The 115343-nt window shown below is 44.4% G+C and carries 105 protein-coding genes, 2 pseudogenes, 3 riboswitches and 1 other annotated feature (2 of these 111 cut by a window edge); of the genes and pseudogenes, 34 read left to right on the top strand and 73 right to left on the bottom strand.

Features of this window, described 5'->3' with window-relative positions; all coding sequences use genetic code 11:
- Positions 1 to 599, top strand: partial view of a spore coat kinase CotI gene (gene cotI, locus ACTSEZ_RS00770; RefSeq protein ID WP_369733051.1) — the 3' portion only. 472 nt of this gene lie to the left of the window's left edge; 599 of the gene's 1071 nt are visible here — the last part of the coding sequence; its start codon lies beyond the left edge, outside the window; it ends in the stop codon at positions 597 to 599.
- A gap of 66 nt (positions 600 to 665) precedes the next feature.
- Here cotI and ACTSEZ_RS00765 read toward each other — a convergent pair whose 3' ends face one another.
- The 13 genes from ACTSEZ_RS00765 to mgtE all read right to left on the bottom strand — a co-directional run bounded on the left by ACTSEZ_RS00765 (position 666) and on the right by mgtE (position 11621).
- The gene (locus tag ACTSEZ_RS00765; protein WP_369732256.1) at positions 666 to 1085 is read right to left on the bottom strand and encodes a CotO family spore coat protein; all 420 of its coding nucleotides are present in this window, start codon (positions 1083 to 1085) and stop codon (positions 666 to 668) included.
- A 78-nt stretch (positions 1086 to 1163) separates the two neighbouring features.
- Entirely contained in the window at positions 1164 to 1613 is a 450-nt protein-coding gene (locus ACTSEZ_RS00760; protein ID WP_369732255.1) for an SRPBCC family protein, read from the bottom strand.
- Positions 1614 to 1637: 24 nt separating this feature from the next.
- Positions 1638 to 2225, bottom strand: coding sequence for a putative glycolipid-binding domain-containing protein (locus ACTSEZ_RS00755; RefSeq protein ID WP_369732254.1), 588 nt, complete (start codon positions 2223 to 2225; stop codon positions 1638 to 1640).
- A gap of 26 nt (positions 2226 to 2251) precedes the next feature.
- Positions 2252 to 2701 carry a GNAT family N-acetyltransferase gene (locus ACTSEZ_RS00750; protein ID WP_369732252.1) on the bottom strand — a complete coding sequence of 150 codons (450 nt, stop codon included), beginning with the start codon at positions 2699 to 2701 and terminating at the stop codon, positions 2252 to 2254.
- 168 nt (positions 2702 to 2869) lie between these two features.
- Positions 2870 to 3643 carry an enoyl-ACP reductase FabI gene (gene fabI / locus ACTSEZ_RS00745; RefSeq protein ID WP_369732251.1) on the bottom strand — a complete coding sequence of 258 codons (774 nt, stop codon included), beginning with the start codon at positions 3641 to 3643 and terminating at the stop codon, positions 2870 to 2872.
- 87 nt (positions 3644 to 3730) lie between these two features.
- Positions 3731 to 4747: a MoeB/ThiF family adenylyltransferase gene (locus ACTSEZ_RS00740; protein ID WP_369732250.1), complete on the bottom strand. Its 1017-nt coding sequence runs from the start codon at positions 4745 to 4747 to the stop codon at positions 3731 to 3733.
- Complete coding sequence (locus ACTSEZ_RS00735; RefSeq protein ID WP_369732249.1) at positions 4748 to 5515, bottom strand: thiazole synthase; 768 nt, start codon at positions 5513 to 5515, stop codon at positions 4748 to 4750.
- A 3-nt stretch (positions 5516 to 5518) separates the two neighbouring features.
- A complete protein-coding gene (gene thiS, locus ACTSEZ_RS00730) occupies positions 5519 to 5722 on the bottom strand; it encodes a sulfur carrier protein ThiS (RefSeq protein ID WP_369732247.1) in 204 nt (67 codons plus the stop codon).
- Positions 5719 to 6834: a glycine oxidase ThiO gene (thiO, locus tag ACTSEZ_RS00725; protein ID WP_369732246.1), complete on the bottom strand. Its 1116-nt coding sequence runs from the start codon at positions 6832 to 6834 to the stop codon at positions 5719 to 5721. The genes thiS and thiO overlap by 4 nt, the downstream gene beginning before the upstream one ends.
- Entirely contained in the window at positions 6818 to 7438 is a 621-nt protein-coding gene (locus tag ACTSEZ_RS00720; protein ID WP_369732245.1) for a thiamine phosphate synthase, read from the bottom strand. The genes thiO and ACTSEZ_RS00720 overlap by 17 nt, the downstream gene beginning before the upstream one ends.
- The gene (tenA, locus tag ACTSEZ_RS00715; RefSeq protein WP_369732244.1) at positions 7435 to 8121 is read right to left on the bottom strand and encodes a thiaminase II; all 687 of its coding nucleotides are present in this window, start codon (positions 8119 to 8121) and stop codon (positions 7435 to 7437) included. The genes ACTSEZ_RS00720 and tenA overlap by 4 nt, the downstream gene beginning before the upstream one ends.
- A gap of 68 nt (positions 8122 to 8189) precedes the next feature.
- Positions 8190 to 8298, bottom strand: a riboswitch (TPP riboswitch).
- Positions 8299 to 8380: 82 nt separating this feature from the next.
- Positions 8381 to 10234: a monovalent cation:proton antiporter family protein gene (locus ACTSEZ_RS00710; RefSeq protein ID WP_369732243.1), complete on the bottom strand. Its 1854-nt coding sequence runs from the start codon at positions 10232 to 10234 to the stop codon at positions 8381 to 8383.
- A 22-nt stretch (positions 10235 to 10256) separates the two neighbouring features.
- On the bottom strand, positions 10257 to 11621 hold the full coding sequence (mgtE, locus tag ACTSEZ_RS00705) for a magnesium transporter (protein ID WP_369732242.1): 1365 nt from the start codon (positions 11619 to 11621) through the stop codon (positions 10257 to 10259).
- Positions 11622 to 11900: 279 nt separating this feature from the next.
- On the opposite strand from mgtE, the gene ACTSEZ_RS00700 reads away from it, so the two are divergent.
- Both ACTSEZ_RS00700 and prpE read left to right on the top strand, forming a co-directional pair.
- On the top strand, positions 11901 to 13076 hold the full coding sequence (locus ACTSEZ_RS00700; RefSeq protein WP_369732241.1) for an FtsW/RodA/SpoVE family cell cycle protein: 1176 nt from the start codon (positions 11901 to 11903) through the stop codon (positions 13074 to 13076).
- Positions 13077 to 13198: 122 nt separating this feature from the next.
- Entirely contained in the window at positions 13199 to 13942 is a 744-nt protein-coding gene (prpE, locus tag ACTSEZ_RS00695; RefSeq protein WP_369732240.1) for a bis(5'-nucleosyl)-tetraphosphatase PrpE, read from the top strand.
- 632 nt (positions 13943 to 14574) lie between these two features.
- Here prpE and ACTSEZ_RS00690 read toward each other — a convergent pair.
- The 4 genes from ACTSEZ_RS00690 to ACTSEZ_RS00675 form a co-directional block, all read right to left on the bottom strand.
- Complete coding sequence (locus ACTSEZ_RS00690; protein WP_369732239.1) at positions 14575 to 15468, bottom strand: RluA family pseudouridine synthase; 894 nt, start codon at positions 15466 to 15468, stop codon at positions 14575 to 14577.
- A gap of 7 nt (positions 15469 to 15475) precedes the next feature.
- Positions 15476 to 16270, bottom strand: coding sequence for an NAD kinase (locus ACTSEZ_RS00685; RefSeq protein ID WP_282034824.1), 795 nt, complete (start codon positions 16268 to 16270; stop codon positions 15476 to 15478).
- 21 nt (positions 16271 to 16291) lie between these two features.
- Entirely contained in the window at positions 16292 to 16927 is a 636-nt protein-coding gene (yjbM, locus tag ACTSEZ_RS00680; RefSeq protein WP_152554693.1) for a GTP diphosphokinase, read from the bottom strand.
- Between the two features lie 77 nt (positions 16928 to 17004).
- The gene (locus ACTSEZ_RS00675) at positions 17005 to 17388 is read right to left on the bottom strand and encodes a UPF0738 family protein (RefSeq protein WP_369732238.1); all 384 of its coding nucleotides are present in this window, start codon (positions 17386 to 17388) and stop codon (positions 17005 to 17007) included.
- 142 nt (positions 17389 to 17530) lie between these two features.
- Between ACTSEZ_RS00675 and ACTSEZ_RS00670 the strand changes: the two genes are divergently transcribed.
- The 5 genes from ACTSEZ_RS00670 to ACTSEZ_RS00650 all read left to right on the top strand — a co-directional run bounded on the left by ACTSEZ_RS00670 (position 17531) and on the right by ACTSEZ_RS00650 (position 20824).
- Complete coding sequence (locus tag ACTSEZ_RS00670; protein WP_369733050.1) at positions 17531 to 18121, top strand: CYTH domain-containing protein; 591 nt, start codon at positions 17531 to 17533, stop codon at positions 18119 to 18121.
- Positions 18122 to 18135: 14 nt separating this feature from the next.
- The gene (locus ACTSEZ_RS00665) at positions 18136 to 18774 is read left to right on the top strand and encodes a lytic transglycosylase domain-containing protein (protein ID WP_369732237.1); all 639 of its coding nucleotides are present in this window, start codon (positions 18136 to 18138) and stop codon (positions 18772 to 18774) included.
- A gap of 194 nt (positions 18775 to 18968) precedes the next feature.
- Positions 18969 to 19379, top strand: coding sequence for a globin domain-containing protein (locus tag ACTSEZ_RS00660; protein ID WP_369732236.1), 411 nt, complete (start codon positions 18969 to 18971; stop codon positions 19377 to 19379).
- Entirely contained in the window at positions 19376 to 20251 is an 876-nt protein-coding gene (locus ACTSEZ_RS00655; protein WP_369732235.1) for a ClpXP adapter SpxH family protein, read from the top strand. Before ACTSEZ_RS00660 ends, ACTSEZ_RS00655 begins: the two co-directional genes overlap by 4 nt.
- A 396-nt stretch (positions 20252 to 20647) precedes the next feature.
- Entirely contained in the window at positions 20648 to 20824 is a 177-nt protein-coding gene (locus ACTSEZ_RS00650; protein ID WP_369732234.1) for a hypothetical protein, read from the top strand.
- Positions 20825 to 20869: 45 nt separating this feature from the next.
- Here ACTSEZ_RS00650 and pepF read toward each other — a convergent pair whose 3' ends face one another.
- From pepF to mecA, 5 genes are all read right to left on the bottom strand, one after another.
- Positions 20870 to 22687 carry an oligoendopeptidase F gene (pepF, locus tag ACTSEZ_RS00645; protein WP_369732233.1) on the bottom strand — a complete coding sequence of 606 codons (1818 nt, stop codon included), beginning with the start codon at positions 22685 to 22687 and terminating at the stop codon, positions 20870 to 20872.
- An 81-nt stretch (positions 22688 to 22768) separates the two neighbouring features.
- A complete protein-coding gene (locus ACTSEZ_RS00640; RefSeq protein ID WP_369732232.1) occupies positions 22769 to 22921 on the bottom strand; it encodes a hypothetical protein in 153 nt (50 codons plus the stop codon).
- Between the two features lie 63 nt (positions 22922 to 22984).
- Complete coding sequence (locus ACTSEZ_RS00635; protein WP_369732231.1) at positions 22985 to 24160, bottom strand: competence protein CoiA; 1176 nt, start codon at positions 24158 to 24160, stop codon at positions 22985 to 22987.
- Between the two features lie 96 nt (positions 24161 to 24256).
- Positions 24257 to 25780: a cardiolipin synthase gene (gene cls / locus ACTSEZ_RS00630; RefSeq protein WP_369732229.1), complete on the bottom strand. Its 1524-nt coding sequence runs from the start codon at positions 25778 to 25780 to the stop codon at positions 24257 to 24259.
- A gap of 86 nt (positions 25781 to 25866) precedes the next feature.
- A complete protein-coding gene (gene mecA / locus ACTSEZ_RS00625; RefSeq protein ID WP_369732228.1) occupies positions 25867 to 26538 on the bottom strand; it encodes an adaptor protein MecA in 672 nt (223 codons plus the stop codon).
- Between the two features lie 322 nt (positions 26539 to 26860).
- Here mecA and ACTSEZ_RS00620 point away from each other — a divergent pair, with 322 nt between their 5' ends.
- Positions 26861 to 27535, top strand: a complete 675-nt coding sequence (locus ACTSEZ_RS00620) for a TerC family protein (protein WP_029282607.1) — start codon at positions 26861 to 26863, stop codon at positions 27533 to 27535.
- A gap of 24 nt (positions 27536 to 27559) precedes the next feature.
- Here ACTSEZ_RS00620 and spxA read toward each other — a convergent pair whose 3' ends face one another.
- Positions 27560 to 27955 carry a transcriptional regulator SpxA gene (spxA, locus tag ACTSEZ_RS00615; RefSeq protein ID WP_029282609.1) on the bottom strand — a complete coding sequence of 132 codons (396 nt, stop codon included), beginning with the start codon at positions 27953 to 27955 and terminating at the stop codon, positions 27560 to 27562.
- 260 nt (positions 27956 to 28215) lie between these two features.
- Positions 28216 to 28794: a GNAT family N-acetyltransferase gene (locus ACTSEZ_RS00610; protein ID WP_369732227.1), complete on the bottom strand. Its 579-nt coding sequence runs from the start codon at positions 28792 to 28794 to the stop codon at positions 28216 to 28218.
- A 74-nt stretch (positions 28795 to 28868) separates the two neighbouring features.
- On the opposite strand from ACTSEZ_RS00610, the gene ACTSEZ_RS00605 reads away from it, so the two are divergent.
- Positions 28869 to 29099 carry a hypothetical protein gene (locus ACTSEZ_RS00605; RefSeq protein ID WP_369732226.1) on the top strand — a complete coding sequence of 77 codons (231 nt, stop codon included), beginning with the start codon at positions 28869 to 28871 and terminating at the stop codon, positions 29097 to 29099.
- A 396-nt stretch (positions 29100 to 29495) separates the two neighbouring features.
- Here ACTSEZ_RS00605 and ACTSEZ_RS00600 read toward each other — a convergent pair whose 3' ends face one another.
- The 6 genes from ACTSEZ_RS00600 to ACTSEZ_RS00575 all read right to left on the bottom strand — a co-directional run bounded on the left by ACTSEZ_RS00600 (position 29496) and on the right by ACTSEZ_RS00575 (position 36658).
- Complete coding sequence (locus tag ACTSEZ_RS00600; RefSeq protein ID WP_369732225.1) at positions 29496 to 30698, bottom strand: putative glycoside hydrolase; 1203 nt, start codon at positions 30696 to 30698, stop codon at positions 29496 to 29498.
- A gap of 162 nt (positions 30699 to 30860) precedes the next feature.
- On the bottom strand, positions 30861 to 31799 hold the full coding sequence (locus tag ACTSEZ_RS00595) for an ABC transporter ATP-binding protein (RefSeq protein ID WP_369732224.1): 939 nt from the start codon (positions 31797 to 31799) through the stop codon (positions 30861 to 30863).
- Positions 31800 to 31802: 3 nt separating this feature from the next.
- A complete protein-coding gene (locus ACTSEZ_RS00590) occupies positions 31803 to 32846 on the bottom strand; it encodes an ABC transporter ATP-binding protein (RefSeq protein WP_369732223.1) in 1044 nt (347 codons plus the stop codon).
- Between the two features lie 18 nt (positions 32847 to 32864).
- Positions 32865 to 33887, bottom strand: a complete 1023-nt coding sequence (opp3C, locus tag ACTSEZ_RS00585; protein ID WP_369732222.1) for an oligopeptide ABC transporter permease — start codon at positions 33885 to 33887, stop codon at positions 32865 to 32867.
- On the bottom strand, positions 33887 to 34813 hold the full coding sequence (gene opp3b, locus ACTSEZ_RS00580; protein ID WP_369732221.1) for an oligopeptide ABC transporter permease: 927 nt from the start codon (positions 34811 to 34813) through the stop codon (positions 33887 to 33889). Before opp3b ends, opp3C begins: the two co-directional genes overlap by 1 nt.
- Before the next feature lie 147 nt (positions 34814 to 34960).
- Positions 34961 to 36658, bottom strand: coding sequence for a peptide ABC transporter substrate-binding protein (locus ACTSEZ_RS00575; protein WP_369732220.1), 1698 nt, complete (start codon positions 36656 to 36658; stop codon positions 34961 to 34963).
- A gap of 416 nt (positions 36659 to 37074) precedes the next feature.
- On the opposite strand from ACTSEZ_RS00575, the gene ACTSEZ_RS00570 reads away from it, so the two are divergent.
- Together ACTSEZ_RS00570 and trpS are read left to right on the top strand one after the other, a co-directional pair.
- Positions 37075 to 37434 carry a DUF3899 domain-containing protein gene (locus ACTSEZ_RS00570; RefSeq protein ID WP_369732219.1) on the top strand — a complete coding sequence of 120 codons (360 nt, stop codon included), beginning with the start codon at positions 37075 to 37077 and terminating at the stop codon, positions 37432 to 37434.
- Between the two features lie 47 nt (positions 37435 to 37481).
- Positions 37482 to 37696 (top strand) — a binding site (T-box leader).
- Between the two features lie 53 nt (positions 37697 to 37749).
- Positions 37750 to 38739 carry a tryptophan--tRNA ligase gene (gene trpS / locus ACTSEZ_RS00565; protein WP_369732218.1) on the top strand — a complete coding sequence of 330 codons (990 nt, stop codon included), beginning with the start codon at positions 37750 to 37752 and terminating at the stop codon, positions 38737 to 38739.
- Positions 38740 to 38785: 46 nt separating this feature from the next.
- On the opposite strand, the gene ACTSEZ_RS00560 is transcribed toward trpS, so the two are convergent.
- The 10 genes from ACTSEZ_RS00560 to ACTSEZ_RS00515 form a co-directional block, all read right to left on the bottom strand.
- The gene (locus ACTSEZ_RS00560) at positions 38786 to 39271 is read right to left on the bottom strand and encodes an STAS domain-containing protein (protein ID WP_369732217.1); all 486 of its coding nucleotides are present in this window, start codon (positions 39269 to 39271) and stop codon (positions 38786 to 38788) included.
- 157 nt (positions 39272 to 39428) lie between these two features.
- Positions 39429 to 40175: a YjbA family protein gene (locus ACTSEZ_RS00555; protein ID WP_369732216.1), complete on the bottom strand. Its 747-nt coding sequence runs from the start codon at positions 40173 to 40175 to the stop codon at positions 39429 to 39431.
- A gap of 312 nt (positions 40176 to 40487) precedes the next feature.
- Complete coding sequence (gene opp4C, locus ACTSEZ_RS00550) at positions 40488 to 41405, bottom strand: oligopeptide ABC transporter permease (RefSeq protein WP_369732215.1); 918 nt, start codon at positions 41403 to 41405, stop codon at positions 40488 to 40490.
- Between the two features lie 13 nt (positions 41406 to 41418).
- Positions 41419 to 42369 (bottom strand): ABC transporter permease, encoded by a 951-nt coding sequence (locus ACTSEZ_RS00545; protein ID WP_369732214.1) that lies wholly within the window; start codon positions 42367 to 42369, stop codon positions 41419 to 41421.
- A 177-nt stretch (positions 42370 to 42546) separates the two neighbouring features.
- Positions 42547 to 44196, bottom strand: coding sequence for a peptide-binding protein (locus ACTSEZ_RS00540; protein WP_369732213.1), 1650 nt, complete (start codon positions 44194 to 44196; stop codon positions 42547 to 42549).
- A gap of 105 nt (positions 44197 to 44301) precedes the next feature.
- A complete protein-coding gene (locus ACTSEZ_RS00535; protein WP_369732212.1) occupies positions 44302 to 45318 on the bottom strand; it encodes an ABC transporter ATP-binding protein in 1017 nt (338 codons plus the stop codon).
- Positions 45315 to 46301: an ABC transporter ATP-binding protein gene (locus ACTSEZ_RS00530; protein ID WP_369732211.1), complete on the bottom strand. Its 987-nt coding sequence runs from the start codon at positions 46299 to 46301 to the stop codon at positions 45315 to 45317. The genes ACTSEZ_RS00535 and ACTSEZ_RS00530 overlap by 4 nt, the downstream gene beginning before the upstream one ends.
- A 203-nt stretch (positions 46302 to 46504) precedes the next feature.
- Positions 46505 to 47290, bottom strand: coding sequence for a DUF2268 domain-containing putative Zn-dependent protease (locus tag ACTSEZ_RS00525; protein ID WP_369732210.1), 786 nt, complete (start codon positions 47288 to 47290; stop codon positions 46505 to 46507).
- Between the two features lie 487 nt (positions 47291 to 47777).
- Positions 47778 to 49016, bottom strand: a complete 1239-nt coding sequence (gene fabF, locus ACTSEZ_RS00520; protein ID WP_369732209.1) for a beta-ketoacyl-ACP synthase II — start codon at positions 49014 to 49016, stop codon at positions 47778 to 47780.
- Between the two features lie 35 nt (positions 49017 to 49051).
- Positions 49052 to 49984, bottom strand: coding sequence for a beta-ketoacyl-ACP synthase III (locus ACTSEZ_RS00515; protein WP_369732208.1), 933 nt, complete (start codon positions 49982 to 49984; stop codon positions 49052 to 49054).
- Positions 49985 to 50150: 166 nt separating this feature from the next.
- Here ACTSEZ_RS00515 and ACTSEZ_RS00510 point away from each other — a divergent pair, with 166 nt between their 5' ends.
- Together ACTSEZ_RS00510 and ACTSEZ_RS00505 are read left to right on the top strand one after the other, a co-directional pair.
- Positions 50151 to 50408 carry a hypothetical protein gene (locus tag ACTSEZ_RS00510; protein ID WP_369732207.1) on the top strand — a complete coding sequence of 86 codons (258 nt, stop codon included), beginning with the start codon at positions 50151 to 50153 and terminating at the stop codon, positions 50406 to 50408.
- Positions 50409 to 50773: 365 nt separating this feature from the next.
- Entirely contained in the window at positions 50774 to 51700 is a 927-nt protein-coding gene (locus tag ACTSEZ_RS00505) for a hypothetical protein (protein WP_369732206.1), read from the top strand.
- A 249-nt stretch (positions 51701 to 51949) separates the two neighbouring features.
- Here ACTSEZ_RS00505 and ACTSEZ_RS00500 read toward each other — a convergent pair whose 3' ends face one another.
- The 4 genes from ACTSEZ_RS00500 to ACTSEZ_RS00485 form a co-directional block, all read right to left on the bottom strand.
- A complete protein-coding gene (locus ACTSEZ_RS00500; protein ID WP_369732205.1) occupies positions 51950 to 52135 on the bottom strand; it encodes a ComZ family protein in 186 nt (61 codons plus the stop codon).
- Between the two features lie 14 nt (positions 52136 to 52149).
- Positions 52150 to 53100 carry a BMP family ABC transporter substrate-binding protein gene (locus ACTSEZ_RS00495; protein ID WP_369732204.1) on the bottom strand — a complete coding sequence of 317 codons (951 nt, stop codon included), beginning with the start codon at positions 53098 to 53100 and terminating at the stop codon, positions 52150 to 52152.
- Between the two features lie 115 nt (positions 53101 to 53215).
- Entirely contained in the window at positions 53216 to 54073 is an 858-nt protein-coding gene (locus ACTSEZ_RS00490) for an NAD-dependent epimerase/dehydratase family protein (RefSeq protein ID WP_369732203.1), read from the bottom strand.
- An 89-nt stretch (positions 54074 to 54162) separates the two neighbouring features.
- Positions 54163 to 54891, bottom strand: coding sequence for a hypothetical protein (locus ACTSEZ_RS00485; RefSeq protein ID WP_369732202.1), 729 nt, complete (start codon positions 54889 to 54891; stop codon positions 54163 to 54165).
- A 201-nt stretch (positions 54892 to 55092) separates the two neighbouring features.
- On the opposite strand from ACTSEZ_RS00485, the gene ACTSEZ_RS00480 reads away from it, so the two are divergent.
- A complete protein-coding gene (locus ACTSEZ_RS00480; protein WP_029282663.1) occupies positions 55093 to 55278 on the top strand; it encodes a YjzD family protein in 186 nt (61 codons plus the stop codon).
- Between the two features lie 68 nt (positions 55279 to 55346).
- Here the strand turns inward: ACTSEZ_RS00480 and ACTSEZ_RS00475 are convergent, their stop codons facing one another.
- A complete protein-coding gene (locus ACTSEZ_RS00475) occupies positions 55347 to 55526 on the bottom strand; it encodes a YjzC family protein (protein ID WP_029282665.1) in 180 nt (59 codons plus the stop codon).
- A gap of 142 nt (positions 55527 to 55668) precedes the next feature.
- On the opposite strand from ACTSEZ_RS00475, the gene ACTSEZ_RS00470 reads away from it, so the two are divergent.
- Positions 55669 to 56484: an undecaprenyl-diphosphate phosphatase gene (locus tag ACTSEZ_RS00470; protein ID WP_369732201.1), complete on the top strand. Its 816-nt coding sequence runs from the start codon at positions 55669 to 55671 to the stop codon at positions 56482 to 56484.
- Between the two features lie 270 nt (positions 56485 to 56754).
- On the opposite strand, the gene argF is transcribed toward ACTSEZ_RS00470, so the two are convergent.
- From argF to ACTSEZ_RS00425, 9 genes are all read right to left on the bottom strand, one after another.
- Positions 56755 to 57705: an ornithine carbamoyltransferase gene (gene argF, locus ACTSEZ_RS00465; protein ID WP_369732199.1), complete on the bottom strand. Its 951-nt coding sequence runs from the start codon at positions 57703 to 57705 to the stop codon at positions 56755 to 56757.
- Positions 57705 to 60782 carry a carbamoyl-phosphate synthase (glutamine-hydrolyzing) large subunit gene (gene carB, locus ACTSEZ_RS00460; RefSeq protein WP_369732198.1) on the bottom strand — a complete coding sequence of 1026 codons (3078 nt, stop codon included), beginning with the start codon at positions 60780 to 60782 and terminating at the stop codon, positions 57705 to 57707. The genes argF and carB overlap by 1 nt, the downstream gene beginning before the upstream one ends.
- A complete protein-coding gene (locus tag ACTSEZ_RS00455) occupies positions 60775 to 61815 on the bottom strand; it encodes a carbamoyl phosphate synthase small subunit (RefSeq protein ID WP_369732196.1) in 1041 nt (346 codons plus the stop codon). Before ACTSEZ_RS00455 ends, carB begins: the two co-directional genes overlap by 8 nt.
- A 588-nt stretch (positions 61816 to 62403) precedes the next feature.
- Complete coding sequence (gene argD / locus ACTSEZ_RS00450; RefSeq protein WP_369732195.1) at positions 62404 to 63561, bottom strand: acetylornithine transaminase; 1158 nt, start codon at positions 63559 to 63561, stop codon at positions 62404 to 62406.
- Positions 63558 to 64337, bottom strand: a complete 780-nt coding sequence (gene argB / locus ACTSEZ_RS00445; RefSeq protein ID WP_369732194.1) for an acetylglutamate kinase — start codon at positions 64335 to 64337, stop codon at positions 63558 to 63560. The genes argD and argB overlap by 4 nt, the downstream gene beginning before the upstream one ends.
- Positions 64338 to 64347: 10 nt before the next feature.
- Complete coding sequence (gene argJ / locus ACTSEZ_RS00440) at positions 64348 to 65574, bottom strand: bifunctional ornithine acetyltransferase/N-acetylglutamate synthase (RefSeq protein WP_369732193.1); 1227 nt, start codon at positions 65572 to 65574, stop codon at positions 64348 to 64350.
- Between the two features lie 12 nt (positions 65575 to 65586).
- Entirely contained in the window at positions 65587 to 66621 is a 1035-nt protein-coding gene (argC, locus tag ACTSEZ_RS00435) for an N-acetyl-gamma-glutamyl-phosphate reductase (RefSeq protein ID WP_369732192.1), read from the bottom strand.
- Between the two features lie 143 nt (positions 66622 to 66764).
- Positions 66765 to 67073, bottom strand: a complete 309-nt coding sequence (locus tag ACTSEZ_RS00430) for a metal-sulfur cluster assembly factor (RefSeq protein WP_029282683.1) — start codon at positions 67071 to 67073, stop codon at positions 66765 to 66767.
- Positions 67074 to 67117: 44 nt separating this feature from the next.
- Positions 67118 to 67903 (bottom strand): alpha/beta fold hydrolase, encoded by a 786-nt coding sequence (locus ACTSEZ_RS00425; RefSeq protein WP_369732191.1) that lies wholly within the window; start codon positions 67901 to 67903, stop codon positions 67118 to 67120.
- A gap of 141 nt (positions 67904 to 68044) precedes the next feature.
- Here ACTSEZ_RS00425 and ACTSEZ_RS00420 point away from each other — a divergent pair, with 141 nt between their 5' ends.
- From ACTSEZ_RS00420 to ACTSEZ_RS00410, 3 genes are all read left to right on the top strand, one after another.
- Positions 68045 to 68857, top strand: a complete 813-nt coding sequence (locus ACTSEZ_RS00420; RefSeq protein ID WP_369732190.1) for a Cof-type HAD-IIB family hydrolase — start codon at positions 68045 to 68047, stop codon at positions 68855 to 68857.
- A gap of 106 nt (positions 68858 to 68963) precedes the next feature.
- Entirely contained in the window at positions 68964 to 69113 is a 150-nt protein-coding gene (locus ACTSEZ_RS00415) for a hypothetical protein (protein ID WP_168713755.1), read from the top strand.
- Positions 69114 to 69116: 3 nt separating this feature from the next.
- Positions 69117 to 69464, top strand: coding sequence for a DUF3813 domain-containing protein (locus ACTSEZ_RS00410; RefSeq protein WP_369732189.1), 348 nt, complete (start codon positions 69117 to 69119; stop codon positions 69462 to 69464).
- 277 nt (positions 69465 to 69741) lie between these two features.
- On the opposite strand, the gene ACTSEZ_RS00405 is transcribed toward ACTSEZ_RS00410, so the two are convergent.
- Both ACTSEZ_RS00405 and ACTSEZ_RS00400 read right to left on the bottom strand, forming a co-directional pair.
- Positions 69742 to 70221, bottom strand: a complete 480-nt coding sequence (locus tag ACTSEZ_RS00405; RefSeq protein ID WP_369732188.1) for a BsuPI-related putative proteinase inhibitor — start codon at positions 70219 to 70221, stop codon at positions 69742 to 69744.
- A 12-nt stretch (positions 70222 to 70233) separates the two neighbouring features.
- The gene (locus ACTSEZ_RS00400) at positions 70234 to 71076 is read right to left on the bottom strand and encodes a YitT family protein (RefSeq protein ID WP_029282694.1); all 843 of its coding nucleotides are present in this window, start codon (positions 71074 to 71076) and stop codon (positions 70234 to 70236) included.
- 207 nt (positions 71077 to 71283) lie between these two features.
- Here ACTSEZ_RS00400 and ACTSEZ_RS00395 point away from each other — a divergent pair, with 207 nt between their 5' ends.
- Both ACTSEZ_RS00395 and ACTSEZ_RS00390 read left to right on the top strand, forming a co-directional pair.
- Positions 71284 to 72144, top strand: a complete 861-nt coding sequence (locus ACTSEZ_RS00395) for a DegV family protein (protein WP_369732187.1) — start codon at positions 71284 to 71286, stop codon at positions 72142 to 72144.
- Between the two features lie 55 nt (positions 72145 to 72199).
- Entirely contained in the window at positions 72200 to 72331 is a 132-nt protein-coding gene (locus ACTSEZ_RS00390; RefSeq protein ID WP_369732185.1) for a DUF3941 domain-containing protein, read from the top strand.
- Positions 72332 to 72375: 44 nt separating this feature from the next.
- Here the strand turns inward: ACTSEZ_RS00390 and ACTSEZ_RS00385 are convergent, their stop codons facing one another.
- The 4 genes from ACTSEZ_RS00385 to ACTSEZ_RS00370 all read right to left on the bottom strand — a co-directional run bounded on the left by ACTSEZ_RS00385 (position 72376) and on the right by ACTSEZ_RS00370 (position 77879).
- Entirely contained in the window at positions 72376 to 74028 is a 1653-nt protein-coding gene (locus ACTSEZ_RS00385) for a methyl-accepting chemotaxis protein (protein ID WP_369732184.1), read from the bottom strand.
- A 10-nt stretch (positions 74029 to 74038) separates the two neighbouring features.
- On the bottom strand, positions 74039 to 74998 hold the full coding sequence (locus ACTSEZ_RS00380) for a BMP family lipoprotein (RefSeq protein ID WP_369732183.1): 960 nt from the start codon (positions 74996 to 74998) through the stop codon (positions 74039 to 74041).
- A gap of 911 nt (positions 74999 to 75909) precedes the next feature.
- Positions 75910 to 76815, bottom strand: coding sequence for a nuclease-related domain-containing protein (locus ACTSEZ_RS00375; protein ID WP_369732182.1), 906 nt, complete (start codon positions 76813 to 76815; stop codon positions 75910 to 75912).
- 206 nt (positions 76816 to 77021) lie between these two features.
- Complete coding sequence (locus ACTSEZ_RS00370) at positions 77022 to 77879, bottom strand: CvfB family protein (protein WP_369732181.1); 858 nt, start codon at positions 77877 to 77879, stop codon at positions 77022 to 77024.
- A 99-nt stretch (positions 77880 to 77978) separates the two neighbouring features.
- On the opposite strand from ACTSEZ_RS00370, the gene ACTSEZ_RS00365 reads away from it, so the two are divergent.
- From ACTSEZ_RS00365 to ACTSEZ_RS00340, 6 genes and pseudogenes are all read left to right on the top strand, one after another.
- Positions 77979 to 78470, top strand: coding sequence for a YajQ family cyclic di-GMP-binding protein (locus tag ACTSEZ_RS00365; RefSeq protein WP_029282708.1), 492 nt, complete (start codon positions 77979 to 77981; stop codon positions 78468 to 78470).
- A gap of 159 nt (positions 78471 to 78629) precedes the next feature.
- A riboswitch (SAM riboswitch) is annotated at positions 78630 to 78730 on the top strand.
- Between the two features lie 85 nt (positions 78731 to 78815).
- A complete protein-coding gene (locus ACTSEZ_RS00360; RefSeq protein ID WP_369732180.1) occupies positions 78816 to 80669 on the top strand; it encodes a bifunctional homocysteine S-methyltransferase/methylenetetrahydrofolate reductase in 1854 nt (617 codons plus the stop codon).
- A complete protein-coding gene (gene metH, locus ACTSEZ_RS00355; protein WP_369732179.1) occupies positions 80662 to 84075 on the top strand; it encodes a methionine synthase in 3414 nt (1137 codons plus the stop codon). Before ACTSEZ_RS00360 ends, metH begins: the two co-directional genes overlap by 8 nt.
- A gap of 137 nt (positions 84076 to 84212) precedes the next feature.
- Positions 84213 to 85081, top strand: a pseudogene (locus tag ACTSEZ_RS00350) (SDR family oxidoreductase).
- Between the two features lie 437 nt (positions 85082 to 85518).
- Positions 85519 to 85704, top strand: coding sequence for a hypothetical protein (locus ACTSEZ_RS00345; RefSeq protein WP_029282716.1), 186 nt, complete (start codon positions 85519 to 85521; stop codon positions 85702 to 85704).
- 176 nt (positions 85705 to 85880) lie between these two features.
- A complete protein-coding gene (locus ACTSEZ_RS00340; RefSeq protein ID WP_081870098.1) occupies positions 85881 to 86015 on the top strand; it encodes a YjcZ family sporulation protein in 135 nt (44 codons plus the stop codon).
- Positions 86016 to 86063: 48 nt separating this feature from the next.
- Here ACTSEZ_RS00340 and ACTSEZ_RS00335 read toward each other — a convergent pair whose 3' ends face one another.
- The 3 genes from ACTSEZ_RS00335 to ACTSEZ_RS00325 all read right to left on the bottom strand — a co-directional run bounded on the left by ACTSEZ_RS00335 (position 86064) and on the right by ACTSEZ_RS00325 (position 92741).
- The gene (locus ACTSEZ_RS00335; RefSeq protein WP_369732178.1) at positions 86064 to 86999 is read right to left on the bottom strand and encodes a manganese-dependent inorganic pyrophosphatase; all 936 of its coding nucleotides are present in this window, start codon (positions 86997 to 86999) and stop codon (positions 86064 to 86066) included.
- 451 nt (positions 87000 to 87450) lie between these two features.
- Complete coding sequence (locus tag ACTSEZ_RS00330) at positions 87451 to 91680, bottom strand: tetratricopeptide repeat protein (protein ID WP_369732177.1); 4230 nt, start codon at positions 91678 to 91680, stop codon at positions 87451 to 87453.
- A gap of 125 nt (positions 91681 to 91805) precedes the next feature.
- Positions 91806 to 92741 (bottom strand): nucleoside hydrolase, encoded by a 936-nt coding sequence (locus tag ACTSEZ_RS00325; protein WP_369732176.1) that lies wholly within the window; start codon positions 92739 to 92741, stop codon positions 91806 to 91808.
- Between the two features lie 133 nt (positions 92742 to 92874).
- Here ACTSEZ_RS00325 and ACTSEZ_RS00320 point away from each other — a divergent pair, with 133 nt between their 5' ends.
- The gene (locus ACTSEZ_RS00320; protein ID WP_369732175.1) at positions 92875 to 95259 is read left to right on the top strand and encodes a penicillin acylase family protein; all 2385 of its coding nucleotides are present in this window, start codon (positions 92875 to 92877) and stop codon (positions 95257 to 95259) included.
- 43 nt (positions 95260 to 95302) lie between these two features.
- On the opposite strand, the gene ACTSEZ_RS00315 is transcribed toward ACTSEZ_RS00320, so the two are convergent.
- From ACTSEZ_RS00315 to ACTSEZ_RS00295, 5 genes are all read right to left on the bottom strand, one after another.
- Positions 95303 to 96349 (bottom strand): LacI family DNA-binding transcriptional regulator, encoded by a 1047-nt coding sequence (locus ACTSEZ_RS00315; RefSeq protein ID WP_369733049.1) that lies wholly within the window; start codon positions 96347 to 96349, stop codon positions 95303 to 95305.
- Positions 96350 to 96485: 136 nt separating this feature from the next.
- Positions 96486 to 98021 (bottom strand): alpha-amylase family glycosyl hydrolase, encoded by a 1536-nt coding sequence (locus ACTSEZ_RS00310; protein WP_369732174.1) that lies wholly within the window; start codon positions 98019 to 98021, stop codon positions 96486 to 96488.
- A gap of 104 nt (positions 98022 to 98125) precedes the next feature.
- Positions 98126 to 98962 (bottom strand): sugar ABC transporter permease, encoded by an 837-nt coding sequence (locus tag ACTSEZ_RS00305; protein WP_029283838.1) that lies wholly within the window; start codon positions 98960 to 98962, stop codon positions 98126 to 98128.
- Complete coding sequence (locus ACTSEZ_RS00300) at positions 98962 to 100263, bottom strand: carbohydrate ABC transporter permease (RefSeq protein WP_369732173.1); 1302 nt, start codon at positions 100261 to 100263, stop codon at positions 98962 to 98964. The genes ACTSEZ_RS00305 and ACTSEZ_RS00300 overlap by 1 nt, the downstream gene beginning before the upstream one ends.
- 214 nt (positions 100264 to 100477) lie before the next feature.
- Positions 100478 to 101782, bottom strand: a complete 1305-nt coding sequence (locus ACTSEZ_RS00295) for a sugar ABC transporter substrate-binding protein (protein WP_369732172.1) — start codon at positions 101780 to 101782, stop codon at positions 100478 to 100480.
- Between the two features lie 391 nt (positions 101783 to 102173).
- Here ACTSEZ_RS00295 and ACTSEZ_RS00290 point away from each other — a divergent pair, with 391 nt between their 5' ends.
- Positions 102174 to 103943 (top strand): alpha-glycosidase, encoded by a 1770-nt coding sequence (locus ACTSEZ_RS00290; protein WP_369733048.1) that lies wholly within the window; start codon positions 102174 to 102176, stop codon positions 103941 to 103943.
- Positions 103944 to 104406: 463 nt separating this feature from the next.
- Here ACTSEZ_RS00290 and ACTSEZ_RS00285 read toward each other — a convergent pair whose 3' ends face one another.
- Together ACTSEZ_RS00285 and ACTSEZ_RS00280 are read right to left on the bottom strand one after the other, a co-directional pair.
- Positions 104407 to 104727: a 2Fe-2S iron-sulfur cluster-binding protein gene (locus ACTSEZ_RS00285; RefSeq protein ID WP_282034779.1), complete on the bottom strand. Its 321-nt coding sequence runs from the start codon at positions 104725 to 104727 to the stop codon at positions 104407 to 104409.
- A gap of 358 nt (positions 104728 to 105085) precedes the next feature.
- Positions 105086 to 105949, bottom strand: coding sequence for a helix-turn-helix domain-containing protein (locus ACTSEZ_RS00280; RefSeq protein ID WP_369732171.1), 864 nt, complete (start codon positions 105947 to 105949; stop codon positions 105086 to 105088).
- Positions 105950 to 106080: 131 nt separating this feature from the next.
- Between ACTSEZ_RS00280 and ACTSEZ_RS00275 the strand changes: the two genes are divergently transcribed.
- From ACTSEZ_RS00275 to ACTSEZ_RS00255, 5 genes are all read left to right on the top strand, one after another.
- On the top strand, positions 106081 to 107433 hold the full coding sequence (locus ACTSEZ_RS00275; protein WP_369733047.1) for an MATE family efflux transporter: 1353 nt from the start codon (positions 106081 to 106083) through the stop codon (positions 107431 to 107433).
- Between the two features lie 235 nt (positions 107434 to 107668).
- The gene (locus tag ACTSEZ_RS00270; protein ID WP_369732169.1) at positions 107669 to 108952 is read left to right on the top strand and encodes an ammonium transporter; all 1284 of its coding nucleotides are present in this window, start codon (positions 107669 to 107671) and stop codon (positions 108950 to 108952) included.
- Between the two features lie 141 nt (positions 108953 to 109093).
- Positions 109094 to 109855 (top strand): carotenoid biosynthesis protein, encoded by a 762-nt coding sequence (locus ACTSEZ_RS00265; RefSeq protein WP_369732168.1) that lies wholly within the window; start codon positions 109094 to 109096, stop codon positions 109853 to 109855.
- The gene (locus ACTSEZ_RS00260) at positions 109848 to 110507 is read left to right on the top strand and encodes a lysophospholipid acyltransferase family protein (RefSeq protein ID WP_369732167.1); all 660 of its coding nucleotides are present in this window, start codon (positions 109848 to 109850) and stop codon (positions 110505 to 110507) included. The genes ACTSEZ_RS00265 and ACTSEZ_RS00260 overlap by 8 nt, the downstream gene beginning before the upstream one ends.
- A gap of 18 nt (positions 110508 to 110525) precedes the next feature.
- The gene (locus ACTSEZ_RS00255) at positions 110526 to 112004 is read left to right on the top strand and encodes a phytoene desaturase family protein (RefSeq protein WP_369732166.1); all 1479 of its coding nucleotides are present in this window, start codon (positions 110526 to 110528) and stop codon (positions 112002 to 112004) included.
- Between the two features lie 41 nt (positions 112005 to 112045).
- On the opposite strand, the pseudogene ACTSEZ_RS00250 reads toward ACTSEZ_RS00255, so the two are convergent.
- From ACTSEZ_RS00250 to ACTSEZ_RS00240, 3 genes and pseudogenes are all read right to left on the bottom strand, one after another.
- A pseudogene (locus ACTSEZ_RS00250) lies at positions 112046 to 113496 on the bottom strand (protein adenylyltransferase SelO).
- 130 nt (positions 113497 to 113626) lie between these two features.
- Positions 113627 to 114442 carry a MetQ/NlpA family ABC transporter substrate-binding protein gene (locus ACTSEZ_RS00245; RefSeq protein WP_369732165.1) on the bottom strand — a complete coding sequence of 272 codons (816 nt, stop codon included), beginning with the start codon at positions 114440 to 114442 and terminating at the stop codon, positions 113627 to 113629.
- Between the two features lie 68 nt (positions 114443 to 114510).
- Positions 114511 to 114617: riboswitch (SAM riboswitch) on the bottom strand.
- A gap of 145 nt (positions 114618 to 114762) precedes the next feature.
- Positions 114763 to 115343, bottom strand: partial view of a phytoene/squalene synthase family protein gene (locus tag ACTSEZ_RS00240; RefSeq protein ID WP_369732164.1) — the 3' portion only. Its footprint extends 253 nt past the window's final position; the window shows 581 of its 834 coding nt (coding positions 254-834); its start codon lies off the right edge, out of view; the stop codon is at positions 114763 to 114765.

Below are 115343 nucleotides of genomic sequence, written 5' to 3'. Positions count from 1 at the left end.
TTAAGAAGCTCGGACGCTGGCCGAACCATTACATTAAAAGGTGCCAGCAGCTTGAGTCATGGAAGCTCATCGCGCAAAGCACTCCAGACAATCCTTTTTCCCAGCTGTATCTTCAGGAGATTGATTACTTTATCCAGCAGGGACGGGAAACGCTTGACCGTCTGATGAACTCCAAGTATGTTCCGTGGATTGAACAGCAGTCCGCTAACCCTACTCTGTGCCACCAGGATTACGGGGCAGGTAATACGGTGCTCGGAAACGATGGTAAAATATGGGTTATCGACCTTGATACAGTCTCATATGACCTGCCGATTCGCGACTTGCGCAAAATGATTATCCCTCTCCTTGATACAACAGGCGAGTGGGATGAAGCGAGATTTCAGCTGATGATGAATGCATATGAAAGCGTCAACCCGCTGACTGACGAACAGAAAGAGGTCATGTATATCGACATGCTTTTCCCGTATGAAATGTACGACATTGCCCGGGAAAAGTTTGTCAGAAAAACAGATATGCTGCCGGAGGAACTTGCTCAGGCATTTGAGTACGAAAGAATTAAGGAAGCACATTTGAATTCCATGATCAAGTCAGGACAATAGCATGGCAAAGGGCGCCCTAAACGGCGCTCTTTTTTGCAATAAAAAAAGCGTCCCGGCAGGACACTTTTATAAGCCTTTCAGCGTAATAGACTGAATGTCTTCAAGCTTTACTTTTTCACCGTTTATTGTTGCGCAGTTATCTTTAAAATCTGTTACCTTGCCTATATAGGTCTGCTTATTGGTGGAGATGCTGCAGTTTAGTCCCGATAAGCGTTCCGGCAAATGAAGAAGCAGCTGCAGTTTTTCCTCGTTTGATAAGTCATTGAAGGAATGCAGGGGCTTTGAGAGTTTTTGCTCTTTTTGAACCGGCGCAGCTTTTTTTGCTGCCTCATTCGCTGCAGGCTCTGCAGGCACAGGAGCAGCCGCTTCGGCCGGCGGATTTTTTCTCATCACATAGGTTTTCTGCATGGACGTTAGCACTGGCTCAAATTCCGGCTGAACAATATACAGCAGCGGGGGATTTTTCACAGATTGATGTTTTTTCAACAGGCTTCCCTCCCGGTTTAAATGCTTTACAAGAAAGTATATGCGGGGTGCCAGGGTTTATGATTATAAAGGGGCTGACTATTCGCTTTGCTTTTGTGCTTCTATCGCTTTTTTCAGATGTTTCAAATGATCGCCGTCTTCTTTTTTCATGATCTTCGCAAAGACAGGCTTGATTAGTTTCATTTTGAACGTCTTTGCAGTGATTTCGCACACAAAGCGGATGACAGTCTGATTTCCCGCCTTGGTAAATGTGTAGTGATACTCGGTTTCCATTCCGTTCATTTCACTTTTAACGGAAAACTTTGCACTGGGTACGTATTCTGTAAATTCAATAACAGCAGTTGCCTGTCTTCCTCTTATTTCCCGCGTTTCCCTGTACTGTGTTCCTTTTGCAGCAGGCCCGTCTGTCAGCTTTTCAACTTTTATCACGTTTTCCATAAACTGCAGAGCATTCTCCGGATTTGCTGCGAATGCAAATGCTTCTTCAATTGGGGCTTCAACGGTTACTTCATCATGAAATGCGCTCATTGTTTGTCCTTTCCATGCGGGTTTTTATCTTATTCTATCAAACTCTCCTGCCGGGATGTCTGACTTGCGTATAAATAAATCCGGATATTCAAGTACCAAACCCTCAGTGTCTACATAAATCAAAGACTCAAAATCCCGGCAATGATAGGCAAATATTCTCGTCCCGTCTATCTGTTCAAGAAACGTGTACGTTTGTGATACTTTAAATAAGCGCAATTGGGGAACATCCACATAGACCATTTCAAAATTCCTTTTCTGGCCAGGCTCCCACTCATTCCGGTTAATCGGGAGAGAATTAGTAAAAGGTGTGACGGAAAGATCTACATCGATTGCACCGTTTAACTCCCCTATTTCCTTTCCATCTGGCCGAAACCAGCGTCCTTCACCGTTTGAAAGGATCTCGAGTTCTCCTGCGCCGGAAGCCTCTATTTTCACGTTTCTTGTCCGCCAATTTGAGTCCAGTTCTACAGCATAATTGACATGAAAAAGGACATTTCCCTCTTCATAAGTAACTTTTCCATATCCGCGAAAAAGCCCGCCTTCGCGAGCCAAACTGAAATGCTCTGTCCCAGACGAGTCTATCTTGTTCCAACTAACAGCTTGCTGCTGCATGTTCTTCCCCCTCTGCAGTTATTCATTTATACATTCTTTTCAAAAAACGTTAAGGAGATCTGTTCATTTACAAATACTTCTTTCACTTTCTGAAATCCATTCTTTTCGTAAAATCTTACTGCCGGCGTATTTTTTGAACCAGTTGAAACGCTGATTCTTTTAATCCCTTCCTGTCTTTCAGCATAATTCAGCAGGCTCTGAGCAATTCCTTTTCGAAAGTGGTCAGGGTCTACAATCAAACGATGGATATCCATTTCTTCATTTTTTATTTTCATAGCTAGTGCCCCGCATAGCTTATTTTCTGAAAAATACCCATAGAAGCACTCTCCGCATCGCTGCAGGGTATCAATTGTATCTTTTAATGGAGGTATGTCAGAAGAGCCGATTAATTTTGCCTCAACTTTATAAGAAGGGATTTGAATCGTTAATACTTCTTCAGCTATTTTTCTATTTGTAATATCCATTTTTATAATCATGTTTATCCCCCTTTTCAACCGGTTAGCTCTGCTTTTTCCATTTTATCACAATTCCCCATTCACAAAGGTCATGCTGCGGGACTAAGCGAAATTGTTTTACCGAACGCTCATGTTATAAAAAAGGACACAAAAAAAGCCTCCCGCACACATGCAGGAAGCTCTGATCTGTTATCCAAGAATATGATAGCCTGAATCAACATGAAGGTTTTCTCCGGTCATGCCGCGTGCAAGGTCACTGAACAAAAACAGCGCAGTGTCGCCGACTTCTTCAGGAGTCGTTGTGCGGCGGAGCGGGGCACGCTCTTCAATGTCCTTAAGGATTGAGTTGAAGTCGCTGATGCCTTTTGCTGAAAGCGTGCGGATCGGTCCTGCAGAAATGGAATTCACACGGATGCCGTCTTTTCCGAGGTCGCTTGCAAGGTAGCGCACGCTTGCATCAAGCGACGCCTTTGCTACACCCATTACATTGTAGTTCGGAAGGACTCTCTCTCCTCCAAGATACGTAAGTGTGACGATGCTTCCGCCTTCTGTCATCAGGCCTCTTGCCGCTTTTGCAACAGCCGTGAGGGAATAGGAGCTGATGTTGTGGGCAAGCAGAAATCCGTCACGAGTCGTATTCATGTATTCTCCGCTTAATTCTTCTTTATGGGCAAACGCGATACAGTGAGCAATGCCATGAATAACGCCGACTTCATTTTTAATCGCTTCAAAACATGTTTCAATCTCCGCATCGTCTGTCACATCGCACGGCAGAACGATCGAATCGCTGCGGTCAAGCGTCTCAACGAGATCACGCACTGATTTTTCAAGACGTTCCCCTGCATATGTAAAAATAAGACGCGCTCCCGCTTCGTGAAGAGAACGTGCAATTCCCCAGGCAATGCTTCGTTTATTTGCGACGCCCATTACGACAACATTGCGTCCAGCTAATGATAAGTTCATTTGGAATCCTCCCGATTAATACATGTTATTAGTACCTGGTTATAATTATAGCATGTAATTGATACGGGAACAATCTCGCGTTTCTTTCTAACCCAAATACTTCTGATAAATCTTCCTTGCTTCAGCCGGGTCTTTTGTGCCGTGAATTAGCGCCCGGCCGTCGCGAAAAACAACCACCCGGTTTTCATCTGCCTGAAAAGAGAGCAGATACGGATTGGCCGTTATCTTTTGAGCCGCACGTTCCAGCTGTTTGGCGAGACTTTGAAAATCAAGACTTCGGGCTTCTGCGGGCCTGATCTGAACTGTATCCCTTCCGCAAAGCACGGACGCTTTTGCGCTTTTGTCCCAGGTCAGGTAAGGGTAGACAGGATCTTCTCCGCAAGAAGGACACGACGGGTTTTTGACTTTGGCAACGCTGATTTTGCTGAATTGATTACGCCACACATCAAAGGAAAGAAGCTCTCTTCTCATCGCTGATTTTTCACCTGTCAGCCACTTAAACACCTCTGCCGTCTGGTAAGAAGCCGTGATTTGAACGGCAGGACTGATAATTCCCGCCGTATCGCACGTCTGGCCTTCCATCGGAATCTGCTTAAGCAGGCAGCTCAGGCAGGGACCCTCCCCCGGCATTACTGTATAGGTCAGCCCGTAGCTTCCGACACATGCCCCGTAAACCCAGGGAATTCCCCGCTTCAAAGCAGCATCGTTGATCAGCATGCGGGTTTCAAAATTATCCGTCGCATCCAAGATCATATCGGCATCATGACAGTAATCAAAGATGGAATCCGCCGTCACATCATCAATAACGCCCCTGACTTTCACCTCACTGTTGATGGAGGCAAGTCTCCGTTCAGCAGCTGCGGCTTTCGGCATCCGTTCTTTTGCATCCTGCTCTGTATATAGCTGCTGGCGCTGAAGGTTGCTCCACTCGACGTAGTCACGGTCAACGATTGTGATTCGGCCAACTCCTCCCCTGACAAGCATTTCAGAGCTGGCTGTGCCGAGTGCACCTGCTCCAATGACGAGCACATGACTGTTTATGATTTCTTTCTGGCCTTTTTCCCCAATAGGGGCGAATAGTTGCTGTCTTGAGTAGCGTTCCATTTAGGTTGTGATCATTCCTTCTTCAGGACTGCTTGCAACAGCATAGGATTTAACAGGGATACGGCCTGCTTCATAACTCAGCCGTCCCGCTTCGACCGCAAACTTCATGGCTTTGGCCATTTTCACGGGATCTGCTGCTCCGGAGACAGCCGTATTCAGCAGCACGCCGTCAGCGCCAAGTTCCATCGCTTTCGCTGCATCAGCGGCAGACCCAATCCCTGCATCCACAATAACCGGCAAGTCAGTCTGTTCGATAATAAATGTGAGATTGAGTGGATTGATGATTCCCTGCCCTGATCCAATTGGGGATGCCCCGGGCATTATGGCGTGGACGCCTGTCTCTTCAAGCCTTCTGGCAAGTACAACGTCATCAGAAGTATAAGGAAGAACGATAAATCCTTCTTTTACGAGTTCTTCGCTTGCTTTAAGCGTTTCCACCGGATCCGGCAGGAGTGTTTTCTGACACCCAATCACTTCTACTTTTATCATATCACACAGACCTGAAGCTTTAGCGAGCTTTGCAATTCGGACGGCTTCCCCGGCCGTTTTGGCGCCTGCCGTATTCGGAAGCAGTGTATATGCGGTCAAATCAAGCTTCTCAAGCAAGTCTGGCTGAGACGGCTCGAATACATTCATCCTGCGGACAGCAAACGTCAGGATCTCCGCTTCTGACACTTCTGCCGCTTTCTTTTGAATGTCAAAAGACGGATATTTCCCTGTTCCAAGCAAGAGCCGTGATTTAAACGCTTTCCCTGCAATTTTTAACATGTGTCATCCTCCTCCTACAAAATGAACCATTTCAAGAACATCACCGTCATTTAAAATTGCGCGATGATAGCATTCCTTATCAAGGATTGTTTCATTATGTTCAATCATGACCGTTTTATGGCTCAGCTGATAAAATGCCAGAAGATCTTCAATTGTCTTTATGTGCGAATCCAGCTCAGCTGTGCTGCCGTTCAATTTGATTTTCATGATTTCACCTCTGTCCGCCGGTTTAATCCAAACTCTCTTTCATACTCTTCCTTGACCGGGCGATTCAAAAACAAATCCCTTACCATTTCGCCTGTTTTCGGAGCCAGCAGAATACCGTTCCGGTAATGTCCTGTTGCCGCATAAAGATTTTTCATGCCTTCATGCTTAAAAATGTATGGTTTCGCATCGCTCGCTGCCGGTCTCAGTCCGGCCCAGGCTTTTTGGAAAACACCCTTTTTTATGCACGGCATAATGGAAACAGCCTTCTCCATCAAGGAAGACATTCCTTGTATTGTAGGTTCTGCCCTCCAATTTCCCTCCTCCATCGTCGCACCGATAATGATGCTTCCGTCAGATTTTGGCACAAGGTAGCAGCTTTCATGAAAGACCGTTGACGCTAAACGGAACCCATCCGGCATGATGGAAAGACATTCGCCTTTAACAGGATGAACTGGAGCTGAGATGCCTACTTCCCCAAACAGCTGGCCGCTCCATGTCCCGCCCGTAATCACAAGCGCTTCACAATAATGAGTCTCTCCTGCAGCTGAAACTTCATAGTGAGAAGGCTCTGCCCGCTGTATACGTCCCGCTGCAGCTCCTTCAAGGATGGTTCCTCCGTTTATTTGTACCGCCCTTGCCAGAGCCCGGCAAAGAGCGGAAGGGGAGACCTGGCCATCTTTTGCAATGAACAGGCCGCCTTGAAGATCCTCTGTCAGGTTACTTTCTTTCTTTAGGACAGAATCCCTTGAGAGCCACTCAACATCCGGTTCTTTCCCTGCTCTATCCCTAAGGGAAGCAGCTTCCTCAGCCGTCATAGCAAGTTTCAGCATCCCATTGTAAACAAGCTGAATATCTATACCTGTTTCCTCAAGTAATCCGGCTGAAAGCCCGGGATAGAGAGACGCGCTCTCTTCGGCAAAACGGAAAAAAGCATCTGCCCTTTCCGTTTCTGTATGAGCCCCAAGCATGCCTGCTGCAGCGGATGATGCCCCGCATCCGATCTTCCCTTTTTCAAATACAGCTACTTTTATACCTGCCTTTGACAGAAAATAGGCAGACATCAGGCCGATGACTCCTCCCCCGACAATTCCAGCATCATAAAATGTCCTCAACCGCCGTTCCTCCTTTCAGCTTTCGTGCAAGCTCTTTTGCCGCCTCCACGGGTTTGTCTGCTGAAAACACATAAGACATGGCTGCTGCACCTGCGATTTTCAGCTTTTTCAGTTCCGGCAGCACACCAGGAGTGATTCCTCCAATTGCATAGACAGGGATGGATACAGATTCACAGACTGTTTGAAGAAAAGAAATTCCTTTCGGCTCAAGACCGTTTTTTGAATTTGTCTGAAAAACATGTCCGGCAATCAGCCAGTCTGCTCCTTCTTTCTCCCTCTGGATTGCCTCTTTTGCTGAATGAACCGAACATCCTGCCCCGAGGTAAGGGTAGTGCTCTTTAACAAACTTCACAGGCAGTCCATGTGACGGAAGCTGGACTTTTGCCAGTCCTGAACGCACCGCTGCATCCACGCTGCCGTTCATGATCAGTTTTGATTTTGGAACCCCGCTGCGCGCAAGAAGCTCAACTAGTTCCACCAGGTCTTCTGCTGACTTGTCTTTCTCTCTTATGTGGATGGCATCCGCAAATTTATGTACGTCTGTGATGATGGAAACCAGTGATTCTGCAGAATGCCTTCCATCCGTTACAAAATGAAGCTTCACTTTTGAAGCTGCAGCGAGTCTGCACGTCCCCACGCTTCGAGATTTTCAGCCATATCCCAAAAGCGGTATTCATACATGGAGCTGATCAGGAAATGTTCTTTCATCATCATGCGCTCATGCGCGCTTGCTTTTTCAGCCAGTTCATCAAAACGGTTCACCTGTTCAAGGACAAGCTCTTTAAACCAGTCGCCATGATAGGTCTCAATCCATTTTTCATAGACGGCATCATCAGGCTCACAATCCTTCAGACGCTCTCCCACTTCGTAATAAAGCCAGTAGCACGGCAGCAGCGCAGCTATGATTTCACCGAGATTTCCGGTCGCGACTGCGCGGTACATATGAGACGTATAAGCATAAGCTGTCGGCGCCGGCTTAAATTCCGCGCGTTCTTTTTCCGTAATTCCGAGCATTTTGGAAAACTGCTGATGAAGGGAAAGCTCTGCCTCATAGGTTCCCTGAGAATGAACGGACATTCTGAACGTCGTATGCAGATCCGGGGCCATTGCACCGGCAAACGCCTGCACTTTTGCAAAGTGGGTCAAGTAATACGAATCCTGCATCACATAAAATTTGAACTTTTCCTTTGAAAGTGTTCCATCACCGATTCCTTTTACAAAGGGATGGTGAAAGCTCCCTTCCCACCACTCGTTTGCGTACTCCCTGCATTCTTTTGAAAATAGCATGACGTTTCCTCCATTTCTTTTTAAAACAGCAAAAAACCACTTTTCGCATAGAAAAGTGGTGTATGAAATAGACCCTTACACCACTTCCCTACGCTGGTGTTAACCAGATCAGGTTCTGAGGGTCTCGGTGGCAAACTCCGATCTCAGCCCTTCTGAAGGGCTCCCCTAGCGGTTTATCGTATAAAATTTTCTGAATGTTTTACATGCCCATCATACCACGATAAAAATATCTTTCAAGGCTTTTTCAAGAAATTTCCGCTTAATTTTTGTGAAACTCAAGCTCCTGCTTCAGTTCATCGATATACTCGGATGATCCCGTCAAAATCAGAAGATCTCCCCGTTTCAGCTCCGTATCGCCGTGAGGAACAATCGACTCATTCTCCCGGAAAATCCGGACAAAAATGACGTCTCCCGTAAACGGGAAGCTCCTGAGGACCATGCCGTCGTAACGTCTGTTGTTCATTTTGATCTGATACAGGGCAGATTCGCTGTGCGTCAGGATTTTCATGATGCCCGGCGCTTCGATCAGGGCTCTGAGCAGCGTTTTGGTCGAGAGCAGAACAGAGAACACATCAATATTTTTTGCTTTCAGCTGCTCATCAAGCAGGGGCGAAGCAATACTTGCAATGACCCTGTCGACTTCAAGCTCTTTTGCCATCAGGGCTATTTCCGCATTCGCATCCTCATCGCCTGTTGCTGCAATCAGAATATCCGATTCAAATACCCCTTTTTCCTGAAGCGTCTCAATCGAATAATCTTCAACCTCTTCGATTTGAAAAAGAGATTCGGCAATCTGCTGTTCGTTTTTATCAACATGCGTATGATAGATGATTGTTTCATACAGATTCGGATTCAGTTCTCTTGTAACAGGCAGCGTCATTTGATTGGCTCCTATGAACGCAACCTTCAGTCTTTTCTTTGAACCGAGCTTTTCCGGGAAAAGCTTTTTAAATCCAATCGGCGTAAAGATGCTTGTCAGAACGGCCGTCAAAATGAGCGCCCCGGACATCTGCGAGTCAATGACATTCACCCGTTCTCCAATCGTCGCTGCGGCGATAACAAGCGACAATGTGGATGTAAGCAAAAATCCAGCAGCAAGCGTTGTTTTCGTATCGTACCATCTTTTTAAAAGATAAATCGGCAAAATTTTTGAAATCAGCAGCGCGATAAACAGCAGCGGAATCAGCATCAGAATTTTAGGGTCTTTAAACAGCGACCAAATATCAAGGTCCACTCCAACCATGACAAAGAATATCGGAATCAGAAAGCCGTACCCGAACGAATCCATTTTCTGAACCATTTCCTTGTTCGGGGAAAGAAGAGATACGAGCACGCCTGCTAAAAAGGCACCGAGAATATTTTCTGCACCGATCGTTTCTGAAAGCGCAACAAGCACAATAATCAGCGTAAAAACAGCTCTTGTCCCAATTTGAATCGTGCCTTTAGAAAGCGTCTCGATAAACGATCTGCTCTGAAAGGTTTTGCCGATAAAATAAAGGGCAACACCCGCTCCGAACAAAATGAGCATCAGCCACATATTCGTATTTTCCCCGCCATAAATCGACGCAAAAACAGCCAGCAGAATCATCGTCACCAAATCGGCTATGACGGCGACAAGAAGAATAATCTGCCCGATGTTCGACTTCATGATGCCTGCATCTTTAAGCGTCGGCACGACCACCCCGAGTGAGATGGTCGAGATGATCAGCGTCATCAGGAACGCATTTTCAATAAATCCGATCAGAACAAACAGGTAAGAGAGCAGCAGGGAAAGAATAAAAATGCCGACAAAAACAAGAAAAGAGACAAGGAACGTATTCGGCGCCTCTTTTCCCGATGGCAGCACTTCTTTTTTCCTGCCCCCGATAAATGCTGTGAAATCAATTTCAAGACCGCTCAGAAACATGAGAAAAATAAATCCGAGCATAGACAGCGTTTCGAGCCACATATCCTGCTGAACAAGGTCAAACCCGCTTTTGCCGATCACAATACCCATAATTATCTCTGCTACGACGACCGGCATCACTTTTATTTTGAAGCGGTGCAGTATGAGCGGAGTGATAAAAGCTGCGAGCAGGACAATAACAAGTGATGAAAAAGAAGCTCCGTGCAAGGTTTTTCCCTCATTTCTGTAGTTAGATTAAGTACTGCATAAACATAGTGGCCATTCCAAAATAAATAAGGATGGAAATAATGTCATTAATCGTTGTAATAAACGGACCGGATGCAACGGCCGGGTCGACCTTCAGCCTGTGCATGATAAGAGGCACAAACGCTCCGGCAATTGTCGCGACAGTCAGCGTGGCAAGAATGGATACTCCGACAAGCAGACCAAGATACAGATCCTGTTTCCAAAAATACACGACGCCCGTTACAAGAACTCCGCAGACAGCACCATTAATTAAGCCGGTTCCCGCTTCACGGGCAATGATTTTGAAGTTTCCGCCTTCTTCATCCCCCATGGCAATTCGGCGGACGGCAACTGCCAGTGCCTGCGTGCCTGTATTTCCGGCCATGCCGGCAATTAATGGAATGAAGACTGCAAGAATTGCTACCTTATCAAGAGTTTCTTCAAACTGCCCAATCAGATTCGCCGTCAGCATCCCGAGAAATAAAAGAATCACGAGCCATGGCAGTCTTTTTTTAGCAGCGGAAAGAGGACCTCTGTCAATAGAGTCCACATCCGAAACCCCTGCGAGCTTGGAATAGTCATCTGAAGCTTCTTCATCAATAACGTCCACGATATCATCAACCGTAATAATTCCAAGAAGGTGATTTTGAAAATCAACAACCGGCAGCGCAAGAAAGTTGTAATCCCGCATTTTCCGGGCAACTTCTTCCTGGTCTTCCCCAACACTGACGGAAAACACACGCTCGCTCATGATTTCGCCGATCATCACATCATCGTCACTGACTATTAAATCTCGGAGAGAAATAACTCCCGCCAGATGCTTATCTTCATCAATGACATACAGATAATAGATGGTTTCAGCATCAGGAGCCTCATGCTTAAGGATATGCATCGCCGATTTGACGGTTTGATTCGCCTGAATCGCGATAAATTCCGTCGTCATGATACTCCCTGCTGTAAACTCTTCATAATGAAGGAGCTCGCGGATTTCCTTCGCTGCTTCATCGTCCATAATGGTCAGGTAGCTTGCAACCTGATCTTTGTTGAGCTCATTCAGAACATCTACCGCATCATCCGCATACATGTGCTCAAGCATTTGCGAAGCAAACCTTGGATCCATTTCTGACAGATACATTTCGTAGTTGTATTCTTCATCTTCGATATTTTCAAACAGGGCAGCCATCTCTTCGGGAGACAAATACTGATAGACCCTTGAACGCTCTTCCTGTTGGAGCTTTACGAACATTTTTGCCTGGTCATATGGATGCTGCTCCAAAAACAGCGAGCGAAAACCGTCAAAGTCTTCATTCTCCAATGCAGTCATAAGCGTTTCTGTCTCAATGACAACTTTTTCTTTTTCTTCTGACATAAAGAATCTCCTCCTCTCCCTGTCTCTAAATTACCGGGAAATCAAAATGTCATGAAATTGTGATACAAATCGTCTATTCGCTGTGAACATGCGCCGGTACGGCATTCTGCAGTCTTCACAACCGTTTTTTCATTGTGATAAGGTATCATGTTTTTGACTGATTTACAAATGAATCCTTTGCAAAACCGTCAATTTTCGCTAAGATTGTAAAAGATGATTTTCGCTTGCAAGCTAAGCACAAACCATATAATGACTGAAAGTACAAGAAAGGGATCCCGTATGAACACAGATAAATCCCCACAGCAGCAATTGGATTACACGCTGATTTTTATTATGTTTTTAATGGCACTGACCAGTGCCATCGCCATAAGCAGTGCCCAGCCTACTTTACCCGAAAAATTGCAGAATATAAACTTTGCGTTTCTGCAGCTCAGATGGTACATCATCGGTATTATCGCCGTTATTGGAACGATGATTATCGACTTTGACCGCTTCAAGCAGCTCTCATGGTATTTATATGGATTCGGGATGCTTTTGCTCATCGGCCTTGAAATTCTTCCGCCGCCGATTGTAGAGCCGATCAAAGGCGCGACAAGCTGGTACACACTGCCCGGAATCGGAAACTTCCAGCCTTCTGAATTAATGAAGATCTTCATGATTATTGTGCTCAGCAGAATTATAGCAGATCACAGGGAGAAATACGCAACCAATACTGTGAGAGACGACTTGCTCCTATTAGGTAAAGTATTTGCAGCAGCCGCACCTCCCATACTCCTGCTGATGAGACAGCCGGATACAGGGATGACGATGGTTTTTTGCGCCATCATCGGATCACTGATCCTCGTCTCTGGCGTGAAATGGAAAATCATTCTCGGCTTCGTTTTTTCAGGTGCTGCCGTTTTTGCCATGGGAGTCGGCATCTATTTTGCCTTCCCGAGCTTTTTCAACACGTATATTCTTGATACGAACTCATACAAGCTGGACCGGATTTACGGCTGGCTGAACCCTTATGAATACTCAAACGATATCGGATTTCAGCTGATTAAATCGCTCCTTGCCATCGGCTCCGGTGAATTATACGGCAAAGGCTATCAGCAGCTGGAAGTATACCTGCCTGAAGGACATACGGACTTCATCTTTGCGATTATCAGTGAACAGTTCGGCTTCATCGGCGGAAGTATTGTCATATCCCTGTTTTTCCTTCTGATCTACCGGATGGTTCACATCGCACTTGAAAGCAACGACCCGTTCGGCAGCTTTCTTTGCACGGGCGTAATCGGCATGATCACATTCCAGGTTTTCCAGAATGTCGGCATGACCGTCGGCCTCCTGCCGATTACAGGACTTCCGCTCCCGTTCATCAGCTACGGGGGAAGCTCGCTTGCCACTTATATGATTGCTATTGGAATTGTGCTGAATGTCCGGTCTAGAACGAGAAAGTATATGTTTGATTAACCCGCTTGCATGAGCGGGTTTTTCTTTATTGTGGGATGCAATTGTGTATTTAATGAAAGAATAAAGCCAGATGCTTTTTTTTGCTAAGATGAAGAAAAGAGAAGAGTAAGGAAGTGTTAGGTGTGAAGCTCGATATTATCGGAGATATACACGGATGTTTTGATGAGTTTAAAAGCTTGACGGAAATGCTTGGGTACGACTGGGCCGGCGGATTTCCGCTCCACCCTGACCGGAAGCTTGCGTTTGTAGGCGATCTTGCTGACAGAGGACCAAAATCGCTTAAGGTTATTGAAACCGTTGTGGCTTTAATAGAGAATCATGCAGCCTATTATGTGCCCGGCAACCACTGCAATAAATTGTACCGTTACATGCTCGGGAACAAAGTCCAGGTCGCCCACGGACTTGAAACTACAGCAGCAGAGCTTGAGGCCCTGGAAGAAGAAGAACGAAAACAGATCTATGCAGGCTTCATGAACCTGTACGAACAGGCTCCTCTCTATCAGGTGCTGGACGGCGGTGCACTGGTCATTGCCCACGCCGGGATCCGGGCAGATTACATAGGAAAAACGAATAAAAAGGTCAAAGAATTTGTTCTGTACGGAGATATTACGGGCCAAACGAATCCGGACGGCACCCCTGTCAGACGAGACTGGGCAAAGCTGTACCGCGGAAAACCCTTTATCGTATACGGACATACGCCGGTGCGCAAAGCCAGATTCGTCGGGAACACAGTCAACATTGACACCGGAGCAGTATTCGGCGGAATGCTGACAGCCCTCAGGTACCCGGAAAAAGAGACTGTGACTGTGCCCTCTTCCATGCCTTACGTTGAAACACGTTTCAGGGAGCTGGACGGGGCGGAGTGAGGGGATGAAGGTGGAGGTAATTGTTGTGAAAGGGTATCATTTCTATGAAAATGGTGCCCTTTATTTTGGAAGGTGCGGATTTACAGGGTTTCGTATTGGTGTAATGGTGTCTTATATTTTTGCGGGAATCTTTTATAGGGCAGCGTTTTAGGGTTTTGCTGCCCTATATTTCTGAGGGAGCTATTTATAGGTTTGCATTTTCATGTTTTACTTCCCTATATTACGGATGGCGCATTTTATAGGGTTGCATTTTCATGTTTTACTGCCCTATATTTCGGAGAGTGCTTTTCATAGGGTTGCATTTCAGCAATCCAAACTCTTTTCAGGCACACTAACTACCTCTTTTTCTAGCAAGATCTTGGGCATTTCAGTTGATTTGCGTCCCTGAATGTTGCAAGTCAGCTAAATCCTGGGCTGGTGCAGATCCGCTCTTCTGGGCAGGGTGCATTACTGCCGCCAATCCGGCCAGCACAACCAGCTTCATCCGATTTACAACTAACTATCCATGCATAACTGCCAACTTTCCCTGTTTAACTACCAACCCTCTTTAAAAACAGCATTTCTGCCAGGTGACTCTATAGAATCCAACTACCAAAAAACCACCGTCATGCTCGACGGCGGTCTTCTTTCAATTATAAACCTTTCAGCACTGCCTGCATATCTGCTGGAATCTCCGCTTCAAACGTCATTTCCTTCTCAAGAAGCGGGTGAAAAAAGGAGAGTTCTCTGCTGTGCAGTGCTTGTCTCCCGATCAGGTCCCTGCTTCCTCCGTAGAGGCTGTCTCCGCAAAGCGGGTGCCCGATATAAGCCATATGCACCCGGATCTGATGAGTGCGGCCGGTTTCGAGCCGGAGAGTTACAAGGGTGTACTTTTCCGCAGAAGACATCACCTGATAATGCGTGACTGCATCCTGTCCGTCTTCCAGCACAGTCCGTTCGATGATGCTTTCCTCTTTGCGTCCGATTGGTGCATCTATCGTTCCGCTCTCCTCGGTCAAAGCCCCTTCTACTAAAGCGGCATATGTCCGCTTAATGCTTCCCTGCTTTTGCATGGAAGAAAAAAGCGAATGGGCAAAACGGTGCTTCGCGACAAGCATGAGTCCCGAAGTATCTTTATCCAGGCGGTTCACAGCATGAATGGTTGCAGCGATTCCGTTTTCCCGGTAATAGTCCAGCAGGCCGTTTGCAAGGGTTCCGCCCGGGTGTTCTCTGGACGGGATTGTGGGTACAAACGGAGGTTTGTTGATCACAAGGCACCATTCGTCTTCATACACAATATCCAAATCCATTTTTTCCGGAACGATCCCTGCACTTGGCTCTTCAGGAGGAAACGTCACCTTCAGGACATCTCCGGCAGAGAGCACTGCGCGGACTGTTGCATGTTCCCCGTTCAGCAGAATGCTTCCTCCTGCAAACTTGATGTCGGTTAAGGCACGCTTTGAAATTTTTTTCTCTTTCAAATAGTCTTTGATGGTTTTGCCTTCGTCTTCAGAAGGAATTATCCATGATAATAAAAACGCGTCCACAGGCATGTCACTCCGATATGAATGAATCGCGGACACGCTTCCAGAATGGAAACGGTCTGAACCGCGCAAATCTTATTTTTTCATTGGCTACCCTGCACTGAATCGATTTTACATCTTTGTGGAGAAGTGTTAAGTGATCAATTGTAATTTGAAAATCCACATCGTTAACCGGTTTCAGCAGGCATGTGTGATGGTCCGGCAGCACAAGCGGCGAACCTACCGTTCTGAACACTCTGTTGTTGATGGAAGCCATTTCAGCCACTTGAATGGCAGGGATAGAGGGATGGAGAATGGCTCCTCCAAGGGCTTTATTATAGGCTGTCGAGCCGGATGGCGTTGACATGCAGAGCCCGTCTCCTCTGAACGTTTCAAAAAGCTGGCCTTTGATTTCTACATCCATAACAAGAGAGCCTTCTATTGCCTTCACGGTGCATTCATTGAGAGCAAGGTATCTTGCTTCGCGTCCGCCGTCATTATGTCTGATGATGACCTCAAGCAGCGGGTATTCCACTACCTGATAAGGCGTTTTGGCAATGGCGATCACAAGCTTTTCAATTTCATCAGGGACCCAGTCTGCATAGAACCCGAGATGCCCCGTATGCACCCCTACAAAAGCCGTTTTATCAAGTCTGCTTCGGTATCTGTGAAACGCATACAGGAGCGTTCCGTCTCCTCCTACAGAAATTACAATATCAGGCTTGTCCTCGTCATACTCAAGCTGAAAGTCCATCAAATAGGCTTTCATTTTATGCATCAATGTATTTGATACTGTGTCACCTTTAGATGTTACTGCAAATTTCATAGCAGCATGCCCCTTTTTTCATCATTTATCATTCTTGTCCGTTTTTCTTGAAAAAATGACTTGTGCATCCCGTATCTCCCCGCGGATCTTAGACATCTCTTCATCGAGCAGAAATGCTGCCTCCGCAGAGCTTTTCAGCCTGATTTTAATGTCCTCCGGAAAATTCCCGCTGTACTTGTAATTCAGGGAATGCTCAACGGTCGCCCAGAAATTCATCGCAAGCGTCCGGATCTGAATCTCCACAAGGATGCTCTTCTCCCCTGAAACCGTCTGGACAGGATACTCTGCCACCACGTGATAGGAGCGGTATCCGCTTGCTTTTTTCTGTGTAATGTAATCCCGTTCTTCGATGATTTTAAAGTCGTTCCGCTTCCTGAGCATCTCCACAACAATTTTAATATCATCAACAAACTGGCACATCATGCGGATGCCTGCAATGTCCTGCATCTCGCGTTCCAGAGCGTCAAGCGGAATTTCTTTTCTCTTCGCTTTATCCAGAATGCTCGCGATTGGCTTCACCCTGCCGGTAACAAATTCAATTGGGGAATGCGTCCCTTCTAATTCATACTGAGACCTGGTTCCTCTCAGCTTTACTTTCAGCTCATCCACCGCCTGGCGGTACGGAGCTAAAAACACTTCCCAGTTTCTGCCGATCATAACCTTCCCCCTTTTGTAAAAAACGAAGCTGCAGCATACACTGCATTTGATCTCTTTTTAAGAAAATCCCTTATGTATCAATCTTCCAAACCGAATATTTCTACTGCTTTTCTTTCCATTTCTTCCCCGTAGTTTGCATTTCCTTTTATATTTTCGAGCAGGGATGATAATTCATCATGAAGATCCTTTAGCTCAATCGTCAGCCCATTGACCGTCAAATATGTCGGTATGCTGCTGTCGAGTGTTTGTTTAAGCTCCGGCCAGATCTTTGAAGGAAGATTAGCGTAGATAAATTCCTCTTGATGATCCAATATGTATATAAATGAAAGCTGATCCGAATCTGCAAGCACCTGGCCCACTGCAGTAAGTCCTGCAAGGTCTGACTCTTCAAAAGGCTGTGCCTGAAAGATCATCCGGTCATTTTCGCGCACTGCCCCTGTTACTTCAATTCTCTGTTTCATAGCAATCTCCTTCCAAATCAATTCCACGTTTATTCCACGTCTATTCTAACATATTCCCCCTTTACATGATAAACATTGAAAACCCGTTTTTTAATTGCGATAATGGAAGAAGATAGTGTCAGAACGGAAAGGAACATCGTATATGAACCAGGAAATTGAAATTGAATATAAGAACCTGCTTACAAAACAGGAATTTGACAGATTGACCGATTTTTTCGGTTTTACAAAAGATGCATTCAGCCTTCAGGAAAACCATTACTTTGACACGCCTGATTTTCAGCTGAAAGCTTCAAATGCTGCCCTGCGCATCCGGTTTAAAAACGGAAACTATGTGCTTACACTGAAAGAGCCTGCAGAGATCGGACTGCTTGAAACACACCAGCAGCTGAACAAAGTAGAAGCGGAAGGGCTGCTATATTCGAACGAGCGGCTAATAGAGGGGGCCATTACAAAACAGCTCCAAAACCTCGGAGTAAATTCAGATGACTTGAGGTTTTTCGGCACGCTGTCCACCTCACGGGCTGAAAAAAACACAGATGAGGGCTTAATTGTGCTTGATCACAGCCGATATTTAAATAAAGAGGATTACGAAATTGAGGTTGAAGTGACAAATGCGGAAGAGGGATATCGTTCTTTTCAGAACCTGCTTGCCTCTCACCAGATTCCGGTTCGCGAAACCCCTAATAAAATCAAACGTTTTTACGACCAAAAACTTCTGACGGAAAACAAGTAAGGAGTAAAAAGCAAATGGATATCACCCATCTTAAATCGGCCCTGCAGCTGCAGGCATTGCGGAGTCTTTCAGGAGAAGAAACAACGGCTTCCCCCCTGTCCTCCCATTCTTATTTCAAGGATGTTTTTCAGTCTTTTATCAATGAGGACCAGAAAAACGATTCCGTTGCTGTCCGAACGCCAATTAGACTGCCGGTCCAGCTGACGCAGCCAGCGCCTTTACTAAATGATCACGTTCAAATAGAGAGTGCTCCAAAGCCTATGCCGGAAAATAAAACCTCACATATTGACGGCATTATATCTCAAATGGCAGCCAAATATGGCGTGGACGAGAAATTGATCCGTTCAGTGATCAGACAGGAATCAAATTTTAATCCGGACGCGGTCAGTCATGCGGGGGCGGCAGGACTCATGCAGCTCATGCCTGCCACGGCCCGGTCGCTTGGTGTATACAACGCTTTTGACCCGGTTCAGAATGTGGAAGGCGGCACCAAATACCTGAAGCAAATGCTCACGAAATACAGCGGAAACGTATCGCTTGCTCTCGCTGCCTATAATGCAGGGCCGGGGAATGTGGATAAATACGGCGGAATTCCCCCTTTTAAAGAAACACGAAGCTACGTTCAAAAAATTACAGATGCCTATTACGCCTGATGAAGAGCTGATTCCAATGAATCAGCTTTTTTTTGCTGTTTCAAATACAGGACAGACCAGAAAAATCCCTGTCGCCTAAAAGCATAATTCCTTATATAATGAGAAAGAACTAAAGACATTCAGAGCAGTTTGTTTGAGCAATGGTAAGTCAGTTGTTACAATAAGCTTATTACGAAATAAAGGAGATCACTGGAATGGCTGATCAATTTGCAACACCGTACGAGGCGATTGGAGCAGATGCACTTTCGCAGCTGGTTGATGCCTTTTACCTAAGAGTGCATAAGCATCCTCTGCTCTCTCCGATTTTTCCGGATGATTTATCGGAAACAGCCAGAAAACAAAAACAATTTTTAACGCAATACTTGGGCGGACCGTCTTTATATACAGAAGAACACGGACATCCCATGCTTCGCGCCAGGCATTTGCCATTTGAAATAACGCCTGAGAGAGCAAGCGCGTGGCTGTCCTGCATGGAAGAAGCAATGGATGAACTGGATCTGGATGAACGATTTCAAGCATGGTTTTTTGAACGGCTGGAGCTGACGGCCCGGCATATGGTGAACACACCTGACAAAGAGCTGCAAGAGAAAGGGATACACCAATGATGATAAGCCACAGTGAGAATACGGCACCTTTTTTCTCTCACTGCCAGGGAAACTCAAAAAAACCGCTTGAGATTTACATGTTTATCGATCCTTTATGTCCTGAATGCTGGGCTCTTGAGCCGATCATTAAAAAGCTGCAGATTGAATACGGGCGTTTTTTTACTTTGAAACACATTATCAGCGGCCGTATCAACACGCTTAATCAATTCAGAAAGAGAACACCCGCCAATCAGTCAAAAGCATGGGAAAAAACGGCCAGTCTGACCGGCATGTCCTGCGACGGCATCCTTAAGTCAGAAAGCAGCATTTCAGCACCTTTTGCAGCATCCCTGGCGGTTAAAGCTGCCGAGCTTCAGGGAAGAAAAGCCGGAATCAAATATTTGCGTAAGCTTCAAGAAGTTCTGTTTCTTGAAACGAGAAATATTTCAGAAGAAAGAGTACTCCTGGAGATTGCAAAAGAAGTAGGACTGGACGAAGATGAATTCATAAGAGATCTTCATTCGCCAAGCGCCGCGAAAGCACTTCAATGCGATTTGAAAATTTCTTCCGAGATGGAGGTTCAGGAAAATCCCACTCTTACGTTCTTCAATCAGAATGTGGATGAAGAAGGGCTGAAGATAAGCGGAATCTATCCTTACGAAATGTATGTAGGCATCCTGTCCGAAATGATCGGAGACCTGCCGAAAAAATCTGTCGCTCCCCCTCTTGAAATCTTTCTGAGCTATTACCGTTTTGTAGCCACAGCCGAAATTGCCGCTGTCTACAATTTGACCCATGAAGATGCGGACAGAGAAATGAAAAAGTATATGCTTGCTCAAAAAGCAGAACGTGTCCCGCTCAAACACGGCACTTTCTGGAGATATACCGGATGAACGGACCCTGTACTTTATGTACGGGTCTTTTTTCTTATTCCCTTTGTACATCTATAAAAAACCAGGTAATGTACATGATCAGAGAATATTAAAAAAGAGTTCAGCGCATGCAGCTGACTCCATTTTAGAAAACGCTTACAATTTATACGCTAAAAAGACTCCGCACGGGTAATACGGAGTCTTCTGTATGTCTTAACGACAACAAAGGGGATGGGAGAAATTTTTCACGGTCAAACAAAGGGGTAAATGTTTGTTTGTGATTAATTTCACATCTATAATATATCAGATTCTGTCGACTTATGACAACCCATTGAGCTTCATTTCACAAATTTGTCACAAACATAAAAATGCCCGGCACTTCATAGTTTTTTAAAAAGGACAATCCGGGAGGAGATTATGAATAACCGCATCCCCTTGTTTATCAGCGTCGTAATCCTGTTTTTCAGCTTTTTCCTGAACGTTCTTGGGCTGATGGAAATGTTCCCGCTGCTGATTTCTTCGCCGCTTTTGTTTGTTTCAATTTTTGTAACTCTGTACTTTGTGAATCACCGGAATACGTTTAAGGGATTTTAGATGAAAGCAGAAAACCTGCAGCCACGAGCGCTGCAGGTTTTTCTTTTATTCAGACAGAAGCTGTTCCATTTCGTTCAGTTTTTCTTCAAATACCTTAAGCGCCTCTTCAATCGGCTCTTTTGAAGTCATGTCTACGCCGGCTTTTTTGAGGACTTCAATCGGGTAGTCAGAGCTTCCTGATTTGAGGAACTCAATGTATCGTTTAACGGCAGGCTCCCCTTCTTCAAGGATCTGTTTGCTGAGCGCCGTAGCTGCACTGAACCCTGTTGCATATTGATAGACATAGTAGTTGTAGTAGAAATGAGGAATTCTTGCCCACTCAAGCCCGATTTCTTCATCTACAGTCAAATGTTCGCCAAAGTATTTTTTATTCAGATCATAGTACAGTTCAGTCAGAAGATCAGGAGTCAGCGGCTCTCCGTCCTGTGCTTTTTTATGAATGGCATGCTCATATTCCGCAAACATCGTCTGGCGGAAGACCGTGCCTCTGAATCCTTCAAGGTAATGATTTAAAAGATACAGCTGTTTCTTCTTATCATCGATTGTTTTCAGCAGGTAATCATTCAATAGTGCTTCGTTGCAGGTAGATGCCACCTCTGCCACAAAGATTGAATAGTGCCCGTACTGATAAGGCTGTGAATTGCGTGTGTAGTAGCTGTGCACAGAGTGCCCGAATTCATGTGCAAGTGTAAAGAGATTATTTACGTTATCCTGCCAGTTCATAAGGATATAAGGATTTGTTCCGTATGTGCCTGATGAATAGGCGCCGCTTCGTTTTCCTTTGTTTTCATGAACATCGACCCAGCGGTTTTCAAACCCTTCGTTTAAAATAGCGATGTACTCATCTCCAAGAGGAGCAAGGCCTTTTAAAAGATAATCCTTTGCTTCTGGGTACGGCACCTTCATCTTCACGTCTTTTACGAGCGGTGTGAACAGATCATACATGTGCAGCTCTTCAAGTCCAAGAACTTTTTTACGGAGCTCAATGTACTTGTGCAGCAGGTGAAGGTTGTCATTCACTGTTTTCACAAGGTTTTCGTATACTTCTTCCGGAATGTTGTTGTTGCTGAGTGCCGCTTCGCGCGCAGAAGAATAGTTTCTTACTGTTGCGTAGAAATTATCTTTTTTAACGGCTCCGCTTAACGTGCTTGCGAATGTATTCTTATATTTGTCGTAAGTGCCGTATACAGCTTTGAATGCATCTTCTCTTACTCTGCGGTCTTCACTTTCAAGAAAGCGGATATAGCGGCCGTGGGTGACTTCCACTTCTTCGCCGTCTTCATCCTTGATGGACGGAAACTCAAGATCTGCGTTGTTCAGCATGCCGAATGTATTGCCTGAAGAACTGAGAACATCCGATGCCTGAGCAAGCATGGCTTCCTGCTCGGCTGAAAGAACGTGCGGGCGCTGGCGGTTAATTTCATCCAGTGTATGTCCGTATACCTTCAGCTCTTCTTTTTCCTGAAGGAATTCTTTGATCTTCGCTTCATCCATTTCAAGGATTTCCGGTATCATGTAGGATGACACGCTGCTTGCCTGCGTATAGAGGTTTGCGGCGCGGTCGTTCAGTCCCTGATAGTGGGAGTTTCCTGTATCCTGATCGTATCTCATATGCGCGTATGTATAAAGCTTTCCAAGTCTCTCCATTACTGAATCCTGATACGTTAAGGCCTCAAGAAAAGCATCTGCAGAATCTCCAAGCTTTCCTTTAAACTCTTCCATTTTCGGCAGGGCTGCTTTTACTTCTTTAAATTCCGCTTCCCACGCCTCGTCGTCTTTAAAAATATCTTCAAGTCTCCACGTGTCTTCTACAGCAATTTCAGACCGTTTCGGCAGCGTTTTTGCAGCTGTTTGTTCTGTCATGGATATATCCCCCTTTTAAACATGATTACTCCAATAATATTCTATATTTTCTATCAAATCAATTGAAGAGTCTTGCTATTTTCAGTCTATATCAGACATATCCCGACGGGGTCCGTCATTTTCTCCCCCGTGTTTCTGCATCGATTTTGCAAGGATGTAGGCAATGGCTCCCGAGCTAGCTGCTGTTACAGTAAAATCAAATAAAGTCGCTTTCTTTTTCTTCTTATAAAACATACTCATTCCTCCATTTTTCGTTTTGTCATTAGGTTGCTGCATCTCCCCCCTGTTCATACTCATTTATCTTTTGTTTATAAGCTCATTGTCTCTTTTTAAAAGCTCCTCCTGATTCTGAGTCCAGTTCAGCTCTGCCGTTTTTCTGTATGAATAGGTGGTTTCCTTCGCAATCAGTCCTGTTTGAGTCAGCGCCTCAAGGTAAGCCCGGACAGGTGCTCCGATGGATACGTGCTTCAAATGGCTGATATCACGTCTTACAATCTGGCGGTCACGCTTTATTTCATTTCCAGCATCTTGAAGATGAAAGACTGAACGCACAGATAAAGAGTCTATAAAAAGCAGGATCTTTGTCTGCCAAACGTAAACAGCTGTATGAAAAAGATATCCAGTCGCGACAGGAATGAAGGCTTCTGAAGGAAGACATGACAGCGGAATCTGCTTTTTTTCATAGAGAGTTTGCTGAAGGGTTTTCAGTTCTTCTGATAAGTGGATGTGCGGTTTAAGCCGGTGCATTTTTATGAGGTTCAGCCACTGGGTCCAATTTTTTGGTGATGGCGCTGCCTGCGGAGTCACATCGTGAAGGGAGATATGACGGATGGGTCTGACTGAGGGAATGGATGTGAACACTTGCTTGGAAAATGGGATGAGGTGTTCGATGAGAAGAAAAGCCTGAAGGGACGAACAATAAGACAGGAGATATGGTGGACCTAGAATATCAGGCCCCTGTTTTGCAAAAAGCCATTGAAACGGAGAGATGCGAAAGGTGCTGCTGCTTAATCTTACCGCGTTTTTTGCTCCAAGAATCCAAAGCGGTTCAATATTTGCCTGCTTATACTGCGAAGTTCGTTTATAAAACTGGGCGGCAGGAATGGCTGAACATTGAAATTCGACGGCAATTTTCCTTTGCCCTGTGTCTGCGTAAACGTCCGGCCTCTGCATAATCTCAGGAAAATAGCGTTCCATTTCTGTTTGGACCATGTTTTGACTTTTCAGCCACTCGTACAGCTGGATCTTACCGTTCAGATGATAGTCTGATTCAGGTTCGTGGTCGATGAGGCAGGATTTCAGTTTCTGATGGGCAAAATGAGGAATTTTAATGCTGCCCGCTTTCAGGTCAAGGGGATGTTCACACACGGGACAGTAATGCGTCTTCCCGCGCATACGGTGCAGATCTGAATGACCGTTCCTTATCGAGGTCAGATTGATCAGTCTGCCATCTGCATCTCTGGCTATCAGCATATTTATCTATCAGCTCCTTTTTAACATTCTTTTCCATTATACTATATACAGGGAAAAGAAAGCACACAAAAAAAGACACACCTCTTCAGGTATGCCCTACAGCAATGGCGAAAGCAGCCTTGACATGGATTCAAACAATTTCTGTTTGAACGGCCGGTTCACAAATTCATCCATGATAATCTCATGAGAGTCTAAAATATCTTTTTCATAGTCATTCACAAGCTTCTGCGTGCTTCTTGTTCTGTAAAGGAAAGCGTTGACTTCAAAGTTCAGATGAAAGCTTCTCATATCCATATTTGCCGTTCCGATCGAAGCAAGCTCATAATCGACGATGACAATTTTGCTGTGCATGAAGCCTTCCTTATATTCGTAGATCTTTACTCCTGCTTCAAGCAGTTCAAGGAAATACGACCTTGATGCGTAAAAGACAATTTTTTTATCGGGACGGCGCGGCACGAGGAGTCTGACATCCACACCGCTTAAGGCTGCTACCTTAAGCGCAGAGAGAATATCCTCATCCGGAACAAAATACGGTGATGCAATCCAAATGGAATCCTTGGCAGAGATAATCATGGAGAAGAACAGGTTTTTGATGACTTCCCATTTATTATCGGGCCCTCCTGCAATAATCTGGACTCCGCCTTCATGTTCTTCCAGCTGAACAGTCGGTGTCATGTACTCCTTCTTCACAAGGTTTTCTCCGGTCATATAGTACCAGTCCTGCAGAAAAATCATTTGAAGTGTGCGGACGGCTTCACCGCGCACCATTAAGTGCGTATCCCTCCAGAAACCGAAGTACGCATCTTTCCCCAGGTATTCATCTCCGACATTCAGTCCGCCGACAAATCCTGCAGTTCCGTCTATAACGACGATTTTTCTGTGGTTGCGGAAGTTAACTTTATTATTTAAAAACGGCATTTTCACAGGCAAAAAAGAGACGACATCGACGCCTGCCGCGCGCATTTCTTTTATGTAGGATTTAGACAGCTTCCAGCTGCCGACTGAATCAAATAAGAAGCGGACTTCAACACCCTGCTTCGCTTTTTTGATCAGGAGATCTTTAAGCTTGCAGCCAACTTCATCGTGTCTGACAATATAGTATTCCAAGTGGACATGATGCTCGGCTTTTTCGATTTCGCTGAAAATATGGTCGAACGTTTCTTTGCCGTTCGTTAATGTTTTTGACCGCGTTGCAAATGAAATCGGTGTATGTCCGAGCCTGTGGGCCAGATTGAAAAGCATTTGCTGGTGGTCTCCCATTAAGTCGATCTTATCTTCATAAGAGCGCTGATTCCCTTCAATTTCAAACATGATTTTTTCATCAACAAGCGCCTTTCTGTCAAACAGTTTCCGCTTCCTGACATTCCTTCCAAACACAAGGTAGAACAAAAAACCAATCAGCGGAAAGCTTCCAAGGACAACGAGCCATGTAATCGTCTGCGATGGCTTGCGGTTTTCAAGGAAGATAACAAAGCCGATGAAGATGATGGAAAATGTAAACAAAACGGTTACAGCCGTCAGAAGCCATTCGCTTGAAATACTGCCTGTCACGTTTTGAAGAAGGTAGATGCCTATTCCTATTAATGCTGTAAATAAAAAAACACGGACTGTATTCTTCATGTGATTCCCCTGACTCTATATAGGTGATGGCCGCTATTGGCTAAAAAAAACCGACTTCAATCAGAATGAAATCGGCTTTTAGATCTTCAGCTGAAATGCTGCTTAATAACACTTAATGCGTTCTCGGCAATAATTTTTTTGCCGTATTCCTCAACGCGGTGAACCGTCATGCGTGATTCTTGTCCATACTCGAGTATAACACTGAGCATATTTTCAATGTCTTCGTCTGAGTGCTCATCGTTGAATTCCACAAAGAGGTAATACCGGTTCTCCATGGAATAAAGCGCGTTTGTAAACCCGCTGAGCTGTACTTTCGACAAAGAAATAAGGTGTTCAAAATCATTGAATTTCACAAGGAACTCAAGCTGCTGTTCCTCCTCATCCTGCGAGCTGTCTGATTTTTCATCAAGGTCATCGCTGAAATGATGATCGAGGATGGATTCAATATTTTCATCAACAGGCAGTTCTTTTACTTTATCTTCAGACAGGGGAAGCTCAATTTTTTGGCCGTCCTTTGAAAGCTGGGCTCTTGTCACGATTACTTCAAGCCCTTTGTCGAGCGCCTGAACCTGAATCCAAAGCGGTCCTTCGACCATAAAATCTTCTTCGTCATGCACTTCGTCCATCATTTCCCAAAAAAGCTCTTCGCTTCTTTCGCGGTTGTACCAGATTTCATCTCTGTCAAAACCGCGCTCTTCTATATCAAGATATGAAATATAAAACTTTACGGTATATTCATTAATACGTTCTATCTCCATCTTTACAACCTTCCCTTCTTTATATGATGTTGAAGGGACAACTAAACCCCTAAATAAGTTGCACTTTTTTACACTTTACCCAAATCAGCACCTATTTAATCGTCAGCGCAGCGCATTGCAGGCGTTTAAAACTTGTCTTGAAATTGAGACTTGCCTTTCAAGCTTCTTGTACTCCTATTTTATGATAAAACTGCTCTGAATGAAATAAAAAAACCTCAGGATTTACAAAAACAGTTATTTGCCCATAAGGATAAGCTCATATTTCATCTTTTCGTTCATATACTTGGTACGAGCAGTCAATTACACAGAAAGAGGTACTTGAATGGAACAGGAATTTCTCATGTCTTTAGTTATGATTATCGGCATTGATCTTCTGCTCGGCGGGGACAATGCGATTGTCATTGCAATGGCAAGCCGCAACCTTCCGCCAAAGCAGAGGAAAAAAGCTGTGGTGCTCGGGACGGTTTTTGCCATTGTCGTCCGGATTCTGCTTACAACAGTCGCGGTCTATTTGTTTCAAATTCCATTCGTACAGCTGATCGGCGGGATTCTTCTTCTATATATCGCCTATCATCTTATTGTCGGGTCAGAAGAGAAGGAAGGAGAAATTAAAAGCCACCAGTCACTGAGAAAAGCCGTGCAGACGATTGTGGCGGCGGATATGCTGATGGGCATGGACAATGTCATTGCCGTTGCAGGTGCTGCAGGAGGGAAAACGGTGCTTGTCGTCATCGGGCTCTTAATCTCCATTCCTATTATGATCTGGGGGAGCAATTTGATTTTAAAGCTGTTGGACAAATATCCCGCTCTCGTCTACATCGGGGGAGGCATGCTTGCCTATACAGCCGGTAAAATGATTATCCATGAGCATAAGCTTGCACCAATCTTCCATACCCATCCAAGCATGGGCACGCTGCTTCCGTACTTGCTTATCCTCTTCCTGACAGCTGCTGGCTTTATCTATCAGCGCATGGAAAAAAAAGAAAACCTTCCTTAAATGATAAGGAAGGTTTTCTGTCAGTTAATTAACTAAACGCTGTGCTTCGCGCAGCTGGTATGTGCGTACTTTTCTTGGAAGGAATCGTCTGATTTCATCTTCGTTGTATCCGACCTGCAGACGCTTTTCATCAATAATGATCGGGCGTCTCAAAAGACCAGGATGCTCCTGAATCAGATCATACAGATCTTGAAGAGGCATCGTTTCAACGTTTACGTTCAATTTCTGGAAAATCTTAGAGCGAGTTGAAATGATTTCATCCGTTCCGTCCTCTGTCATGCGCAGAATTTCTTTAATTTCGTCTACCGACAAAGGCTCTGAGAAAATGTTGCGCTCTGTATAAGGAATTTCATGTTCTTCCAACCATGCTTTAGCTTTACGACAAGAAGTACAGCTTGGTGATGTATATAACGTTACCATAAACCTTTCACTCCTTTATGTGTAAATGAGCATACTGCTATATAAGTAAGATGAATTGTATTTAGATTGAAATTACTTTAATTAAGTAATATCTATAAAGGATTATACTATAGAAAAGTAAGTAAGTATACACTTTTTAAATACAAATGTTTGACAAAACAGTTACAATTCCGTAAAGTGGCGGGAAAACTCACTTTACACTTGCCAATTCCTGCGTTCTGCAGATTTTGTCATTCGCAAGTGGACAGCAGGATTCTCAATTAATTCAGATTATCAAAAATGTCTTTTGAATCATCGCGGTCGTTTATCGACAGGACTTCCTGAACATCCTGATATTTTTTTCCGTAGAATTCTTTGTCTTTGTAAGTATGAATAAGCAAATACGTCTTTTTCATCGCTTCGTAGATTTTCTCTTCGCTTGCATCATCAGGTGACCAGTACAGAATTTCCATTGGATTGACTTCATTCGTGGCGAGGGATTTTCTTCTGTATCCGATCGCTTTTGCATGCTGAAAGCCTTCTCTCTGGTAAAATTTCAGCCGCTTGCCTGTATCAAGTACATCTTCATCCACAGGTTCCACCTCTAAAAGTATTGGTTTTCCGAGTTCTTTCAGTTTCGCAATCAGCTTATGGCCCAGTCCCTGGCCTCTTGCTGACTTGGCAACAAATAAGTAATCAATGAAGATAAAATCATCAAGCTCGGCATACATGAGAACGTGATGTTCCCCTTCATCTTTATGATAAATATCACCCCGCTCTTTCAGAAGAGTTTCCATATGTTCTTTTGATTTCATTTCCTCAACAGGAAAGTACTGATTAAGCTTCTCATACCAGTTCATTGACCCGCTCCTTGCTGTTCGTTAACGTTCGTTTCTCTCTAAATTAGATATACCCTCTTTCCTTAGTGTTAAACATGAGCTACTATAAAAATATAGTAAATAATGGGATGGTGATGGATTTGGCCGAATATGCAATAGATTTTCTGATTGTGGCAGCACTCGTTATCGGAATTACCGCCTTTATGGGAGTTATGGCAAACGGAATTGGAGAAACCATCTTTGCCGGAAAAAAGAAGAATGAAAACGTGGATCACACCCTGAAAACACAGGCCGGCTGGAGAAAAGTCGGCGGACGGAAACAATAGGTAAAGGGATTTAAGGCGGATTAGAGCACTTACTTGGTTCAAGTGACGAATTAAAGTGCTGCTATAGGCGGTTTAGAACACTTTCTAACCTCAAAGGACGAGGCAAAGTGTTGTTAGAGACTGATTAGAACACTTTCTAACCTCATAGTACATGAGAAGTTGTTATTAACAGCGGATTAGAACATTTACCGGGTTCAATGGACGAGGCAAAGTGTTGTTAGAGGCGAAATAGAACGCGTGCCACAAAAAAGGATCCACCTACCATACAATTGGCAGTACTCGTGATAAAACACCACAAATACGGATCCATTCCTAGTCTTTTAACACGAAAAACCGAACTGGCTATGGCTAGTTCGGTTTTTTCATGACTAAAACAGTTACGTCCCAGCCTCTTTTTTACGGAGTATAATCAACGTCCTTTGTATAATTGTTCCCTGCGTTCCATATGAGATATTCATCGATTCCCTGATCCTGAAGCGCCTTGATTTGGGCTTCCACGTCTTCTTTTCCGTACTTTTTATAATTGCCGGAGCCAAGCCACGAGGCGGTAAAGTCCTGAAGCCAAGGCCTTGAGACGGGACTGTTTTTCAGCTCTGCCAGCTTTTTCTTTTCAAGTTTCGCATATTCTGTAATCAGCTCATAAGGTTTAAGATCGGGTTTTTCTATGCCGAAATAGGCCGTCCAGTGGCTCGGATAAATCATAGAGGAGATGACATCTACATGGCTTGAAATTTTCGAGAAGTTCTGCCCGATGCCCGGCGCTTCCGGAAGGGTTGCTGTATATCCGAAAATATCAACAGAAACCTTGACGCCATATGGCTTCAGCTTTTCTTTTGCATAGGCTACAAAGTCCGTTACCGCTGTTACCCTTTTTTGAACATTATCCTGTTTTAACTGACCATATTTTCCCTGACTGTAGGTAAGGGCTGCATCTTTGTTTTCAAAGCCTTCCGGAAACCGGACATAATCAAACTGTATTTCCTGGAAGCCTAATTTAGCTGCCTCGATGGCGATATTCACATTATAGTCCCATACTTCCTTCATAAATGGATTAACAAATGATTCGCCCCTGCCATTTTTCCATACGCTGCTGCCGTCCTGAAACGACCACTCGGGCTTCTGCTGCGCAAGTACAGAATCTTTAAATACAACGACCCTTGCAATCGGATAGATGTTCTTTTTCTGAAGCTGTTCAAGCATGGCCCGCGGATCTTTTATGTATTGCTTGCTGATCCCGAAATAAGGCGATGTTTTTTCAGGCATGTAGGTCAGGTTTCCAAAATCATCTTTCACATCGATAACCATAGCATTTAAATCTGTCTTATCAATCAGGTCTGTGAGCTGGCTGAACTTGCTGCCGCCTGCTGAATGGCCTGTCACATAAATCCCTCTGATTGCATCAGGGTACTGAAACACGAGGCCTGAATCAAACAGAAAACGGGGCATTTCTTCCGGAAGCTCTTTCAGCTGATGAACGATTTCTTTAGACTCATGAACGGATGCGGTTAAAACGGAATCCGCCTGTGCCTGATGTCCCCCTGCTAATACAGGTATGAACGCAAGCAAAGCGGCAGGAAAAACCTTCCTATAAAAAGCCACGTTACCACCCCTTTTCGGCTAGTTTCTTCTTATTATAAATGACAGGTATAGCGGTTCATACATGTAATGAGACTTATTTTTACAAATTCCAACAGGATTTGCTAATCACTTCCATGAAACATAAAAAAAGCGACCTCTTTAAAAGAGGTCACTTCAGCACGGCTAGTTCGTATATTTTGCCTGATATTGTTTGAATTCCGCTTCTGAACACATAACGAAATGTCCTGGTTTTACTTCGCGGAACTGCGGTTCATCTCCTGCAGTGTATTGATGCTGGGCAGGATCATATTTTTTTCTGATGCGCGTGCGCTCATAGTCCGGATCCGGAAGCGGAATCGCAGACAATAGAGCCTGTGTATAAGGATGAATCGGATTGTTGTAAAGCTCTTCTGCATCTGCAAGCTCTACAAGCTTTCCGAAGTACATAACACCGATGCGGTCACTGATGTATTTTACCATGGAAAGGTCATGGGCAATGAACAGGTACGTAAGACCTTTTTCCTGCTGCAGCTTTTTCATCAGGTTGACAACCTGAGCCTGAATCGAAACATCAAGTGCTGAAATCGGCTCATCGGCAATAATGAAGTCAGGATCTACAGCAAGCGCCCGGGCGATTCCGATACGCTGGCGCTGTCCTCCGCTGAACTCATGGGGATAGCGGTTCGCATGCTCCCGGTTCAAACCAACTGTCTCAAGCAGCTCATATACCCGCTCCATGCGCTCTTTGTCTGATTTCGCAAGACCGTGAATATCAATTCCCTCGGCAATAACGTCAGAAACTTTCATTCTTGGGTTAAGTGAGGCATACGGATCCTGGAAAATCATCTGCATTTTACGGTTAAAGGTTTTAAGATCGGCCTTTGATTTTTTTCCGTGGACATTGACTCCGCCAAATTTCACTTCACCGCCGGTTGCTTCATATAGACGGATGATGGAACGGCCTGTTGTCGATTTTCCGCATCCGGATTCTCCGACAAGTCCAAGTGTTTCGCCTTTATAAATGTCAAACGAAATACCGTCAACAGCTTTCACTTCATTTGATTTTCCTACATTAAAGTGCTGTTTCAGATCTTTCACTTCAAGAAGTTTTTCTTTTTGCATGTGTTATTTTCCCTCCTTGATTTCAGGGAACTTGCGCTGGCGCAGTTTAACAGCTGCCGGCGGTTCAACTTTAGGAGCGTCGGGATGGAGCAGCCATGTTGCCGCATAATGAGTATCGGACACTTTAAACATTGGCGGCTGCTCTTCTAAGTCAATCTGCATCGCATATTCATTACGGGCAGCAAATGCATCACCTTTTGGAGGGTTTAGCAAGTTCGGAGGCGTACCCGGAATGGCATACAGTTCCTGGTCCTGAGAATCAAGACTTGGCATCGAACTGATTAATCCCCATGTATATGGATGCTGCGGATTATAGAAAATTTCATCGACTGTGCCGATTTCAATAATCTTGCCGCCATACATGACTGCAACCCGGTCAGCAACGTTTGCCACAACTCCAAGGTCATGCGTAATGAAAATAATGGATGTATCAATTTTCTTTTGAAGATCCTTCATCAGCTCGAGGATCTGGGCCTGAATCGTAACATCAAGAGCTGTTGTCGGCTCGTCCGCAATTAAGACTTTAGGATTGCAGGCAAGAGCAATTGCAATAACAACCCTTTGTCTCATACCGCCTGAAAATTGGTGCGGATATTGCTTAAAGCGAAGCTCTGGCTTTGGTATCCCTACAAGACGAAGCAGCTCAATCGCTCTCTCTTTCGCCTGTGATTTGCTCATATTCTGGTGCTTCACAATTGGTTCCATAATCTGTTTGCCGACAATCATTGTAGGGTTCAAAGAGGTCATCGGATCCTGGAAAATCATAGAGATGTCTTTTCCGCGAATCTTCTGCATTTGTTTATCGCTCAGTTTAGCAAGGTCTTTGCCGCCGAAAAGGATCTGGCCTTTTTTTATGTCAGAGTTGCTTTCAGGCAAGAGACGCATGATTGACTTAGTCGTAACCGATTTCCCTGACCCGGATTCACCTACAATGGCAAGTGTCTCTCCTTTTTTCAGGTCAAAGTCAACTCCGCGGATTGCCTGTACTTCTCCTCCAAATGTATGGAATGAGATGTGCAAGTCTTTTACTTCAAGTATTTTTTCCATCGTCTATTCACCTGCCCTCTAGTCTCTCATTTTCGGATCAAGCGCATCGCGCAGTCCGTCAGCAATCATATTGAATGCAACCATAATGACACTGATTACGATCGCAGGGTAAATCATTTGATACGGGAATGCTCTCATCGATTTGAATCCTTCATCAATCAGCGTTCCAAGTGAAGCAATCGGATCCTGAAGTCCAAGACCGATAAAGCTCAGGAATGCTTCAAAGAAAATCGCATTCGGAATCGTGAACATCGTATTGATGATAATGACACCGACAAGATTCGGAATTAAATGTTTAAAGATAATTTTCGAATGACTTGCACCAAGCGTTCTGGAAGCAAGAACGAATTCCTGATTTTTAAGTTTAAGAACCTGCGCACGCACAACCCGCGCCATTCCGACCCAACCAGTTATCGTCAGGGCTACAGTGATTGAGATAATACCAGGTTTCAATATTAAGATCATGAGAATAACAACAACAAGGTTCGGTATTCCCATCAGAACTTCAATAATACGCTGCATGACATTGTCAATGCGTCCGCCGAAGTAGCCTGAAATAGCTCCATAGGCAACTCCGATTACCATATCAATAAAGGCTGCAAGGAAGGCGATGTAAAGAGAGATCTGCGTTCCTTTCCAGATACGCGTGAACTGATCGCGTCCAAGGTTATCTGTTCCAAGCCAGTAGTACTCTTTAATTTGTTTTTGCTCGTACACATTCACTTCTTCTCCATTATTAAGGGTTCTTGTCCCGTCGAATGGAAGCCAGCTCACATTTTCAAGTCCCTGAATGCGCGGCGGCAGGTTGGAGTGCGTCGCTTTTTGGCGGGCTGAATCATATCCGCTGACAGCAGGCCCGATAAAAGCAAGCAGCGTCAATAGTACGATGACAATTAAGCTTGCAACTGCAGCTTTGTTTTTTCTTACGCGAAGCCAGGCGTCCTGCCAGTAGTTTAAACTTGGTTTATTAATCTCTTCACTCTTAGAGGAATCAATTTTAGCGGGCTGGAACAATTCTTTGCTGATTTCTTTTTCTGCCATTATTTTTTACCTCCCGCTAAACGAATTCGTGGGTCAATAATGCCGTAAAGGATATCGACAACAAGAATGATGACGACAAAAAGGAATGCAAACAGCAGGGTTGTACCCATGATGACCGGATAATCATTTACAGTGATCGATTTAACAAACTGCTCTCCAAGACCCGGTACAGAGAAAATCTTTTCAATGACAAGAGATCCTGTCATTAAACCTACTGCAAGAGGTCCAAGAACCGTTACAACAGGAATTAAAGCGTTTCTAAGCGCATGCTTAAACGCAATTTCAAAGTAGCTTGCACCTTTTGCTTTAGCAAGCGTGATGTAGTCAGAATTCAAAACATCGATCATTTCCGTTCTCATAAAACGGGCAGCAATCGCAATCGGGAACATCGCAAGCGCGATTGTAGGCAGGATGCTGTATTCCGGTCCGCGCCAAAAGGCAACAGGCAGCCAGCCGGCTTTAACACCAATATAGTATTGAAGCAGTCCTGCAAAAACGAACGAGGGAATGGATTTACCGATAACAGCAAAAAATGTTGCTCCGTAATCCACCCAGGTGTTTTGCCGCAAAGCACCAATGACACCTAGAAAAATCCCAAAGAGTGTTCCTACAAACATTGCCTGAAATCCGAGGGTTGCAGAAGGGGCGATACGAGCAGCCAATAGCTCAGATACCGGAGTGTTGTCGAATTGGAAAGATACTCCAAAATCACCTTTTACAATATTGGTCATATAGGTGATATACTGCACTGGTACAGGTTCATCCAGCCCGTATTTTTCTTTCATAATCTCAATTTGCGAGTCAGAAAGCTTGGCACTGTTAAATGGAGTACCGGGGATCAGTTTCATTAGGAAAAATGTGAAAGAGGCAATTAATAGTAATGTAATTAACATATAAATCATGCGTTGCCCTAAATATTTGACCATGTGTGCACCTCCTGGAACTATATAAAAAATTCAGAATCATCTACATAATTCGACAATTCTTTAGCAGGTAAAAAGAGAGTATATTGGATATACTCTCTTCTTATTCTTTTTGATTATAATCATTTTTCTGGTAACTGCAACTAAAAATTACTCAGCGTCTGTGATTTTAATCCACTTGTAGCTGTATTCAGGTCCTACAAGGTGGTACGTAAAGCCTTCAACCTTTTTGTTGATCAGAAGGTTTGAAGCACGCTGATACATAGGAGCGATACCCGCATCTTCTTCTAATAGTACTTTTTCAGCTTCTTGAAGAGCAGCGAAACGCTTAGCCGGATCATTAGCTAGAGTTGTTTGAGCGTCTTTTAGAAGTTTGTCATATTTTTCGTTTGAATATGCCATTCTGTTGTTTCCGCCATCTGTGATCCATAGGTCAGAGAATGAAATCGGGTCAAGGTAGTCAGGACCCCATCCAGCAGCCTGGATGTCGTAATCCATAGTTTTGTCGCGGTCAAGACGCACGCTGAAAGGTACGCTCTGAACTTCGATTGTTAAACCAGGAAGAGTGTTTTGAAGCTGGTCTTTCATGTAAGAGTCCACTGTTTTAGATGTTTCAGTGTCTCCGCCAAGGTATACAAGCTTAACTTCTTTCTTGCCGATTTCTGCTAATCCTTTTTCCCAAAGTTTTTTAGCTTCTTCAGGGTTGTAAGTCAGAAGGTCCTTATTAACTTCACGGAAATCTTCGCCCGTTTCAGGGTGTGTAACAAATTCAGCAGGTACAGCATAGTTAGCCGGTACAGATCCGTTGTTTAGGATTTCGTTCGTTAAGTCTTCTTTATTGAATGCCATCGCAATTGCTTTACGGATGTTTACGTTAGCAAGAGCTTCGTTCTTCTGGTTAAGCTTCAGCCAGAAAATTGTAGGCTCAATCCATCTTTTCAGACGGTCGTCACCATCGTATTGAGCGATAACAGCAGGTGTTGAAAGCTTAGGAGTTACATCAGCTTCTCCAGCTTCGAATGCGTTTGCTGCTGCTTGAGGATCTTTTGAAACGTTGAACGTAATTTTCTCAAGGCTTACATTTTTTGCATCCCAGTACTCAGCGTTTTTCTCTAAAGTCCACTCAGTATCAGCAGGTCCTTCCCATCCAGCAATTGCGAATGGTCCGTTGAACACTAAATTTTCAGACTTTTTACCGAAGTTTTCGCCTTGCTCTTCAACAAACTTTTGGTTTTGCGGGTAGAACGTAGGGAATGCCATTAATGACTTGAAGAAAGGAATCGGTTTTTCAAGAGTGACAACAAGTGTCTTTTCGTCTTGAGCTTTCACTCCAAGATCTTCAGGTTTAGCTTTACCATTATATAATGCTTCAGCATTTTTGATTTTACCCATCATCATGTATGGACCGTAAGCAGATCCAGTATCAGGGTTAAGAGCGCGCTGCCATGCAAATACAAAGTCATTTGCTGTTACAGGCTCGCCGTTAGACCATTTTGCGTCTTCTTTAATTTTGATTGTGTACTCAGTGCCTTCTTCGTTAGCTTCCGGCTCGCCGTCAGCCATACCCGGGATTGGCTCCTGGTTTTCATCAATACGGTATAAACCTTCATTCGTATTGTTTAATTGAGATAAACTGATTGTATCTTCTGCAAGAACTGAGTCCATAGATGGAATCTCAGAAGATTCAAGTACTTTCAGCTCCTGAGGCACATTAGCTGCTTCTTTAGAGTCTTTGTCTTTGTCTCCTCCATCAGAAGAACTGGATCCGCCTCCGCCGTAGCAAGCAGTTAAGAAAACGCTCAGTACAAGCGAAAGGACTAAAAGCAATGAAAATTTTGACTTTTTCATTTATTACCCTCCCTTTTATTTTTAAAAAATTCTTACAAACACTATTATACAAGCTTTCGAATTTTTGTACATTCATTTTTTTAATAAAATTTACACAAATGCAATAAAATTAAGACTTTTTTAAAGCAAAAATAGTTCTTTATACCTATATTATCTGCGGTATCTCTTCATGATATTTCATTCATTTAACATGAAAATGGCCAGAAGCACTGCCTTTGTAAAGATTTTAAATTGTAAGTAAAATTAAAAATGTATACAATATACAACAATAGCTAATAAACTATTTTGCAGGGAAACTGACAATATTCTGAGTAGTATTACTTTTCTCACAATAATTATTTTTATATATTTCAATATAAAAAAACTATTGAACATCCCCGTAATTTAGTAATATTAAAAGAAAAAAGAGGGTATTTATGAATCGAAAATTATTTTTATCAGCCTTCACCGTGTCATTTGTTCTAGTCTTTCTGCTTTCACTGCTTTTCTATCAGGAGATCAGCCTGCTGCATTATATTAATATTTCTTTTTACATTTCAGGGATTCTGCTCTTTGTATCTCTGTTCCTGATCGTAGCTGAAGGGGGATTTTTTGACGGCATCACTCAAGGGTTCAGAAGAACCTTTCAATCCAAAGGCCGGGATCTTGATAAGAAGGAAGTAGAGGAAATGAGACTGTTTTCTGAACTTCTTCGGGTTGAATATACTCCGTTCCTGCTTGCCGGACTGCTGCTTGCGGCTACGATGCTTGCTGCTCTTGCTGTTTATTATTTCTGAACAGTTGAAAATCACTGCGCAAGCTACTATAATGTAGGAAATAACATGTAAATGCGATGAAGAAGAGTAGTACACAGTGACCTTATTTTTCAGAGAGTCTGCTGCCTGGTGAAAAGCGGACAATAAACACTGCGGAATGGACTTTTGAGCAGCTGACTGAACACTAAAGTAGGATCAGCCGTTTCGTCTTGCGATAAAAGACGCTAAGTGATTTCTTTTACAGAAATAATCAGGGTGGCACCGCGGTCCATTCGTCCCTTTTAGTTCAAGGGGACGAATGGGCTTTTTTGCGTTATTTTAAGAAGGAGTGAGGATATGAAAACCATTTTTTCGGGCATCCAGCCCACAGGTAATGTCACGTTAGGAAACTATATCGGAGCTATGAAACAGTTCGTTGACCTGCAGAATGATTATGACTGCTATTTTTGCATTGTTGATCAGCATGCAATCACACAGCCGCAGGATCGCCTGCAGCTCCGTAAAAGCATTAAAAGCCTCGCAGCACTTTATTTAGCTGTTGGCCTTGATCCTGAAAAAGCAACATTGTTCATTCAGTCAGAGGTTCCGGCGCACGCACAGGCAGGTTGGATGATGCAATGCGTGGCCTATATCGGCGAACTTGAGCGAATGACTCAGTTCAAGGACAAATCGGCGGGCAAAGAAGCTGTTTCTGCCGGACTGTTAACCTATCCGCCTCTGATGGCAGCCGACATTCTACTATATAAAACGGATCTCGTTCCAGTCGGCGAAGACCAGAAACAGCACCTGGAGCTCACAAGAGACTTAGCCGAACGCTTTAATAAAAAATACAATGACATCTTTACCGTTCCTGAAGTGCGCATTCCAAAGATCGGTGCAAGGATTATGTCCCTTGCAGATCCGACGAAAAAAATGAGCAAATCAGATCCGAACCAGAAAGCATTCATTACACTGCTGGACGATCCTAAAGTGATTGAAAAGAAAATCAAAAGTGCGGTTACCGATTCGGAGGGCATTGTAAAATTTGATAAAGAGAACAAACCGGGTGTATCTAACCTCCTCTCCATCTATTCCATTCTTTCAGGCATTTCCATCGAAGACCTGGAGAAAAAATATGAAGGAAAAGGCTACGGAGATTTTAAAGCGGACACCGCTGCTGCCGTGATTAACGCCCTGCAGCCTATTCAGGAAAAATATTATTCCCTTGTTGAATCAGATGAACTTGACGAAATCCTTGACCGCGGGGCTGAACGTGCAAACGCACAGGCAGGAAAAATGATTAAAAAGATGGAAAGCGCAATGGGTCTTGGAAGAAAACGAAAATAAAAAATGGAGAGTGCTCAATAAAGAGCTCTCTCCTTTTTTATATCTGCTACATTTTTTCAAACTCCATGCCCTTTTGCACCATTAAGTACTGCAGTGCCGTCCGGAAGGTTAAGAACGTCTTGATGTCCTGGCCGTTTGATAAGCCAGATGAAATTAACAGCTGGATGACAGCAGGGCCAAAGCCGACGAACAGAATTTGAATGCCCATGAGCCTTACAGCGGCCGTCAACTGCTGGATATAGGATCCAAAAAGTTCAACCTCCCCGATTTCCCGTTCTGATATGGCGGTAAAATCGATGATGACAGTAGCGACTTCATTTGCGTGAGATGTTTCCAAGATTTTAGACGTAATCATATCAAACCGTTCTGATGAAAGCTTCCCGGTAATCGGCACAAGAATGGTCTCAGGTATGATTGAAGGAATAATCGGAACAGAAATTTCTCTGATTAGTTCCTCTTGTTCCCTGAGCTGCCTTTTCAACTCGATAATTTCCTCCTGCAGCTCTTCCACATTTACTTTTTCACTTATCATATATGCCCTCGCTCAAATGAATGACTTTTTTTCATTTTACCATTGTTTCAGCTTTTTACCTATTAAATAGAAGTTTTGGAATGGTTTTTCCTGTCTTTTATTTAGCAGATGATAAAAACAGAAAAAGAAGCCAATTTTGGCTTCTTTTAAGCTTGTCTTAATTTACTTTTGATTCATGCTCCATATCCCACAGTTTTTCAAAAAAGGGCTGGCCTTTAATCAGGTTTTCTGTAAGAATCATGTGTTTCGGGCTCCAGCCTGAAACAGTTTCATTGTAAAGCTTTTGCCACACATCCTCAAAGCTCAGGTCCTGAATGGTTTCGTACATAGACGGATTCCACTCTGTATACCAGTATTTCACTTCAGCTGCATTCTTTGTTGACTGAAGCTGATCCAGAGCCATAAACAGCAGCTGCTTAAGCTGTCTCTCCTTGCGGGTCAGCCCGCTCATTTGAGATGGACTTGGCGAGAGGATGTGAAACTCTTTTTCAAGAATTTCTGCCTCGTACGTATATTCTTCAGCTTCTACATCTTTTATCATTTCATATACCAGCTGTTCCTGTCTTGGAATGAGCCGGCTTTTGCGGACGGGAATACTGTAGCCGATTGTATCAACGGCAAGAATTCCTTCGCCGTCTGTAACGACAAAACAATAATCAAGCTGAATCCGCTCATGATTTTTTCTGATATATGCCTTTTGAAAGGCATCCTTCAGCAGTCCTTGAGGCAGTTCCGACAAATCGTTTTCAATATAATGGAATAAAACCGAATTTACTCTGAACAGAGGAACCTGATCCAAAAGCTCAACACTGTCGTCTTTTCTCCATTCGTGAAAATGACACACGTTGTACCCATTTTCTTCACCCTCGAACCAATTCACCCATACATCATGAAGAAACAACATTTCTTACCCCTCACTTCCGATGCTTTTGTCTTTCAGTATAGGCAGGGAAAAGAAAATATATTCCAATTCGTTCATTTTATGGTTGTTTTCTTTCGACAAATTCCAAAAGCGGAAGCGCCAAGACCCGCTCCGATAGACAGATAAGAATCCAACAGAAAAGTCCGGGTTTCGCCTTTTTTTGGCGGATTTGTTCTGACAGAGGATCTAGGCGCTGCAACTGGACGTAGTTATGTGTTCCAATGCCTTTTAACCCTTTATAAATCCTTAACAATAAAAAACAGCCAAGAAACAATGTCTTGGCTGTTCTTCTTGTTATTCGTTTACTTTTGGATCCAGCGCGTCTCTTAACCCGTCCCCTACAAAGTTGAAGGCAAGAACTGTCAGGAGTATCAATGAACCCGGCAATAGCGGGTACCAAGGCGATGTCAGCAGAATGGTGAAGTTCTGCGCATCCTGCAGCATATTGCCCCAGCTTGCTGTCGGAGGCTGAATGCCAAGACCAAGGTAGCTGAGCGTTGACTCAGCAAGAATAACTCCGCCTACTGAAAGGGTAGCAGAAACGATGATTGGCCCAATCGCATTCGGAAGGATGTGCGAGAAAATAATCTTAAAGCTTTTCGTTCCAATTGTCTTAGAAGCGAGAACGAACTCGCGTGTGCGCAGCGACAGAAATTCACCGCGGACAAGACGCGCAGTTGTCGTCCACCCAAGTACGGCAAATATGATGATCAGCTTATCCACACCCGGTTTAAAGATTGTTACAAGCGTAATCAATAAAAAGATTTGAGGGATTGAAAGAATAATATCTACAAATCTCATCAGAATCGCATCAATAATGCCTCCAAAGTACCCTGCTATTGCACCTACAACAGTACCAATCGTAATAGAGCCTATAACTGATGCAAACCCAACTAGCAAGGATATCTGAGCCCCGTATAACAAGCGCGTTAGCAAATCTCTTCCAAATCGGTCTGTTCCAAGAAGATGTTCTATTCCTCCAGGTGGAACAAGTTTTTTTGTTAAATCTTGTGAATCATATGCATATGGTGCAATAACTGGAGCAAGCATTGCAGTAGATATGATGAAAATTAGAAACACAGCTCCAGCTACAGCGAGTTTGTTTTTGGCAAACTTTCTGAAGAATATTTTCGTTAACGTGTCAGGGTTCGCTTTGATCCCGTGAACCGCCAGCTGACCAGAAGTTTCCGGTGTCAGGTTAGTTTGTGCCATTGTGCTCCCCCTCCTAGTACTCGATTCTCGGATCGAAGATTGCATAAAGAATGTCAGCAATTAAGTTTCCGATGACGACAAAAACAGCTGAAATAACAGTTAACGCCATAATAACCGGATAATCACGCTGGAATGCAGAATCAAAGAAAAGAAGTCCAATTCCAGGCCATGAGAAAATCTTCTCAACAACGACAGCTCCTCCGATAAAGGAAGGAATCATCAGACCGAAAATAGTGATGATCGGAATCAATCCATTGCGCACGCCGTGTTTAATAATGACTTTCGATTCTTTAAACCCTTTTGCACGGGCAGTTCTCATATAATCCTGCTTAAGGACGTCAAACATGCTTGACCTTGAATACCTCGTCAAGCCCGCCATATCGGCAGAGGCAAGAACAAATGCAGGCAGCATGAGATGGTGAATCCTGTCCCATATGCTGAATTCGGCATTCAAGGTTGAGGTTCCTCCGGTCGGGAACCAGTTTAGCTGCACGGCAAAGACCATGATTAAAATAAGCCCGAGCCAGAAGTTAGGGGTAGCCAGTCCAAGGAAAGAAGTGACAGATACTGTGTAATCAACTTTTGTGTAAGGTCTTGCTGCAGAAATGATGCCAAAAGGAATAGCAATGATCAGAGCAAGAACAGTAGAGACAACCATAAGCAATAGCGTATTCGGCAAACGGTTCATAATCATTTCGCTTACAGGCACGCCCTTACGGATAAGAGATGTTCCGAAGTCCCCCTGCACCATGCTTCCAAGCCATTTCAGATATTGAATGTGTACAGGATCATTTAATCCGTATTTCTCCATAAATTTCGCCTTATCAGCAGGACTGATGGTCGGATCCATCAATAGCGTTGTCGGGTCTCCAGGTGCAAGTCTGATAATCGCAAACGAGATAATTGTAATACCTAACAATAAGGGAATAGCCATCAATGTTCGGCGGACGATATAAGTAAGCACAGCTAGATCTCCCCTTTCCTTCTCAATTTTCTATAGGTAAAAACAGGGTCCAGAAACAAACAGACTCGTTCAATTTTCGAAATTAGCAAGAAATGTGCAACTTTCTCTTCATAAAAACAAGGGAAGGGATGTTCCCTTCCCTCTGCACGTTTCTTGGAGTGTTTCAGTAACTTGTGATTACTGTTTTAACCACCATTTGTGGATATTGTAGTATTCAGACTTCGCGTTAAACTCGTAGCCTTGAAGATTTTCAGGCATTACGCGGTGAACGTTTGGATAGTAAAGGAACGTGTAAGGCTGGTCTTCAGCAATAAGCTTGTAGATGTCAGCATACTTTTTAGCATACTCATCTTGATCAAGAATTTGTTTCGCTTCTTCCATTAACTTGTCTGCTTCTTTGTTTGTGTAATCAGTCATGTTTAAGCCTTCAGCAATTTGGCTTGAGTGGAAGATGTCATATTGATCAGGGAAAGTAGACAAGCTCCATCCTAAGATCATTGCATCGAAATCCCAGTTTGGTGCAGAAACCTGCTCGATGAAAGCTGAGAACTCGATGATCTCAGGCTTAACTTCGATACCGATTTCTTTTAATTGCTGCTGTACAACAACCGCGATATCTTCACGGATTTTGTTACCTTGGTTCGTTTTTAGAGAGAATGAGAATTTCTTGCCGTCTTTGTCAAGAATGCCGTCGCCGTCAGTATCTTCCCATCCTGCTTCTTTAAGCATAGATTTTGCTTTTTCGACATCATAATTGAACTTTGGCACATCGTCGCTGTATGCGAAAGAAAGCGGGCTCTCAGGAACGTGAGCTACTTCACCGTCGCCGTTCATAACAGATGAAACCATAGCGTCTCTGTCAAGAGCCATTGTTAAAGCCTGACGCACTTTTACATCTTTAAAAAGGTCGTTCTTTTGGTTCCAGCCGATGTAAGTGTAAGAAAGACCTAAGCCAGACTCAACTTTTACGCCGCTGAACGTGCTTTTTACTGTTTCAATGTCAGTACCCGGTACTTCTGTGAATTGAACATCGCCAGCTTGAAGCTGTGCAAGAAGCGCATCCTGGTCAGGAACGATTTTGTACGTGATTGAATCAAGGTATGGCTCGCCAAGGAAGTAATCTTTGTTCTTCTCAACTTTTACATATTCTCCGTCTTTCCACTCAACAAATTTGAATGGGCCTGTACCGATTGGAGATTTTGTGTTGAATTCGTTCTCGCCAAGCTCTCCCACTGGAACTTTTCCAAGGATGTGCTCAGGAAGGATTCCGTAGCTTAGAGACACAGGGTAGAATGAAGCATCTTTCTTGTTAAGCTTGAATTCTACTTCAAAGTCGCCTTTTTTAGTTACTGTTTCTAAAGATTCAAAACCAGATCCGCGCTCACCGACATAGTCAGGGCTTTTAGGGATGCCGTATGTAAATACTACGTCATCTGCAGTAAGCTGTTCGCCGTCGTGGAATTTAACATCTTCTCTGATTTTTACAGTGTACGTTAAACCGTCTTCAGACACGTCGATTTTTTCAGCGAGGTGCAAAGTCGGGTTGAACTCAGTGTCAGAAGACACAAGTCCGTCAAAGATGAAGCCTTCGATATCAGAGCTTGAAGCATCTGTAGAATACATTGGGTTAAACAATGTTGGTCCGCCAATCGTTCCAACTACCAAATCTCCGCCCATTTGCGGTTCGCCGGCATCTTCAGCCGGTTTTTCTTTGCCGCCAGAACCTGAAGCAGGTTTGTCGCCCGCGCCGTTGTTGCACGCAGCAAGGAACAAAGAGAATACCAGCAGTAAGCTAAGCAGTGTAAATAAACCTTTACGTTGTTTCACTTCGTATTTCCCCCTTAAATTTTTAATTTTTAGACTTCTTGACTGACAAGTTATGGCTTCTGCCATCTCCCCCCTTCAAGAGTGTGATGTATGCTGATCTTGCCATCAATAAAGATGGCAAGCAACAAAGTGATTTTTCTTTACTTCTTTAAATTGAGGAACGGCTTCGCGGCAGGCGCTTGTTGCAGCCGGACATCTTGTGTGGAAGACGCAGCCCTGCGGAGGATTTGCCGGGCTCGGCAATTCTCCCTTCAGGACGATGCGCTCCCGTCTTGCCTGACCGGCCTTTCTTGGAACCGGAACGGCTGAAAGCAGTGCTTGAGTATAAGGGTGCAGCGGCTCAGAGTAGAGGCTGTTTTTATCAGCCAGTTCCATCATTTTGCCGAGATACATCACTCCGACACGGTCGCTTATGTGTCTTACAACACTCAAGTCATGCGAGATGAACATATAGGTCAGGTTAAACTCATCCTGCAGATCTTCTAATAGATTAATAATCTGTGCCTGAATCGATACATCAAGCGCCGACACAGCTTCATCTGCAATGACCATCTGAGGATTCAGCGCGATTGCCCGCGCAATCCCGATTCTCTGGCGCTGCCCTCCTGAAAATTCGTGAGGATAGCGGTTGATGAAGGATGCGTTCAATCCTACCTTTTCAAGCAGCTCTTCTACTTTTTCGGTTCTTTCTTTTCCTCTGTAAAGATTATGGGTATTCATTGGTTCTTTAATGATGGAACCTAAAGTTTTTCTCGGATTTAATGAAGCAAACGGATCCTGAAACACCATCTGAATATTTTTCCGGACGGTTTTGCGGAGCTCGCTTTCGGGTAAATTGGTAATATCCTGTCCGTCGAACAGAATTTTCCCGCCGGTTGGCTCATACAGACGGATAATCGTCCGCCCTGCAGTGGATTTTCCGCAGCCTGATTCGCCAACTATTCCGATGGTTTCTCCCTTTTTAACAGTCAGGTTGATTCCATCTACGGCCTTTACATACCCTGCAGTTTTCTGAAGAATTCCGGATTTGATCGGAAAGTGTTTCTGTACATCTATCAGCTGAAGAATCGTTTCATCGTTTTTCAGCTGCGCTGTCTTTCTTTCTGCATCTGCAACTTTCATTGAACGGCAGCCTCCTCGTCATCATATAAAAAGCACCGGACAGAGCGATGAGCTGAATGCTGCGTCAACTCAGGAAGAGCGCTGAAACACTTATCAAATGCTTTTGGGCATCTTGGTGCAAACCTGCAGCCTGCAGGAAGATTATCCGGTGTAGGAACGTTGCCCGGAATCGAATTCAGCTTCTCAATATCACCGTCTATTGAAGGGATCGAAGCCATGAGTCCCTGTGTATAAGGGTGAAGCGGTTCATCAAACAAATCTTCTACGGACGCTTCTTCAACGACCTGACCGCAATACATAACTACTACTCTCTCGGCTATTTCAGATACAACGCCGAGGTCATGCGTGATTAAGAGAATACTAGTATCGAATTTCTGGCTGACATCTTTCATCAGATCCAGAATCTGTGCCTGAATGGTAACATCCAGCGCCGTTGTCGGCTCATCCGCAATCAGGAGCTTCGGATTGCAGCTCATCGCAATCGCAATCATGACACGCTGGCGCATTCCGCCTGATAATCTGTGCGGATAATCATGAATAATTTCATCCGCCCGGCTGAATCCTACTAATCTTAAAAGCTCAATTGCTTTTTTGACAGCCTGGTTTTTAGGAAGCTTCTGATGATACATCAGCACTTCTGTAATCTGGTCGCCAATGGTCAGAACAGGATTCAGAGAGGTCATCGGCTCCTGGAAAATCATTGAGATGTCATTTCCCCGCACCTTGCACAATTCCTTTTCGGAAAGCTTGGCCAAATCCTTGCCGTTAAGCAAAATCTCTCCATCTACTATCTTTCCTCCAGGACTTGGTACGAGCCCCATAATGGAAAGAGATGTAATACTTTTGCCCGATCCCGATTCCCCTACAAGTGCAACCGTCTCGCCTTTATGTATCTTCAAGTCAACGCCATCCACAGCAGGAACAGCTTGCTTCTTTTTGTAAAAATATGTTTTCAGATTCTTAACTTCCAAAAGTACTGACAATACCCTTCACCGCCCTATGATGTAAAGAATTTCCTTATTAATTATATAAATCATCTTAACTTTTTGTAAACATTGAATAGTCAGAAAATATATATTTGTATAGTATTACAAAAGTTTTACAAAAGCAAGCGAATTTTTAAAATATTGTAACTTTATTATTAAATTACTGTCTTTACTAGGAAAAAATACCAACAAAAAAACCCTTACTTGGGTTTAATGAATGACTTATTAACTATTTCGTCTGACGAAATAAAAAAGAGATCTGTCATGTTTATTTTTGTCTTTTCCATGTAATCCTTCACGATCTGATAGCCCGCTGCATATCCCAGCATCTTTGGATAGAATCCTGTTCCGAACATGATTTGGGTGAACTTTCTGGAATCGCTTTTCAGCTCGAGATTCGGTTTTAAGATTTTCTCATAAAAAGACTGAACCTGATCCTTCGAATAGCGCTTCGTCCAGGATCCTGCATACTCTTCCCCCATTCTCACCCTGACTGCATTCTCTGCCATTCCCTCAAGAATGACCGCATCCATCAGCGTATAGTCCCTTTCCTTTTTCGGGTCTTTTGCAAGCCTGCAGACATGATGATATTCATGGGTCAGGATTGTCTGAATTTCTTTTTTGCTGTTATCCGACAGAAACAGAAAGAGTTTATCATGAAAGGCAAGACCTGATTTCCCTCCAAATTCATCTCGCATTTTTCTGTTGGCCGCATCAGCAGGCAGAATGAATACCGGCACATCCGGACCTGACCATTCCTTTTTGAGCAAGGCTTCATCCGTCCTCACAATGTCCCACACCTTATTTTTCTTCAAATCTGCAAACAGCAGACCACCCGTTACTTCCCCTCTGTACATACCAAAAGAATTCAAATAGCCACTGATTTCCCTTGTGCTGCTTTTATGAAAGTACGGCTTCAGCCGTCCGCAAATCTTAAGATGATCGGTTGATTCTTCGAGCCATTCATTTGTCTTGATTACAGTCATAAAACATCCGCACTCCCCTCTGCGGTATCTTATGAAGATGCGGGAGGGGGGGTGAAAAGGGAAATGAAAATGGCAAGTGTGCTGTCGTTTTGCGGTAATGGATTCGTAACGCTGAAAGTGCTGGCACTTGGATCCTTGTGGCGTCACTTCACTGAGTGATGCCACTTTTCTTGCACTTGGACCATTGTTTGTGGTCACTGCAACGAGTGATGCCACTTTTCTCGGACTTTGACCTTGTTTGTGGCGTCACTATACCGAGTGATGCCATTTTCTTAGGGCTTGGATCCTTTTTTATGGCGCCACTACGCTGAGTGATGTCACTTTTCTCGCGCTTGAATCCTTGTTTGTGGCGCCACTAACCCAAGTGGCACTTTTCTAGGTATTTGCTTCTCATTGGCTCTGCTAAAAGTCAATTAAACAAAAAATCCGAACTATTAATCATAGTCCGGAAATTTCTTTGTTAACTGATTTTTTCTCGTTTAGATCATCATTGATATTTTTTAAAGATAATCGTTGCGTTATGTCCGCCGAACCCAAGTGAATTGCTCAGTGCAACATTCACTTCCGTTTTTCTTGCCTCGTTTGGAACGTAGTCAAGGTCACATTCCGGGTCCTTCTCATGAAGATTAATAGTTGGCGGAATGATGCCTTCTTTGATGGCAAGTATGGAAAGAATCGCTTCAACTCCGCCCGCTGCTCCAAGCAAGTGCCCTGTCATGGATTTTGTGGACGAAACGGCAAGCTTGTATGCGTGTTCTCCGAATACTTCTTTAATGGCAAGCGTCTCAAATTTATCATTATAAGGAGTGCTTGTGCCATGGGCATTTACGTAATCAACGTCCTCTGGAGACAGGCCGCCGTTTTCAAGCGCCATTCTCATTGCGCGCACTCCGCCTTCTCCTCCAGGTGCAGGAGCTGTGATATGATGGGCATCACCTGTTGCTCCGTAGCCGACGATTTCTGCATAAATCGGCGCTCCGCGGTCGAGTGCATGCTGAAGCTCTTCAAGAACAAGAATCCCTGCTCCTTCTCCCATGACAAATCCGTCGCGGTTGGCATCAAACGGTCTGCTTGCTGTTGCCGGATCCTGATTTGTGGAAAGCGCTTTGCTTGCGCTGAAGCCGGCAAACGCCATTCTTGTAATCGGTGCTTCTGTTCCGCCTGTGATCATGACATCTGAATCACCGCGCTGAATAACTTTAAATGCATCACCAATTGAGTTTGTGCCGGTAGCACATGCTGTTACCGTACATGAGTTAAATCCTTTTGCCCCTAAAGCAATCGAAACCTGGCCTGCTGCCATATCCGGGATCATCATTGGAACAAAGAATGGGCTGACGCGTCTGGCACCCTTTGTCAGCAGTGTTTCAAACTGATTTTCAAAGGTTTCCATCCCGCCGATGCCGGACCCGATCCATACTCCAACACGAGGTGCAATCTCATCTGTAATTTCAAGCTGTGCATCTTTAACCGCCATAAAAGACGCTGCTACGGCATATTGCGTGAAACGGTCCATCTTTCTTGCTTCTTTTTTATCCATATACTTCTCAACATCAAAGTCCTTGATTTCTGCTGCCACTTTTGCAGGATAATCAGCAGAATCAATCCGCGTCAGCGGGCCGACACCTGATACCCCTTTAATTGCATTGTCCCAAGTGGATGCTGCATCGCTTCCAATTGGAGTAATGGCTCCAAGTCCGGTTACAACAACTCGCCTGTTTGTCATCTGTATACACCCTGCCTTTTTTATTATTTAAAAGTTTATCTGCCCCAGCGCATAGCAATGGCGCCCCAGGTTAATCCGCCCCCAAAACCTACCATGACCACAACGTCTCCGTCCTTAACCGTCCCTGCCTCAATTTCCTCGACAAGTGAAATCGGAATGGATGCTGCTGAGGTGTTTCCATATTTATGAACCGTTTTTGACATTTTTTCAACTGGAAGCTCAAGACGCTCTCTCGCTGCTTCCATGATCCGAATGTTTGCCTGATGCGGAATTAAGAAGTCAACATCCTCTTTTTTAAGACCCGCTTTTTCAATGACATTCACACTCGATTCACCCATTTGTCTGACGGCAAATTTAAAAACTTCTCTGCCGTTCATCACAATTTTTTCATCCTGATATAAGTGTTTTCCGCCAGAGCCGTCTGAGCCGAGTTCAAAAGAAAGAAATCCGTTTCCTTCAGATACGCTGCTGACAACAGCCGCTCCGGCACCATCTCCGAAAAGGACGGCTGTGTTGCGGTCATCCCAGTCTGTAATTTTTGACAGTTTTTCAACACCTACAACAAGCACATTTTTATAAGCGCCCGTTTCGATGAACTGCTGAGCTGTAATCAGTCCGTACATAAAGCCCGCACATGCCGCGCTCAAGTCCATGGCAGCTACTTTCCTTGCCCCGAGTTTTTCCTGCAGCATGCATGCAACCGTAGGAAATGGCTGATCGGGCGTTACAGTGGCCACTAAAATCATATCCAAATCCTCTGCAGTCAGTCCAGCGTTTTCAATCGCTTTTTTAGCTGCATAGTAAGCCATATCGGAAGTATCCATATCATCTTCTGCAAGACGGCGTTCTTCAATACCTGTCCGTGTGCGGATCCATTCATCGGATGTGTCCATCACTTTCTCAAGATCAGCATTTGTTACAGTACGGTCCGGAGTATACCGTGCAATCCCAATAATTCCAGCACTCATATATGCAGCTCCTTTTTCGCTTGTTTTTAGAATCAATTATTATTACCTGGTACTAATTTTATCGTATTCTTTTTAAAATTTCAATCCAAATCTGTGCGTTTGCCTCGCTCCGCTTTTGAATCAGAACATACACTGTCAGTAAGGAAAAGTAAGAGAGGTGTTTATGTTGAGCGAAAAAAGACAGGCGGATGAGTCCGGAGATTTTTTCAACTCCTTCATGTTCGGCGATAGACGTGAGGTGCGCACAGAGCAGGAGGAAACAGAAAAAAGGCCCGCTCTTGATGAGCAGGAACCTCAGTCCGGAACCGATTATTTTAGCATTTTCATGCAGATTGATGACATTATGGACTCAATAAAAGAATTAAAGCCGGTCGTAAAAGAGTTTTCACCGATACTGGATTACTTAAAAAGATTTATTAAATAAATAGTTTTAAAATTTAAGTGGCTGACAAAATGCATTGATAAACTTTTTAATCATTTGCATGTTGTTAGCTATTTGTGATGAACAAATACAGATACTATCCCTTTTATATATTGAAACCATCACTAGAATGCATGAAATGATTTTTAAATTCAATCAACTGCAGCCGAAACACTCTTTAATATTAGTCTTTTTTTTACAAATCGCTCATGTCTATTTAATTACAGAAATCTAACGGAGAATCTTTGTTAGTTTTTTTAAATTAATCAAAAAAAAAGAAATATATTTACTATTGCTAACTTTATGATAATATTGAATTTGGATATAAAGTAAAATATATCCAAAAATACATTAGGAGGAGAAACACTATGAGCTTACAAAATAAAAAGATCAAATTTTTAGCAACAACGCTTCTTGCTACAACATTAGCATTTTCAATTGGAGCTGATGACACTCATGCAGACCAAGCGTTCGCATATCCTACAAGTGGATATAGTACTCACAATAAAACACTGTCAGACATGGGTTCATCATATAAACAGACAACTTCTGTTTATGCCACCTCAACATCTTTAAAATATAATAGTATTAAGATGTCTTCAGGTACTGGCGGTGGTGCATGGGGTATGATGTGGATAGTAGATAATGTTAATAGAACTAGTAAACAAGTAAATACTTTCTATTGTAAAAATGTCAAAGGCACTACTTATACTTGGCCTGGTACATATACAGTTGGTTGGAACTCAAACACTGCTAGTTGGACTGAGACCAGTATGTTCGCTAATGGATGTTATACAGCAACTACTCATATAGATGACGTTATCTTTAAAAAGAGCTCATCATTCTCATCTGCTTCAATGGAAAGCGTTCCAGATATTCAAAACGCTACTAACAAAGTTAATTCTTTAAAAACATCTGAAGAAAATGCTCAAAATCAGGTTAGTTTTAAAATACTAAAAAGTAGTAAAAATCCACTTGGCTTTAAAAAGGAAACTTTTATAAGTAAAGCAAAAGATAGTTATACAGTAGATACGATATTTAGTAATAGTAAAAATCCAGAAGAACATATTAGAGTAATGAACAGTAATAGAGTTTCAAATTTATATGCCCCTCAAGAAATCATTAATATAAATGGTATGAAAGCTGAGTACTCGCAAACAATTAGACCTGAAGAAAATGATGTTTTATATGAGGTTAATATTAATAAAAATGGAACAAATACTGTAATTATTGGTCTTTCAAAAGGCAACATAAATAAGAAATCCATTATCGACTTTGCAAAGAATTTAAAGTGACTAATACGGCGATTAGAGACTATCACTCAAGTCACTAAAAAAAAGCAGGCAGGAAAAATGAACTTTTTTCCTGCCTGCTTTTTTAAAAATTTATATAATATGTGATATTAATACTGCAAATTTAATAAGCAGTCAAAAAATTCACTTTTTAACCCTTAGAATATTAATTGAAATGTTATAGACAAATCAATGGTGAGCTCAATATTAAATAGATCAACAAACTTAAGTTGTCAACTCAAAAAAGCCGATTTATTTCTCTGCTTCATTTTTTCCAAGTTCATATGCATCCTTCATGACTTTCGTTAAAAGCTCCATCATCGGCTGAAGGTGTTCAGCTCTGATTTCAATTCCTGCTTCATCGAGCTTCGCTTTTGCCTCGGGAAGATATTTCATGGCGATCTGCATAAATTCAAGTGTTTTAGTATCCTGGCTCATCCAAAGTTCCTCCTTTACAGCTGATTTGGCAATTTGCCTGTTTGCTTGTAGGTTTCAATTTGCTGCTCTAATTTCTCCTGAAAGGCTTTGTCGACTTTCGGACTGTATGTACCCATTTCAATCACGTTATCCTGAAAATCAAAATAGAGATTTCCGCTGGCGAGTTCACCGGCCTGGTATTTCTCTGCGACAAGCTCATAAAGCCTGTCCACATGCTGAATTGTGCTGGTCAGAACGGTATTTTCTCCAAGGTCTGACTGATCGGACACATAGCCGATGGCATACAGGCCTTTTTCTTTCATTCTTTCGATTACAGGTACATTATAGCCGTCACCTGCCGGATATACAACATCCACGCCTTCGGCAAGCATTTCATCTGTATAATTCAGAGCGGTCCTCACGTCATCCCAGCTCTCGACATATTGAATCTTCACTTCAACATCAGGGTTTTGATAAAAAGCCCCTTCATAAAAACCGTCAACTTCCGGCTGCCATTCATATGCAGCAAGAATTCCCACTTTGTTGGTGCTCGTCATTTCCCCGGCGATCATGCCCCCAAAAAACCCCATGGCATTTGCATTGAAGTTGAGGCTCGTCACATTTTCTCCATCTGCATCACCATTGAAAAAAACAAACCTGATATCCTCATATTCTTCATTCAGCCCTTCAAAATAGGCTTCATATTCGCTTCCATGGCCAAAAATGAGATTGACTCCTTTGCCGCTCATCTCATTGACGGCTTCTCTCACCGCATCTTCATTATTCATGCCTTCTTTATAAAAGACTTCGGCCCCGTATTGCGATTGTATTTTCAAAAGCCCTTTGTATCCTTTCGTTCCCCAAACCTGATCGCTGATCGTATCAGGTACAAGCAAGCCTACTTTTTCCAGCTCATTCTGACGGGGTTGTCCGCATCCAGCCAGAAAAAAAAGGCACATCGCGAAGAGAATACTTTTCTTCAGCATGGCAAGCAGCTCCTTTAAGCTTGTGCAAGTCTAGATTCCTCTATATTTTAGACTGTTTGGCTCATTCGGCACAAGGATATATTTCCCAAAAAATAAGCAAATCCAGAGATTTTATCTACAAGGACTGAAAAATATAGAGGTTTTGCCTGATCCACTCGGTTTGGGCGCTTAATCCCTCTTTTAGTGAAACGCTGCTGCGCACAGTATATTTTATGTCCTCTGAAACTTTGCAGGCGATTCCGCTCTCCTTTTTTTCATTCAGAAGCATTGCAGCCTCTCTCCACTGATTTTCTTTTCCGGAAGATAAATGAACGGTATCTCCTGTAAATGTTTCAGGTTTAGACAGCTCAATCAGGGCACTCACGGCATCTTCGATGTAAAGAAGGTCTCTTCTTTCCTCTTTTTCATCCTGAACAGGGCTCCCGCCAGTTAAGGAAGCAACAATGCGTTTATGAATGCTGCCGGAATTTGGCTGCCACGGACCGTAAAGACCTGGAAACCGGATGATTTTCAGCAGATCTGACTGGTTAAAAAGCTTTTTCAATGTCTGTTCCTGCTTTAAATGAGCAGCTCCATTTATAGTTGTCGGAGCTGGTACCGTGTTTTTATCAATCACAAGCTGATTCTCCCCATATACTTCCATTGATGAAATTAATACTAGAGGGATCTTGTGAGTAAGTGAAAGAGAAGCACACTCTTTTAGAAGATTTTCATGAATCCTGCTTTCTTTGTCGGCAGGATCCTGAATGCAGCAGAAAATAAGATCATGCTCTTTTTCTTTTGGAACCGACTCCACGCTTTGAAACAGAGCATTTCTCCCGATCATCATCAGCTTTTCTTCAGCCACTCTCTGTTCGAGTTCATCCTCATAATGATTGCTGATGCCATCAACACATACGCCCTCTTCAAGCAGCCTGCTGCAGAGGGAAAAACCGACAAACTGCAGGGTGCCCGCAATGAACGCTTTTTTCATGTTACGAATCCTCCTTATAAGAGCGTTATAGTAATCGTATGCTTAAAAACAGCGCAAAAGAATCGTTCCTGATGCAGGAACGATTCCGGCTACAAATTTTTTTCATTTTCTTTAAAAAACTTCACGACCGAATGATGCAATCTGTATTGATTGTCGGCAAGATGGAACGTGAGATCGATCGGATTTCCATGCTTGCTTCTGTGCTCCTCATACATTTTGCTGTGGTCCTGATAAGGGTAGGTGATGCTGTTCATCCGCTGCCAAATATGAACCGGTATGTCTGCTGTATCAAAGCTTTCATCAAATGTCATGCTCCCTGCCTCTTTTGGATCCTTGTCATACGCAAGGGCTATTTCACGGGAAAGCCGTTTGTAGAAAAATTTGTTTTCTCTCTCTTTTTCAAGGTGGGCGCTTAGATTCAGGCAGGGATTAAACATGGCAGCAGATCTGATTTTATCGCTTGATTTCATAAGTTCTTTTGCAACAAGCGCGCCCATTCCCTCGCAAAGAATGTGTACACGCTCATTTAAGATTTCTTTTTTCATGACGATATGATAAATCCTCATTGCGAGCTGCTGTGCTTTCGGACTTCCCCAATTTGCCCCGTACAAATTGGACGTAAAGACCGTATAGCCTGCTTCCAGAAGTACGCCAAGCAGCTGATTTCTTCCATAATGCTGAAGCCAGAAGCTTGTTTGCGAATCGACGAAATGAGTTTTGTCCCCAAAGATATAGACCCCGAAGCCATTCGGCTGATACGGATAATGAATAATGCTCCATTCGGAATCAAGCTGAAAAAACCGTTTTGTAATGCCCATCTTTGCCCACCTCCTTTCAGTCGTACTTTGAACTTCTATACAACGTATGTTGACTTGCCATAAAACGAATGGATATATACCCAGTCCGGACATCCATTAACGTTCATCAAATGGTCACGTTCAGCAGAAATAAAGCTTTTATTCCTCAATCTATGTATGATAATATGGACATAGAATTGTTTGAAGAATGAGGTGAACAGATTGCGCTATTTTTGGACTTTTTTCTGGACGTTTTTATTAATGCAAATGATGGCATACGTTGTTGCTTCCATGACAGGTGTCGCCTATAACTTTGTTACAGCCTCTATCCTCGCTGTAGCTGTAACCGTTGTCATCCTGATCTTGGGTGAAATTGTTCCTGACAAATCGGCAGAAGGACATCATTAATACCTGACTTCGACTCTGCATGCAAAAAACCCTACTGAAAACAGTAGGGTTTTTTTGTATGACCGGAGTCAAGGTTTGCGCTGGTAAGTCCATTCACGGTCGTCATTTGACGTTTCCGGAAAATGGTCTCCTGCCTGAAGCTTTATTTTACGGGGATTTTTGACCATTGATCCAGTCTCCCCAATTTCTACATACACACCGTTATTAGGTGCTTTTTGGCCTGATTTAAAGCGGTGCTGCTGCCCCAAATTGATTCCCTCCTTAAAGGTTTCATACACCTGTAGTATGGTTTAAACGGGGGTAATCCATGTAAAATCCGGGCTAAGTTTGTCTTTGCACTCTTCTTTTACCTGTAGTTAAATAAGAAGGGAAACGGAGGATTATATCTTTATGGAAGACTTATATTTGATACTGAAATATTTACTGCTTGGGCTGTTTCAGGGTTTTACAGAGCCAATCCCTGTCTCCTCCAGCGGACATCTGGTGTTTGCCCAGCACTTTCTTGGCGTGAAAATTGAAGGACTGAGCTTTGAACTCCTTGTTAACGCTGCCTCGCTGCTTGCTGTTTTGCTTATTTACAGGGAAGACCTTATCAGGCTGTCTGTAAATGGCGCCAGTTACGCAGTAAACAGAAACCCGGAGAATAAAAAGGATTTTCAATTTATTCTTTATCTGATCATCGCTACAATCCCTGCCGCTGTTCTTGGAATTTTATTCAAAGATGTCCTTTCAAGCAAGGATGTCAGGCTTGCTGCAGGATCCCTGATTGTAACGGGTATTGCCCTTTATTTAATCCGAAATCTGCGCGGCAATAAAAGGGACGGTGATTTGACCGTAAAGGATGCTGTCATAATCGGTTTTGCACAGGCTGTTGCCCTTATACCGGGAATCAGCCGTTCCGGAGCTACCATCGTGGCAGCCATGGCTCTCGGGACTAAACAGGAAACAGCGCTTAGATTTTCATTCCTTCTTTTTATACCTGTCAGTGCAGGCGGCATGATCCTCGGCATCAGCGATCTATTGGCAGATGAACATTTTAATGAGCTTATTATGCCATATGCAGCAGGATTTGCAGGATCGCTCATCATGTCCTATTTTTCACTGAAGTGGTTTATGGGCATTATGGAAAAAGGAAATCTGAAATACTTTGCTTATTACTGCTTTATTGTCGGACCGGTTATTTTGATTTTGACTCTTTTTTCTTAACAAACACCCCTGAATGAGCTTTTATTCGGGGGGGTTTTTTTTCTGCAGTAATATGTAGGGTTTTCGCGGTGAAGTTGGCAGTGAATACACGATTGTTGGTTGTTAATTTGTAATTGTTGACCGTAACTATTGAGAAGTTGGTTGTAAGTATTGGATTGTTGGCTGTAAACAGGAATTTAGCTGCGTTTAAAAGGTATTTGCAAAATGATCGACACAAAAATAGCTCAGTCAGCCCTTAAACGGACAGACTGAGCTCACATTTAAACCCTTTTATCCAGCAAGAATCTCCTTCAGCAATGCTTTTTGCACATGCAGCCGGTTTTCAGCCTGCTGGAAAACTGCTGACTGGCTGCCGTCAATGACTTCGGCTGTCACTTCTTCGCCGCGGTGGGCCGGCAGGCAGTGAAGGAAGCTGCTGTCCGCCTTGGCGCCTGCCATGAGCTTGCTGTTGATTTGGTATCCCTCAAATGCGGCAAGACGGACTTCATTTTCTTCTTCCTGCCCCATACTCGTCCAGACATCCGAATAGACGATATCGGCACCCTGCACCGCTTCTTCAGGATTCGTGACAGCTGTTACAGCTGCCCCGGTTTGTTTGCAGACCTGCTGAACTTTTTTCATGACTTCAGGATCCGGCCCATACCCTTCCGGATGAGCGATGACTGCATCCATCCCGACCTTTGCACATGCGATAAGCAGGGAATGCGCAACATTGTTTCCATCACCTATGTAGGCAACTTTTGTACCTTTAAATGTCTTTTTCAGCTGAAGGATGGTCATTAAGTCAGCGAGCGCCTGGCACGGATGATACGTATCGGTCAGTCCGTTAATGACAGGAATCGATGCGTGGCGGGCAAGCTCCTCGACTTTTTCATGCTCAAATGTCCGGATCATAATAGCATCGACATAACCTGATAAAACCTTAGCCGTATCCGCAATGCTCTCGCCGCGTCCAAGCTGCAGATCATGGCTGCTTAAAAACAGAGCATTTCCTCCAAGCTGCTGCATGCCTGCTTCAAATGAGACACGGGTGCGGGTTGATGATTTTTCGAAAATCATCGCAAGGATTTTGCCTGAGAGCACCGACTGAACCGGATTTTTTTTCATCTCCATGCCCTCATGAATGAGATGAAGAATTTCCTCGGTTGTATAATCAAGCAAGGTAAGACAGTCTTTCCCAAAGAAAGAGGACTTTGCCCGGGCTAGTTTCACTGAACTCATCACGCATTCACTCCTGTTCGTGTTAATTCTTTTATTGAGTACACCTTGTAATCTGTTGCCGCCTGCAGATACGCTGCAAATGTTTCCCGATTTGAAAACACTTTTATTCCTTTATCCAATGCTTTCAGCCTAATAGCCGCTGCTTTTTCCTTCGTAAGACTCACAAGCAAACCATTGCGGGAAGTTTCTAGCCATTCATCAAAATTATCTGTGACAGCTGACATTCCGGCGTTTTCAATCTGAGTGAGAAGCTGCTGATCGAGCGTATCCAAAAACACACTTGTTTCCTTACCGCCTTCTTCATCAAATACTTTGCCGAGTGCTTCTTCAATTGTTGGTGCCAGGCACATGCCTTCTCCAGTTGACCGCATTTCAGGTCCAAGCAGCAAATCGACATTCTGAAGGGCATGGCTTGAGAAAACCGGATATTTTACAGCAATATACTCTTTTTCTTCTATTGATTGATGAGTGAGCATCTTTCCGTCAAGCGCTTCTGCGGCAAGACGGATCATCGGAACGTCCATCACTTTACTGACAACAGGCGCAGTCCGGCTTGCCCGCGGATTGACTTCAAGTACAAAGAGCTCATCATCTTTAATTAAAAATTGAATATTCATCATGCCTTTATATTGAAGCTTCTGCACGATTTTCAGAGCTGCTTCATGCATTTCTGCTTTAAGTTCTGCACTAATTGACCGGGAAGGAATAATCGCCATGCTGTCACCTGAGTGGACTCCTGCAGGCTCAATATGTTCCATCACAGCCGGAACGAAAATGCCTGTTCCATCAGCCACTAAATCAAGCTCTGCTTCTTTTCCAATGACAAAACGGTCAATCAGCACAGGGAACGCATGCTTTCCTGCTGTTTCCAGCTGCTTTTGAAGCTGATCTTTTGTTTCAAGAACGAGCATTCCTTTACCGCCAATCACATAAGACGGTCTGATCAGAACCGGATAGCCGATCTTCTCAGCTTCCGCGAGCGCCTCTTCCTCGTGATGGGCTGTTGCTCCAGGAAGATGGGGGATCTCAAGCTCGTCAAGCAGGTGATAAAACCGTGCCCGTTCTTCGAGGATATCAAGGGTTTCTGAATCTGTCCCAAGAAGGACCGCTCCTTCTGCTTCAAGTGCGGCAGCCAGATTGATTGCCGTTTGGCCGCCAAACTGAACAATTGTGACATCAATGCCCTCTGCCTCAATCACATTCATAACGTGCTCTACTGTCAGGGGTTCAAAATAAAGACGGTCTGCGGTTTCAAAATCCGTGCTGACGGTTTCCGGGTTGTTGTTGATCATAATGGCTTCATATCCAAGTTTTTGCAGGGCTTTAATTCCCTGAACAGCACTGTAATCGAACTCAACCCCCTGCCCGATCCGGATGGGGCCGGAACCAAGTACAAGCGCCTTTTTCTTTTGAGGAGAAGCTTCTTTTTCAAGCTCGCACTCTCCAAAGTACGCAGAGTAATAATAGTTCGTTCTCGCTTCAAATTCACCTGCACATGTATCTACGAGCTTATATTTAGCGGTAATGCCGAGTGATTTTCTCGCTTTTGAGACTTCCTTTTCTTTGACATTCAGGCAATGGGCGATAAAAGAGTCTGAACAGCCTTTTTCCTTGATGAGGGTGAAAAACTCGCGTGTCATCGTATGAAGGGAAGAAGACTTCAGCTGCCGTTCAAGCTCGATAAGGGAAGCAAAGATGTTCAGAAAATAATAATCAATGCCGGTTTCTTCATGGATAACATCGATGGTTTCGCTTCTTCTTAAGAGCTCCATAATCGCAAAAAAGCGCTGGTCAGTCGCATATTTCAGCAAGGTCAGAAGCTCCACATCCGAAAGACCTGCCGTATCCTCATGCCAGATTCCGATGTTTCCGAGCTCAAGGGAAGCTGCTGCTTTTTGAATGGCTGCCTCCAGATTCCGTTCAATTGACATTACTTCGCCTGTTGCCTTCATCTTTGTGCCCAGAACACGGTCTGCATCTTTGAACTTATCAAACGGCCATCTCGGAAATTTAACCACTGCGTAGTCAAGTGCAGGCTCAAAGCTCGCAAACGTGGATTGTGTCAGCGGGTTCTTCAGTTCATCCAGCGTATAGCCGCAAGCTAGCTTTGCAGCAAATTTGGCAATCGGATAGCCGGTTGCTTTTGATGCAAGAGCGGAGGAACGGCTTACACGCGGATTGACTTCGATGACATAGTATTGTTTGCTTACAGGATCAAGCGCAAATTGAATGTTGCATCCCCCGATTACTTCAAGCGCTGAAATAATTGTGAGTGATGCGGAGCGGAGCATTTGGTACTCATGATCTGTCAATGTCTGAGACGGGGCAACGACCATAGAATCACCGGTATGAATGCCGACCGGGTCGATGTTTTCCATGTTGCACACCGTTATGCACGTATTGGCGCGGTCTCTCATCACCTCATATTCAATTTCCTTAAATCCTGCAATGCTCTTTTCAACGAGGCACTGATGAATGGGACTCGCATTCAGCCCGCTTTTCATCAGCTGCACCAGCTTTTTCTCATCCTCCGCAATTCCGCCTCCCTTGCCTCCAAGTGTATAAGCTGGCCGGACGATAATCGGGTAGCCGATACTTTCTGCAAAAGCGAGTGCTTCCACTGCGTCTGTCACGATTTCACTCGCCGGCACGGGCTGATTTAATTCATACATGAGCTTTCTGAATTTCTCCCGGTCTTCCCCTTTTTGAATCGAATCGACGCTTGTTCCAAGCACTTCCACCTGATATTTTTGGAGAATGCCTGCTTCATGCAGTTTTACAGCAAGATTTAATCCTGTTTGTCCTCCGAGCGATGCAAGCAGGCCGTCCGGCCGTTCTTTTTCAATAATTTTTGTGAGACTTTTCACCGTCAGAGGTTCAAAATAAATCTCATCAGCGTACTCATGATCCGTCATGATCGTAGCAGGATTGTTATTCACAAGGATGACTTTGTAGCCTTCTTCTTTTAACGCGATGCATCCCTGCGTTCCTGAATAGTCAAATTCTGCTGCCTGACCGATGATGATAGGTCCTGAACCAATTACCAAGATGCTTTTTAGATCATGTCGTTTAGGCATATACCGTTTCTCTCCTTGTCTTTTTCACCATTTCCAAAAACTCGTCAAACAAGTATTCGCTCTCTGCCGGTCCCGGATGTGCCTCCGGATGAAACTGAACGGACAGAATCGGAAGCGACTTATGAAGCATGCCTTCCACTGATTGATCATTCACATTCAGAAACCGGACCTTAAACGCAGCTTGATGGGACGTGACGACATAGCTGTGATTCTGAGAAGTCATGAACACTTTTCCCTTCACCTGATCAGCAACCGGGTGGTTCGCTCCCCGGTGTCCAAACCGCAGCTTCTTCGTATCTCCGCCGTATGCAAGAGCTATCAGCTGATGGCCAAGGCAAATACCGAGTGACGGGTAGTCTTCCGTCGCTTTCTTGATAGCCGGCAAATACATCGCAAGGCTCTTCGGATCTCCTGGTCCATTTGAAAAAACAACGGCATCCGGCTTTACTGAGCTAAGCTCATGTAATCTTGTATAAGGAATCACCGTCACTTTGCAGCCCCTCTTTAAAAAGGAACCCTGGATGGATTTTTTAAATCCGAAATCAATGAGGGCAACATGGACATCCCCCTCGCCTGCCGTTGTCATAGTTTCATTAATGCTCGGCAGCTGTTTTTCAGGAAATATAGAAAGATCTTTTTTTACGGCTGAAAGCTCTGCTTTCATCGTTCCGTGCTTTCTGATCTGTTTAACGACAGACCTTGTATCCACATGGCTGATAAACGGAACATTCCATTTGCTCAAGTACTCCTTTACGCTGTAAGCTGCCTCGTAGTGGGAAAAATGCTCGCAGCATTCATAGAAGACAGCGCCTTTAATCTGAGGTCTTTCACTTTCAAAGTCTGAAGCATTAATTCCGTAATTTCCGATTAGAGGATACGTAAAGACGATAATCTGATTTTGGTAGGACGGGTCAGTCAGAACCTCCTGATAACCGGTCATGCCGGTATAAAAAACGATCTCGCCCCCGACGTGCGCGCCGGTTAAATTTCCTTTATAGCTTGTGCCGTTCTCAAGAAGCAGGTAACCGCTCATGTTCCGTTCACCTCAAAATGAATTTTTATTTAAACTAAAGTATATTTATACATTGGTGTGTAAAAAAATTTAGTGTTGTAATGTTTGGTGCCATTAATCCGGGTCTTGATGTTAAGTGCCATCAATACTGGTTTTTTGTTCGTTGGTGGTTCTATTCTTGATGTTCAATGCCATCAATACTGGTTTTTTGTTCTTTGATGGTTCTATTCTCGAAGGTTGGTGCCATCAAATCTGATTTTCTGTTTGTTGGTGGTTCTATTCTTGCTGTTTAGTACCATCAAATCTGATTTTCTGTTTGTTGATGGTCCTTTTCTCGATGTTCAGTGCCATCAAAACTGATTTCCTGTTCGTTGATGGTCCTTTTCTCGATGTTCAGTTCCATCAAAACTGATTTCCTGTTCGTTGATGGTCCTTTTCTCGATGTTCAGTTACATCAATACTGATTTTCTGTTCGTTGGTGGTTCTATTCTCGCTGTTCAGTGCCATCAAACAGAATTCTCCAACTGTTGATGGCTCTTTTCTCCCTATTCAGTGCCCTCAATCCGGAATTTTCGCTGACTGATGGCACCCATCCGCCAGAACAAAGTTCTACCTCACGATCCCAGCCGTTTTCCTCAACGTTTTTCCAATAATATCTGCAGCTGCAGTCATTTCTTCATCTGTTACGGTAAGCGGCGGAAGCAGCCTGATCACCTTAGGGCCTGCCGGGAGTGCAAGCAGCCCGTTAGACCGGAGTTCTGTAATGAGCGGAGCTGCCTCCTGTTTCAGCTGAATGCCGATCATGAAGCCTATTCCTCTGATTTCTTCCACTTCTTCTGCACCGGATAGGGCATCTTTCAGAAGGTCTGTCATAATTTCCGCTTTCCTGTTCACCTCTTCGAGAAAGTCAGGATCAAAGATTTTTTCAAGAGTTGCTTTGGCTGCTGCCATCGCAAGCGGATTGCCTCCGAATGTGGTTCCGTGGGAGCCAGGCTGAAAGGATGAAATCAGCTCTTTTTTCCCGATCATGGCTCCCACAGGAAAACCATTTCCAAGTCCTTTAGCAGCTGTAATGATATCAGGGTCTGCCCCATAATGCTTATAGGCGAACGGTTTGCCTGTCCGGCCGATGCCTGTTTGCACTTCATCAATAATCAGCAGTGCTCCAAGTCTTGTGCACGCTTTTTTTACTGCATCCATGAATTTCTGCTCTGCGGGAACGACTCCGCCTTCCCCCTGAATCACTTCAAGCATAATGGCTGCATAGTCATCTCCTGCAATTTGGTCCAATTCCTCAGAATCGTTATACGGAAGATATTCAAACGACGGCAGCAGCGGCCCGAATCCGTCATGAATCTTCGACTGGCCGGTTGCAGACATCGTCGCGAATGTTCTGCCGTGGAAGGACTGTCTGAATGTCAGGATTTTCGACTTGCCCGTATGCTTTCTTGCAAGCTTGATCGCCGCTTCATTCGCTTCTGCCCCGCTGTTGCAGAAGAAGACGGCATCTCCTGAACTGTTTTCAGTAAGCAGCCGGGCTGTTTCCTCCTGGATAGAGCTTTGAAAGAGATTGGAAACGTGCCATACTTTATCAAGCTGCTTTTTTACAGCTTCTTTTACATCCTTATCGCAATGGCCTAAATTGCACACGGCAATGCCGGATATAAAGTCCAAGTATTCTTTTCCATTCTGATCAGCTGCAACCGCGCCTTTTGCTTCTTTTATTTCAAGATCATACCTGGTGTATGTAGGGAATAAATGACTCATTTTAATGCAGCCTCCTTGCCGGCAGTTATTTTTGTTCCAAAGATGGATGCTTCAGATGCAAACTTCCTCTTTCCGCTGACAATCATCACTTCTTTCAGCGTTTGGGAGAGAGATTTCATGGCAGCCTGGACCTTGGGAATCATTCCGCCGCTGATAATGCCAGAGCCAATCATTTCTGCTATTTCATCGGGAGTTGTATGCCGGATGACAATTTGTTCCTTCATAATGCCCTCTACATCTGTCACAAACAGCAGCTGGTTTGCCTCAAGCGCGCTTGCTACAGCTGCAGCAGCCGTGTCCGCATTCACATTCAGGGTACAGTGATCTATCGTTTTGGCGAGCGGTGCGATGACTGGGATATAGCCGCCTTTCAGCAGTGTTTTAATAAGATGGTCATCGACTGCTGTAATCTTGCCTACGTGCCCAAGCTCCTGTTCATTCAGATGCTCTCCTGTCAGGGTCCCTCCGTCGCAGCCGGCAATGCCCGCTGCTTTAAATCCGTGCTGCTGAAGGGCTCTTACCAGCTGTTTGTTGATTTGTCCAGCAAGCACCATTTCCGCTACATGAAGAACCTGCTTTGTCGTCTTCCGCTGGCCGCCGATAAACTCCGTCTGCACATTCATTGATTTTAAGGCCGCATTGATGGCAGGCCCTCCTCCATGAACAATGACAACCCGGTGTCCATGACTGATCAGCTCGTGCAGGCTTTCAAAAAAATCACCTGACAGCTCATCCACTGTACTTCCTCCGCATTTCAGCACCACTGTTCTGTCCATAATCCGCTCCTTACGTTCTGTAGCTTGCGTTGATTTTGACATAATCGTATGTCAGGTCGCAGCCCCATGCTTTTCCTTCACCTTTTCCAACCCGGAGATCAATATGAATGGCAACCGTTTCTTGCTCAAGCGCTTTTTTTGCCAGTTCCTCTGAAAATGACTGCGGCTGGCCATTATGAAAAAGACACTGGCCTTCTAAAAAGATGCCGATCCCATCCGGATTTACTTTTGCATCACTGTGCCCGATTGCCCCGATGATTCTGCCCCAGTTGGCATCAGAGCCATAAACAGCTGTTTTCACGAGGTTTGATCCGACGACTTTTTTGGCCGTTATTCTCGCTTCCTCATTTGAAGCAGCGCCCTCAACTGTCACTTCAATCAGCTTTGTTGCTCCTTCACCATCTTTTGCGATGCTTTTTGCGAGATCTTCGCATACCATTTTCAGCCCCAGTTTAAAAGCATCCCAATCTTCATGTTGCGGAGTGAGCATATCATTGCCTGCAAGGCCGTTTGCCATGACAAGCACCATATCATTAGTCGATGTCTCCCCGTCCACTGTAATCTGGTTAAACGAAACATCCGTCAGCTCGCTAAGTGCACCTTGGAGCACATCGCTTTCAACTGCTGCATCTGTCGTAATGAAGGCAAGCATCGTGGCCATATTTGGATGGATCATCCCCGACCCTTTTGCGCACCCTCCAATAGTTACTTTCTTTCCGCCGACGACAATCTCATAGGCCGTTTTCTTTGTCACAGTGTCTGTTGTCAAAATCGCTTCTTCAAAAGCGGATGCCCCAATCTTTACAGGAGAAACTGCACTTACTCCGCTGCGGATGCAGTCCATTTTCAGAAATTCTCCAATAACACCTGTTGATGCTACCGCCACATATTCTTCTTTCAATGAGAATGCTTCCGCGCACAGCGATCTCATTTCATACGCATCTTTCAGCCCCTGCTCCCCTGTGCAGGCATTTGCAATCGCGCTGTTTACGATCAGCGCCTGCAGTTTTTGCTCTGCCTTTGTGCTTTCCTGCGTCACTTTTAATGGAGCAGCCTGAAAATGACTCTGTGTATAAACTGCTGCACAGCTTGCCGGAACCTCGCTGATCAGGACACCTAAATCTCTTTTTGCATATCTTAAGCCGGTATGTACTCCGTCCGCCTTAAATCCCTTCGGTGATGTGACTGAACCTTCTTCTATCTTCTGAATCCCAGCGGACTCTTTTACTTTTAGCATCGATAAGCCTCCTTATGGATACAGCGGCGCCATTTCAACACCTGCTGCTTCATCAAATCCATTCATCAGGTTGAAATTCTGCACTGCCTGCCCTGCTGCACCTTTCATTAAGTTGTCAATCACAGACACAATGGTAATCCTGCCTGTTCTATCATCAAAAGCAATTCCGATATCACAGTAGTTTGAACCGTATACTTCCTTAGTTGAAGGAAATTCCCCGACCGGCCTCACTCTTACAAAATAGCAATCTTTGTAATACTCCTGATAAAGATCATGCCACTCTTTTAAACTGCCGCTTTTCGCCTTTGCGTAAATGGTCGTCATAATTCCCCTTGTCATGGGAACAAGGTGAGTCTGAAACGTAAGAGGCTTTAACGCGCTGTTCATTTCTAACAGAGCCTGTTCAATCTCCGGAATATGCTGGTGTTCGTTCACTTTATAAATCTTAAAATTCTCATTTGTCTCTGCATAATGAACGCCGGCGCCTGGCTTGCGTCCTGCACCGGAAACCCCGGTTTTTGCATCAATAATAATAGAGGATTCATCGATTAATCCCCTGCTGACCGCAGGCGCCAGGCCAAGGATTGCTGCCGTTGGAAAGCAGCCGGGATTTGAGATAACGGACGCTTTTCTGATTGCGTCTTTATTCAGTTCAGAAAGCCCGTAAACCGCCTTACCCACGATGACCGGATCTGCTGCCTTTCGTTTATACCAGCTTTCATAAGCCTCTGAATCTTTTAATCTTAAATCGCCAGACAAATCAATGACCTTTACCTTTTCCGTGCAGATCTCAGGCAGCAGTTCTGCCGCTGCACCGGGAGGGGATGCCATAAACAGGACATCCACCTCGGTCTCAATTCCTGCAGTGTTAATGGCAGTCAAGCTTTCCCCGCTGATGTCAGTCAGATGCGGATAAGAATCCCTGTATGCTTTCTCCGCTTCTGATGATGTATATAAAATACATTCATTTACATGTGGATGCTTTGAGAGAAGCCTGTATAGCTCATTCCCTCCGTAGCCTGTAGCGCCTATTATACCTACCTTCAAATCGAATCACCCTTTAATTTATATCGTACATATGTGAGATTTAGTACCCATTATAATACTGCATAAAAATAAAATCAATTGTATTTTTATATATTTTTCATCAAGAAAAAAATCCCGATCCATAAAGGACCGGGATTTAATACTCACTGAACACCCAGAGCAATTTTGGCAATTCTGCTCATTCTGTCTTTTGTCCATGGCGGATTCCAGACGATGTTCACTTCTGTTTCTTTGATTTCAGGGATATCGCGAAGGGCTGCTTTCACCTGATCGATAATCGTGCCTGCAAGCGGGCATCCCATTGAAGTTAATGTCATCGTGACAAGGGCTGTGCCGTTTTCATCAAGGTCAACATCATATACAAGACCAAGATTGACAATGTCGACTCCAAGCTCAGGGTCAACCACAAGCTCAAGCGCGCCATATATATTCTCTTTCAATGCTTCATCCATTTTTATCACTCCTCTTATCCAGTATACCTGACAAAGGAACCGGCCTAAACTGATTTGCTTGCGCAAAGAAAATCAGCAAACCAGTCAACCGTTGCAATCAGTCCTTCTCGGGAAACTTTATGATCGGCGTTCGTATCGGCAATAAATTTCAGATACTCCGGTTTTGTCTCATAAGCAGATTGAATTTCCTTGAAAAATGTATACGTCGGGTCAAACGGCACCACATTGTCCTTTTTGCCATGCCAGAAAAGCAGCGGCCGTGATGCAAGCTTTTCTGTATGTAGGCTGAGATCATATTCCTGCAGGCTGAGAAAATGCTTCTCCAGCTCTTCATCTGTAAGAGGGACCTTCATGCCCATTTTTTGTACATATTGTATCTGCTGACGGGAAAACTGCTCATAATAAGGGCTGCCCATCAAGCTTGCTGCAGCTTTGATCCATTCGTACTGGGTCAGTGCCCCGAGAGTGACGATACCGCCCATCGATGTTCCGGCAACGCCTATGTTTTCAGGATCGATCAGACCGTTCTTTTCAAAATGATTCTTTATCAAATCAAGTTCCTTGATCTCATTTATTACAATGCTCCAAAATTGCATATTTAACTCCGTGCCCTGAAGTTTTCCGCTTCTTTCACCGTGGTGAAGAGCATCAGGGAGAGCAACGCGAATTCCTCTTTCCGCAAGAAGGTAGGCATAGTGAAGGTTGTGTTCCTTTGCGCTCGTAAACCCGTGGACAAACAGGACAAACGGCGTCTTTTTATTTTTATCCGCATCCCTCGCGATGTGCAGGACGGGAATACCGGCAATGTTCATTTTTTCAACAGTGATCATGAGGCATACCTCCTTTTTAAGACTTCTTTTCTGTTCTAAACATAAGTGTAACATGTAGACAATAATCTTGGAAAAAAGATACACTGTAAGGGGACTTTGTTTTTAAAGCCGTCCCTCCAATCATAAAATAAAGGAGCTTCTATGACGACACTACCTCATTTAATTGCACTCGATTTAGATGGTACTTTATTAAAGGATGATAAAACGATTTCCGACTACTCAAAAGAAATCTTAAAAAAAGCGAGAGAAGCGGGACATATCGTCTGCATCTCAACAGGCCGCCCATACAGAGCAAGCTCCATGTATTATGAAGAGCTCGAACTTGATACACCTATTGTCAATTTCAACGGGGCATTTGTCCATCACCCGAAAGACGATCAATGGGGAGCTTTTCACACTACGCTGGATGTGGAGACAGTCAAGCAGATTGTTGAAGTATGTGAAAAACACAACGTGAAAAATATTCTTGCCGAAGTGATCGATCATGTTTATTTTCACTATCATGACGAAAAATTACTCGATGTATTTACAATGAATACATCCGACATTACAGTGGGAGACCTCCGTAAAAATCTCGGCGATGATGTGACAAGTATTCTGATTCATGCATCAGAAGAAGAAGTGGACAACATCCGCACCTATTTGTCGGACGTTCATGCAGAGCTTGTTGACCACAGACGCTGGGCCGCTCCTTGGCATGTCATCGAATTAATCAAGCATGGCATAAACAAAGCTGTCGGACTGAAAAAAATTGCAGATTCTTATTCCATCCCTGCAGAGAGAATCATTGCATTTGGAGACGAAGACAACGACCTTGAAATGCTGGAATACGCAGGTCAGGGCGTGGCAATGGGAAATGCCATCCCGAAACTGAAAGAAGTTGCAAACCGCGAAACGAAGACAAACGAAGAAGACGGCATTGCCGTATATTTAAAAGACGCCCTATCTCTGTAAGGCGTCTTTTTTAGTGAAGTTTTCCATCCATAAAACGTCTCCTCATGAGACAAAATAATGAGGACGCATCAGCAGCGTCAACCATTCATTTTAGGGGGAATTTCGCATGAGCAGTAATAAATCTAAACGCTTTGTTCAGCAAGGTAAAGATTCCGTTTCGAAACATGATGAACGTTTCCCTTATCATACAACAATGGCTGAGTCAGAAGAGCGCAAAGCTCAAATGGCAGAAAAATCCTCTTTAGGAGGCTTTTAAATTATGGGCAACCAACTATTTCAGGCAGCGCGCAAAGCAGTCGAAAAAGCCGGAGAAGTTCTAACCGGCAAAATGGGTCATGACCATGGTCATGAACACCGTTCTGAAGAAAATCAGTACAGCTCGCAGCAAGGAGCTCAGCATAACGGGCCCCAAAGCTACGGCGCAAATCACAATGAACATCAAAGCTACAGTTCTCAGCATGGCGGGGCAGAGCAGCATGGCGGCGAAAGCGTAGACGCAGATTCTAAAGCGAAAGCCGAAAATGCACTTATGTCCGCATTTGCCAACGCTTCACCCGCAGAGCAAAAACAGCTCAGCGAGCTTCAGGATGAACTGAAGAACATGTAGGTATGATGTCGGTCCCCGGAATCTGTATTCCGGGGATTTTAAGTGATGAAACAAGAACAAATGCGCAAGCGCCAAGGCCCGCTCCGATAGTCAGATAAGAATCCGGCGGAAAAGTCCGGTTCCCGCCTTTTTTGTCGGATTTGTTCTGACAGAGGATCTAGGCGCTTCCGCTTGCCGATGATAACTTTGTTATGTTATCAACAGCCTTTTATTTTTTATAATTTTCTACAGAACAGAAAAAAGCTGCGGATAAACCGCAGCCGTTTTATTCTGAAACTTATTCTGAAACTGTAAAAGTTTTGACTTCCTGAAGAGGCTTGGCTCCTTCAGCTTTTCCGGCAAACTGGGCGGTCACCGTATAGTCTCCCGCCTGCAGGCTTCCTGCTGATTTCATGTCCCATGTCTCCTTGTAGGTTTTGCTTTCGCCAGGAGGAATTGTGACATACTGCAGCGCCTGAGTAAACATTTTGCCTTTTGAGTATTTGTAGACTTCTGCCCCGTTCGGATCGGTAATAATGATTTCATACTTTTGTCCGGACGAGAATTCAAAGTTTTTTTCTTCATCTGAGTTGTTTTTAACCGTCATGGTGATTTGGACAACACCTGATTCTTCTTTCGTTTCAACTGAAAGCTCGACATCTTTTTCTTCCATATCACCCGACACCTCTTCCGCTTGTTCTTTTTCTTCCGGCTGTTCAGCACTTTGGCCGCAGCCTGCAAGAATCAAAAAGCCCATAATGAACAAAAGTTTTTTCATTGCGCGTATCTCCTATTCTTTGCGGAAGAACCCAAAGATGCCTGTTGTCTGAAGAATGTTTGTAAATGCCTTTGGATCCACTTCCTTAATGATTTTTTCTAAATCATAAAGTTCATAGCGCGTAATCACGATCATCAGCATGTCCTTTTGTTCGTTAGTAAAGGCCCCTTTTGCAGGAACCATCGTGATGCCTCTTACCATTTTAGCATGAATTGCCTTTTTCAGGTCATCGGCTTTTTTCGTAATAATCATGGCTGTCAGTTTTTCATGACGGGTATGGATCGCATCGATGACCCTCGTTGATGCGTAGAGAGTGACAAGCGTATAGAGTGCTTTTTCCCATCCGTAAAGGAGACCGGCTGTAAAGATGATGATTCCGTTCAGAATGAAGAAATACGTTCCCACGGGCTTATCTTTCATGCGTGAGAGAATCATGGCAACAATATCAAGTCCTCCGGTTGATGCCCCGTACTTAAGCGTAATTCCGACTCCGATTGCTACGATCACGCCTCCGAATACTGCATTCAGCAGGATGTCTTCAGACAGCGGATAGAGCGGGACAATCGACAGAAAGAAGGTTGTCGCTGCGACGCTCAGCACACTGTAGAGCGTAAATGATTTCCCGACCTTCTGCCAGCCTAAAATCGCTACAGGGATATTCAGCAGGAGCAGCAGAACCCCGGTCGATATGTTGAGGGGCGTATATTCAATCAAAACGCTTGATAAAAGCTGGGCAATCCCTGTAAATCCGCTGGCATATACATCCGCCGGAATCATAAACAGGTTCAGGCCCACAGCGTTCAGCAGCGCTCCGAAAATCACAATTATTCCTTTTTTGACTTCTTCATAAACCATTTGCAGAAAATCCTCCCGGGCTATAAGATATTAATAGTATTTCTGATTTACCCTTTTTTCTTGCAGACCAATACAAATTATGTCTTTTCAGGGCTTTCGTTGTTCTTTACTTCTATTTGGCTAAGTGCTACTTTTACTATAAGAAATCATTCAAAATGAGACTATTCTCCCGTCAGTGGGAAAACTAATATGAAATGAGGTGTAAAAATGACTGTTCAAATTCTTGCAGACAGTGCAAGTGATCTGCCGCTTGAGTTTTACGAAGACAACGGAGTGACTCTTCTGCCTCTTGGTGTGCATATCGGTGACCATGATTACCGCGACCTTCTGACTATAACACCGAAGGAAGTTTACGATGCAATGAGAGAAGGGAAAGTTGCGAAAACAACGCAAATTTCTCCTCTGGATGTCAAAGAGATTTTTACCTCTCTTGCCCAAAAGAAAGTACCTGCTCTCTATGTAGCATTTTCTTCAGAGCTTTCAGGCACATACCAGACTGCAGTCATGATCGGCAATGAGGTAAAAGAAGAATATCCTGATTTTGAGCTTGCGATTATCGATTCAAAATGTGCTTCACTTGGCCTTGGCCTTGCTGTTAAATATGCAGCTGAACTCGCCGGTAAAGGAAAAACTCTACACGAAATTGAGGAGTCTGTAAAGGACTTCTGTCTTCATACTGAACACATTTTCACCGTCGACAACTTGGAGTATCTCGCTAGAGGCGGCCGCATAAGCAAAACGTCTGCATTTGTCGGCGGTCTGCTTAACATTAAGCCTCTTCTGCATGTTGAGGACGGAAAACTGATTCCTATTGAGAAAATCAGAGGAAGAAAAAAAGTATTCCGCCGTGTCATTGAACTTATGAAAGAACGCGGCACAGACTTAAGCAATCAGACAATCGCCATCAGCCATGGCGACGACATTGATTCCGCTAATGAAATTAAGTCCATGATCCAAACTGAATTCCAGCCGAAAGAAATTTACATCAACACGGTTGGCTGTTCCGTTGGAGCACACTCAGGCCCAGGCACGATCGCCATCTTTTTCTTAAACAAACAGATCTCATAATATTTTTCTTCTCGCAGGGCATCCTAAACTTATCATTTTTAAAGGAGTTTTGATGATGCCCCATACAAGCGATAACGACAAAAAAGCAAAAGACAACAACGCCAAGCAGCATGAAAAAAACATGATGCGTGAAAAAAGCCGCCAAAAAGGCGAACAACAATTTTCTAAGAAAACAGATCACTTGTAATCAGAAATGGAAACAGCAGCGGGAGAAGATCCGCTGCTGTTTTTTTATGTTAATTTAAATTGTGTTAACGTTTGTTTCAGATCATAGGTCAGCTTTCTCAGCTCTGAAACCCCTTCAGCCATCTTTTCAAAAGCAGCAAGCTGCTCAGCAGTTGAAGCTGAAATTTCTTCACTTCCCGCTGCTGTTTCCTCCACTACAGCGCTGATGCTCTCAACATTTTGCAGAACATTCCCGCCTAATGTTTTCGAGTGATTCACCCCTTCTTCAAGGCTAATCAATTCCAGTGTAATATTCTTCACTTTTTCATCAATCGCATGAAAAGCCTGTGTAGTGATGTTCATGCCCGACTTTTGCTTTTCTGCAAGGGAAACCCCTTTTGCTACAGATTCAGAAATGTTTGCAATGCCGGATTGCATCAGGCTTGCCATTTCAAAGATTTGGGAGGTGGCATTCGTAGATTCTTCTGCAAGCTTTCTGACTTCTGCTGCCACTACGGCAAATCCCTTTCCCGCTTCCCCTGCGCGCGCAGCCTCGATTGCTGCATTTAGCGCAAGAAGATTGGTCTGATCGGCAATGCCGGAGACGACCTTCGTCATATCTTCGATTTTCGTCATATATCCTAAAAATGTCTTCGTTGAGTCATTGATCAGGTTCATCATTACGCCATTTTCTTTCAGCAAATCGCTCTGGGTTCTGATTGCCCCCTGCCCCTCCTGAATGGCGCCTGCCGCTTCTTCGCCAAAAATGACAGACTTTTGGGAGCGTATGACGTTTTCGCTGAAGCCTGCATCCATCCGCTCAATTAGAGAAACGGCATCTTGAAGATCAGAGGAAATTGACTGGGATCCTGCGGACAGTTCATCTGTTGATAAAACGACCTGTCCGCTGATTTCACTTAAAACACGTGTTTCACTGTCAAGGGTTTCAGCAAATCCATCGACCTGTTTGCTTACAGTGTCAATAGAAAGGATCAGCCCTTTAAGCTGATTCACCATACTTGAAAACGAATCATTGAGCGCCCCGATTTCATCTTTCCCCTTATAGGTCAAAGCCTGCACAGCAAGATTCCCCTGTGCAATTGCCGCCGCCTGTTCTGACATGCTTTTTAAAGGCTTCGTAATTGACGATGTCATTCTGATCACAAGAACACTTGAAACAAGAATTAAAAGAGCCGTTCCAATGGCCGCTGACAAAATGACAAACTCGATCTGTCTTTTAACTTCTTCTTGAATAAAAGTATATCTGTCATGAACATGGAGATTTACAAAATAAATATCGTTTGAGATGCCATCCATTCTTACAGCCTGGCGTTTCACTTCTGCCTGATTTTTCTCTTCAAGTGCAGGCAGCGTTTTCTGCTTGAGCTCATCGAATTTGGCTGATGCCTTTCTTAAAGCAGCCTTCCCATTTTTATCCTGCAAGGTCTGATCCAGGCTGTCTAAAAGCTTTTCGGTCCGGTTCAGCGACTGCAGCGCCTCCTCTTTGTGCGCATCTGATAGAGAGAAGGCGAAATTGTTTAAGCTTTGTTTAGATGCGTTTAACTCCCCCTGCAGTTTTTCAACGTTCAAAAGCACAGGAACTTCATTCTGGTTTGTTTTTTGAATCATCAGCATGTTAAAGACGATAAAGCCAATCATAAAGGTAGCAAGTATGATAATGCCGACAGAATTGAACAATAATTTTTTCTTTAATGACACGGTGATCCTCCTAGTTGCTCTCTGCTAATTTTTGCTTCCATTGATCAAGCGTTTTCTGCTGCTGTTCCGTCAGGGTCAGGACACGGATTGGAGCCAGCTGAACTCCATTATCCTTCACACCAAGTTCAATATGCCCCTCAGGAAGCTCCTGTTTCTTTACATAATCTTTCAGAAGCTGAAAAATGCCAATATCCACATTTTTCATCATAGAGGTTACAACAGCCTTTTCCGCATAAAAATACTGATCGCTGTCCACACCAATCGCATATACTCCGCTGTCCTGCGCCGCTTTTAAAACACCGGCGCCAGTAAAACCGGCTGCTGCATAAAGAACATCTGCCTTTCTTTTAATCATGCTGTCTGCCATGACACCGCCCTTGATGTCATTGCCGAAATCATTTGCATACTCCGTGTAGATGACAATCTCAGGCTTGATCGTTCTTGCCCCTTCTGCAAATCCGTCTGCGAACTTATTTATAAGCGGAACATCAGCGCCGCCGATAAAACCGATCGTATTTGTTTTAGAAGCCATCGCTGCAACAACCCCGGCAAGAAAGCTCCCTTCATCCTCTTTAAACGTAACTGAGGTAATATTCTCAGCCTCAGAAACCGCATCAATCAGCAAAAACTTCTGTTCCGGATACTTCTTTGCCGCTTTTTCCAAATCTTCCTGAACCATAAACCCAAGTCCAACGACAAGATCATTGCCCTCTTCAACAAGCTCAGTAATCCCTTTTTCATAAGTGTCCGTTTTTTCAAGCTCCCGGTAATCAAACAAAATGCCAAGTTCATCACGGGATTTCATCAGGCCCGCAAACGCAGAGTCACTGAACGACTGATCCCCAAGCCCCACATCCGAGAGCATGATCCCTACTTTTATTTTTTGATCCGCACTGCTGACTGCCTCATTCTTCCCGCACCCGGCGGCAAACAGCATACAGGACGCGACTATGATCAGAATTTTTTTCATTGATGTCTCTCTCCTTAAAAAGTTCTACTAGGAGGTTATCGACGGATTTGGGGGAAAGTTTATTTTTGGGGGGAGGGGGATTTTAGTGGGACCATCAAGCGGTGGAATTTTTGATTTGGTGGCACTTATCTCAGAGTTGAGAACCATCAAGCGGTTGGATTACTGTTTTGATGGCACTTATCTCTGAGTTCAGAACCACCAAACGGAGGATTTTTTGTTTTGGTGGTACTTATCTCAGAGTTGGGAACCATCAAGACCCTGGATTTCTGTCTTGATGGCACTTATCTCTGAGTTCGGAACCACCAAACGGAGGATTTTTTGTTTTGGTGGTACTTACCTCAGAGTTGGGAACCATCAAGACCCTGGATTTCTGTCTTGATGGCACTTATCTCTGAGTTCGGAACCATCAAGACGTGTGATTTCTGTCTTGATGGCACTTATCTATGAGTTCGGAACCACCAAACGGAGGATTTTCTGTTTTGGTGGCACTTATCGATGAGATCTGAACCACCACACAGAAAAATTCCTCTCTTGATAGCACTTATCGATGAAATCGGAACCACCAAACAGAAAAATTCCTCTCTTGATAGCACTTATCGATGAAATCGGAACCACCAAACAGAAAAATTCCTCTCTTGATAGCACTTATCGATGAAATCGGAACCACCAAACAGAAAAATTCCTCTCTTGATAGCACTTATCGATGAAATCGGAACCACCAAACAGAAAAATTCCTCTCTTGATAGCACTTATCGATGAAATCGGAACCACCAAACAGTAAAATTCCTTTCTTGATAGCACTTATTGATGAGATCGGAACCACCAAACAGAAAAATTCCTTTCTTGAAGGCACTTATCTCTAAGTTAGGACCTATCATTCAGAAATATCTTTTTTTTCAATGGCACTAATTTTATTTATCTACAAAGTGAGAAGACCTTCCGCGCCCTATATGTTCAAAATGTGCGTACAGAATTTTTCTTATTGTCTTTTTTGATAAAACAAGGTTACACCATTCATGAATTTGACCTGTAGTGATTCTCTTTTCCGGAAAAAGAAGCCTGAATTCACCTATTGCCCGTAATACTGCAGGAAGAAGCGGTTCGGTTGTTTTACAATTTGAGCATATAAAATTTCTGTTGTTAAAGAGAGTATACAGCAATAGGCATTGGGGACATATAATGCCTTTTTCCAGCCCTTCATACCCATACTCCGGCAGCTTCAAAAACGGATATTCTTCCACGTGCGATTCCAGAAGTTTTTTGGCGAGCATGTCATGAAAGGCAGTTAATCTGCCCCGCTTATGATTGAGTTTTTCTGCAAAACGGTTCAGCTGGGGGTGATAAATGATGGGTTGGTCCATTGGAGCATTGTAGAGGTGAAAGCGGTGGTTTACAAAGACGACAAATGGTTCGAGGGGAAACTTGATGCTTTGATCCTGGAGGAGCCGAGTGAGCAAGGCTTCACTTCTTTTGAGCTGAAGCAGGGGGTTTTTCATTTCTTTTTTGGCCGGGGTCGACCATCTTTCTCCTTCTGCGAAGTAATCACCTTCCGAGTTTTTAACATTGAACACGTACATTTTATCAGCCTTTAAAAATATGGAATCAATTTGTACGAATGATCCGCTGATTTCAAAGAGCAAATCGCTTAATACTATACCCTTCCCTCCATTCTCCTTGAGCCACTGCTCAAAATACTTTTCTCCCTGGAACCCTTTTTCAAGCTGCCCCAAGCAGATGAGAGCTTCTTCATCCAAAACGGATCTGGCGTTCAAGCTCCGGTAAACAAGCAATTCCCGGTTTTCCTTTAAGTCCTTCAACTAATAAACATCCCCTTTCGTTTTTATCAGATCCATCAATTCCTCATTCATTTTTTCAGTTCCATAAATCAATTCCCCTTCCTTACTTCGGATCAATCACCACCTGCCCTTCCTTCTTTACACATCCATCATAAAACAATCCCCTTCTCCCGGCAAAAACCCAAAATCAAATTTTCCCCATAAAAAAACAGCAAACGCATAGGCGCTTACTGTTGTTCTTTTTTAAAATAGGTCCAGCCGTCTTCCTGATAAACCTTCCCTGCTTTCATGAGTGAGCCGAGCGCACGCTTGAATGCCCCTTTGCTCATGTTGAAGCGTTCTTTAATGTCATCGGGATCGCTCTTGTCAAAGAAGGGCATGGCTCCTCCTCTTTCTTCCATGTAATCACAGATCACTTGTGCATCCTCATCCAATGCCTCATGTTTGAACGGAAGGAGAGAAACGTTAAGGGTTCCGTCTTCCTTCACATCAACAACGCGTCCTGTTACAAGCTCGCCAAGACGCGGCTCTCTTTTGCGCTGGGAGGAGTGGATGAATCCTTTGTAGCCTTCTTCAGTTATGATGAAAGAACCGGCAATAATGATTCGGTAGACTCTGCCTGTAACGGTCTGATTGTTCCGGACTCCTGCAGCCGGGACGATGTTTTCCTGCATGACATCTTCCGTTGCAAGCTTTGTGAAAAATCTTCCGTTTTTCGTCACTTTCAGGGAACAGTAGAGCTTGTCGCCTTCTATTGGCCATACACTGACGTAGGCCGGTAGAATATCATTGTCGACAAGCGCATCTTTTGAAAGGCCAATGTCGACGAATGCCCCCATGTCTTCCCTGACACTGACTACATCTACCCATCCGAACCGGTCTTCTGATATCGTCGGCTTTTTCATTGTTGCAGCGAGACGGTCTTCATGGTCCACAATCAGGTACACCTCAACCTCGTCCAATTCTTCAATCGGTTCAGTGATTTCCGTTTTGTGAAGCAGTACTCGGCTTTCTCCATCTGTTAAATAATATCCGTAATCTACTTTTTCATCTATTTTAAGCGTCATAAACGTTCCGGGATTCATGTGTTCGTTCCTTCCTTTGCAGCTGAACTGCCGTTAGTTGTTATATCATGTACATTCTACTATAATCTAAAGATAATACAAACTTTTGGGAGGATTCTTATGGCCAAGGACAGTTCGTTTGATATTGTGTCGAAGGTGGATATGCCTGAGGTAACAAATGCCATCACGATGACGATGAAAGAAATCGGCACACGCTATGATTTTAAAGGAAGCAAAAGCAGCATTACGCTCGAAAAAGAGGAGCTTGTTTTAGTTTCTGATGATGAATTCAAAATGGATCAGCTGAAGGATGTGTTCATTTCAAAGCTGATCAAGCGCAATGTGGCAACGCGCAATATTGATTACGGAAAAATTGAAGGCGCATCAGGCGGCACCATCCGCCAGCGTGCAAAGCTTGTCCAGGGAATTGATAAGGACAATGCGAAAAAAATTAATGCGATCATAAAAAATGCAGGACTTAAAGTGAAAACGCAGGTTCAGGATGATCAGGTCCGCGTTACTGGCAAAAGCAAAGACGACCTGCAGCAGGTGATTGCAGCTGTCCGCGGAGCGGATCTGCCGATCGATGTTCAGTTCATTAATTTCAGATAAATGCTCGGACTCAGCAGTTTTTCCTGCTGGGTCTTTTTTATCCGGGCTGGGGCAAGAATTCCTCATCAATTCAGAAAACTTTTACTTTTCGCACTTGAATCTCCCGAAAAAAACATGTAAATTAGATATAATATCATTTAGCCAATTTCATATTTTTGATTCTTATCTAGAGAAGCTGAGGGACTGGCCCGTCGAAGCTTCAGCAACCTGGCGTAATCCAAGGTGCTAATTCCAGCGATGCATCCATCGGACGATAAGAAGAAGTCATGCATACTCAAAAGTCTTCTTCTTGGAAGGCTTTTTTCTTTTTCCCATTATCAGCTGTATTTTAGGAGGTTTATAGCTTTGGCACTTTTAACAGATTTGCAGACAAAAATTCTGATCGGGGACGGAGCAATGGGCACCTTGCTTTATTCCCACGGTGTGGACCGGTGTTTTGAAGAACTGAACCTGTCAAAACCGGATGACATTCTGAATGTTCATAAGGCGTATCTTAATGCCGGAGCTGATGTCATTCAGACAAATACGTACGGGGCCAATTATATCAAGCTGTCAAGATACGGGCTTGAAGATGAGGTGCGCGCCATTAACCGCAAGGCTGTGCAGATTGCAAAGCAAGCTGCGGAAGGCACCTCTGCCTATGTCCTCGGAACAATCGGCGGGGTCCGGGCTTTTAAAAAAGGTTCCTATTCCCTTGAGGACCTGCGGCGAAATTTCAGAGAGCAGCTCTATCTTCTGCTGAACGAAGAACCGGACGGCCTCCTGCTAGAAACGTATTATGATCTTGAAGAAATGAGGACGGTTCTTGAGATTGCCAGGAAAGAAACAGACTTGCCGATTATAACAAACATTTCCCTTCATGAAATCGGCGTTCTTCAGGACGGCACTCCTCTTTCTGACGGCCTGTCTCAGCTTGAGGAACTCGGGGCGAATGTTGTCGGGCTGAACTGCAGGCTTGGGCCTTATCATATGCTCTCATCTCTGGAAGAAGTTCCTCTTCCCGAAAAGGCATTCCTGTCTGTTTATCCGAACAGCAGCCTCCCGACCATTGAGGAAGGCAGACTTGTTTACGGATCCGGTGAAAAATACTTCGCTGAAAGTGCACTTGCTTTTAGAAATCAGGGTGCGAGATTAATAGGAGGCTGCTGCGGAACGACTCCTGATCATATTAGGGCGATGGCTTCTGCACTTAAAGGACTGCCTCCGGTGACTGAAAAGAAGGTGAAAGCTAGGAAAGAAGAAATCTCCATTGCCTCCGCTGCCGAGAGAAAGTATCCTCCGCTTCAGGATATCGTAAAAGAAAAACGCTCCATCATTGTGGAGCTTGACCCGCCGAAGAAGCTCGGGATTGATAAATTTTTAAAAGGAGCAAAGGCCCTGCAGGAGGCTGGAATCGATGCCTTAACACTTGCGGATAATTCCCTTGCTTCACCAAGAATCAGCAATGCCGCGATGGGGTCCATCGTTCAGCAGACCCATGGCCTTCGCTCGCTGATCCATATTACGTGCCGTGACCGGAATTTAATCGGCCTGCAGTCACATTTAATGGGGCTCCACACTCTTGGCTTAACAGATGTTCTAGCCATAACCGGAGATCCGTCCAAAATCGGGGATTTCCCGGGGGCAACTTCTGTTTATGACCTTTCTTCCTTTGATTTGATCAGTCTGATTAAGCAGTTTAATGACGGGCTTTCTTACTCAGGAAAGCCGCTTGGCGAAAAAACGAACTTCTCAGTTGCCGCCGCTTTCAACCCGAATGTGAAGTATCTTGATAAAGCCGTCAAAAGGCTTGAGAAAAAAATCGCCTGCGGAGCTGATTATTTTATCTCCCAGCCGATTTATTCCGAAAAACAGCTGCTTGATGTTTATGAAGAAACAAAACACTTAACCGTACCAATCTACATCGGCATTATGCCGCTCACAAGCAGCCGGAATGCCGAATTTATTCATAATGAGATACCGGGCATTACCCTGTCTGACAGCATCCGCGAAAAAATGGCCAATGCCGGAGATGACAAGGAAAAATCGTATCAGGAGGGTCTGGCCATTGCCAAAAACCTGATTGATGCTGCATTTAATCTGTTCAACGGAATTTACTTGATCACGCCGTTTTTGAATTATGAACTGACCGTGGAACTAACGAACTATATTCATAAAAAAGAGTCTGAGGCCACCGAAAGGAAGATTACGCATGTCTGATATAAAAAAACAGCTTGAGAAAAAAATCCTCGTTCTGGACGGAGCGATGGGCACCATGATTCAGGACGCCAATCTTTCTGCAGATGACTTCGGCGGAGAAGCCTATGAAGGATGCAACGAATATTTGACTATAACTGCACCTGAGGTCATTCAATCGATCCATGAAGCTTATCTTGAAGCAAAAGCAGATATTATTGAGACAAATACGTTCGGAGCTACCAAAATCGTTCTGGATGAATACGATCTTGGGCACCTTGCTTTCGAACTGAATAAAAAAGCAGCTGAAATTGCAAAAAGAGCTGCTGAAATATACTCAACACCTGAATGGCCCCGCTTTGTAGCAGGCTCAATGGGACCGACTACAAAAACGCTCTCTGTTACGGGAGGAGCCACATTTGAAGAACTGATCGAGAACTATGAAGAACAGACACTGGGACTGCTTGCAGGCGGAGCCGATCTGCTTCTTCTTGAAACGAGCCAGGACCTGCTGAATGTAAAAGCCGGCTTTTTAGGCATTAAGCGTGCCTTTGAGAAGACTGGAAAAGAAATCCCGCTTATGGTATCAGGGACGATTGAACCGATGGGCACGACCCTTGCCGGCCAGGACATTGAAGCCTTCTTTATTTCCCTTGAACATATGCAGCCACTATCTGTCGGCCTGAACTGTGCGACAGGGCCTGAGTTTATGACAGACCATATCAGGACGCTGTCGGGAATGGCTCATACAGCAGTCAGCTGTTACCCGAACGCCGGCCTTCCTGATGAGGAAGGAAAATACCATGAATCACCGCGTTCGCTTGCGCAGAAAGTGAAAGGTTTTGCAGAACAGGGCTGGCTCAATATCGTCGGCGGCTGCTGCGGAACCACACCCGCACATATCACGGCTATCGCAGATGCAGTCAGCGAACTGAATCCGCGCACCGTCCCGGAACGTGATCCGGCACATACCGTTTCCGGTATTGATCCGCTTATTTATGACGACTCCATGAGACCCCTGTTTGTCGGGGAACGGACAAATGTCATTGGATCAAGAAAATTCAAGCGCCTGATTGCCGAGGGGAAATTTGAAGAAGCATCTGAAATTGCGAGAGCACAGGTTAAAAACGGAGCACATGTCATTGATATTTGTCTTGCAGACCCTGACCGCGATGAACTTGAGGATATGGAAGCATTCATAAAAGAAGTGACCAAAAAAGTAAAGGCGCCGCTTGTCATCGATTCAACCGATGAATCTGTCATTGAAAAAGCACTATCTTATTCCCAGGGAAAAGTCATCATCAACTCGATTAACCTCGAAGACGGCGAAGAGCGCTTTGATGCAGTTGTTCCGCTGATTCATAAATATGGTGCCGCTGTTGTTGTCGGAACCATAGACGAAAAGGGCATGGCTCTTACAGCTGAGGAAAAGCTTGATATTGCGGTCCGTTCGTTTGAACTGCTTACTGAAAAGCACGGCCTGAGTCCGTCAGATATTATTTTTGATCCCCTCGTTTTCCCTGTCGGCACAGGAGACGAGCAGTATATTGGTTCTGCTGAAGAAACCATTAAAGGCATCCGCCTGATCAAAGAGCGACTTCCGGAATGTCTGACCATGCTAGGTGTCAGCAACGTATCCTTCGGTCTCCCGCCTGTCGGACGCGAAGTGCTGAATGCCGTTTACCTTTATCACTGTACACAGGCAGGTCTCGACTATGCGATTGTCAACACGGAAAAACTTGAGCGTTTCGCATCCATTCCGAAAGAAGAAGTAGAAATGGCAGAGACTCTTCTTTTTAACACAAATGACGAAACACTGGCCGCTTTTACAAATCACTATCGCGGGAAGAAAAAAACATCCAAAAAACCTGTACAGTCCCTTCCGCTTGAGCAGCGTCTCGCCCAATATGTTGTTGAGGGGACAAAAGAAGGACTCATTTCAGACCTTGAAATAGCCCTTAAGGAATATGATGCTCCTCTCGATATTATTAACGGTCCACTAATGAGCGGAATGGCTGAAGTCGGAGAGCTTTTCAATACAAACCAGCTGATCGTCGCCGAAGTTCTTCAAAGTGCAGAAGTAATGAAGGCTTCCGTCTCCTTTTTAGAGCAGTATATGGAGAAAAAGGATGACAGCGGAAAAGGAAAAATCCTGCTTGCAACGGTTAAAGGCGATGTGCATGATATCGGGAAAAACCTTGTGGATATTATCCTGAGCAACAATGGCTACAAAGTAGTGGATCTCGGAATTAAAGTGACCCCTCAGGATTTAATCGCAGCTGTCAGAAAAGAAAAACCGGATATTGTCGGACTTTCAGGCCTGCTTGTTAAGTCAGCCCAACAAATGGTCCTGACCGCACAGGATCTGCGTGAAGCTGATATTTCGGTTCCAATCCTGGTCGGCGGCGCTGCCCTTTCCAGAAAGTTTGCGGACGGAAAAATTGCTCCGCAATACAGCGGCCCGGTGGTGTATGCCAAGGATGCGATGGACGGCCTTTCACTTGCAAACCGGATCCGCGTCGACCCGGCCCAGTTTAAAAAGAAAAAAGTGCAATCTGAACGGTTTTCTGAAAAGAAACCGACTGCCGCAGTGACAGAGCTGCTTGAAAAAAGAGCAGAGCTTGCACCGTCCCCTGTTTTTGTGCCTGAGGACTGTAGACGCCATATCATCAAAGATTTCAATTTGCAGCACCTCATCCCTTATATCAACATGCAGATGCTGATCGGCCATCACCTCGGCCTCAAGGGAAAAGTAAAAGAAATGCTGAAAAACAATGATCCAAAAGCTGTTGCTCTCAAAGAAACCATTGATGAGCTCCTGAAGCAGGGAGAGGCGGAAAAATGGTTTGAACCTGCTGCAGTTTATCAGTTCTTCCCTGCTGTATCGGAGGGGAATTCTCTGCACATTCTGGATCCTGAAACAGAAGAAAAACGGCAGACCTTTGACTTTCCAAGGCAATCCAAGCTGCCGCACCGCTGCATTTCAGACTATGTTCGTCCGGACGGCGGAAAGAGAGACTATGTATCCTTCTTTGCTGTTACGGCAGGAAAGAAAGTAAGAGAGATTGCAAACCGCTTCAAGGAACAGGGCGACTATTTGAAAAGCCATGTCGTTCAGGCCCTTGCCCTTGAACTAGCCGAAGGTCTCGCCGAGCGGACGCACCAGCTGATCCGCGATCAGTGGGGCTTCCCAGATCCGCCGGACTTTACAATGGATCAGCGTTTTTCAGCCAAGTATCAAGGCCAGCGGTTCTCTTTCGGCTATCCGGCGTGCCCGAACCTTGATGACCAGGCCAAATTATTTGATCTGATAAGGCCTGAAGACATCGGAGTGAATCTGACAGAGGGCTTTATGATGGAACCTGAAGCATCTGTTACGGCCATAGTCGTTGCCCATCCTGAAGCACGGTATTTCAACGTTTTGAACTGAGACTTCTGTCTCAGTTTTTTTTTTGCACAAAATCAGGTGTTTTATTAGAGACTGACAGGGAATATAAACAGCATATCCAACATACTTATCGGATTTTTCACCATACTAAATGTGATTAAAACCTGGAGGGATTGTAAATGAGTCAAAACAGCCAAACAAAAAAAACGATGCCTGCGCAGCATCAGGATGTGCAGCCAGGGCATGAAAATCAGATGCATCCAAAACCCGAGTTTGACAGCCATCAATACATAGGCAGCGGCAAGCTTTCGGATAAAACAGCGATCATCACAGGCTTGATTCAGGCATCGGGCGGTCGGTAGCCGTCCACTTTGCAAGAGAAGGCGCAAATGTTGTCATTTCCTATTTGGATGAACACGATGATGCGAATGAAACGAAACGCCTTGTTGAACAGGAAGGCAGACAGTGTCTGCTTATTCCGGGAGATATCGGAGATGAAGCATTTTGCGGACAGGTAGTAAACGAAACAGTCAGCAAGTTCGGCAGAATTGACATTCTTGTCAACAATGCGGCTGAGCAGCATCCGCAGGCCGGCATTGAGGAAATTACAAAAGAGCAGCTTGAACGCACATTCAAAACAAATATTTTCTCTTTCTTCTATATGACAAAAGCAGCCCTTCCCCACCTGAAACAGGGAAGCAGCATCATCAACACGTCATCCATAACAGCTTATGCAGGAAACGAACAGCTGATTGATTATTCAGCTACAAAAGGGGCTATTACGACGTTCACACGCTCCCTTTCCATGTCTCTTGTGAAAAAAGGCATCCGGGTAAACGGCGTAGCTCCGGGCCCAATCTGGACACCGCTCATCCCTTCAACGTTTGATGCAGAAAAAGTTTCAGAGTTCGGCGCCGACACGCCAATGGGACGCCCCGGACAGCCTGATGAGCTTGCGCCAAGCTACGTATTCCTCGCAAGCAGCGACTCAAGCTACATCACCGGACAGATGATTCATGTGAACGGTGGTAAAATCATTAACGGCTAAGAAGAAAAGCGGAATCGCCCGTTTAGCCCTGACAGGCAGAAAAGAAATCACCCGAAAAGTCCGGTTTTGACTTTTTGGGGGATTTTGTTCTGACGGAAGGGCTGGGCGATGGAGCTGGACACCACGAAAAGCGGAATCGCTCGTTTAGCTCCGGGAGTCAGATAAGGAAACAGCGGCAAAGGCGCTTTTTGCCTTTGGTGATGATTCCGTTCTGACAGAGGAGCTGAGCGATGGAGCTGGACAATGAAGAAAAGCGGAATCACCCATTTAGCCCTGACAGTAAGAAAATCTAATAAGTTTACCGCTGCAATAAAAGCCCGTATCAAAAACGGGCTTTTTTCGTGCTTTTAATTTATATATTCTTAAGAAAATGTGCATGTGACCTATACTATTAAGAAAACGCTTACATATACTGTATTAGGAAGGAGGGGATAATGATGGATCGATTAATTTTCTTATTCCTTGCAGCCATTCTTGCAGGCTTTGCTCTAGTTGAACTTCCGCTGGCCGGAACATTCCTTGCAAGCCTCGCACCGTTTACGACAGTCGTTGGCGTTTTAGCAATCTTAGTTTTTTCTTTCGTTTTAATTTTCCACGGCGTCAAAAGCTTATTTAATAAGTAGCTGATTTCAAGGCCGGAGATCCTTTTCTCCGGTCTTTTTTGTGCTGCTGGAAATGTCTTTGATGAGCTGAGTTCAGTAAGCAATAGATAAATAGGCTAACATAATTCTTCCTTCCGCATACCCTAAATTTGAGCAAGAGAAAAGCTCACGATTTCATGATTGGAGGAGACACAACCATGAGTAAAGATGGATGCGGCGGCGGATACAATAATGGATTCGCGCTAATTATCGTATTGTTTATTTTGCTGATTATCATCGGTGCTTCTTTTGTCGGCGGCGCTGGTTATGGTCCTGGACCTGGCTACTGCTAAAAACAAAAAAAACGGCCTGCAGTGCAGGCCGTTTTTTTAAATGAAACTTTACAGTGCGTTTGTTAAAACTTCTGTCAGGACAGGTACAATTTGTTTCTTGCGGGATACAACGCCTTTCAGCACCGCCATGTTATCAATAAGCTTTACATCGTATGCCTGTTCTACCGCGCGTGTTTCACGGCCAAGAGCAATGGCAACGGAATCATTGATCAGGATATCTGTTACGACAAATACGAACAAGTCCAATTCTTTTTCAGCGATAACCGCTGAAACCATCGCTTCGATTTCTTCTTTATGAACAAGAATGTCGTTAGGGTCTACCGCATTTACCTGTGCAATCTCCACTTTGTAATCGCCCATTGAGAATTCTTTTGCATCAAGAGAAATGAGTTCGGAAACTGTTTTGCCGCTGAGGTCAGCTCCTGCTTTCAGCATATCAAGTCCGTACACTTCTGCATCCACGCCGGCAATGGCTGCAAGTTCTTTCGCAGCTGCTACATCCTGCTCCGTGCATGTAGGTGATTTAAATAATAACGAATCAGAGATGATGGCAGACAGCATAAGTCCCGCAATTTCTTTTGGAATGCTCACGCCGTTCTCTTTGTAAATCTTGTTCAGGATTGTAGCTGTGCATCCGACAGGCTCCGCGCGGTAATAAAGCGGATCGCTTGTTTCAAAGTTTGCGATGCGGTGATGGTCAATAACCTCAAGTACGTGTACTTTTTCGATGTCACTGACACTTTGCTGGCGTTCGTTATGGTCGACTAAAATGACCTGGCTTGTCTCATTTGCAGCTGTTTCAATCAGTCTTGGAACGTCAACTCCAAATGTATTCAGAGCAAATTCTGTTTCGCCGTTGATTTCTCCGAGGCGGACAGGCTCTGCATTCATGCCTAGCTTTGTTTTAAGATCAGCATACGCAATTGCAGAGCAAATCGTATCTGTATCCGGGTTTTTATGACCAAAGATCAATACTTTTTCCATCTGAAAAACTCCTTTATTCTATCTGTTTTTGCTGAATCAGCATATATTCTTTTATTTTAACAGAAAAATGTCTTTAATGGATTGTTGTTTTTGATTTCAATGTCAGGCTGTTTGTATGATCATTGTAAATTCTAAATCGTACCCGTTCCCTTGCGCTCCAGTCACTTGCTTTCCGAGGGGAGTGCCTGAAGCTTCCTCGCTGCGCTGCGGGATCTTCAGTGCCCTCTTCATCCCCTTAGAAAAGCGGAAGCGCCCGTTTTGCTCCGGCAGTCAGATAAGAAATCACCCGAAAAGTCCGGTTTTGACTTTTTGGGGGATTTTGTTCTGACAGAGGAGTTGGGCGCTGCAGCTGGACAAGGAGTCAAGTGCCTTCCGCTTCAGTCCACTCGTGTTTTAAACATTCTCCAGTTTATTATGACCGCTTTCCGCCCTCTTTTTCAAGTCGAGGGGTTTATCTGCCGGCTGCTTTATTCACCGGGAAGTATCCCGCTTCTTTAAGCGGCTCGAGGTCTTCATCCTCTTCGGCCATTTCCGTGAAGATGAAGTCTTCATCAAGTTCATACAGGGCCTCAAGCTGTTCTGCGGCTTCTTCAAACCGTTTCATTGAGGCAAGATAGCAGGCTCTGTTATAAAGACAGAGAAGATCCTCAGGCTGGAGTGCGATTGCCGCTTCAACGGCTTCAAGAGCTTCTTTCAGCTTGAATTCATGTCTGTAAATGAGGCCGAGCTGATTGTAGTTGTCGTGGTCGTCAGGACTGATCATCATTGCCTGCCTGATGTTAGCTTCTGCCTGTCTGTACTTTTCCGCTTCCGTATAGAGTCTTGCAAGATGGAAATGTCCCTTTTCCACTTCCGGATCAATCTCCAAAGCCCGTTTAAACGCATCTTCTGCTTCCTCAAAATCTCCGAATTCAAGCAGGGCCATGCCAAGAAGAGTGTAATAATCTGCATCTTCTTCATCCTCAATCAGCGCTTCAAGCAGACCGCATGCCTCTGACAGGAAGCGCACGGCTTTCTTTTCACCCGCGATTGCCGCTTCTTGAATAAGAAGACCTGCAAGCTTATAGGCAGCAGCAGGATCAAATGCATGGCGAAGTGATTGCTGCAGCACTTTAATGGCATCCTCGTTAAGTCCAAGCTGGAGGTAACAATCAGCAAACCAATTGACCGCTGTCCCGTTCTCCCTGTCCAGTTTTACTGCCTCTTCGTAAAAATGGATAAGAAGCCCAAACTTTAAACTCGCTTTTGAGAAACCTGTAATCCGCTTCAGCCAGCCTCTTTGCTTTTCAGCATCTTCGAACGCTTCCTGCATATCGTTTAAGTGTCTTTCATAAGAAAGAGCCGCATGCATAAAAATGATGCTTTTTTCTTCATTAGAAACCTTCCATTTTTTCAGTTCTCCTTCAAGCTTTTGTATCGTCTTTGTTTCAATCATCAAATCAATCAGTGTGTCATAAAGCTTCCTTGTACCCGGATGATCATGGATCAGCTTGTACAGGAGAGCTTTTGCCTCTTTTGCTTTCCCGCGACTGATCAGAAATGCTGCATAATGATGCTGCACCTGCAATTGGTCCGGATCAAGTTCAAGAGCCTGCATGAGGTGCTGTTCCTCTTTCTCAGCTTCGCCGAGTTTTGCATAGACATGTGAGAGAGAATGGTGAAGGAATGCCTCTTCCACTGTTCCTTCAAGCTTCAATAGGTCCTGTTTAAAGGACTCTGCTTCTGCTTTTGTTTCCATTAAATCCAGCAGAACTTCTGCTGAAATACAGTAAGGATCAACATGGAAAGCGGACAGGAGATAGTCTTTTTCTGCAGTCTTATCTTCTCTGCGGTTTGCAACTGATGCAAGGTCGAGCATCGCCTGTTCATGTTTCGGATCCAGCTCGAGAACTTTTTTATAATGACGCTCCGCCTCCGCGTACTCTTCAAGCTTAAAGGCAGCCTCGCCAAGCCGGTAGAACGTGAAAACTTTTTCATCGCAGATTTCAGCAGCCTGCCGATATAATTTTCTTGCTTTAAAAAGTGAGCCCTGCTGTTCATGGAGGTAGCCCGAATAGGCTAAAATGGCCGATTCGCTTACCTTTTCTTTTAAACGTTCAAAAAAAGCAAGGCCTCTCCGGTAATACGGCGTTTCAGCAATCAAGCCTGTATAGATCTCCATTGCCTCTTCCACATTTTCGTCGGCAAAGGAGATTGCTTTTTCCATATAGGACAAAGCAAGTTCTTCGAAAGCCTCGCTTTCATCCATTTCGCTGCTTGCAGCAAACATCCGTTTCCCGGCGTTAAATAAAAACTCGCTGTCATGCTGAAATGCTTCATAATGCGACTGAATTTCTTTAAAGAAGCGGGCTGTATCCCCTTCTTCTTTGTAAAGAGCCGCCAGAGCAATCCGTGAAAATGCGTCCTTTTCATCAAGGGCAGCCGCCATGCTGTAAAGTTCCCTGGCCTGCTGATACTCTTCTCGATTCTCCCGGATACCGCCCGCTGCATGAAGAAGCTCTGTCTTGTCATCTGCTGTTTGAATTCCCTGTTCAAGAACGCCTAAAGCCTTCTCCTCATCCTTAAAAACGGAATCATAGAGGTCCGCAAGTTCAATAAATGCTTCTGCTTCAGCCGGATCCAGTGCAGCTGCGGTCCGGAATCCGCGGAGTGCCGCCCGGTATTTGCCAATGGCAAGGTCGCATCTGGCCCTCTGAAGCCAGACATATCCGTCATCTTTGTTCTCCCTCAGACACTCATGCAACAGGTCACGTGCTTCCTTCGGCCGGTCTGCTTCAAGAAGAAGAATGCCGTGATTGACGATCGTGAAAAGATCCAGGCTGTTAATATCCATCGCAATTTCAGAATACTTCAGCCCTTCGGCTAAATGGTTTCTGCTGAATGCTGACATCGACAGGTAGGTCCATAACACGTGGTCTTCAGGCTCTTTTTTCAGGGCTTCTTTAAAAGCCGCATAAGCTTCATCATACTTCCCCGAACCGTAGCTGATTCTGCCTTTTATCAACCAATAGACCCCCGGATAGTGGCTGGACTTGGTGCTTTTCAAATAGCTTTCTGCCTGTTCATTGTTTTTTGCGCTGTAATAGGCCATAGCGGCTGTAAGACTGTGGTATTCCGCCTGTTCTTTATGCTTTAAAATGACTTCTGCAGCAGCGTTTAAGATTTCTTCATCCACAACACCCGGCAAGTATTTCATGATATAGGCGGACACGGCCATGTGTCCGATATTCTCTTTCAGGAAATCCTGATCTTCACGGCTGAGTTCTTTATGAAAAATTTCGGTCAAAGCGAAAAGTTTTTCAGACATCTCATGTACGTGATCAGGCAAAAGGCCGGACAGGTCTGAGTGTCCCATTGGAGAAATGGCAAGCGATAACGCACCGTTGTTTCCAAATTCGCGCTGCAGATCTTCATACATCAGCTCGTGCGTATATCTGTTGTTTGGGTCCTGCACGTGAAAAACCTGAAGTCTGTCATCATACCCGACAATTAATTGCACATGGGACGCCGTAGGGTAATCAATATTAACCATAATGGCAATATCACGGTCAAGCAGCTCTTTAAATACCTCTTCGTTTCCAAAAAAATACGTGCACCGGAATTCTTTTTCTTTAAAATAAGCAATCATCTTAGAAAGCTTTGATCCGTTTACGGCAAAAATGGATTCGGCAATCTCATCCTGTTTGACGGTTTTCCCGTACATGCTGAAAACCATCTCTGCACAGGCAGGAACACAATAGTTGTACTTCTGCACGACCGGTTTATAAGCGGTATTTTTCTTTTTAAAGCTGCCTTCTTTTTTAAAATGCTTAAAATAGGACTTCTCTTTAAAATGGCTGTGTTTGTTTAAGTAAGATTCAAGAACATCAAAATCTTCTTCCCCGTAATGGGATTCGGCCGTGTAGTATTCGGTCATTTTCTTGTAATCGCGGTAAGGAGACAGCTCATTCAGCCGCTGAATCGTCTCCCGCATCTCTTTCCACTTCTTTTGCTTTGAACAAAGTCTGATTTTTTCAATAAGAAGTTTTGGGTAATCAGGGTACAGGGCAATCGCTTCGTCAAGCTCACGCTGTGCACGTTCAGCCTCCCCTTGAAGAGCCCAATGCTGAACGAGAAGTAAACGGGCAATCACACCGTCTTTCTTATCCTTCTTCCCCGCTTCAAGAAGCGAAACAGCCTTGTCCCAGTCGCCGCTTTGAAGGTAGTAATAGCCCCACCTTGTATTCATGCCGTCCTTCGCCAGCGCTTCACATTTTTTCATATACTCATAAGCTGCCCCAAGCCTTCTCATCTGCATAAGAACTGTCGCCATGGAAAAAGAGAGCTTTTCTCTCAGTTCCTCTGTCAGCTCCTGTTTCTCAACCTGAACAAGCAGCTCTTCTGCCTCAATCAGCTTGTGTTCATCCGCGAGCTGTTCGCTGTACCAGATGGCAGTCTGCGGAGAAGGAGCCGTCCGGTACATATCCCGAATCATAATGGAGCTCAGCTGATCCATCAGGCTTTCCTCTGCTGCAATCAGCAATTCCTTCATTTCCTTTTCATTGCTGCCGCAGCGGATAAAAGATTTGAAAGCTGTCAGACTATTTTCCGCTGCCATTTTCTGATACGCCTCTGAAAAGTGAGAAACTGCCGCCTTGTATTCTTGCTTTTCAAGCATTTCCTCTATGTAAGATAGATTCATTTTTACCCCTCGCCCGTTAGTTTGTAAAACGCTTTATAAGGTAACTATACTCTGTTCCGGGGCTTTTGCAATCCATTTTTTTATGCAAAAAAACCCGCATGAAAGCGGGTTTCGGCAGAAGGTATTCAGCTGATTTCGGATGCCATGACCTTGATGAAATCAGTCAGAAAATCCTGATAGTTAAAATTCAGTGCAATGGTATGTTTCGCGCCAGGCGGGGTGAGGTGATTACGGAAATCGGCAAAGCTCATTCCTCTTGCATCTCCCAAAACACAAACAGAAACGGTTTTTTTGACAGAATAAATTTTTTCCTGATTCATCATAAAGTAGATGGCAAAGGCGTCGTGGATCGATGGACCATTCTGGTGCGGCCTAAGCTTAGCATAAGCGTCTGAATAATAATTCGTTACAGACGGAATCAATGCTTTAAACGGATTTTTAGAAATGGAATCAATGTACGCGGCAGTCTCTCTCGTTACGATGGCCCGGTCCGTCACATTGAGGGGCGCGATATGGACACTTTTTGCATAGTTAAGGACAACATTTGCGGCGACAGGATCCCCGTGGTAATTTGCTTCAGCAAGCGCCGTGACATTTCCAGGCACAAAAAAGGCGCCGCCCATGCTGAAAATATCGTTCACCTGCTGCAGCCTTTCAAGGTTTAAATTGAAGGCATGGGCAAGCGATGTGGGCCTGCCGATATCGGCAATCGTCAGATCTGGGTGCTTTTCAATCAGTTCAAAAACATGGGAAAATCTTTTTAGATTCACCCGGATTCCTTTTGGAGGCCTGATCGGACCGAGGCCTTCCGCGCCGTGTATTTCAGGATAGTAGACAGACAATTCACCGCTTAACGGGAAGGTAGCCCCTTCAATGACCGGGATATCTTCTCTCCCTGCAAGTTTCAGCAGATAGGCAGTATTCTCTGTTGCCTGCTGCTTTGAGACATTGCCGAAACTTGTAACAACTCCAAGCAGTTTTATGTCAGGGTGCAGCAAAGCATAAATAATCGCAAGCGAGTCATCAATGCCGGGGTCGGCAAACAGCAGAAGTTTTCTCATGCATCAGTCACCTTTTTCCATTTGATAGTTCACTATATGAAGGAAAAGCCGTTTAGAGAATTCCTATTTTATCCAAAGGGTTTTTGGTGAACCGGGTGGTATATAGTTCTTAAATCATATTGGGAGTGAGAAAATGGAAGCACAGGTACCGCGCAGAGGGATGGCAGGTAAAAAGAAAGGAATTTGGATCGGAACGATAGGACTGCTGTTTTTGATTACTGGAGTCCTGATTTTTGTAAACCTTTACATAAGCAGAAGCCTCCCTGTCCTATCCGGAGAGGTTTCCGTTGCAGATCTTTCGGCAGAGGTAAAGGTCACAAGGGATAAGCATGGTGTTCCTCATATTCTCGCCGGATCAGATAAAGACCTTTATACAGCTCAGGGCTATGTTCAGGCCCAGGACAGACTTTTTCAAATGGATTTAAGCAGAAGGCAGGCATCCGGGACACTCAGCGAAGTCGTTGGGGAAGCAGCCATCGAAAGGGACAAGTTTTTCAGGACACTCGGACTTAGAAGAGCAGCTGAGGCGTCCTATCCAATTTACGACGAGACATCAAAAAAGGCGATGCAATGGTTTGCAGACGGTGTGAATGCCTTCATCAAAGAGGCTGAGGCTGAAGGAAAACTGCCGTTTGAATTCAGGATATTGGGCTACGAACCAGCTGAATGGACGCCTGCTGATTCCCTGACGATTGGGAAATATATGGCCTTTGACCTCGGCGGCCACTGGTCTGGACAGGCCTTCCGCTACTGGGCCATGGAAAACCTGCCGGAAGAAAAAGCACTGGACCTTTTCCCAACGTATCCAAAGAATGCAGATGAGATCATCTCCTCCTACAAAGATTCGGATTTAGATATTGAAACTGGATTTGCTTCTGCAGTTATCCCGCCGGAATTTAACGGAAGCAACAACTGGGTAATAAGCGGAGAAAAGAGTGAAAGCGGAAAACCGATGCTTGCAGACGATCCCCACCTTTCGCTCGGCACTCCGTCCATCTGGTATCAGATGCATCTGCAAAATGAGAACATGAATGTAAGCGGCGTTATTTTTGCGGGAGTTCCGGGGATTATTCTCGGTCATAACGAAGACATCGCATGGGGTGTGACAAATACCGGCCCTGATGTGCAGGATTTATATATCGAAAAACGCAATCCTGAAAACCCGAACCAATTTTTATACAACGGAAGCTATGAGGATGCCGCTGTCATAAAAGAACCGATTGCTGTAAAAGACGGAAAAACGATTGATTTTGAAGTAGTAGAAACGAGACACGGTCCGATCATTTCGGATTTTGCCCATGATTCAAAGAAAGACACAGCGCTTGCAATGAAATGGACGGCCCTTATGCCTTCAACCGAATTTCAGGCAGTTCTTTCGATGAATAAAGCGAAAAACTGGGATGAATTTGAGCGGGCACTTGCCGATTTTCACGTGCCGACTCAAAACTTTGTGTTTGCCGGCAAAGACGGAACGATTGCCTACAAAGCAAACGGGAAAATTCCGATCCGCAAAAAAGGTGACGGCATGCTGCCTGTTCCGGGATGGACAGATGAATACGAATGGGAAGGATTTATTCCATATGATGAGCTCCCGCGGACTGTTAACCCCGAGGAAGGATTTGCTGCCACCGCAAACAATAAAGTGATCGGCGATGACTACCCTTATCACATTAGCCATCACTGGGCGCAGCCGTACAGGTATATGAGAATAAAAGAAGTACTGGAGTCCAAAGAAAAGCTTTCCCTTCAGGATATGAAGGATCTTCAGATGGACAAGAAAAATCTGTATGCAGATGAATTTTTGAAGCCCCTTCTTGGACAGCTTGGAACTGCCGTTTTAAATGAAACCGAACAAGCAGCAGCGGACCTGCTTGGCAGCTGGAATATGACTGACGATCAAGAGCTTGCTGCACCCCTTTTGTTTCATTTATGGATGAAGCAGATTCCAGCCGTGCTGTTTGAAGATTCCATACCGGAGAAAATGGATGATTTATTTGAAGGGAAACAAGGAATCACGGATGAACTCTTAAGGCGGGCGCTGAATGGAGATGAATCTCAGTGGTTTACGGATCAAGGAGGATTCCAGCAGGTTCTTCTCACTTCTTTTCAGGATACAGTCAGTCTGATTCAAGAAAAATACGGCAATGATCCCGGCAGCTGGAAATGGGGAGAGTATCACCAGCTTTATTTCGCTCATCCGCTTTCTTCCGCTTCGCCTGTCCTGAAGTGGCTTTTTAACAGGGAAAATCCTGAGCCAGTGGGAGGCAGCCAGATTACAGTCCAGGCTGCTAACTATAACGAGGAAGGCACAGTGAATCACGGAGCTTCATGGCGGTTTGTCATCGATGCAGCTGATCTTGGCAAAGGCCACCATATTGTCGGACCAGGCCAGGCAGGGCATGTGAAGAGTGAATGGTATAAGGATCAGCTTGATGATTGGGTAAATGGAACCTATCACGTGACAGATATTAAAAAGGCTGAGGGGACAAAGACGCTCGTGCTTGTGCCGGGAGACTGAATACAGAAGATGAAACAAAAACGGCCTTGAAGGCCGTTTTTGTTTAGATTATCGTTGTTTTTTTGGCAGCAACGTATTCTCTGCATGATTGACGCTTCATCAGCTTATGCGGGATGATAATCCGCTTGATCGGGTCCATCGGATCTTCAACCAGCTGAATGACATGTTTGGAAGCTTCATAGCCTAATTGAAAAATATTGATATCAACGGTTGTAAGCGGTGGTCTTGACACTTCAGAAAGCATAACATTGTTGAATGATACGACAGAAACATCATTCGGAACGTTAATGCCCATATCATCAAGGGTGTTCAGCACACCGAGCGCCATCAGATCGTCTGCCACGACAAGAGCTGTTGGAGGCTCATCCAGGTTAAACAGTTCCTGAACGGCTGCCTGCCCGCCCTCTTTTAAAAACTGTGCGTGAATGATGTAATCATCACGGTAAACAAGGCCTGCGTTGCGTATCGCTTTTTCATATCCCAAAAGGCGCTCGACCGTTACGACAAGCTTGAGATTTCCCCCGATGAACGCCACCCGCTCATGGCCAAGCTGAATCAGATGCTCTGTGACTTCTTTCGCTGCACGGTAATTATCATTGTCTACATGCGTAATGTGCTCGACATCTTTAAATGGCTTGCCGACAATGACAAACGGGAATTTTTTTCTGAGAAGATATTTAGTCAGCTTATCGTCTACTTGAGAATACAGGAGAATGATGCCGTCTACCCGTTTCCCTTCAACCATTTGCACGACGCCCTCCATAATTTCAGCGTCCGTTTCACCCGTCGACATATGCAGAGCATAATGTTTTTGATGGGCTCCTTTGCTTATGCCGCGGATAACTTCAGGAAAGAATGGATTTAAGAACGCTTTGTCAGCAGATCCCGGAATCACGATGCCGATTGCCTGGGTTGACTGATTGGCAAGACTTCTGGCAATGAAATTGGGATGATACCCAAGCTCACTCATCGCTTCTCTAACTCTCTCTTTTGTTTTTTCACTTATACGCGGGTTATTAGCAATCACTCTCGAAACTGTTGATGGAGCTACATTTGCTAACTTTGCGACATCTTTTATTGTTGCCACAATCCCATCCCTCTCTTACTGGCATGATCGGAGATTTTCTTCTCCGGATAAGTATCATTTAATCTATCACGAATGCTTTAAAGCTACAATACTGTAACCGCATTCAAATCTTTTCTGTAAAAAGGGGAAAGATTTCCCCTTATGCTTTCTTCCTTCTGTTCCGGTACAAAAACCCTGCAAATAATGCGGGAACAGCTATAAATACACTGATCAGCGGAATATTCGGTCCTGTTTTTTCAACAGTCTCATAGATTTCAGCAGTCTCTCTGTCGAGAATAAATTCGTACTCACCGTTTTTCTCTTCGGTACTGTCCCCGGTTAAAAGCCCGTTCAGTTCTTTACCTTCAGAGAGAGCATCAGCCGGAACAACAGCCGTTCTTGATTCTTCGGTATTGTTTACGGCAACCACCGTTGTTTCACCTTTGTATGTCCGCTTGAAAATGGTCATGCCCTTTTCATCAAACAGCACTTCCATCTCTCCTCTTCTGAGAGAAGGAAATTCATTTCGGACCTTTCCAAGCTTTGAAACATACTTAATCAATTCATCATTTGCACGAAAATTCATCATTCTGCGATTATCCGGATCATTGCCTCCGTCCATCGCAATTTCAGTTCCGTAATACACAATTGGCATACCCGGTGCTGCATACATATAGGTCAGCGCCATTTTTATCCGGGTAACCGGATTCTGTTTATTGACAAGAGCTTTTCTCGTAAATCGTTCATTATCATGATTATCAATAAAATTGCCTAAGACAAATGGATCCTTGTACAGAACCTGATTTCTTTTAAACACATTTGCAAGCATTCCTGCAGTGCCTCCTGTATTGGAAAACACTTTTGAAGCATCCTCATAAAACGGATAGTCTACAACCGAATCAAGTCCGGCTTCTGTATATCCCGCAACATACTTCGGATCCTTGTCCCAAACCTCTCCCATTAAAAAGAAGTCGCTTTTGACCGATTTTACTTCCCTGGAAAACTCTTCCCAGAATGCTTTCGGGACATGACGTACTGTATCCAGGCGGTAGCCGTCAATATCAGTTTCTGTGATCCACCATTTTGCAGCATCAATCAGAAACGCTTTCGTTTCCGGATTTTCCGTATTCAGATCAGGCAGACCGAAGAGCCAGCCATTTTCTACTTCCTCTTGATTTTGCCAGTTTGCAATATCCTTTTTTTCATGAAACCAGTCTTTTTTGGCCGGATCATTTACCCACGGATGCTTATAGCCGGTATGATTGACTACAAAATCGAGCATCACTTTCATGTCGCGCTTATGCGCTTCTTTTACGAGCGTCTTAAACTCTTCAAGTGTTCCAAAGTTTTCATCTACGTTCTTGAAATCACGGATCCAGTAGCCATGGTATCCGCCTTCTTCATTATCAAACACAGGAGTCAGCCAGATGGACGTAAAGCCCATTTCCTGAATGTAATCAAGCTTGTCAATGATTCCTTTCAGGTCCCCTCCGTGATAGGCTTTCGGATTTTTCGGATCTGCTTCAAAATCATTGGACGTGTCGCCATTATGGAAGCGGTCCACCATGATAAAATACATGCTTTCATCCTGCCAAGAACGATTTTCCTCCTTCTTTTCAGCACCGGCATGAGACGCCGGGAATGCTGATAGAAGAAGAAAAGGGATGACTAGTCCTTTAATAAACCGTTTAAACATCCCTATGCCCCCCTTACTGCGTAATAGCTGCCCGGAACCGGACAGCTTTACACATAAGACTATTAAACTGTTAAGGCGATTTCAATATGAAATCGTTCTCCTGCTTATCCTTTATTTGCTCCTGCAGTCAGTCCTTCAACAATATACTTCTGGAAGATCAGGAACAAAATTGTAATCGGCACGGCTACAAGAACAGCTCCTGCTGCAAATGTCGTGAACTGCGTGCTCGTTCTGCCTGTAACAAATTCGAACAATCCGACAGCAAGTGTTTTGTTTTCATTTGAACGAAGAATCAATCGGGCAAAGATGAAGTCCATCCAAGGGCCGATAAAGTTATTTACAGCGATAAAAACAAGAATCGGTTTAGAAAGCGGCATCATGATTTTAAAGAAAATCGTTGTATGGCTCGCTCCGTCAATCTTCGCTGCCTCTTCAAGACTTCTTGGCAGACCGTCAAAGTAACCTTTAACCAGCCATGCACCAAACGGAATGGATCCGCCGGCGTAAACAAGAATCAGACCCCAGTGATTGTCCAAAAGGCCAATTTGAAGCAGAAGAATGTATATGGCGATCATCCCCATGAAGCTTGGGAACATCTGAAGAACGAGCATGGCCATAAGACCCTGCTTGCGTCCCGGGAAACGGAAGCGGGAAAATGCATATGCTGCCGTTACAACAAGGAATGTTGAAATGAGCATGTTGAAAAAGGCAATTTTAAATGTGTTTTTATACCAGGTCAGATACTTTGTTTCTTCAAACAGATAGCGGTAATGATCCAGTGTAAGCGCCTCTGGAATCAGCTTTGTTTTGAAAAGAGAATCCCCTGGATTCAGTGACCCTATAATAATGAAATATACAGGATAAAGCACTGCAATAGCTGTTAGGATTAAAATGGCATATATAACGCCTACGACGAGTTTATCAGTTAGTTTTTTGTTCATCATGACATCATATCCTCTTCCTTGAAGGCTTTTGTTTTTCTGAAGTTCCAGATAGAAAGAGTTGCTACTACGATAAAGATGAGGATGGATACAACAGAAGCTGTAGCAAACTGGCTCTGCTCAAGCGTCATTTTGTAAATCCAGCTGATCAGGATATCTGTAGAGCCGGCATAGCTGTATTCAACATTTACAGGATTACCCTGCGTTAATAGATAAATAATGTTGAAGTTATTGAAGTTTCCTGCAAAGCTCATGATAAGCAGCGGAGCCGTCGAGAACATGACGATCGGCATAGTGATTTTCCAGAACTTGCTCCATGGAGTTGCTCCGTCAACATCTGCCGCTTCAAACATTTCTTTATCAATTGTAGTCATGACACCGCTCATCAGAACCATCCAGAACGGGAATCCAAACCACATGTTAACTGTGACAAGCGTCACTTTTGCCCACATCGGATCAGAAAGCCATGGAATCGCTTCAAGACCAAGTGCTCTTAAGTATTGATTCAGCGGACCGAATTCTCCGTTAAAGATGTTTCTCATAATCAAAATGCTGACAAACTGCGGGATAGCCCATGGCAGAATGTAGATCGAGCGCCATAAGCGCTTAAGTTTAATTCCTTTATGGTTGATTAGAACAGCAAACACAAGACCAAGGAAGAAGGTTGTTGCTGTAGAAAGAATCGCCCATATTACCGTCCATCCGAATACGCCGTAGAACGTTGTGCTCCATGTCTTCAGCTGGAAAAGGTTAAGGAATGTATCAAAGCCTACCCAGTCAACAAGCGCCTTTGGCGGCAAGTGGTTTGGACCTGAGTAGTTTGTAAAAGCAATCATAACTCCAAAAAGGAGCGGAAGAATGGTAAGGAACATTGTAAATAGTATAGAAGGTGTTAACAGAATGTAAGGGAATCCGTTCTCCCATACGTTGGCAAGCGTTTGCTTAGTTGTGTTAGGCTTAATGCCGCGTTCGCGTGCTTTACCGACTTTATAGGCATCGCGCACGTTCAAGTAGTAAACCCACAGGAACAAAATGAATGAAATTAAGAAGATAATTCCTTCGATCATCAGGAAGATTGAGTGATCGCCCTGAACAACTTCGAATCCATTTCTTGACTGAGGTGTGTCTCCAAGAGTTGTCAGACCCCACATTGCATATCTGAAAGGCAGTGACCAAAAAACGAGAAGATAAACTTCCAAAAGGATAAAAAGGATACCCTTTAAATATTGACGGTGGTAAATCTGTCCAAGCCCCATTAATAAAAGCGATAGTAATGCACCTATTCTTGCTGGTCCGCGCATTATGCCAGGCCTCCTCACGTTGTATGAAAATCTAGTAAATTGAGAAAACTTCTTTGAAAAAAAAATCCCCGTTGTCCCTTTGCTGTCCCCATTTACGGGCAGTTGACCCCCACCTCTTTCTCATGCATGTTCAGGGCATAGAGGTAGAGGCTGCTGCCTGCCAATAAAGGATAAAAGTTGAGCCAATACCATAGGTATCGGCTCAGACTGACTATTACTTCGTTTGTGAAGAGATAGCATCCTCAATTTGCTGACGTGCAGCGTCAAGTGCCTTTTTAGGTTCAGTTCCATCGTTCCACATTGTTGTATAAGCCGTTTCCATTGGACCCCAAACTGATTGCATTTCAGGAATGTTCGGCATTGGAAGCGCTGCTTCTGCCTGCTCAAGGAACGCTGAAGCGATTTCGTCGTTTTGGATAGCATCGCTTTCAATCAATTCAGTTTGAGGAGGAAGCTGTCCTGTCATTTCAAAGCGTTTTTCAAGCATTTCTTTGCTTGTTGCAAATTGTGCAAGAAGAGTAGCTGCTTTTGGATATTTAGAATAAGAGTTTACATAGTAAGCTTTGATTCCGGAGAAACTTTTTGGTGTTTCGCCGTTGTCTAATTTAGGAAGCGGAGCAATACCGAAGTTGATGCCTGCTTCTTCATGGTTTTTAATATCCCATGGACCAGAGATGCGGTACATTAGTTTGTTATCGTTAAAGAAAGAACTGATCAAGTCGCCAGTAATGTCTTCTTTTTTCAATGGAAGAAGTTCTTTGTTCATGCGTTGCATGAATTCACCAGACTTCACAGCGCCTTCGCTGTTCACTCCAAGATCGGCTGCATCTGTGTTGTCGTTGCCGAAAATGTAGCCGCCGTAGCCAGCGAAGAATGCATGTGCAAAGTAGAAGTTTGCAGGCTCCATCATGAAGCCGTATTTGCCGTCACCAGCAAAGCCTTTGGACTGTTCAAAAATTTCGTCAAATGTTTCTGCAGGCTTGTCTACCAAATCTTTGTTGTAATAAAGTGCATATGTTTCAATAGCCATCGGGAATCCGTAAAGCTTAGAATCGCCGTTTTCATCTGTGTAAGATGTTCCGCTGATTGCAGCCGGAAGGAAGCTTTCTTTATATTCATCAGCTAAAACGTTTTCATAAATAAGACCCGCTTTAACCATGTTTCCTACGTGATCGTGAGGTGCGTGGAATACGTCTGCGCCAAGTCCAGCAGGACCGTCTACTTCAAGTTTGCCGGCAGCGTCAGTGTGGTTAACTTCCTGCACTTCAACTGGAATATCGTATTTTTTTGTAAATTCTTCTGCAACCATAGTCGCCCATTTCGCTTCTGAGTCTGCATTATCCCAAAGTACAAGCTTTGCGCCTTCTTCAGGAGTCAAATCTACTGCTTCTTCTGTCTTTTTTTCTCCCTCTTTGTCGCCGCCTTCTGTCTTTGCCGGCTCTGAGCTGCCAGGCTTGCTGCATGCTGCCATGACGAATACAAGCAAAGCAATGAGAGTAAGTGATAAAAACTTTCTCATAATTTCCCCACCTTTTATTTTGTTGTAATCTATTTCATTGTACTTAGTGCCCAGAGGACGTTCAGCACAACTGAAACCAAAGTCTCATAGTTCGTCAGTGAAAACGCTTCCTATTACCCTCTTAAAAAAAGGCTTTCATTTCTTTCATTCAGCCGTTTCTGCCAAGGTTTGTGCAAACGTTTTCCCTATTAACTAATTTTCATTTTAAGTTTGCCAGAATTAAAAGTCAATACATTTTTAAAATAAATGCAAACGTTTTCCCATTGTCTTATAATAGAAAAGAAATCTATTTTTTGGCTATAGTAGGTGCACAAAAGGATGGGATGATAGTCACACATCTTCCATTCCTGTGCCCCGCTGCAAAACGGCCTGCAGAAAGAGAGTGAATGTATTGTTAAAAGAAGCTGTATATCACCGCCCTAAAAATCAATATGCTTACGCATACGACGAAAAAACACTGCACATCAGACTGCGCACGAAAAAGAATGATGTTGAAACCGTCAGCCTTGTGCATGGCGATCCATACGAATGGAGCAAAAACGGCTGGACGTTTAAGCAGAAAGACATGAAGAAAAGCGGATCGGATGAGCTGTTTGACTACTGGTTTACAGCTGTAGAACCGGAATACAGAAGAATGCGCTACGGATTTGAGCTGATTTCAGGTGATGAAAAATGGGTCTATACAGAAAAGGGATTTATTAAAGATGTGGTCTCGGACGATACAGCTCCGTACTTCGCCTTCCCTTTCTTAAATAAAGCGGATGTATTCCATGCACCTGAGTGGGTGAAGGAAACAGTCTGGTATCAGATTTTCCCGGAACGCTTTGCCAACGGAGATTCTTCTATTAATCCAGAGGGCACCCTGGAATGGGGAAGCACAGAACCGACAAGCAGCAATTTCTTCGGCGGTGATTTTGAAGGAGTCATCCAGAACATCGGCTACCTGAAGGATCTTGGCATCAGCGGCATTTATTTCACTCCTGTTTTTAAAGCGTATTCAAACCACAAATACGACACGATCGACTACATGGAGCTTGACCCGCAATTCGGTGATAAAGAAACCTTTAAGCGACTTGTCAGAACGTGTCATGATAACGGCATTAAAGTGATGCTTGATGCTGTTTTCAATCACAGCGGCTTTTATTTCCCGCAGTTTCAGGACGTTCTTGAACATGGTGAGAAATCAGCCTATAAAGACTGGTTTCACATCCGCAAGTTCCCTCTTAAAAATGAGGACGATACGTTAAACTATGACGCTTTCGCCTTTGTAGAAAGCATGCCGAAGCTGAACACCGAGCACCCCGACGTGCGCAGCTATCTGCTCGAAGTGGGCCGTTACTGGGTAAGGGAGTTTGATATTGACGGCTGGCGCCTAGATGTTGCGAACGAAGTGGATCATGCATTCTGGAGAGAGTTCAGGCAGGCTGTGAGAGCTGAAAAAGAAGATGTCTACATACTGGGTGAAATCTGGCACGACTCTATGCCTTGGCTTCAGGGCGATCAGTTTGATGCCGTCATGAATTACCCCTTCACAACCGGAACGATGAACTTTATTGCTACAAATAAAGTAAAAGCGGAAGAATTTGTTCACATCATGGAAAGCGTCCTCCACTCTTATCCTAAAAACGTGAACGAGGTCGCCTTCAACCTTCTTGGCAGCCACGATACGCCAAGAATATTAACAACAGCAGGACAGGCCAAAGAAAAACTGAAACTGCTTTTCGCCTATCAATTAAGCTTCATCGGAACACCGTGCATCTACTACGGAGATGAAATCGGCATGGACGGAGAACAGGATCCGGGCTGCCGCAAGTGCATGATCTGGGAAGAAGACAAGCAGGACCGAGAACTGTTCACCTATGTCAAAAAACTGATCAGCCTGCGTAAAAAATACCCTGTATTCGGAAACGGCGGCGACATCACATTTGTTGAAGCAAATGATGAGACAAACCATGTCATTTTCACAAAACAGAACCGCAGCCAGAAAATGATAGCCGTTCTGAATAATTCGGACAAAGAACTCTCAGCTGTTCTTCCATTCAGTCTCGAAGATACGAAGCTGACTGACTTACTCACAGGAAAAGAATTTGCAGCACATGCAGAGAAACTGACGGTGACAGTGCCTCCTTATGAGATGGCGTTTTATTTGGTTCAGGAATAAGGATTGACGGTGCCCTGGTGTATGGGGTGCCTTTTTTTGGAGCTTTTACGATGGAACTGTTCTGATGAAAGGTTATATCTTATTTGCTTTTGGACCTTTCACGATGGAACTGTTTTGCTGAAGGGTCATATCTTACCGCTTTTGTGACCTTCACGACGGACCGACTCTGCTGAAGGGGCATATCTCATCGCTTTTGTGACCTTCACGACGGACCGACTCTGCTGAAGGGTTATTTCTCAACGCTTTTGTGACCTTCACGACAGAGCGTCTCTGCTGAAGGGGTATATCTCACTGCTTTTGTGACCTTTACAACAGATCCTCTCTGCTGAAGGGGTATATCTCACTGCTTTTGTGACCTTTACACCAAGGCAGCAGCGCTGAAGGGTCATAAATATTTTTACCGAATTAAATGCTCCCACAAAAAAACACGTCGGGAAATGTTATCCGACGTGTTTTACATTTTTCATTCTTCCGGTCTTGGTCCTGCATCAATGCCTCTGCTTTCAACTGTCATAATCGGCCTGCAGGTGACATCCCCGTTCACGCGGATCTGGCAGGAAAGGCGCAGATGATCCTCCACTCCTTTTTCCGCAAACGCGTTTCGTTCAGTATTTGTTAAGTCTTCGAAATCCCCTTCAAGAATTTCCACGCGGCAGCTTGTGCATTTCGCTTTCCCCCCGCAGCGGTGGAGAATGTTTACTCCATTGTCCTCTAGTGCTAAAACAAGTTTCTTTCCCATTTCTGTTTCAAATGAGCCGTGGCCCGGCACGTTAATTGTAGGCATTATTATTCCTCCATTGGTTTCTGTTTTAATGTTACTTATTTCTTGAATTGGAACCATCAAGCTGCAGATTTTCTTTCTTGATGGCACTTATCTACGGGATTCGAACCTTCAAGACCCGGATTTTGCGGCTCGGTGGCACTTATCTCCGAGATCAGGACCATCAACCATTGAATTTTCCGGTTTGACGGCACTTATCTCCGAGTTCGGAACCATCAAGCCAGCGATTTTCTGTTTTGACGGCACTTATCTCCAAGATCGCAACCATCAAGAGACATATTTTCCGCCCTGAAGGCACTTATCCCCGAGACCATAACTTCAGTACCATCCTGACCTATTATCGGTCTTATTCATACATGTTTTATTTTTTCCTTGATACTATCTTTCGATATTCAAGTGGTGAAACTCCTTCCAGGCGTTTAAATATTTTTGTGAAGTAGGCGGGATCCTGTATGCCGGACTCTTTTGCGATGAATGCTATTTTATCGTCAGTAGTCGACAGAAGCCGTTTCGCCTGTTCCATCCGGTACTGGGTTAAGTACTGTACAGGTGTGACACCCATTGTTTTTTGCATGCATCTTGTGATGTAGTCGGGATGAAAGTGAAGTTCCTTTGCAACGTCCTCCATCTTCTTTTCTTCTTTGTAATGTTTCCTAATATAACGCAGCGTGTCTTCCACTACTTTTTCAGCTGCGCTTGAGATCTTCAGTGATTCTTTTTGGAGATGAAGAATGATTTCCTGAAAATAAATCTGCTGCCTCAGCGTAAAATCAGGGGTCTGATGGTCCAGACGTGTAAGATTCTCAAAAATCTTTTCAACAAAATCACGGTGGAGGCATTCTCCGAAAGCCGGAAGTTTAAAATGAAATTGGGGCGGAACGACAAAGTCCCCGTCTCGCGTCTGGATCTCTGCCCAGTTTTCATACCCCTCCCTATACAGTGAAAATTCACCCTCCATTTTGAAATGACACCAAAAAACTCTTGTATCTTCTCTGCAGCTTTTATGTCCGTAGTGTTCAAAGCCTGGAGTTAAGATGATGAACTGGCCGTCTTTTATTGTAAATGGCTCGCTGTTTTCCGTTATGTAAAGCTCTCCCGACTGGACATATATCAGATCAAAGACGGTAAAAATGCGCTTAAAGTGCTTGGATCCCTTTTTAAAAATAGCATCTCCGCCTTTTATAAAAGTTGGAAATGGAGGAATGTCAAAACCGATGTAGGACATGGCGCTCTCTCTCTTCAGGTCGTATTTTTCCAAAAATGATCGAAATCATCTCTTTTTATTATAGAAGATCATCTGTAAACTAGTAATGATTTTACGTAAGTTTTTGGGAAGGAGGATGGTTTTTGCCTCAACTGAAGAAAGATCGAAAATTGACATTATTTGCTCTTACCTGGCCTATTTTTATTGAGTTGTTTCTTCACATGCTGATGGGAAATGCCGACACCCTGATGCTCAGCCAGTATTCGGATGACTCTGTTGCAGCTGTAGGAGTCGCGAATCAGATTCTGAACATTTTAATCGTCATGTTCGGCTTTATCGCAACAGGAACAATCGTCCTGATCACGCAGAACGTCGGTGCCGGCAACAGCAGAAGCGCCCTTGAGATTTCGCAAGTGTCCATTGCAGCCAATCTGGTTCTTGGCCTGATTATCGGTGCTGCAGTCATTGTTTTCAGCGAAAACATGCTCATGATGATGAATATCCCCCCTGCCCTGATGGCAGAAGCAGATTATTACTTAAAGATGGTCGGAGGGCTCTGTTTCCTTCAGGCGCTTATCATGACCATTGGAGCTGTGCTTAAGAGCTACGGATTTACAAAGGATACGATGTATATCACAATCGGCATGAATATTCTTAATGTCATCGGAAATTATCTGTTTATTTTCGGACCATTCGGCATACCCGTGCTAGGAGTTGAGGGTGTTGCCCTTTCGACTGTTGTCTCAAGGCTTGCGGGACTGATTGCTATTTCTTATCTCCTTGTAAAGCGGATTTCATTCCAGACGAAGGCGCTGGATGTTTTTAAACTGCCTGTTTCTCACCTGAAAAATCTGCTGAAGATCGGGGTGCCGTCCGCAGGTGAGCATCTTGCCTACAACGGATCTCAGATTGTCATTACCATTTTTATAACCATGCTTGGAGCTGAAGCGCTGACAACAAAGGTTTATGCTCAGAACCTGATGATGTTCATCTTCCTTTTCAGTCTCGCGATCAGCCAGGGAAATCAGATTATGATCGGACAGATGACAGGAGCTAAAGAATATGATCAGGCTTACTCCAGATGTATGAAGTCGCTGTACTGGGGTATCGGCACCTCAGCCGTCATTGCTGTCTTATTCAGTATTTTCACAGACAGCCTGTTCGGAATCTTCACCGATAACACTGAAATTCTGCAGACAGGAGCTGTCCTGCTTCTCCTGACCATCATTCTTGAACCCGGCAGAGCATTTAATCTGATTATCATCAGTGCGCTTAGAGCGGCAGGAGATGTAAAGTTCCCGGTGTATATGGGTATTTTGTCCATGTGGGGAATCAGCGTTCCGCTTGCCTATGTGCTGGGGATTCAGTTTGAACTTGGTCTTGCGGGCATCTGGATTGCGTTTATAGCGGATGAGTGGCTGAGAGGCATCCTCATGCTTATAAGATGGAAGTCCAGAGTTTGGATCAATAAAGGATTTGTTTTACAATCAAAAGCAGCAACCTGACATCCGGCGATTTCGCCGGATGTTTTATTTTTCGCGTCAGCTTATGTGACGCAAGTTGTAACCGCTATCAAAAATTACACAGGAAATTAGTCCTTATTTTTTATTATAATTTTCAGAAAAATGCTTGCTTTCTGCATACTCTTGCCATATGATAATAAACATAACAACAGGTGTTATATTTCCTGACATGAAAATCAGTCTTTATTATCTTTTATTAAAAGGAGTGTGTTGAGGAATGGATGCTGTCGTGCTAATGGATAATTTATGGGTCGTCATTGCGGGTATACTTGTTTTGCTCATGCAAGGAGGATTTATTCTTCTTGAAGCGGGATCTACCCGGATGAAAAACGCCGGTCATATCGCAGGGAAGACGATTTTTACTGTTGGAATTGCTTCTCTTGTATTCTGGGCCGTTGGTTACGGATTCATTTATGGGGATGGAAATAAATTTATCGGTCTTTCAAACTTCTTTTACGGAGATGCTTCTCCTGCAACTGACGGGCTGACCACTTCCGTAGATTTCTTTTTCCAGCTCGCCTTTGCAGCGATCGCACTGACAATTGCCTTTGGAGGATTTGCAGAACGTGCTAAACTGTCTGCATATGTTATCTTCGCAGTTTTATTCTCTGCATTGATCTATCCGGTTGTTGCCCACTGGATTTGGGGAGCAGGCTGGCTTAAGGATTTAGGCAAGCAGGATTTCGCAGGATCCACAGTCGTCCATTTGACTGGTGCGATGGCAGCACTCGCTGCGACGATTGTCTTAAAGCCAAGACTTGGAAAATATGCAAAAGACGGTACGATGAACCAGCTTTTCGGCCATAACCAGGTATACACGGCTCTAGGCGTTTTAATCCTTTGGGTCGGCTGGTTCGGATTTAACGCAGGAAGCACATTCGGAGTATCAGACGGATTTTTTGGATATGTTGCTTTAAACACGCAGCTTGCAGCAGGTGCAGGTGCCATCGCAGCAATGATTGCCGTCCGGGTGATGACCGGCAAAGCTGATATCCCTACAACTTTAAACGGCGCTCTTGCCGGACTTGTAGCCATCACTGCCTCCTGTGCATTCGTGGCCCCGTGGGCAGCGGTTGTCATCGGACTTGTCGCCGGTGTTCTTGTCTACTTCAGCATGAAGCTGTTTGATAAAGCGAAAATTGATGATCCGATTTTTGCCCTATCTGTTCACGGTGCGGCAGGTGTCTGGGGTACATTATCCACCGGTTTCTTCGCTACTCCGGAGCTTGCTGAGCGAAACGGCGGACTTGCGGGACTGTTTTACGGCGGAGGCCTCACACAGCTCGGCGTACAGGCCATCGGCATTCTCTCATGTGCCGCTTATGCGTTCATCGTGTCCTACGTCATCCTGATTGTGATGAAAAAGGCAATGGGAACAATCCGCGTGACAGAAGAAGAAGAAATGATCGGACTTGATATGAGTGAGCACGGCAGCTACGGCTATCCTGAATCGTTTGCTTCTGCAGAAGGAAGCAAGCCTGAGAAAAAAACAACAGCTTAAAAGAGTGGTTTAGAGCGGTGTGATGCCGCTCTTTTTTTGTGCTCAGCTTTCATCAGACGCCTCGTCCCCACGGCCAGAGCGCGTTTCCTTGTGCATCCCCCTGCGGTTTCTTATAATCAGAGGAGAGAGAGAGGTGCACAAATGAAAATTGACCAGTCCATCTATTATTTTTTCCTATTCTGGTATGCGTGCGGTGTTGTTCTTTTAAGCTTTGATATTCTTCCTCCCGCCCTGGAATGGGCAAATGTGGTGTTCCTGATAGCTGCAGGCTTGATCGGAGGCATTTATTTTGTTCGTTCATACGGAACCTCAAAAGGACTTTCCATTTCTGCGATCATCGTATTTTTCTCGGTTTTTGCAGAGCACCTCGGCGTTGAATACGGTATTTTGTTTGGTGACTACTACTACACTCAGGATTTCGGCCCCAAACTGATCGGCGTTCCCATCGCAATTGGATTTGCATGGCTGATGGTAATCGCCTCGTCGCATGCACTTGCCAAAGTGATCGCCTATAAGAAAAATGTGCTGATCTACGTTCTCACAGGCTCTTTGCTTGCGGTTCTGATGGATCTGATCATTGATCCTGTAGCCTACGAGGTTAAAGAATACTGGGTATGGCAGGCAGAAAGTTTTTACTACAACATTCCCTTTTCAAATTTTGCAGGGTGGTTTATTGTCGCCTTCATTCTGCATGCTGTCATCTACTTTCTTGTACATAGCGAAATGAACGTGAGCGGCATCTGGCACAGCCGGATGGTCCTTGTTTTTATTCTGATGCAGGCCATGTTCATCCTTTTGGCTTTGATCAGCAAACTGTGGCTTGCCGTTTCGGCCACTCTTGTGCTGACTGCTGCAGCGCTTGCGGTTTACTATTATTCTTTAAAGAGGTTCCCACATGATTGAAGCCGCCAAAAAGCCTTACTTTCAAAAGTTGTTTTTCCTGTATAACAGGCAGCTGTTTAAACGCCATTTTAACGGGATCTACCTCGATGGGCCTGCAGAGCTGCCCCGTCAGGCGATCATCTGCATGAATCACAGTTCGTGGTGGGACGGTCTTCTTCTTTTCCACTGCAATCAGGCAAAAATAAAGCACGATATCTACATCATGATGCACGAAAAAGGACTGAAGGAATTCCCGTTTTTCAGAAAGCTCGGCGCGTTTTCTGTTAACCGGGGGAAACCGAAAGACATTGTGCTTTCTCTTCAGTATGCAGGCAGAAAACTGGATGAGGGCAAATCGGTCTGTCTTTTCCCGCAGGGAGACGAAATGCATCTCGAGAAGCGCCCTCTAGGCTTTTTGCCCGGGGCGGTTTCCCTGCTTGAGAAACACCCTCACGTACCTGTTCTTCCTGTCATCTTTTACTATTCTTTTGGAGACCGGAAAAAGCAGGATCTTTTCGTCCGAATTTGTTCTCCTATTACATACAAGGAACTTACCGGGACCTCCCGAAAAGAAAAGAACCTTTGTTTTGAGGAACTGTTTACAAAAGAACTCGATTCCCTGAGACAGCAGGTCATTGACAAGAACGTCAGCGGGTTTGAGAATGTGTTATAGAAGAAAGGACGTTTCCCTATGAAAAAAGCAGTCGTCATCGGAGCCGGTCTTGGAGGGCTGTCTGCGGCCATTACTCTTGCAAGCGAAGGCTTCCAGGTAGATGTCGTGGAGAAGAACAGGCATGCAGGCGGAAAGCTGATGCCTGTTTCCCTTTTAGACTATCATTTTGACTTTGGTCCAAATACGATTACCATGCCTCAGGTTTTTGACCGTGTCTTTTCAAAAGCAGGCATGAGAATGAGTGACGTTCTGAACATGAAAAAGCTTGATGTTCATACGCGCAACGTTTTTAGTGACGGAACGGTCTTTGATTTTACAAACAATCCCGCTGCCATGAAAGAACAGCTGAAGAAAATCGATCGGTTCGCCGCACAGCATTATGATGGCTTTTTAAAAGAAATCACAAGGCTGTACAAACTGTCTGAAACGCACTTTTTCCCAAAGATGTTTCAATCGTTTGCAGACTATCTTTCACCCTCCCTTGGAACCGCGCTGCTGAAAGTCCGGCCGCTCGAATCCATGCATCACTTTTTCGGCAGATATTTTAAAAACCCTGAGCTGATCAAGGCGTTTGACCGGTATGCCACATACATCGGCTCCTCCCCGTATATCTCTCCTGCCACTTTTTCAATGATTGCTTATCTTGAACTTGTGCAGGGCGTTTATTACGTTGAAGGCGGGAATGTGAAAATTGCAGAAGGATTTAAAGCAGCTGCAGAAAAACTCGGCGTGCGGTTTCACTTTGGGTCGAAGGTGAACAGGCTCCAAGTGAAAGATAAGAAGGTGTCATCTGTTCTGCTGGAAGACGGACGATCTTTTCAAGCGGATGAAGTCATCATGAATGCCGACCTGCTTCAGGCATATCCTGAACTTGTTGACGAGCAGCACCGTCCGGGATTTAAAGCTTCAAAGCGCGACAGCTACCAGCCGTCCATCTCTGCATTTGTCATTTTGGCCGGCCTGAAAAAAAGACATAAGGAGCTTTTGCACCATAATGTCTTTTTCTCTAAGGATTACAAAAAGGAATTTAATGATCTGTTTTCTGAGCATCGGTACAGCGGCGAGCCGACCATCTACATCAGCAATTCCTCGTATACGGACAAAAGCGTATCCCCGTCAGGAGACAACCTGTTCATTTTGGTCAACGCCCCCGCTCTTACAAAAGAGGGAGAGCTTGCTGCCGATGCAGAAGAATACAAGGAACGGATCTATGATATTCTGGAGGCAAAAGGACTCGAGATCCGAAGTCAGCTTGCCTGTGAAAGAGTCATAACTCCGCTTGAAATCGCAGACACGTTCGGAGCATACCGCGGAGCTCTTTACGGCATCTCAGCCAACAGAAAAATGGACGCCTTTCTCCGTCCTTCCAATTTTTCAAAAGACATCCGCAATCTTTCCTTCGTTGGCGGCAGCACCCATCCCGGAGGAGGTTCGCCCATGGTAACCCTGAGCGGTATGAACGTCGGAGAGGCTGTTGCTTCAAGGCACAGAAGCTAAAAAACTGTTTCCCTGAATGAGGGAAACAGTTTTTTATAATCTCACGTACCGCAATAAGTCTTGTAAGGCTGATCGTCATTCGGAGGAAGCTTGCAGTATTCTTCCTGTTCCGGGGAGTACGCATACGGATTTTCCAATACACGCAGCAGCCTCTCAGTCACACTGTAATCTCCCTCGGCAGCGGCTGCAAGGGCCTCTTCTACCCGGTGATTGCGGGCAATGACTGCGGGGTTGCTGTTTTTCATCAGCTGCAGCGACTCCTCTTTTGATTGCGTCTCCCTGCTTAGCCTCTCTTCCCAAAGAAGATTCCACTTTCCGAACTCCTCTGATTGAAACAGGGCAGAGTCCCCGTATGAACCCGTCGTGAGCGACTTGAACGAATTTGTGTAATCCGCACGATGCTTCTGCATCATTTTCAGCCATTCCTTAACAAGCGACTCGTCCTCTTCTTCCTGAGTGAACAAGCCCAATTTGGCCCTCATTCCATTAAGCCAATACTGCTGATACAAATCACTGTACGCTGAGAGGGCATCCTGCGCAATTTCAACCGCCTTTTCCTCATCCTCATGAAGCAGCGGCAAAAGGGATTCTGCCAGTCTTGCAAGGTTCCAGCCGCCGATGTAAGGCTGGTTTCCGTATGCATAGCGGCCGTTTACATCTATGGAGCTAAACACGGTTTCAGGATTATATGCGTCCATGAAGGCACATGGTCCGTAATCGATGGTTTCTCCGCTGATTGTCATGTTGTCTGTGTTCATGACACCGTGAATAAATCCTGCAAGCTGCCATTTGGCAATAAGTTCAGCCTGACGGTCAATCACTTTCTTTAAAAAGGACAAATAGGCGTGTTCATTTTCTTCAATCTCCGGATCATGCCGCTTGATTGCATAGTCAGCAAGCGTCTTTAAATCCTCTATGCTTCCCCAGTTAGCCGCATACTGGAAGGTGCCAACCCTAATGTGGCTTGAAGCGATCCGGGTCAGAACCGCACCAGGCAAAAACGATTCCCTGATCACAGCGTCTCCCGTTTTGACCACTGCAAGACTCCGTGTCGTCGGGATGCCGAGGCCATGCATGGCTTCACTGATGATGTACTCCCGAAGCATCGGACCAAGAGCAGCCCGGCCGTCGCCTCCCCGGGAAAATTTTGTCCTTCCTCCGCCCTTCAGCTGAATATCGATTCTTCTGTCATCCGGCGTCAGATGTTCACCAATCAGGATCGCCCGGCCGTCCCCAAGCATTGTAAAATGTCCGAATTGATGACCTGCGTAAGCTTGTGCAAGCGGCTCTGCACCATCAGGAATCCGGTTTCCGGCAAAAACGTCCGCATCTCTTTTTAATGTGTCAGCACTGAGCCCGAGAGAAACAGCCAGTTTTTCATTAAACATCACCATCTCAGGAGTGCTTGCAGGAGCCGGTGTCTGACTGGCAAAAAAGAGTGACGCCGCATGTAGCTGTTGTCAAAGTTCCATCCGCTGGTTAAATTTTTCATCCTGTCTCCTTTCTTGTTTTCATTCAGGTTTAGGACAAACTGTAATTTCAATTATTTCAGAGGAAGCGAATTTACTCAAGGAAAGAAGCAGAAAAACAGCCCGCCTCGGACTGTTTTCATTCTGCTCTATTTATTTCTCTTCCATCCACTCCGGTTTTCCAAATCCTTCAAAATCTTTGTCTATTGCCTTCTCAAACTCCTCGGATTCAACAACGTCTTTAATATCCTCGGCGATTTCCGACTCAGCGTCTTTTGTGTTCATCACAACGCGATTGCGGTGTACATCGTTCATGTTCTCAAGAGTCACCGCATCCGCAAGATCCATTTTAGCCGCAAGGGCAAAATTCCCCGGTACGGCAGAAAGGTCCGCATCTTCTACAGCTCTTGGAAGCTGTGCAGCTTCGATCGGAAGGAACGTCAGTTTTTTTATATTCTCCGTCACATCTTTTTCAGATACTTGAAGCGGGCTGACCTCTTCATTTAACTGAATCAGTCCTGCGTCCTTTAGAATATGAAGCGCCCGGGCAGCATTCGTCGGATCGTTTGGAATGGCGACTGAGGCACCCTCTTTGACTTCATCAATGTCCTTTACTTTATCAGAATACAATCCCATTGGGGCCGTCGGCACTGTGATAATTTCCGAAAGCTCCAGTTTGCTTTGCTCAGCGAATGTTTCCATGTAAATTTTGTGCTGAAACAGGTTGGCATCCAGTTCATCATTGCCAAGGGCATTATTAGGCTGAATATAATCGTTGAACTGAACAACCTCAACTTCATATCCTTTCTTTTCAAGGCCGGGTTTAATGGCCAGTTCCACCATATCTGTGTATGGACCGGCTGATGCGCCGATTTTAATTTCTTTCTTCTCTCCATTTGTTTCTTCTGCGCCGCACGCAGACAGGATTCCCGCTCCTGCCACTAATAATGCCAATACCATTTTCTTCATGTCTCTTTCCCCCTAGATTGAATAAAAAAATTCCTCCTTCATTCAGAAAGAGGAATCGTATGTATGACGACTTATCTTTCAGAATGAAGAACATTCTGCAGGATTTAGCACCGTTCCAATTAAGGAGGTTGCCGGACGTCGCAGGGCCTGTTCCCTCAGTCACTCTTGATAAGCAAGCTATTAAATTGAATAACGTAATCTTATACTGTGTATTGGGTTCTGTCAATCACTATTTTAGAATAATCAAAATAGTAAGATTAACAATCTGCTAAAAAGCACCGTCCCGATGAAGACGGTGCAGCGCAGAGCTGTGTTCAAAATCAGATCTGCGAAAGGATCGCATGTTTTTCTTCACTTGACACAAAATTCCGCTCACCGAACACATTGTAGTCATTCAAGCGGATTTTATTAAGGATCGCACGGTAAAAGTGGCCGGCCGCTTTCACAGGTGCGCGGGAATGCAGAGGGTATTCATGCATAGTCAGCATCGCTGTATCATAATGCTTTTCCGCTTCTGCCGCAAGATGCTCCCATACTCTGATGAATTCAGGGGTAACTTTCTGCTGCTGCAGATCAAATTCGGTCATTTTATGTCGTGCCATCACCTCTTCAGGGACATAAATGCGGCCGCGTTCAAGATCTTCTCCGATATCCCTTAGGATATTCGTCAGCTGCATACCGAGTCCAAGAGCAATAGCCCCTTCCCGAAGAACGTTTGTCTTTTTCGGAGCAAGCACCGGCAAAAGCATGAGGCCGACTGTGCTTGCAACGTGATACGAATAATCGAGCACTTCTTCCATAGACTGATAGCGGATTTTGACAAGATCCATTCCCTGCCCTTTAATCATATCCCGGAAAGCTTCCACATCCATATCATAATTGGTGAATGTATCGTGAAGGG

Origin of the sequence: Metabacillus mesotrionivorans (assembly GCF_052171315.1) — a bacterium.
Taxonomy (GTDB): domain Bacteria; phylum Bacillota; class Bacilli; order Bacillales; family Bacillaceae; genus Bacillus_P.
Note: the sequence above shows the minus strand (reverse complement) of the source record. Positions and strands in the feature narration are given on the sequence as shown.

Coding starts and splice junctions, on each gene's coding strand:
- ACTSEZ_RS00420 (WP_369732190.1), top strand. CDS start 68,045: ATGACGACACTACCTCATTTAATTGCACTCGATTTAGATGGTACTTTA.
- ACTSEZ_RS00310 (WP_369732174.1), bottom strand. CDS start 98,021: ATGTTTAAACGGTTTATTAAAGGACTAGTCATCCCTTTTCTTCTTCTA.
- ACTSEZ_RS00535 (WP_369732212.1), bottom strand. CDS start 45,318: ATGAAAGTTGCAGATGCAGAAAGAAAGACAGCGCAGCTGAAAAACGAT.
- ACTSEZ_RS00270 (WP_369732169.1), top strand. CDS start 107,669: ATGGATGCTGTCGTGCTAATGGATAATTTATGGGTCGTCATTGCGGGT.
- argB (WP_369732194.1), bottom strand. CDS start 64,337: ATGGACAGAACAGTGGTGCTGAAATGCGGAGGAAGTACAGTGGATGAG.
- ACTSEZ_RS00665 (WP_369732237.1), top strand. CDS start 18,136: ATGGATATCACCCATCTTAAATCGGCCCTGCAGCTGCAGGCATTGCGG.
- ACTSEZ_RS00595 (WP_369732224.1), bottom strand. CDS start 31,799: ATGCAAAAAGAAAAACTTCTTGAAGTGAAAGATCTGAAACAGCACTTT.
- ACTSEZ_RS00320 (WP_369732175.1), top strand. CDS start 92,875: ATGGAAGCACAGGTACCGCGCAGAGGGATGGCAGGTAAAAAGAAAGGA.
- ACTSEZ_RS00300 (WP_369732173.1), bottom strand. CDS start 100,263: ATGCGCGGACCAGCAAGAATAGGTGCATTACTATCGCTTTTATTAATG.
- ACTSEZ_RS00640 (WP_369732232.1), bottom strand. CDS start 22,921: ATGTTTTATAAGAAGAAAAAGAAAGCGACTTTATTTGATTTTACTGTA.
- ACTSEZ_RS00670 (WP_369733050.1), top strand. CDS start 17,531: ATGAACCAGGAAATTGAAATTGAATATAAGAACCTGCTTACAAAACAG.
- yjbM (WP_152554693.1), bottom strand. CDS start 16,927: ATGATCGGCAGAAACTGGGAAGTGTTTTTAGCTCCGTACCGCCAGGCG.
- ACTSEZ_RS00650 (WP_369732234.1), top strand. CDS start 20,648: ATGAATAACCGCATCCCCTTGTTTATCAGCGTCGTAATCCTGTTTTTC.
- ACTSEZ_RS00560 (WP_369732217.1), bottom strand. CDS start 39,271: ATGATAAGTGAAAAAGTAAATGTGGAAGAGCTGCAGGAGGAAATTATC.
- ACTSEZ_RS00470 (WP_369732201.1), top strand. CDS start 55,669: ATGGAAGACTTATATTTGATACTGAAATATTTACTGCTTGGGCTGTTT.
- ACTSEZ_RS00655 (WP_369732235.1), top strand. CDS start 19,376: ATGATGATAAGCCACAGTGAGAATACGGCACCTTTTTTCTCTCACTGC.
- ACTSEZ_RS00295 (WP_369732172.1), bottom strand. CDS start 101,782: ATGAGAAAGTTTTTATCACTTACTCTCATTGCTTTGCTTGTATTCGTC.
- ACTSEZ_RS00515 (WP_369732208.1), bottom strand. CDS start 49,984: ATGAGTGCTGGAATTATTGGGATTGCACGGTATACTCCGGACCGTACT.
- ACTSEZ_RS00505 (WP_369732206.1), top strand. CDS start 50,774: ATGAGCTTACAAAATAAAAAGATCAAATTTTTAGCAACAACGCTTCTT.
- ACTSEZ_RS00365 (WP_029282708.1), top strand. CDS start 77,979: ATGGCCAAGGACAGTTCGTTTGATATTGTGTCGAAGGTGGATATGCCT.
- thiS (WP_369732247.1), bottom strand. CDS start 5,722: ATGAAAATCAAATTGAACGGCAGCACAGCTGAGCTGGATTCGCACATA.
- ACTSEZ_RS00620 (WP_029282607.1), top strand. CDS start 26,861: ATGGAACAGGAATTTCTCATGTCTTTAGTTATGATTATCGGCATTGAT.
- ACTSEZ_RS00285 (WP_282034779.1), bottom strand. CDS start 104,727: ATGCCTACAATTAACGTGCCGGGCCACGGCTCATTTGAAACAGAAATG.
- ACTSEZ_RS00325 (WP_369732176.1), bottom strand. CDS start 92,741: ATGAGAAAACTTCTGCTGTTTGCCGACCCCGGCATTGATGACTCGCTT.
- carB (WP_369732198.1), bottom strand. CDS start 60,782: ATGCCTAAACGACATGATCTAAAAAGCATCTTGGTAATTGGTTCAGGA.
- mecA (WP_369732228.1), bottom strand. CDS start 26,538: ATGGAGATAGAACGTATTAATGAATATACCGTAAAGTTTTATATTTCA.
- ACTSEZ_RS00740 (WP_369732250.1), bottom strand. CDS start 4,747: ATGGAACGCTACTCAAGACAGCAACTATTCGCCCCTATTGGGGAAAAA.
- ACTSEZ_RS00575 (WP_369732220.1), bottom strand. CDS start 36,658: ATGAAAAAGTCAAAATTTTCATTGCTTTTAGTCCTTTCGCTTGTACTG.
- ACTSEZ_RS00660 (WP_369732236.1), top strand. CDS start 18,969: ATGGCTGATCAATTTGCAACACCGTACGAGGCGATTGGAGCAGATGCA.
- ACTSEZ_RS00430 (WP_029282683.1), bottom strand. CDS start 67,073: ATGGATGAAGCATTGAAAGAGAATATATATGGCGCGCTTGAGCTTGTG.
- ACTSEZ_RS00255 (WP_369732166.1), top strand. CDS start 110,526: ATGAAAAAAGCAGTCGTCATCGGAGCCGGTCTTGGAGGGCTGTCTGCG.
- ACTSEZ_RS00380 (WP_369732183.1), bottom strand. CDS start 74,998: ATGAAAAAAATTCTGATCATAGTCGCGTCCTGTATGCTGTTTGCCGCC.
- ACTSEZ_RS00700 (WP_369732241.1), top strand. CDS start 11,901: ATGAACACAGATAAATCCCCACAGCAGCAATTGGATTACACGCTGATT.
- ACTSEZ_RS00245 (WP_369732165.1), bottom strand. CDS start 114,442: ATGAAGAAAATGGTATTGGCATTATTAGTGGCAGGAGCGGGAATCCTG.
- ACTSEZ_RS00455 (WP_369732196.1), bottom strand. CDS start 61,815: ATGAGCGGTTACCTGCTTCTTGAGAACGGCACAAGCTATAAAGGAAAT.
- ACTSEZ_RS00555 (WP_369732216.1), bottom strand. CDS start 40,175: ATGTTGTTTCTTCATGATGTATGGGTGAATTGGTTCGAGGGTGAAGAA.
- ACTSEZ_RS00750 (WP_369732252.1), bottom strand. CDS start 2,701: ATGATTATAAAAATGGATATTACAAATAGAAAAATAGCTGAAGAAGTA.
- ACTSEZ_RS00590 (WP_369732223.1), bottom strand. CDS start 32,846: ATGGAAAAAATACTTGAAGTAAAAGACTTGCACATCTCATTCCATACA.
- ACTSEZ_RS00525 (WP_369732210.1), bottom strand. CDS start 47,290: ATGACTGTAATCAAGACAAATGAATGGCTCGAAGAATCAACCGATCAT.
- cls (WP_369732229.1), bottom strand. CDS start 25,780: ATGAAGAATACAGTCCGTGTTTTTTTATTTACAGCATTAATAGGAATA.
- spxA (WP_029282609.1), bottom strand. CDS start 27,955: ATGGTAACGTTATATACATCACCAAGCTGTACTTCTTGTCGTAAAGCT.
- ACTSEZ_RS00390 (WP_369732185.1), top strand. CDS start 72,200: ATGCCCCATACAAGCGATAACGACAAAAAAGCAAAAGACAACAACGCC.
- ACTSEZ_RS00280 (WP_369732171.1), bottom strand. CDS start 105,949: ATGTCCTACATCGGTTTTGACATTCCTCCATTTCCAACTTTTATAAAA.
- ACTSEZ_RS00570 (WP_369732219.1), top strand. CDS start 37,075: ATGAATCGAAAATTATTTTTATCAGCCTTCACCGTGTCATTTGTTCTA.
- ACTSEZ_RS00395 (WP_369732187.1), top strand. CDS start 71,284: ATGACTGTTCAAATTCTTGCAGACAGTGCAAGTGATCTGCCGCTTGAG.
- ACTSEZ_RS00500 (WP_369732205.1), bottom strand. CDS start 52,135: ATGAGCCAGGATACTAAAACACTTGAATTTATGCAGATCGCCATGAAA.
- ACTSEZ_RS00415 (WP_168713755.1), top strand. CDS start 68,964: ATGAGCAGTAATAAATCTAAACGCTTTGTTCAGCAAGGTAAAGATTCC.
- ACTSEZ_RS00345 (WP_029282716.1), top strand. CDS start 85,519: ATGGATCGATTAATTTTCTTATTCCTTGCAGCCATTCTTGCAGGCTTT.
- fabI (WP_369732251.1), bottom strand. CDS start 3,643: ATGAACTTATCATTAGCTGGACGCAATGTTGTCGTAATGGGCGTCGCA.
- tenA (WP_369732244.1), bottom strand. CDS start 8,121: ATGCTATTTTCAAAAGAATGCAGGGAGTACGCAAACGAGTGGTGGGAA.
- opp3C (WP_369732222.1), bottom strand. CDS start 33,887: ATGGCAGAAAAAGAAATCAGCAAAGAATTGTTCCAGCCCGCTAAAATT.
- mgtE (WP_369732242.1), bottom strand. CDS start 11,621: ATGTCAGAAGAAAAAGAAAAAGTTGTCATTGAGACAGAAACGCTTATG.
- trpS (WP_369732218.1), top strand. CDS start 37,750: ATGAAAACCATTTTTTCGGGCATCCAGCCCACAGGTAATGTCACGTTA.
- ACTSEZ_RS00675 (WP_369732238.1), bottom strand. CDS start 17,388: ATGAAACAGAGAATTGAAGTAACAGGGGCAGTGCGCGAAAATGACCGG.
- argD (WP_369732195.1), bottom strand. CDS start 63,561: ATGAGTCATTTATTCCCTACATACACCAGGTATGATCTTGAAATAAAA.
- ACTSEZ_RS00485 (WP_369732202.1), bottom strand. CDS start 54,891: ATGGGCATTACAAAACGGTTTTTTCAGCTTGATTCCGAATGGAGCATT.
- ACTSEZ_RS00610 (WP_369732227.1), bottom strand. CDS start 28,794: ATGAACTGGTATGAGAAGCTTAATCAGTACTTTCCTGTTGAGGAAATG.
- ACTSEZ_RS00490 (WP_369732203.1), bottom strand. CDS start 54,073: ATGAAAAAAGCGTTCATTGCGGGCACCCTGCAGTTTGTCGGTTTTTCC.
- ACTSEZ_RS00405 (WP_369732188.1), bottom strand. CDS start 70,221: ATGAAAAAACTTTTGTTCATTATGGGCTTTTTGATTCTTGCAGGCTGC.
- ACTSEZ_RS00410 (WP_369732189.1), top strand. CDS start 69,117: ATGGGCAACCAACTATTTCAGGCAGCGCGCAAAGCAGTCGAAAAAGCC.
- ACTSEZ_RS00400 (WP_029282694.1), bottom strand. CDS start 71,076: ATGGTTTATGAAGAAGTCAAAAAAGGAATAATTGTGATTTTCGGAGCG.
- metH (WP_369732179.1), top strand. CDS start 80,662: ATGTCTGATATAAAAAAACAGCTTGAGAAAAAAATCCTCGTTCTGGAC.
- ACTSEZ_RS00495 (WP_369732204.1), bottom strand. CDS start 53,100: ATGCTGAAGAAAAGTATTCTCTTCGCGATGTGCCTTTTTTTTCTGGCT.
- ACTSEZ_RS00635 (WP_369732231.1), bottom strand. CDS start 24,160: ATGCTGATAGCCAGAGATGCAGATGGCAGACTGATCAATCTGACCTCG.
- ACTSEZ_RS00755 (WP_369732254.1), bottom strand. CDS start 2,225: ATGCAGCAGCAAGCTGTTAGTTGGAACAAGATAGACTCGTCTGGGACA.
- ACTSEZ_RS00370 (WP_369732181.1), bottom strand. CDS start 77,879: ATGAATCCCGGAACGTTTATGACGCTTAAAATAGATGAAAAAGTAGAT.
- ACTSEZ_RS00335 (WP_369732178.1), bottom strand. CDS start 86,999: ATGGAAAAAGTATTGATCTTTGGTCATAAAAACCCGGATACAGATACG.
- ACTSEZ_RS00685 (WP_282034824.1), bottom strand. CDS start 16,270: ATGAAATTTGCAGTAACATCTAAAGGTGACACAGTATCAAATACATTG.
- ACTSEZ_RS00265 (WP_369732168.1), top strand. CDS start 109,094: ATGAAAATTGACCAGTCCATCTATTATTTTTTCCTATTCTGGTATGCG.
- ACTSEZ_RS00340 (WP_081870098.1), top strand. CDS start 85,881: ATGAGTAAAGATGGATGCGGCGGCGGATACAATAATGGATTCGCGCTA.
- ACTSEZ_RS00260 (WP_369732167.1), top strand. CDS start 109,848: ATGATTGAAGCCGCCAAAAAGCCTTACTTTCAAAAGTTGTTTTTCCTG.
- argF (WP_369732199.1), bottom strand. CDS start 57,705: ATGAGTTCAGTGAAACTAGCCCGGGCAAAGTCCTCTTTCTTTGGGAAA.
- ACTSEZ_RS00330 (WP_369732177.1), bottom strand. CDS start 91,680: ATGAATCTATCTTACATAGAGGAAATGCTTGAAAAGCAAGAATACAAG.
- pepF (WP_369732233.1), bottom strand. CDS start 22,687: ATGACAGAACAAACAGCTGCAAAAACGCTGCCGAAACGGTCTGAAATT.
- ACTSEZ_RS00735 (WP_369732249.1), bottom strand. CDS start 5,515: ATGTTAAAAATTGCAGGGAAAGCGTTTAAATCACGGCTCTTGCTTGGA.
- opp4C (WP_369732215.1), bottom strand. CDS start 41,405: ATGGCACAAACTAACCTGACACCGGAAACTTCTGGTCAGCTGGCGGTT.
- ACTSEZ_RS00305 (WP_029283838.1), bottom strand. CDS start 98,962: ATGAACAAAAAACTAACTGATAAACTCGTCGTAGGCGTTATATATGCC.
- fabF (WP_369732209.1), bottom strand. CDS start 49,016: ATGACAAACAGGCGAGTTGTTGTAACCGGACTTGGAGCCATTACTCCA.
- ACTSEZ_RS00760 (WP_369732255.1), bottom strand. CDS start 1,613: ATGAGCGCATTTCATGATGAAGTAACCGTTGAAGCCCCAATTGAAGAA.
- ACTSEZ_RS00425 (WP_369732191.1), bottom strand. CDS start 67,903: ATGATCACTGTTGAAAAAATGAACATTGCCGGTATTCCCGTCCTGCAC.
- ACTSEZ_RS00605 (WP_369732226.1), top strand. CDS start 28,869: ATGAGCTACTATAAAAATATAGTAAATAATGGGATGGTGATGGATTTG.
- argJ (WP_369732193.1), bottom strand. CDS start 65,574: ATGCTAAAAGTAAAAGAGTCCGCTGGGATTCAGAAGATAGAAGAAGGT.
- opp3b (WP_369732221.1), bottom strand. CDS start 34,813: ATGGTCAAATATTTAGGGCAACGCATGATTTATATGTTAATTACATTA.